At 60.3% G+C, this 115343-nt stretch carries 106 protein-coding genes; 50 read left to right on the top strand and 56 right to left on the bottom strand.

What is annotated here, in order from left to right; all coding sequences use genetic code 11:
* Positions 1 to 481: 481 nt before the first annotated feature.
* The 3 genes from BB347_RS17000 (at position 482) to BB347_RS16990 (ending at position 5340) form a co-directional block, all read left to right on the top strand.
* On the top strand, positions 482 to 1423 hold the full coding sequence (locus BB347_RS17000) for a hypothetical protein (RefSeq protein ID WP_076583371.1): 942 nt from the start codon (positions 482 to 484) through the stop codon (positions 1421 to 1423).
* Positions 1424 to 2010: 587 nt separating this feature from the next.
* Entirely contained in the window at positions 2011 to 3792 is a 1782-nt protein-coding gene (locus BB347_RS16995) for a hypothetical protein (RefSeq protein WP_076583370.1), read from the top strand.
* Between the two features lie 390 nt (positions 3793 to 4182).
* Positions 4183 to 5340, top strand: coding sequence for a glycosyltransferase family 4 protein (locus BB347_RS16990; RefSeq protein WP_076583368.1), 1158 nt, complete (start codon positions 4183 to 4185; stop codon positions 5338 to 5340).
* A 290-nt stretch (positions 5341 to 5630) separates the two neighbouring features.
* On the opposite strand, the gene BB347_RS16985 is transcribed toward BB347_RS16990, so the two are convergent.
* Positions 5631 to 6227, bottom strand: a complete 597-nt coding sequence (locus tag BB347_RS16985) for a DUF7344 domain-containing protein (protein ID WP_076583367.1) — start codon at positions 6225 to 6227, stop codon at positions 5631 to 5633.
* 759 nt (positions 6228 to 6986) lie between these two features.
* Between BB347_RS16985 and BB347_RS16980 the strand changes: the two genes are divergently transcribed.
* Positions 6987 to 7940, top strand: a complete 954-nt coding sequence (locus tag BB347_RS16980) for a transcription initiation factor IIB (RefSeq protein ID WP_076583365.1) — start codon at positions 6987 to 6989, stop codon at positions 7938 to 7940.
* Here BB347_RS16980 and BB347_RS16975 read toward each other — a convergent pair whose 3' ends face one another.
* The 9 genes from BB347_RS16975 to BB347_RS16930 form a co-directional block, all read right to left on the bottom strand.
* The gene (locus tag BB347_RS16975; RefSeq protein WP_076583364.1) at positions 7941 to 8129 is read right to left on the bottom strand and encodes a hypothetical protein; all 189 of its coding nucleotides are present in this window, start codon (positions 8127 to 8129) and stop codon (positions 7941 to 7943) included.
* A 278-nt stretch (positions 8130 to 8407) separates the two neighbouring features.
* Positions 8408 to 9421 carry a coiled-coil domain-containing protein gene (locus BB347_RS16970; protein ID WP_076583362.1) on the bottom strand — a complete coding sequence of 338 codons (1014 nt, stop codon included), beginning with the start codon at positions 9419 to 9421 and terminating at the stop codon, positions 8408 to 8410.
* A 94-nt stretch (positions 9422 to 9515) separates the two neighbouring features.
* The gene (locus tag BB347_RS16965) at positions 9516 to 9791 is read right to left on the bottom strand and encodes a hypothetical protein (RefSeq protein ID WP_236996011.1); all 276 of its coding nucleotides are present in this window, start codon (positions 9789 to 9791) and stop codon (positions 9516 to 9518) included.
* A complete protein-coding gene (locus BB347_RS16960) occupies positions 9788 to 10228 on the bottom strand; it encodes a hypothetical protein (protein WP_076583361.1) in 441 nt (146 codons plus the stop codon). Before BB347_RS16960 ends, BB347_RS16965 begins: the two co-directional genes overlap by 4 nt.
* Positions 10225 to 10422, bottom strand: a complete 198-nt coding sequence (locus BB347_RS19065) for a hypothetical protein (protein ID WP_139327050.1) — start codon at positions 10420 to 10422, stop codon at positions 10225 to 10227. The genes BB347_RS16960 and BB347_RS19065 overlap by 4 nt, the downstream gene beginning before the upstream one ends.
* Before the next feature lie 466 nt (positions 10423 to 10888).
* Positions 10889 to 12190: a helix-hairpin-helix domain-containing protein gene (locus BB347_RS16955; RefSeq protein ID WP_076583359.1), complete on the bottom strand. Its 1302-nt coding sequence runs from the start codon at positions 12188 to 12190 to the stop codon at positions 10889 to 10891.
* Positions 12183 to 13190 carry a hypothetical protein gene (locus BB347_RS16950; RefSeq protein ID WP_139327049.1) on the bottom strand — a complete coding sequence of 336 codons (1008 nt, stop codon included), beginning with the start codon at positions 13188 to 13190 and terminating at the stop codon, positions 12183 to 12185. Before BB347_RS16950 ends, BB347_RS16955 begins: the two co-directional genes overlap by 8 nt.
* Positions 13183 to 13893: a hypothetical protein gene (locus BB347_RS16945; RefSeq protein WP_139327048.1), complete on the bottom strand. Its 711-nt coding sequence runs from the start codon at positions 13891 to 13893 to the stop codon at positions 13183 to 13185. The genes BB347_RS16950 and BB347_RS16945 overlap by 8 nt, the downstream gene beginning before the upstream one ends.
* A gap of 1464 nt (positions 13894 to 15357) precedes the next feature.
* Positions 15358 to 15558, bottom strand: a complete 201-nt coding sequence (locus tag BB347_RS16930) for a hypothetical protein (protein WP_076583350.1) — start codon at positions 15556 to 15558, stop codon at positions 15358 to 15360.
* Positions 15559 to 16363: 805 nt separating this feature from the next.
* Here BB347_RS16930 and BB347_RS19060 point away from each other — a divergent pair.
* On the top strand, positions 16364 to 17011 hold the full coding sequence (locus tag BB347_RS19060) for a hypothetical protein (protein ID WP_077202645.1): 648 nt from the start codon (positions 16364 to 16366) through the stop codon (positions 17009 to 17011).
* A gap of 96 nt (positions 17012 to 17107) precedes the next feature.
* Here the strand turns inward: BB347_RS19060 and BB347_RS16920 are convergent, their stop codons facing one another.
* On the bottom strand, positions 17108 to 18043 hold the full coding sequence (locus BB347_RS16920; RefSeq protein WP_076583634.1) for an NAD-dependent epimerase/dehydratase family protein: 936 nt from the start codon (positions 18041 to 18043) through the stop codon (positions 17108 to 17110).
* 358 nt (positions 18044 to 18401) lie between these two features.
* Between BB347_RS16920 and BB347_RS16915 the strand changes: the two genes are divergently transcribed.
* Genes BB347_RS16915 through BB347_RS16900 form a run of 4 tightly spaced genes read left to right on the top strand, consistent with a single transcriptional unit; the run spans position 18402 to position 22995 of the window.
* The gene (locus BB347_RS16915; protein WP_076583632.1) at positions 18402 to 19571 is read left to right on the top strand and encodes a glycosyltransferase family 2 protein; all 1170 of its coding nucleotides are present in this window, start codon (positions 18402 to 18404) and stop codon (positions 19569 to 19571) included.
* Positions 19572 to 19578: 7 nt separating this feature from the next.
* Positions 19579 to 20724 carry a glycosyltransferase gene (locus tag BB347_RS16910; protein WP_076583630.1) on the top strand — a complete coding sequence of 382 codons (1146 nt, stop codon included), beginning with the start codon at positions 19579 to 19581 and terminating at the stop codon, positions 20722 to 20724.
* A 51-nt stretch (positions 20725 to 20775) separates the two neighbouring features.
* Complete coding sequence (locus BB347_RS16905; RefSeq protein WP_076583629.1) at positions 20776 to 21678, top strand: glycosyltransferase family 2 protein; 903 nt, start codon at positions 20776 to 20778, stop codon at positions 21676 to 21678.
* A gap of 36 nt (positions 21679 to 21714) precedes the next feature.
* Complete coding sequence (locus BB347_RS16900; protein WP_083687809.1) at positions 21715 to 22995, top strand: O-antigen ligase family protein; 1281 nt, start codon at positions 21715 to 21717, stop codon at positions 22993 to 22995.
* 112 nt (positions 22996 to 23107) lie between these two features.
* On the opposite strand, the gene BB347_RS16895 is transcribed toward BB347_RS16900, so the two are convergent.
* Positions 23108 to 24532 (bottom strand): O-antigen ligase family protein, encoded by a 1425-nt coding sequence (locus BB347_RS16895; RefSeq protein WP_076583627.1) that lies wholly within the window; start codon positions 24530 to 24532, stop codon positions 23108 to 23110.
* A 244-nt stretch (positions 24533 to 24776) separates the two neighbouring features.
* Between BB347_RS16895 and aglF the strand changes: the two genes are divergently transcribed.
* The 3 genes from aglF to BB347_RS16880 all read left to right on the top strand — a co-directional run bounded on the left by aglF (position 24777) and on the right by BB347_RS16880 (position 28314).
* Positions 24777 to 25514, top strand: coding sequence for a UTP--glucose-1-phosphate uridylyltransferase AglF (aglF, locus tag BB347_RS16890; protein WP_076583626.1), 738 nt, complete (start codon positions 24777 to 24779; stop codon positions 25512 to 25514).
* Positions 25515 to 25619: 105 nt separating this feature from the next.
* Positions 25620 to 27422: an ABC transporter ATP-binding protein gene (locus tag BB347_RS16885; protein WP_076583624.1), complete on the top strand. Its 1803-nt coding sequence runs from the start codon at positions 25620 to 25622 to the stop codon at positions 27420 to 27422.
* A gap of 97 nt (positions 27423 to 27519) precedes the next feature.
* Entirely contained in the window at positions 27520 to 28314 is a 795-nt protein-coding gene (locus tag BB347_RS16880) for an AAA family ATPase (protein WP_076583622.1), read from the top strand.
* 132 nt (positions 28315 to 28446) lie between these two features.
* On the opposite strand, the gene BB347_RS16875 is transcribed toward BB347_RS16880, so the two are convergent.
* The 6 genes from BB347_RS16875 to BB347_RS16850 all read right to left on the bottom strand — a co-directional run bounded on the left by BB347_RS16875 (position 28447) and on the right by BB347_RS16850 (position 38508).
* A complete protein-coding gene (locus BB347_RS16875) occupies positions 28447 to 29910 on the bottom strand; it encodes a sugar transferase (RefSeq protein ID WP_076583621.1) in 1464 nt (487 codons plus the stop codon).
* Between the two features lie 847 nt (positions 29911 to 30757).
* Positions 30758 to 31588: a hypothetical protein gene (locus tag BB347_RS16870; RefSeq protein WP_076583654.1), complete on the bottom strand. Its 831-nt coding sequence runs from the start codon at positions 31586 to 31588 to the stop codon at positions 30758 to 30760.
* 277 nt (positions 31589 to 31865) lie between these two features.
* Positions 31866 to 32582, bottom strand: a complete 717-nt coding sequence (locus tag BB347_RS16865) for a phosphatase PAP2 family protein (protein WP_076583619.1) — start codon at positions 32580 to 32582, stop codon at positions 31866 to 31868.
* Positions 32583 to 32677: 95 nt separating this feature from the next.
* The gene (locus BB347_RS16860) at positions 32678 to 33412 is read right to left on the bottom strand and encodes a protein sorting system archaetidylserine decarboxylase (RefSeq protein WP_076583617.1); all 735 of its coding nucleotides are present in this window, start codon (positions 33410 to 33412) and stop codon (positions 32678 to 32680) included.
* A gap of 107 nt (positions 33413 to 33519) precedes the next feature.
* Positions 33520 to 35550: a PAS domain-containing sensor histidine kinase gene (locus BB347_RS16855; protein WP_076583616.1), complete on the bottom strand. Its 2031-nt coding sequence runs from the start codon at positions 35548 to 35550 to the stop codon at positions 33520 to 33522.
* A gap of 117 nt (positions 35551 to 35667) precedes the next feature.
* Positions 35668 to 38508, bottom strand: a complete 2841-nt coding sequence (locus BB347_RS16850; RefSeq protein WP_076583614.1) for a DEAD/DEAH box helicase — start codon at positions 38506 to 38508, stop codon at positions 35668 to 35670.
* Positions 38509 to 38908: 400 nt separating this feature from the next.
* On the opposite strand from BB347_RS16850, the gene BB347_RS16845 reads away from it, so the two are divergent.
* The 8 genes from BB347_RS16845 (at position 38909) to BB347_RS16805 (ending at position 49931) form a co-directional block, all read left to right on the top strand.
* Positions 38909 to 39925, top strand: coding sequence for a PGF-CTERM sorting domain-containing protein (locus tag BB347_RS16845; RefSeq protein ID WP_076583613.1), 1017 nt, complete (start codon positions 38909 to 38911; stop codon positions 39923 to 39925).
* Positions 39926 to 40024: 99 nt separating this feature from the next.
* Positions 40025 to 40243: a hypothetical protein gene (locus tag BB347_RS16840; protein ID WP_076583611.1), complete on the top strand. Its 219-nt coding sequence runs from the start codon at positions 40025 to 40027 to the stop codon at positions 40241 to 40243.
* A 628-nt stretch (positions 40244 to 40871) separates the two neighbouring features.
* Positions 40872 to 42653, top strand: a complete 1782-nt coding sequence (locus tag BB347_RS16830) for an asparagine synthase-related protein (RefSeq protein ID WP_076583608.1) — start codon at positions 40872 to 40874, stop codon at positions 42651 to 42653.
* Positions 42654 to 42916: 263 nt separating this feature from the next.
* A complete protein-coding gene (locus BB347_RS16825; protein WP_076583606.1) occupies positions 42917 to 44575 on the top strand; it encodes an alkaline phosphatase family protein in 1659 nt (552 codons plus the stop codon).
* A complete protein-coding gene (locus BB347_RS16820) occupies positions 44575 to 46122 on the top strand; it encodes a flippase (RefSeq protein ID WP_076583604.1) in 1548 nt (515 codons plus the stop codon). The genes BB347_RS16825 and BB347_RS16820 overlap by 1 nt, the downstream gene beginning before the upstream one ends.
* A gap of 772 nt (positions 46123 to 46894) precedes the next feature.
* The gene (locus BB347_RS16815; protein WP_076583603.1) at positions 46895 to 47344 is read left to right on the top strand and encodes a response regulator; all 450 of its coding nucleotides are present in this window, start codon (positions 46895 to 46897) and stop codon (positions 47342 to 47344) included.
* Between the two features lie 140 nt (positions 47345 to 47484).
* Positions 47485 to 47748 (top strand): hypothetical protein, encoded by a 264-nt coding sequence (locus tag BB347_RS16810; protein ID WP_139327052.1) that lies wholly within the window; start codon positions 47485 to 47487, stop codon positions 47746 to 47748.
* Positions 47749 to 48710: 962 nt separating this feature from the next.
* Positions 48711 to 49931 (top strand): orc1/cdc6 family replication initiation protein, encoded by a 1221-nt coding sequence (locus BB347_RS16805; protein WP_076583599.1) that lies wholly within the window; start codon positions 48711 to 48713, stop codon positions 49929 to 49931.
* Positions 49932 to 49953: 22 nt separating this feature from the next.
* Here BB347_RS16805 and BB347_RS16800 read toward each other — a convergent pair whose 3' ends face one another.
* Positions 49954 to 51195 (bottom strand): aminopeptidase P family protein, encoded by a 1242-nt coding sequence (locus tag BB347_RS16800; RefSeq protein ID WP_076583597.1) that lies wholly within the window; start codon positions 51193 to 51195, stop codon positions 49954 to 49956.
* A 245-nt stretch (positions 51196 to 51440) separates the two neighbouring features.
* On the opposite strand from BB347_RS16800, the gene BB347_RS16795 reads away from it, so the two are divergent.
* The 3 genes from BB347_RS16795 to BB347_RS16785 all read left to right on the top strand — a co-directional run bounded on the left by BB347_RS16795 (position 51441) and on the right by BB347_RS16785 (position 54789).
* On the top strand, positions 51441 to 53348 hold the full coding sequence (locus BB347_RS16795; protein ID WP_076583595.1) for an alpha,alpha-trehalose-phosphate synthase (UDP-forming): 1908 nt from the start codon (positions 51441 to 51443) through the stop codon (positions 53346 to 53348).
* A 3-nt stretch (positions 53349 to 53351) separates the two neighbouring features.
* Positions 53352 to 54233 carry a trehalose-phosphatase gene (gene otsB / locus BB347_RS16790; protein WP_076583593.1) on the top strand — a complete coding sequence of 294 codons (882 nt, stop codon included), beginning with the start codon at positions 53352 to 53354 and terminating at the stop codon, positions 54231 to 54233.
* A gap of 205 nt (positions 54234 to 54438) precedes the next feature.
* Complete coding sequence (locus BB347_RS16785; protein ID WP_076583591.1) at positions 54439 to 54789, top strand: winged helix-turn-helix transcriptional regulator; 351 nt, start codon at positions 54439 to 54441, stop codon at positions 54787 to 54789.
* A 40-nt stretch (positions 54790 to 54829) separates the two neighbouring features.
* Here the strand turns inward: BB347_RS16785 and BB347_RS16780 are convergent, their stop codons facing one another.
* The 10 genes from BB347_RS16780 to BB347_RS16730 all read right to left on the bottom strand — a co-directional run bounded on the left by BB347_RS16780 (position 54830) and on the right by BB347_RS16730 (position 66143).
* Positions 54830 to 55633 carry a matrixin family metalloprotease gene (locus BB347_RS16780; RefSeq protein WP_076583586.1) on the bottom strand — a complete coding sequence of 268 codons (804 nt, stop codon included), beginning with the start codon at positions 55631 to 55633 and terminating at the stop codon, positions 54830 to 54832.
* Between the two features lie 815 nt (positions 55634 to 56448).
* Entirely contained in the window at positions 56449 to 58497 is a 2049-nt protein-coding gene (locus BB347_RS16770; RefSeq protein WP_076583582.1) for a bacterio-opsin activator domain-containing protein, read from the bottom strand.
* 517 nt (positions 58498 to 59014) lie between these two features.
* A complete protein-coding gene (locus BB347_RS16765; RefSeq protein WP_076583580.1) occupies positions 59015 to 59266 on the bottom strand; it encodes an MTH865 family protein in 252 nt (83 codons plus the stop codon).
* Positions 59267 to 59494: 228 nt separating this feature from the next.
* On the bottom strand, positions 59495 to 61216 hold the full coding sequence (locus BB347_RS16760; protein WP_076583578.1) for a cobyric acid synthase: 1722 nt from the start codon (positions 61214 to 61216) through the stop codon (positions 59495 to 59497).
* Between the two features lie 92 nt (positions 61217 to 61308).
* A complete protein-coding gene (locus BB347_RS16755; protein ID WP_076583576.1) occupies positions 61309 to 61533 on the bottom strand; it encodes a hypothetical protein in 225 nt (74 codons plus the stop codon).
* A 105-nt stretch (positions 61534 to 61638) separates the two neighbouring features.
* Positions 61639 to 63129 carry a hypothetical protein gene (locus tag BB347_RS16750; RefSeq protein WP_076583574.1) on the bottom strand — a complete coding sequence of 497 codons (1491 nt, stop codon included), beginning with the start codon at positions 63127 to 63129 and terminating at the stop codon, positions 61639 to 61641.
* The gene (locus BB347_RS16745; RefSeq protein WP_076583573.1) at positions 63126 to 63932 is read right to left on the bottom strand and encodes an ABC transporter ATP-binding protein; all 807 of its coding nucleotides are present in this window, start codon (positions 63930 to 63932) and stop codon (positions 63126 to 63128) included. The genes BB347_RS16750 and BB347_RS16745 overlap by 4 nt, the downstream gene beginning before the upstream one ends.
* 106 nt (positions 63933 to 64038) lie before the next feature.
* Positions 64039 to 64839, bottom strand: a complete 801-nt coding sequence (locus BB347_RS16740; RefSeq protein WP_076583571.1) for a ZIP family metal transporter — start codon at positions 64837 to 64839, stop codon at positions 64039 to 64041.
* Positions 64840 to 64956: 117 nt separating this feature from the next.
* Positions 64957 to 65373 carry a universal stress protein gene (locus BB347_RS16735; RefSeq protein ID WP_076583569.1) on the bottom strand — a complete coding sequence of 139 codons (417 nt, stop codon included), beginning with the start codon at positions 65371 to 65373 and terminating at the stop codon, positions 64957 to 64959.
* An 80-nt stretch (positions 65374 to 65453) separates the two neighbouring features.
* The gene (locus BB347_RS16730) at positions 65454 to 66143 is read right to left on the bottom strand and encodes a cob(I)yrinic acid a,c-diamide adenosyltransferase (RefSeq protein WP_076583568.1); all 690 of its coding nucleotides are present in this window, start codon (positions 66141 to 66143) and stop codon (positions 65454 to 65456) included.
* Positions 66144 to 66280: 137 nt separating this feature from the next.
* Between BB347_RS16730 and BB347_RS16725 the strand changes: the two genes are divergently transcribed.
* A complete protein-coding gene (locus BB347_RS16725; RefSeq protein WP_076583566.1) occupies positions 66281 to 66646 on the top strand; it encodes a winged helix-turn-helix domain-containing protein in 366 nt (121 codons plus the stop codon).
* Between the two features lie 32 nt (positions 66647 to 66678).
* On the opposite strand, the gene BB347_RS16720 is transcribed toward BB347_RS16725, so the two are convergent.
* The gene (locus BB347_RS16720; protein WP_076583565.1) at positions 66679 to 67824 is read right to left on the bottom strand and encodes an SPFH domain-containing protein; all 1146 of its coding nucleotides are present in this window, start codon (positions 67822 to 67824) and stop codon (positions 66679 to 66681) included.
* Positions 67825 to 68161: 337 nt separating this feature from the next.
* Here BB347_RS16720 and BB347_RS16715 point away from each other — a divergent pair, with 337 nt between their 5' ends.
* Positions 68162 to 69070 carry a mechanosensitive ion channel family protein gene (locus tag BB347_RS16715; protein WP_076583563.1) on the top strand — a complete coding sequence of 303 codons (909 nt, stop codon included), beginning with the start codon at positions 68162 to 68164 and terminating at the stop codon, positions 69068 to 69070.
* A gap of 142 nt (positions 69071 to 69212) precedes the next feature.
* Here the strand turns inward: BB347_RS16715 and BB347_RS16710 are convergent, their stop codons facing one another.
* Positions 69213 to 69809: a DsrE/DsrF/DrsH-like family protein gene (locus tag BB347_RS16710; protein WP_076583562.1), complete on the bottom strand. Its 597-nt coding sequence runs from the start codon at positions 69807 to 69809 to the stop codon at positions 69213 to 69215.
* A gap of 1 nt (position 69810) precedes the next feature.
* On the bottom strand, positions 69811 to 70056 hold the full coding sequence (locus tag BB347_RS16705; protein ID WP_076583560.1) for a sulfurtransferase TusA family protein: 246 nt from the start codon (positions 70054 to 70056) through the stop codon (positions 69811 to 69813).
* 241 nt (positions 70057 to 70297) lie between these two features.
* Here BB347_RS16705 and BB347_RS16700 point away from each other — a divergent pair, with 241 nt between their 5' ends.
* From BB347_RS16700 to BB347_RS16675, 6 genes are all read left to right on the top strand, one after another.
* Complete coding sequence (locus BB347_RS16700) at positions 70298 to 71539, top strand: MBL fold metallo-hydrolase (RefSeq protein WP_076583559.1); 1242 nt, start codon at positions 70298 to 70300, stop codon at positions 71537 to 71539.
* 20 nt (positions 71540 to 71559) lie between these two features.
* A complete protein-coding gene (locus BB347_RS16695; protein ID WP_076583557.1) occupies positions 71560 to 72117 on the top strand; it encodes a YeeE/YedE family protein in 558 nt (185 codons plus the stop codon).
* A gap of 1 nt (position 72118) precedes the next feature.
* Positions 72119 to 72580 carry a YeeE/YedE family protein gene (locus tag BB347_RS16690; protein WP_170872023.1) on the top strand — a complete coding sequence of 154 codons (462 nt, stop codon included), beginning with the start codon at positions 72119 to 72121 and terminating at the stop codon, positions 72578 to 72580.
* Positions 72581 to 72745: 165 nt separating this feature from the next.
* Positions 72746 to 73261, top strand: coding sequence for a DUF2267 domain-containing protein (locus BB347_RS16685; RefSeq protein WP_076583652.1), 516 nt, complete (start codon positions 72746 to 72748; stop codon positions 73259 to 73261).
* A gap of 347 nt (positions 73262 to 73608) precedes the next feature.
* Positions 73609 to 74181 carry a class I SAM-dependent methyltransferase gene (locus BB347_RS16680; RefSeq protein ID WP_076583554.1) on the top strand — a complete coding sequence of 191 codons (573 nt, stop codon included), beginning with the start codon at positions 73609 to 73611 and terminating at the stop codon, positions 74179 to 74181.
* A gap of 137 nt (positions 74182 to 74318) precedes the next feature.
* Positions 74319 to 74672: a DsrE family protein gene (locus BB347_RS16675; protein ID WP_170872022.1), complete on the top strand. Its 354-nt coding sequence runs from the start codon at positions 74319 to 74321 to the stop codon at positions 74670 to 74672.
* 55 nt (positions 74673 to 74727) lie between these two features.
* On the opposite strand, the gene BB347_RS16670 is transcribed toward BB347_RS16675, so the two are convergent.
* Complete coding sequence (locus BB347_RS16670; RefSeq protein ID WP_076583553.1) at positions 74728 to 75564, bottom strand: universal stress protein; 837 nt, start codon at positions 75562 to 75564, stop codon at positions 74728 to 74730.
* Between the two features lie 428 nt (positions 75565 to 75992).
* On the opposite strand from BB347_RS16670, the gene BB347_RS19440 reads away from it, so the two are divergent.
* From BB347_RS19440 to BB347_RS16650, 5 genes are all read left to right on the top strand, one after another.
* Complete coding sequence (locus tag BB347_RS19440; RefSeq protein ID WP_168170975.1) at positions 75993 to 76142, top strand: DUF7512 family protein; 150 nt, start codon at positions 75993 to 75995, stop codon at positions 76140 to 76142.
* Entirely contained in the window at positions 76143 to 77174 is a 1032-nt protein-coding gene (locus BB347_RS16665; RefSeq protein ID WP_076583551.1) for a sulfite exporter TauE/SafE family protein, read from the top strand.
* Positions 77175 to 77504: 330 nt separating this feature from the next.
* On the top strand, positions 77505 to 78095 hold the full coding sequence (locus tag BB347_RS16660) for a vitamin K epoxide reductase family protein (protein WP_076583550.1): 591 nt from the start codon (positions 77505 to 77507) through the stop codon (positions 78093 to 78095).
* Positions 78096 to 78261: 166 nt separating this feature from the next.
* Positions 78262 to 78663 (top strand): helix-turn-helix domain-containing protein, encoded by a 402-nt coding sequence (locus BB347_RS16655; protein ID WP_076583548.1) that lies wholly within the window; start codon positions 78262 to 78264, stop codon positions 78661 to 78663.
* 125 nt (positions 78664 to 78788) lie between these two features.
* Complete coding sequence (locus BB347_RS16650) at positions 78789 to 79004, top strand: hypothetical protein (RefSeq protein ID WP_076583546.1); 216 nt, start codon at positions 78789 to 78791, stop codon at positions 79002 to 79004.
* Between the two features lie 39 nt (positions 79005 to 79043).
* Here BB347_RS16650 and BB347_RS16645 read toward each other — a convergent pair whose 3' ends face one another.
* Complete coding sequence (locus tag BB347_RS16645) at positions 79044 to 80669, bottom strand: potassium channel family protein (RefSeq protein WP_076583545.1); 1626 nt, start codon at positions 80667 to 80669, stop codon at positions 79044 to 79046.
* A 230-nt stretch (positions 80670 to 80899) separates the two neighbouring features.
* Between BB347_RS16645 and trxA the strand changes: the two genes are divergently transcribed.
* Complete coding sequence (trxA, locus tag BB347_RS16640) at positions 80900 to 81259, top strand: thioredoxin (protein WP_076583543.1); 360 nt, start codon at positions 80900 to 80902, stop codon at positions 81257 to 81259.
* Positions 81259 to 82296, top strand: coding sequence for an NAD(P)/FAD-dependent oxidoreductase (locus tag BB347_RS16635; protein WP_076583542.1), 1038 nt, complete (start codon positions 81259 to 81261; stop codon positions 82294 to 82296). Before trxA ends, BB347_RS16635 begins: the two co-directional genes overlap by 1 nt.
* A gap of 120 nt (positions 82297 to 82416) precedes the next feature.
* Here BB347_RS16635 and msrA read toward each other — a convergent pair whose 3' ends face one another.
* The gene (gene msrA / locus BB347_RS16630; protein ID WP_076583539.1) at positions 82417 to 82959 is read right to left on the bottom strand and encodes a peptide-methionine (S)-S-oxide reductase MsrA; all 543 of its coding nucleotides are present in this window, start codon (positions 82957 to 82959) and stop codon (positions 82417 to 82419) included.
* Between the two features lie 350 nt (positions 82960 to 83309).
* Here msrA and BB347_RS16625 point away from each other — a divergent pair, with 350 nt between their 5' ends.
* Complete coding sequence (locus BB347_RS16625; RefSeq protein ID WP_076583538.1) at positions 83310 to 84224, top strand: hypothetical protein; 915 nt, start codon at positions 83310 to 83312, stop codon at positions 84222 to 84224.
* Positions 84225 to 84254: 30 nt separating this feature from the next.
* Here BB347_RS16625 and BB347_RS16620 read toward each other — a convergent pair whose 3' ends face one another.
* The 3 genes from BB347_RS16620 to BB347_RS16610 all read right to left on the bottom strand — a co-directional run bounded on the left by BB347_RS16620 (position 84255) and on the right by BB347_RS16610 (position 86677).
* Positions 84255 to 84851, bottom strand: coding sequence for a P-loop NTPase family protein (locus tag BB347_RS16620; RefSeq protein ID WP_076583536.1), 597 nt, complete (start codon positions 84849 to 84851; stop codon positions 84255 to 84257).
* Positions 84852 to 85412: 561 nt separating this feature from the next.
* Positions 85413 to 86084 (bottom strand): 2,5-diamino-6-(ribosylamino)-4(3H)-pyrimidinone 5'-phosphate reductase, encoded by a 672-nt coding sequence (locus tag BB347_RS16615; RefSeq protein ID WP_076583535.1) that lies wholly within the window; start codon positions 86082 to 86084, stop codon positions 85413 to 85415.
* A gap of 101 nt (positions 86085 to 86185) precedes the next feature.
* Positions 86186 to 86677: a cupredoxin domain-containing protein gene (locus BB347_RS16610; protein WP_076583533.1), complete on the bottom strand. Its 492-nt coding sequence runs from the start codon at positions 86675 to 86677 to the stop codon at positions 86186 to 86188.
* Between the two features lie 208 nt (positions 86678 to 86885).
* Between BB347_RS16610 and BB347_RS16605 the strand changes: the two genes are divergently transcribed.
* From BB347_RS16605 to BB347_RS16595, 3 genes are read left to right on the top strand one after another with little or no spacing between them, the layout of a single operon-like run.
* Positions 86886 to 88160: a Single-stranded DNA binding protein gene (locus BB347_RS16605; RefSeq protein ID WP_076583532.1), complete on the top strand. Its 1275-nt coding sequence runs from the start codon at positions 86886 to 86888 to the stop codon at positions 88158 to 88160.
* A complete protein-coding gene (locus tag BB347_RS16600) occupies positions 88157 to 89914 on the top strand; it encodes a hypothetical protein (RefSeq protein ID WP_076583530.1) in 1758 nt (585 codons plus the stop codon). Before BB347_RS16605 ends, BB347_RS16600 begins: the two co-directional genes overlap by 4 nt.
* Before the next feature lie 20 nt (positions 89915 to 89934).
* A complete protein-coding gene (locus tag BB347_RS16595) occupies positions 89935 to 90765 on the top strand; it encodes a metallophosphoesterase (RefSeq protein WP_076583529.1) in 831 nt (276 codons plus the stop codon).
* Positions 90766 to 90782: 17 nt separating this feature from the next.
* Here the strand turns inward: BB347_RS16595 and BB347_RS16590 are convergent, their stop codons facing one another.
* Positions 90783 to 91112 carry a hypothetical protein gene (locus BB347_RS16590; RefSeq protein WP_076583649.1) on the bottom strand — a complete coding sequence of 110 codons (330 nt, stop codon included), beginning with the start codon at positions 91110 to 91112 and terminating at the stop codon, positions 90783 to 90785.
* Positions 91113 to 91329: 217 nt separating this feature from the next.
* On the opposite strand from BB347_RS16590, the gene BB347_RS16585 reads away from it, so the two are divergent.
* Positions 91330 to 91563, top strand: a complete 234-nt coding sequence (locus tag BB347_RS16585; RefSeq protein ID WP_076583527.1) for a MarR family transcriptional regulator — start codon at positions 91330 to 91332, stop codon at positions 91561 to 91563.
* A gap of 49 nt (positions 91564 to 91612) precedes the next feature.
* Here BB347_RS16585 and BB347_RS16580 read toward each other — a convergent pair whose 3' ends face one another.
* The 3 genes from BB347_RS16580 to BB347_RS16570 form a co-directional block, all read right to left on the bottom strand.
* Entirely contained in the window at positions 91613 to 93004 is a 1392-nt protein-coding gene (locus tag BB347_RS16580) for an ATP-binding protein (RefSeq protein WP_076583526.1), read from the bottom strand.
* Positions 93005 to 93241: 237 nt separating this feature from the next.
* Positions 93242 to 94597, bottom strand: coding sequence for a type I glutamate--ammonia ligase (glnA, locus tag BB347_RS16575; RefSeq protein WP_076583524.1), 1356 nt, complete (start codon positions 94595 to 94597; stop codon positions 93242 to 93244).
* 263 nt (positions 94598 to 94860) lie between these two features.
* The gene (locus tag BB347_RS16570; protein ID WP_076583523.1) at positions 94861 to 95193 is read right to left on the bottom strand and encodes a hypothetical protein; all 333 of its coding nucleotides are present in this window, start codon (positions 95191 to 95193) and stop codon (positions 94861 to 94863) included.
* Between the two features lie 290 nt (positions 95194 to 95483).
* Here BB347_RS16570 and BB347_RS16565 point away from each other — a divergent pair, with 290 nt between their 5' ends.
* Positions 95484 to 95834, top strand: a complete 351-nt coding sequence (locus tag BB347_RS16565; protein WP_076583521.1) for a thioredoxin family protein — start codon at positions 95484 to 95486, stop codon at positions 95832 to 95834.
* Between the two features lie 71 nt (positions 95835 to 95905).
* On the opposite strand, the gene BB347_RS16560 is transcribed toward BB347_RS16565, so the two are convergent.
* Positions 95906 to 96286: a hypothetical protein gene (locus BB347_RS16560; RefSeq protein ID WP_076583520.1), complete on the bottom strand. Its 381-nt coding sequence runs from the start codon at positions 96284 to 96286 to the stop codon at positions 95906 to 95908.
* Positions 96287 to 96445: 159 nt separating this feature from the next.
* A complete protein-coding gene (locus tag BB347_RS16555) occupies positions 96446 to 96877 on the bottom strand; it encodes a hypothetical protein (RefSeq protein ID WP_236996014.1) in 432 nt (143 codons plus the stop codon).
* Positions 96878 to 97185: 308 nt separating this feature from the next.
* Here BB347_RS16555 and BB347_RS16550 point away from each other — a divergent pair, with 308 nt between their 5' ends.
* A complete protein-coding gene (locus BB347_RS16550; protein WP_076583518.1) occupies positions 97186 to 97404 on the top strand; it encodes a hypothetical protein in 219 nt (72 codons plus the stop codon).
* Positions 97405 to 97553: 149 nt separating this feature from the next.
* Here the strand turns inward: BB347_RS16550 and BB347_RS16545 are convergent, their stop codons facing one another.
* The 5 genes from BB347_RS16545 to BB347_RS16525 are packed head-to-tail and all read right to left on the bottom strand — an operon-like array spanning position 97554 to position 103002.
* Positions 97554 to 98609, bottom strand: a complete 1056-nt coding sequence (locus BB347_RS16545) for a glycosyltransferase family 2 protein (protein WP_076583647.1) — start codon at positions 98607 to 98609, stop codon at positions 97554 to 97556.
* Positions 98602 to 100182, bottom strand: coding sequence for a nucleotide sugar dehydrogenase (locus BB347_RS16540; protein ID WP_076583517.1), 1581 nt, complete (start codon positions 100180 to 100182; stop codon positions 98602 to 98604). Before BB347_RS16540 ends, BB347_RS16545 begins: the two co-directional genes overlap by 8 nt.
* On the bottom strand, positions 100179 to 101168 hold the full coding sequence (locus BB347_RS16535; RefSeq protein WP_076583515.1) for a Gfo/Idh/MocA family protein: 990 nt from the start codon (positions 101166 to 101168) through the stop codon (positions 100179 to 100181). The genes BB347_RS16540 and BB347_RS16535 overlap by 4 nt, the downstream gene beginning before the upstream one ends.
* Complete coding sequence (locus BB347_RS16530; RefSeq protein WP_076583646.1) at positions 101165 to 102373, bottom strand: DegT/DnrJ/EryC1/StrS family aminotransferase; 1209 nt, start codon at positions 102371 to 102373, stop codon at positions 101165 to 101167. The genes BB347_RS16535 and BB347_RS16530 overlap by 4 nt, the downstream gene beginning before the upstream one ends.
* Before the next feature lie 50 nt (positions 102374 to 102423).
* Entirely contained in the window at positions 102424 to 103002 is a 579-nt protein-coding gene (locus tag BB347_RS16525; protein ID WP_076583513.1) for an acyltransferase, read from the bottom strand.
* A 421-nt stretch (positions 103003 to 103423) separates the two neighbouring features.
* Here BB347_RS16525 and BB347_RS16520 point away from each other — a divergent pair, with 421 nt between their 5' ends.
* On the top strand, positions 103424 to 103951 hold the full coding sequence (locus BB347_RS16520) for a DUF7344 domain-containing protein (protein WP_076583512.1): 528 nt from the start codon (positions 103424 to 103426) through the stop codon (positions 103949 to 103951).
* 414 nt (positions 103952 to 104365) lie between these two features.
* Here BB347_RS16520 and BB347_RS16515 read toward each other — a convergent pair whose 3' ends face one another.
* The 3 genes from BB347_RS16515 to BB347_RS16505 form a co-directional block, all read right to left on the bottom strand.
* Complete coding sequence (locus BB347_RS16515) at positions 104366 to 105373, bottom strand: DUF1616 domain-containing protein (RefSeq protein WP_076583511.1); 1008 nt, start codon at positions 105371 to 105373, stop codon at positions 104366 to 104368.
* A gap of 181 nt (positions 105374 to 105554) precedes the next feature.
* Positions 105555 to 105830: a PadR family transcriptional regulator gene (locus BB347_RS16510; protein ID WP_076583509.1), complete on the bottom strand. Its 276-nt coding sequence runs from the start codon at positions 105828 to 105830 to the stop codon at positions 105555 to 105557.
* Between the two features lie 236 nt (positions 105831 to 106066).
* Positions 106067 to 106399: a winged helix-turn-helix domain-containing protein gene (locus BB347_RS16505; protein ID WP_076583508.1), complete on the bottom strand. Its 333-nt coding sequence runs from the start codon at positions 106397 to 106399 to the stop codon at positions 106067 to 106069.
* Between the two features lie 678 nt (positions 106400 to 107077).
* Here BB347_RS16505 and BB347_RS19435 point away from each other — a divergent pair.
* Both BB347_RS19435 and BB347_RS16495 read left to right on the top strand, forming a co-directional pair.
* The gene (locus BB347_RS19435; protein ID WP_168170974.1) at positions 107078 to 107239 is read left to right on the top strand and encodes a DUF7563 family protein; all 162 of its coding nucleotides are present in this window, start codon (positions 107078 to 107080) and stop codon (positions 107237 to 107239) included.
* A gap of 412 nt (positions 107240 to 107651) precedes the next feature.
* Entirely contained in the window at positions 107652 to 108155 is a 504-nt protein-coding gene (locus BB347_RS16495) for a DUF7344 domain-containing protein (RefSeq protein ID WP_076583505.1), read from the top strand.
* Positions 108156 to 108260: 105 nt separating this feature from the next.
* Here BB347_RS16495 and BB347_RS16490 read toward each other — a convergent pair whose 3' ends face one another.
* The 4 genes from BB347_RS16490 to BB347_RS16475 all read right to left on the bottom strand — a co-directional run bounded on the left by BB347_RS16490 (position 108261) and on the right by BB347_RS16475 (position 113349).
* Complete coding sequence (locus BB347_RS16490) at positions 108261 to 110708, bottom strand: DUF7282 domain-containing protein (protein ID WP_157525004.1); 2448 nt, start codon at positions 110706 to 110708, stop codon at positions 108261 to 108263.
* A gap of 289 nt (positions 110709 to 110997) precedes the next feature.
* Positions 110998 to 111501, bottom strand: coding sequence for a helix-turn-helix transcriptional regulator (locus BB347_RS16485; protein WP_076583495.1), 504 nt, complete (start codon positions 111499 to 111501; stop codon positions 110998 to 111000).
* A gap of 387 nt (positions 111502 to 111888) precedes the next feature.
* A complete protein-coding gene (locus tag BB347_RS16480) occupies positions 111889 to 112242 on the bottom strand; it encodes a hypothetical protein (protein WP_076583494.1) in 354 nt (117 codons plus the stop codon).
* Between the two features lie 138 nt (positions 112243 to 112380).
* Entirely contained in the window at positions 112381 to 113349 is a 969-nt protein-coding gene (locus BB347_RS16475) for an NAD-dependent epimerase/dehydratase family protein (protein WP_076583492.1), read from the bottom strand.
* A gap of 248 nt (positions 113350 to 113597) precedes the next feature.
* Here BB347_RS16475 and allB point away from each other — a divergent pair, with 248 nt between their 5' ends.
* Complete coding sequence (gene allB, locus BB347_RS16470; RefSeq protein ID WP_076583491.1) at positions 113598 to 114965, top strand: allantoinase AllB; 1368 nt, start codon at positions 113598 to 113600, stop codon at positions 114963 to 114965.
* Positions 114966 to 115077: 112 nt separating this feature from the next.
* Positions 115078 to 115305 (top strand): hypothetical protein, encoded by a 228-nt coding sequence (locus tag BB347_RS16465; RefSeq protein ID WP_076583489.1) that lies wholly within the window; start codon positions 115078 to 115080, stop codon positions 115303 to 115305.
* Positions 115306 to 115343: the final 38 nt, after the last annotated feature.

The raw sequence follows: 115343 nt of genomic DNA, 5'->3' as shown, positions 1-115343 counted from the left end.
AGCAGCGGTGACTCGAGTTTCCCGTGGTCACCGTCCCCTCGTCGGCACGTTCCTCGAACTCGTACGTGCGAATGAAACAGAGATACTTCCTCGAGAGGCGTCCCCGCTCGATCGAGTCGCCGAGACGGAGCAATTCTGTCGGTGGCCCCATCGCTTCTTCGTGCCACCGTCACGAGATGACCCGGTACTAATCATCAATTGTCCGTCTCGAATCGTTCGTTGCCCGTGCCTACGCCGAGTGCGAATCGATGAGGGCTCGAGAGAAAAATGTGCCGTAAACGGGCTCTCGAGGGCGTAATACACGATTTACCGGGATAAACGGTCGGACAAACAGTTCAGTTACGCCGACTCTGATTCACAAGTTCTTACTTAAATTACCACAGATTCTGTCATAATCCCCAGTGTTAGAAACACATTCTGTAAATTTAATCCATATCACCAAGGAAAAGTTTATGAGTATAAGGCCAGGTTACGCAAGTGTATGGCGCAGAAACCCCGTACGTCCGAGACGGATACATCACCGACTACTGGCCGTAACAGCGGATTAAACCGCCGCAGCTTCGTTCGCTCGGCGGCTGCAACCGCGACCGCGGCATTCACGTTCGGTGCGGCCGGCACGGCCGCCGCTCAGGACGACTACGAGGTCATCGAAGCCGAAAACCAGGAGATCACCGTCGAGAGCGGTGAGACCTGGGAGAACAAACTCATCGATATGACCACCGGACAGGATATTACGATCACCACCGTCGGTAGCGACTGGACGGTTCGCAACATCGGATTCGAGGGCGAGAACGTCTCCGGAGCCGGTTCCGCGACGTTCGGTATCTCCGACGACGGTGGCGAGAGCACGATCGAAAACGTCTATCTCGGTGACGGCTCCGATGACGGAAATCAGAGTGGGACGGGCCACGGCCAGACGGCATTCTGGGCGAACCCGGAACACGCTGGCCACATCGACATGACGAACGTCAACATTCAGGGCTTCGCGGACAACGCCGTCTATGGCTCCGCCCCTGGAAACGGCGGCGGCGGTACGATCCACATCGACAGCTGTTTCGCCGCTAACTGTTACGTCTCCCACTTCCGTCTCGCGACTGAGGGGAGTCGAATTACGAACTCGAGCGTCCTCGTCGACGACGAGGGCTACGAAGGCCGTGGCATCTGGGCCTGGGCACCCGGGACGATCGAAGTCGAAAACTGCCAGATCGAGATGAACGGCCACAACAGCGCGATCGACGCCGGTGCCAACGGGCAGGGCACCGACGTCGCTCTCATCGACAGCCAGTACGACGAGCAAGCCGGCATCGCCGAGCACGACGGCTCTAACGTCCAACTCGAGGGCGACACGGGAACCGATCCCGAAGCGTTCATCCCCGACGGAACGCCGACCAGCGCCGAAGAAGCGGCACTCGGCGGCAACTAACGACGCATCGACACCCTGCTGACGCGACTACTCACCCGTTGCTCTCCACTTCGTTCGCGGCTTTTTTCGAGTCGACTCGTCTTCCACGAGTGCCAGCGCTCGCGGACGCACCTCGAGTTCGAAGTGCGATTTGTGATGTCCGCGCGCGAGGATCGATCACGAACGAGTCCTTCTCGAGTGTCGACCTGAATTCGTCGGAATTGACAGCTCAGCGGCCCGTACAGACGCGTTGAGTGGAACTATTTCCTCGCCGTGTACTCACGGCGGCTGTAGTTATGCGTGGCATTCACATACTTGTTTTCGAACCGAAAGACGGTGTGCGACGCGAACCGAACTGAACGGACGCCGATGAACCGTTCATCGGATTCCGTAAGGGAGGATTACAACGCGTTCTGATGCGCGCTCGCGGCACTATCTCCAGTAATGATAGATTGTTTGATAATATTTCCACGTTCAAAATATATAACATTCCATGAGAGAATGTCCATTATTTCCTGAATAAACTAACACAGACCAGTTACAGTCTGTAAGTTTTAAGTTAATGAGAGGAGAAAGTTTATGGTCGTAGTTTCATATTACCCGATTGCATGGCACGCGAACCTTCGGTATCAGACGGTGATAGAGATGTCGGTAGCGAAACAAGACCGGCAGAACAGACAACGCAGACGACTGGCCTGCTCGGTCGGCGGTCGTATATGAAACTGGCCGGCGCGACGACCGCAGCGGCCGCGATGTTTGCAACCGGCTCGAGCGCCGATGAGGATGACTACGAGGTCATCGAAGCGAGCGGGCAGACGATCAACGTCGACAACGAAACATTCGAGAACAAGCTGATCGACGTCTCCAACGGAAACGCGATCACCGTTAGCGTCGGGGACGACGCGACGATTCGGAACGTCGGTGTCTCCGGCCTCTATCAGGGAGACGGCTTCATCTTCTCGATCGGTGGCGGCGGCGAGGTCGAGTTCGACAACGTCTACCTCGGCGACGGTGCGAACAAAACTGGTGGTGACCACGCACACGGACCCGGTGCCGTCTTCTACCATCGAAACGCGAGCGCCGACGTGACGTTCCGCCGGATGAACGTTCAAGGCTATCCGAACAACGGCTTCTACTGCTCCAACAGCGCCAACGGTGGCGCAATTACGTGGATCGACTGCTACGGGAAGAACAACGGCGTCTCCACGTTCCGCGCCGCGAGCGGTGAAGACAGCCTACACAACTGCGTCGCGTACAACGACGATACCGACTACTCCACCGACTACGGAAGCTGGGGCGGCTACACTGAGGACTCCGGCCGACCACTGTGGGTGCACAGCCCCGGCGGCGTCGTCGCCGAGGACTGTCACTTCGCAGCAGGGAGCTACCCGAGCGCCGTGTTGACCCACGACGGAGCCAACGCCACGCTCGACGGCGGGGCCATCTCCGGTGGGACGAGCGGTGCAGTCGACACCTCCAGCGCCGGCTCGGATCCTGATCTCTCGGTCCCCGACGGCGTTCCAACGTCCCCAGAGGAGGCTGTTTCGGGAAATGAACACGGCGGGAGTGGCAGTGGCGACGACGAAGCTGTCGGTAACGGCGACGACGAAGAACTCCCTAACGCACTCGTGTTCGACGGAAACGAGACGACGAACGCAACCAGATACGAATTCGAAGTAGCCGGTGATGTCGAACCCTCAAGCGGCGAGGACGCCGACATCGACGGCTCGCTCGTACACGGCGTCGTCGCAGACTGGAGCGAACCGTTCCGATTCGACGGCGACCTCGAGCAACTCACCCTCGACGGACCGGCAACGGTCTCGCTCGACGGCGACGAGATCGATCCGGACGACTACGGCGAGGAGTACCCACACACCCTCGAGGTCGAGGGAGAAGGTGAACCGACGAGTTTCGAGGTGACGGTCGACGGCTCGATCGATCTCGAGTCGTCAGCGGCCGAAGACGACGAGACGACGACGGTTTCCGGGTCGACGGTGCAAAGTTCCGTCACCGACGACACGGTCACGGTCGAGTTCTCCGGGGCGCTGACGGACGTGACGATAATCGACGGCGACGCCACGGTCCGCCTCGACGACGACGTAATCGACTCGGACGACTACGGCGACCACAAACTGCTCCCACACGCGCTGGTGATCGACGGAACGGAAGACGACGATCCCAGCGAGTACACCTTCACGGCGAGCGGTGCGGTCGTCGAGTCCACCTACCAGGATGCGACGATCGACGACGACGACGTGATCGAAGCGCAATCCGTGACCGGTGACGTCGACGGCCACCTCGACGCGTACTGGTTCGACGGTGACATCGAGGACTTCACGCTCGTGGGCAACGCAACGGTCGACATCCAGTATAACGTCCGCGAACAGTAAGCATCGCTGTCAGTACACACCCGTTATCCGACGCGATGGGTGAGGGAGGTGCCACGGAAACGGCTCACCGACTGACTGCGAGACGTGACGGTTCGGACACCGTGGACACCTCTCTCGTACTCTCCTTTCTGCCGACGGTCGCGTCGAATGCAAAGTCGTCGGGAACCGATAGGTACCGGTTATATTTGGTGTATGCCACCGCTTCAGCCGTGTGAAATCACCGATGCCGATGACAGCGTCCAACACGTACCGGAACTAACAGTCGTAGTATTCACAGACGTTCTGATAGAAATTAGTGAACGACGCCTACACGTGGGCCAATATGTTCAGATGAGCACTACAGACCGTACGAAATGAATAACAAACTGTATGATACGCCCCACGTACGATATGGAAATTGGGTTCTACCACGACGCGGCCGGAACCCGCCACGCTGGCGGTATTGCCGTATACATCCAGCAAATGGCGGTGGCACTCAGCCGTTCGAACGACGTGTATCTCTACACCCAACGCGGTGAGTTCTCGTCGCTCATTACTCGTTCAGACGTCACCGTCGTCGAAACACCCTCGTTCGAAGATCACTGGTCACAATCACTCGAGCCCTTCCTTCCACTCGGAACGCAAGAACACAGCAAGTTGCTGATGACCTACTGGGCCGCGAGAAACGACGTTATCGACCAGATGAACGGCCACCTCGACGTGCTCTTTACCTCCCAGTATCTCGACGATCTGTTGCTCTCGAATCTCGTCGATGTCCCGACCGTCTACACCTTCCACCGACTCTCGAGAATCGGAATCGGCGGGACGCTACGAGAACGCTTCTCCCAAACGGAACACGTGCTGGTGAACTCCGAGGATACGAAAACACAGGTCGAAACGAAACTCGAGTACGACGTCGGGGAAATCATCTATCCGGGTGTCGACGTCGACGAGTTCCAACCCGGCGTCGAGCCAGCCATTTCGAGTGACGACCCACTCATCCTCTTCGTGGGGCGACTCATCGAAACCAAAGGCATCTACGACCTCCTCGAGGCCGTTGCTCGACTCGAGGGCACCCAAGAACTGCACTTCGTCGGCAGTGGCGACGAAGAAGGGGTCCGAGCGCGGGCGGACGAACTGGGTCTGGCAGATTCAGTCGTCGTTCACGGCGAGATTCCCCACCCCGAACTGCCGGCGTACCACGCCGGCGCAGACGTGTTCTGTCTACCGAGTCACTACGAAAGCTTCGGAATGGCGAACATCGAGGCGATGGCCTGTGAGCTCCCGGTCGTCACGACCGATCACGAGGGCATCAAAACGTACCTCACTAACGGGGAGAACGGACTCCTCGCTCGCGTCAGCGATCCACAGGATCTCGCCGACAAACTGAGGATGGTACTCGAGTCCCCACGGCTTCGCGAGTCACTCGCCAGCCAGGCCTACGTCGACAGTCAGGCGTTCGCCTGGCGTTCGCAGGCCGAGCGCCTCGAACAGTTCTGTGCCGAGGTTCTCGAGGTTTCCGAGCCACCAGAACCGGCGTCGAGGGAACCGCTCCAGCCAGAGACCTAGTGGGCGACGGGAAGCGACAGCGCATCCCGAATGGACGGAGGCGACTACCGCTATTGGACTCGGCTTCGTCTGAAAAGTGGCTCCCGCGTCGACACGGGAACAGATGCTGGCACGCGAACTGCTCCGGTATTCGATTACATCATCGGGAGCCATTGACTACTACGAACGGCGCGAACAAAAGTCCTTCTCGCTTCAGCGTGCTGACTGTTTCGAGATGGTAACTGACGAATAGCGTCCGACCTTCGGCCGTATTTCGGAAAGCACAGTCGGTCCCGTCTCACCAGGGCCGATTACTCGATTCGCGAGAGTTTGCCGTCGACGTTTTGCTCCAGTTGTCGATTGGTCACGAGGTGAGCGGCCGAAAGCAAGAGGAACGAAACGACGACGACAGCCGCCAGCCCAATCGTCGGAACCGTCGACAACGGTGGAACACCGAGGAACGCACCGGTGAGGAGGGCTGCGCCGATGACGCTGAGCGTTGCGTACCAGCGATCCCAGCGATCCTGGCGGTGCGTATCCGTATCGAGATACATCATTAGCAAGTCGGCGTTGTCGGCGAGCGAGATCAGGCCGCGGTCCTGATCGTACTCGACGATTCCCGCATCGTCCATCTTCGGCAGGTGGGTCTGATAGAGCGCGACGTAGACCCGCTTTCGTTGGTCCGAACTGAGCGCAGTGACCTCGGTGTCGTTCTCCCAGGCCGCGATCTGTTCGGCGAGTTCACCGAGCGTTACCGTCTCCTCCGCCTCGAGGAGATACGAGAGGACCTCTCGTCGACGTCGATTTTTCAGGAGTTCGAAGATGACGTCTTTCGAGAGCTGTTGGGCTTCCTCCGAGTCAGCCACCGACGTGATTTCGTCGGGGAGTGACGTGTCGATCGACGACATCACGAACGACCTCCGAACGTCGTGTCGTCTGTGTCGATGACAGGTTGGAGTTGGAAGTAGCTACCATACGCCCGGAACGACGGGGTCCGCTGTCCGTTTGATCGGCAAATCGCAGTCACGATTGACACACCAAGTTGTACACCAATACTGACACTCTTAAGGACAACCACGTTTCGCACCCGCTGCAAAGCAGGTACGGAGTGGCTTCGCTCCCTGTCTGATGACGGGAGCGATCGGTGTCAACCGAGCCGAACGCAGCGGCCACAGGGGCCGCGCAGTATCGGCCGATTGCGTTGTAGTATCTCTCGCGTACGTACAACGTCTTCCGGGGGAACGACACGTGAACCGACGGCGGCGGGGAACGGTGCGACACGACACTGGTTCGGAACGTTTGGTGGCAACGACATAAAGACAAACGACAGTTCGCCCGCGAAAGGCGAGTTTACGTCGTGAAGTCCTGATTTACGACAGATTCACGGAACAACGATCCACCCATTTCATGTGGCGTGTTTACGAACCACATAACCGGGCACTGCCGTTTTCGCGGCACTCGCCCGAAGACGAGTAGTGGGTTGGACAGGCGTAATCAAACCAGTCAGGTGCGTTGATCGGGCACGACACCGTCGTCTCGAGAGCGTTCGTCGCTCTCTTTGCATTCTCTCTTTGAATCGGAAACCACCACGCAATTGGCGTAAGTCACTGTTTCCCGCGAAACCATGGTAGCCCCTTACAGTGGCGGCTCCGCTTCGTCCACTACTGATGACGCGGTCCATCATCGATCACACGACGAGCGAGTCAGAAAAGACAGCACCTGGGCTGTGTCCCGACTGTGAGACGGATACGATCGTCCACGACCCGGACCGCGGGGAGCGTGTCTGCGAAGAGTGTGGGCTCGTCCTCACCGAAGATCCGATCGACTACGGACCGGAGTGGCGAGCATTCAACGCCCAGGAACACGACGAACTCTCTCGAGTCGGTGCACCGCTCACCCAGTCGATGCACGATCGCGGACTCACGACGACGATCGACTGGCGGAACAAAGACGCGAACGGCCACTCGATGTCCGCCGATAAGCACGGCCAACTCCACCGACTCCGCGTCTGGCAAGAGCGAATCCGGACGAAGAACGCGGGCGAACGAAACCTCAAGTACGCGCTCTCGGAGATCGATCGAATGGTCAGCGCGCTGGGCGTTCCAAAGCCCGTCAAAGAGACGGCAAGCGTCATCTACCGTCAGGCGCTCGAGCAGGATCTCATTCGCGGACGCTCGATCGAAGGCGTCGCGACCAGCGCCCTCTACACGGCCTGCCGTAAGGAGGATATTCCGCGGAGCCTCGAGGAAGTAACCGCCGTTTCACGGGTGGACCAACGAGAGATTGGGCGGACCTATCGTTACATTGCCGACGAACTCGATATCAACCTCGAGCCGACGAACCCCAGGCAGTTCGTTCCGCGCTTTTGCTCCGAACTAGACGTCGACAAGGGGGTCGAAACGAAGGCCGTCGAGATCATCGACCAGACGACCGACCAGGGCCTTCACTCGGGCAAGTCGCCGACGGGCTTCGCCGCCGCCGCGATTTACGCCGCCGGCTTGCTCTGTGACGAGACGATTCCACAGCGAGCGGTCGCCGACACGGCACAGACGACCGTCGTCACCGTTCGCAACCGCTATCGCGAACAACTCGACGCGATCGATCAACAGCCCGCGACCTGATTACATGATCGAGCGCTCTTCGTCCCCCCGCGAACTCGTGTAGAGATCCTGGTCAGCCACCGCGTGAAGGTTTGCATAAGGAACGAACGCGATGAACTCGTCGTTCTCGTCGTAGAGTTCGATACCGTTTTCTGTGTGATCGTATCGCTCGCAGTCGATCTGTCCCTCGGGGAGGATCGCGCGGAACATACCCGAGTGGACGGTGGCCAATCAGAAATAGCTGGGCGGTGACGACGACGGGCCGAGGTCGGTCGTTTCGAGTGCCTCGAGGAGCTACCGTGTTCGTGTGGTTCCCGTGGACAGGTGTCGTCCACGGTGGATGGTCGGTCGGTGTCGCTACGCTTCCCGCCGACTCCCGCTCGAGGCGGTGGACCCACGGCTATCGACGGCGGGAGAACGGCCGCTCGGAGCCGGGTGGTGGCTCGGCGGGGGCGCGTTTCGGGGTGGGTGGGTGGCCGTGGACGGGGTTAGCCGTGGACGTCAGCTGTCTCCGGGTCGCTCGAGTCCGTCAGTTCGGTCCGTCGGGACGAGTCCGTCGCTCCGTCCCGTTTGCTCGAGCGCGTCGCGTCGCGGTCCTCGCTCGAGTCGTCCCGTCTCGCATTCGCCGACTCAGCCGCACGACCCCGTTCGCCGGGGATCGAGGCGTCCGCCGGAACGATTACCCGACGTTCGGTGTACTCGAGGCCGTTCTTGCGTTCGGTCCGCCTGCGTACCGCGAGTCGATTCTTCGAGAGGTCGAGCAAGGCGTCGATCGTCCGGGAAACCAGCTTCTTCGCGTAGCTCTCGGTGATCCCCGGCTCCTGTCGGCGGATCCAGTGTTTGAGGTCGCTCGCAGTGACGAACTCTCGAACGTTCTTGCAGCCGCGTTCCCACGGATCGTCGCCGACGCTCGGGTCGGTTCGCGACCGCCAGAGTTTCGCGGCCAGTCGCGTCGGGAGGGCGTTCGCCGCGGCGCGGCGTCGCTGGTCGTCCATCCGGGCGAGTTGCTGGATCGGGAGCAAGTCGCCGAACGCCAGGGAGACGTCGCCGCCGCGCTCGAGCGGGTCGGCGCTCTCGGGTACCCGGAAGTAGGCCGCGCCGTCTCCCTTCTCGATTCGCTCGAGTCGGCCCTCCGGGACGGTGACGACGTGCTCGTCGACGGTGGCCGTCCGGAGGTGGGCCCCCTTCTCGAGTTCGCGAGACTGGAGCTCCGCAACGCGTTCTTTGTTCGCGCCGGCTTTCTTCAGCGCCGCGTCGGTGGCGCTCTCGAGGCGGCCGGTTTCGCCCTCGAGGTCCGCGACTCGATCGGCCAGTTCGTCGACGGTTTCCTCGAGTCGGTCTCGATCGCGCTCGAGGGACGCGATGCGTTCGTCTTTGGACTCGAGGCGAGTCTCCAGGGCCTCGAGTCGGTCGGAGAGGTGAGCGAACTCGTCGGATCGGTCCGAGTGGGTTGGCTGGTCGGGCGTCGGTTCGTCCGGGTCGGTCGTCGATCGTGGTGACATTGGTGTCGGGTTGTAGGTGTGGTTCGGAGGCGATGCAGTGGCGGTCGCCCGCATTCGACCGGCTGTGAGGGGCCGTTCGGACGGGCGAGCGTCGTCACTCGCGGGGCGGATCGTCGGCTGCGCGAGGAGTGCAGTCGTCGGCGTCGACGCGCGAGCGGAGTCTGAGCGACAGCGGATTGAGTTGGGCGCGAACCTCGCGCAGCCGACGCCGAGTTTGAGCGCGCGTCTCGTCGTCGAATGCGGCAGCGTCGGGGATCGACTCGAGCAGCCGTTCCGTCTCGGCGTCGAGGGCCTCGAGTCGGGCGACGTAGCGTTCGGTGGCCGCCACCTCGCGGTCGCAGGGCTCGTCGCGGTCGAGTTCGTCGGTCACGGCTCGGATCCCTCGAGTGCGTCGGACCCGGAGCCGTCGGGGGCGTCGCGATCGGTCTCGAGTCGCGGATCGTCGGCCGCGTCGACGAGCAACAGTCCGGGTCGGTCGTCGATCGCCGCGAGGTCGTAGACGCGGACCGAATCGGTGGGCTCGAGTCCGAGTTCGGTGATGGCGACGGGACCGACGCCGATGCGAAGGGCGTCGCGTCGGCTGCACAACGCGTATTCCGTAATCGAGTCCGCGTGGGCGTGGGCGGTGGTGGTCGCGGGAACGAGTGCAATGCCGTCCTCGCGTGCGAGGGCGTGCACTCGAGACGCGTCACACCACTCGCGGTCGGCGAGGACGGCGCTCGAGAGCGTGACCGAGCCGCCGGTGCTGACGGTGTGCGTGCCGAGGTAGCCCCGGCCCGTGGGGACGACGTACCTCGAGTCCGTCACGGGCGGTCACCTCGGGATGGGGTGGCGTGGGGTGGGTCCTCAGACGTGTTCGGACGGTCGAAAAACGGGAGGACGACGCGCTCGTCGTCGGGGAGGATGGCCGGACGGGGCGGGTCGTCGCGGCCATCCGGTTGGCTATCGGTACCGTCGTCTATGGGGTAATCTCTTTGACCCCTCGAGTATTGGTTTCGCATGGTCGGATTCCTCTTTCGGAGGTAGCCCCGACCCCCGGCGTGGTGCTACACGTCGGACCTTTCGATCCGGTGGGGGTGGGCCGAGTGTGTGTTTGTGTTCTAGTTACAAATAATTTCTTGCTTTGGTTAAATTAGTGTAGGCGAGTTTTTGTTGAAAGGCAGGATCTCCGCGGCTCTGGGACCGTTCGTCGGGTGCTTCTGACGCCGGTGGTTTTCGAGGCCAGTGGACTCGAGTTCGTGAGACTCAGTGTTTCATCCGCTACTCTATGCCTTCAGATCGGGTTCGTGAACACATGAGGCATATTTTGCAGCGCTGAGTGAGGCTCGAGTGGAGTTTTGTAAAGGATACGTCGTGCTCACGGTCGTATCGGCGGCTCTCCCACCGACCCATCACTGTGCACACGGCGTTACCGGTTTCGTGTGCATATTCGGGTAACGGAGTTTGCCGACGTGTGACCGCAGGGGCTCAAACTTCAGTAGCAAGTATTCGTTCTGCTGTGGATTCTCCAATGCCATCTATTTCGATTAGATTGTCAACTTCCGCATCCATTAGTTCATATACTGATTCGTATTCACTTTCGAGGTTCTCAGCGATAGTCGGGCCAATTCCCGGGAGATCAGTGAAGTCAAAGGAGTCACCACGTTCTTTGACAAGATCAGGCATGTCCTTGAATTCCCCATATAGGTCTACAACCGCATCTCGGAACTCCCTCCGCGTCTGGTCTCGGAAATTGGGGCTAAAGGGTTCTCGTTTGCGGTCCCCATCAACTAATTCGTACTCCTTATTGATAGACAAATCAAACGCGTTTCTTCCTTTTTGCTTGAACTTGACTGATATTTCGACTCCACGGGCTCTTTCGACGTTTTCGCAATAGATCTTTGCAGAGTCAAAGAAGAAGTCGTTCTCAATGCACTTGTCGACAATCGGATTATCTCTGAGGCTCTTGCCTGTTAGTGCTAACTCAGTGATGTTGGAGAGGTGTTTGTCAATTTGCTCCTCCAACTCATCCCCAGCAGACTCAATGCTGTCGAATGAATCGTCTTGGTCACCATTCTGGCGAACGCCTAAATGACGAACGTTGCGTGTATCCCAGTTATTTGGATTGTAGGTTAGAAATTCGTCAAAGAAGTCTACTCGATCCTCCAGTGGTGAGATTGCTTCTATGCGGATGTCAGCACGTTCTACTTCAGACTTACCTTCAAACTGTCTTTTCCTGTCCCAGTAGCCGAACAATTCTTTTACTGAATCAAATTCATCTGCATTGAAAAAGTTTTGAGTTACCTTGTAGATGTTATCCTCCTCCGTTTCGTGGATTTTGAAGTATGTTGTCCGACTTGTAGCATCCATTAGGTTCCGCTGAGACGATCTACGATGAGTATAGCTAACTTGGATATCGATACTATGTTCATCTCGTTGAGTGTCTGTTATACGGAGGCTTGAGTCTTCGTTAATGATCTCCCCGTCTTCTTTGAGTGCCCTCAGGTCCCCCTCTAACCCATCGATTGAATCTTTAGACTCTACTACGAATGCAGTGGATTTTTCGCTGTTACTTCTTCCTTCTAACTCCTTTTTCAATAGTAGAACGCTATCTAAGTCATAGAGCAGATGCTTCCCCACATTAGCAACCTTCCCTGCGTCCCCTGAATGGATGAATAGCTTCTTATCATCACGAAGGAACTCTTGGGAGTCTATTCGCCCAATTTCGTCTTTATAGATCACTTCAATGTCTTTGACGGTTGGATATTGTTCAACAATTTCTCTACGCATTATCATCACCTCTCAGACCTTCCGTATAGTTGTCGTACGTAACCGATGGCAATGTATCGAAGTCGAATTTTGGGATTTCCTTATCTTCTACAATCTCTCCATTATCTGGTATAATTGTATTCGCAAACTGGGCTTTAGCTGACTCTATATCTTGAATTCCTCTATCAAGATGTTCGTTATCATAATATATCAGAACCTCCTCAACATCAAGTAAATTATACTCAACTAACGCTTTGAAAACCACCTCCAGCGAATCCAATGTAAAGTCTCCAAAGTAAAATATGACATTGACCCGCTCAAACCCTGTGGGTGTGTTTTCTCTATCATACCCGCTTGCTCTTTTTATTTGAACAAATATTAAATCTGACAATAGGGCCTCCAGTGCGAGTGAGTCTTGCTTATCTGGGAACGGCTTGTCCGCCATCGAGGGATAGTAGAAATACACCTCATCCGAATCATTATTGTAGTCGTTCTTTAGCCGGTTATACTCTTTAGCTAACCGAGCTAACTTGTTTAACTCTCGATTCCCTAAAACCGCAATTTCGTACGTCCCTCGTTCTTTACGATGAATACCCACGTCCGAGACGTATCCTTGGAAGTCAGCCTCATGAAAATTATCAGAGGACCAAATACCGACTACTCCTGCATTGTAGTTTCTTTGCTCATAACCGTTCAAATGTTCCTCAAATTTATCAGACTCAGGAACACACTCGACTGTTTGGAGAGTTTGAGTCATAGAATCGCGTAGATCATCTCTGTTGATATTTTCCCATTTGCGGATTTTCGATTCAACAAAGACACCACGCTCTAGGTTATGGAACGGACTATCGTAGGTAAAGTAAGAGTCTACACCATGACCCTTAGTGCGGTTTGCATGTACGCCTGATGTGCAGGGAACATCCACATTCGATTTCCCTCGTTTAGTCCATCCCAGCTCGGTGAGGAGAGCATCGAGACGCTCATTGGCTACTCGACCGCGTTCACCCTCGTCTTCAGGCATAATTCACCTCCTCTCCTCCACCAACAACACCCTCCTTGATTACGTCAAGTACAGTTGCCATGTTGTCAATATTGTTATATACGATGATTGAACCGCTATTATATATGCCAATAGTCACACTCTCACCATCAGTTTTCACGGATGCTCCAAGGTAGGAGATATCTCCAGAATGTTTATTTAACAAATCACGCCCCAAGTTCTGGTCGTCAATATCGATCTGAAAGCTACCGACTGCTGAGTCTGTTATTGGGTAGTCAGATATCTTTATAGAATTCAACTCAACTCGGTATCGGCTCTCAATGGTGCTCAGAACCTGTTGGGGGCTGAAAGATGTATTCTCAATGGTCGTTTCCCAACTCGTCACCTGACCAATTTTATTTGTGACGTTTGAAACACTGTCCTTGTTAGCGAAGACTTCCAGGATACCGTATTTAGTATCCACTCTGAACGGGATCATCTCAACTGTTTGAATCTCTTCCTTGGTCACCTCTTGCGTATCCTCGTCGTATACCTGTTGGATTTCCGGCCTTGTGAGAAGAAGATATGCTGTAATCAAACTAGGTTCCACTTGCTCAATAGAGAATCCATAGGCCTCCCCCTTTTCGTATGGGTTTTCCTCTAATAAATTAATGAACTGAGATGTTTCTAAGTCTCCTAATGAGATACGTGAGAAGTTATCTGCGTATGGCGGTGATCCAATCATGCTCAGTCAGTATTTCACACATTCTTTGTTACACCACTGATATAAATAATCTTTGGGCGGACATATGGCCATCATTATCCAGGATGATGGAAAGATATGGAAAAATTCACACCTGGTTATTCTTTTCGTAGACTATTATGGAATATCACATTCATTTGTAGTATCAATAGATCCCTTATAATGCCACATATATGATGAATAGGTGTTGCAAAACATGGTATGCATGCCTACCAATTCAACCAATAGTAACTTGAGCGAAAAATAAGCATATTATGTGAACTTGTATTTCAACATCAGAGTAACGCACTAATTTAATATAACTACAAAATTCATATTTGTCAACATTACTTTGTTACATTATCAACCTCTGTTTTACGTGCTTTAACTGGCGATCCGCGTGCAGAGGTGGAAAGGTGCGCCGATGTTTTTGGCGCTGTCCATTTGAGTGACGCTATCTATTCGAGTTGGCGAATTGCATCACTAACTGTGAGTCCGTGTTGTTCCGCGATCCCGTCTGCCAAGCTTAGGGCCCACTCCTCTTTTTGAGCTACCTTATACTCCTGAGCAAGCAAAGTAAGAGCATAGACAATTAGTAAATCATCTTGTGGGTGGTGCATGATACCCGCGATTGGCCTCGGCTTCATTAAAAAACTCTCTGACGAACAATTATTCCCAAAACGGTGGTTAGCGATGATCTAGACTCGTGTTCACCTCCTCTTCTAATGCACTCACCTCTTCCTCGAGCGCAGCAATCCTGCACTCCTGGGCGAGCATGATAGAAATGAGGTGCGTGTTCATTGGGTCCATGCTATTCTGAATGCCGCCAGCATCCGCGAAGTTCCGTGCCTGATCAAAGAGTCGCTCGAAGTGAGGTTTGTACTGCTGACGGAGTGCTCTATGGTACGGAGACCAATCGTTTTCGAATTGTCTGATTGTGTCTCGGTATGTGGGGTTTGTCTTGCCCATACGTGAGACACCGAGAGGAAGTAGACACTCGAAGACAGGACAGAGAGTTTACGACCATTAGCCTTGCCCACAACTCCTCGAGCCGAAAGTCAACGCAAACCCTAACGCCATATTTGTGACAGACAGACGCAGGACACAACGACGAGAGACGACGATGAACAGGAGTTGGTGGGGACAAAGCTGTCGGGAGTGAACCGACAGCAACGCCCCAGTCGCTGGTGGGTGAATCGGAGAGAGTGATCGAGAGCCGGTGTCGATGATGTTGGACCGGCGCTCGATCACTGGCGGGATCGTCGGATGCCCCAGGTCGGACAGACTGTCAAGACAGTTTTCCACCCCGCCATGAATTACTTCGTGCTCAACATAATAAGACTGATACCTAACTAGTAATGTGCACGACGGAATGACCGTCCCAGCGGTGCTGTGCGGGACGGTACTTCTGTTGCTTTTTTGTCACTAAACACACTGCAGAGGCTGAACGGGTATTGGACCCTGGCCTTAGCCGCAGTCTTCCTCCCAACCGTGCGCCTCGAGTGGCACCTCGAGTTGTCTCGGGACCTCGACCGGCATGAGTCCGTGTTGATTCGCGATGGCGTACGCGAGATCGCTTGCACGCGCTTCGGTCGGTGTGCCCCTGTGCTCACGAGCGAGTTCGACAAGGGCGTGCACGATCAGGAGATCGTCCTGCGGATGGCGCATCGCTCTATCTGGTCCCACTATCCCATTTAAATTCTCGCGTCTCCGCGACGCGGACTCGAGCGGCACTCGAGAATCCCAGAATAGCCCCGATATCATAAGACATTTTGTATAACTAGTGCTACATTGTGCGTCTCGAGTAGGTCTGATAGAAATCACATTGCCCACCGACAATCATTTTTGGCAAGACCAGAGACAGCCGGAGACAAAGCCCAGTTCGGTTCAAAGATAAGATGTGTTTGCTGGGTGGAATGCACTCGCCAGCCATCGCGAAGAAAACCACGGTTACACATTGATCAAGTAGTCCTCTGGGCCGGTATATTTTGACCTACAGTTGGCGAAACCGTACCGAATAGTACGAAGCCAGGTCTTAATGCCTCTTGACCTATTGGTATTGATTGTGATTGCCGTCTGGTGATGAAATTATAGTATAACTCGAGTGAGTCGGACGATCATAAGAATAGTTACTAGACAAGTCCTTACATCTCAGACTCTCTGCGTGCACAGGTTAGCGGAGTAGAATGAAATCAGATTTTCTATTGGGAATCGTACATTACTGTACGGGTGAACAAATCATCGTCTGGTTTGGAAACGGTGACTCGCGTTTAATACTACCAGCAATCAGTGCAGGAGTGGGCAGCGTACAGGCGGAGATGGCATAATACGTCCCAGCAGTAGGGCGTTGCACCGGGATCCTAAACCAGTGGCAACGCCATTTCCGAGTACGCGCCCGGAGAATAAAAATATGAAACGTACTCAAAAACCAGCCGACGAGGATTCGACTACTGGCCGTCGCGGTCTGCTACGAATGGGAGGCGTTGCAGGACTGAGTCTCGTCGGGTTCAGTGGCGTCGCTTCCGCAGGGAAAAACGGTCGAAACGGTAAAAACGGCAAAAACGGCAAGAACAACGGACGGAACGGGAAGCACAACGGCCGGAACGGTAAGAACGGTAACGGACGGAACGGCAAGCGCAACGGACGGAACGGCAAGCGCAACGGCCGGAACGGTAAGAACGGTAACGGACGGAACGGCAAGCGCAACGGACGGAACGGCAAGCGCAACGGCCGGAACGGTAAGAACGGTAACGGACGGAACGGCAAGCGCAACGGCCGGAACGGCAAGCGCAACGGCCGGAACGGCAAGAACAACGGCCGGAACGGCAAAGGACGGAACGGTAAGAACGGTAACGGCCGGAACGGCAAAAACGGCAAACACAACGGCCGGAACGGCAACGGCAAGAACGGCAACGGCAAAAACGGCAAACACAACGGCCGGAACGGCAACGGCAAGAACGGCAAACACAACGGCCGGAACGGCAACGGCAAGAACGGCAACGGCAAAAACGGCAAGAACGGCAACGGCAAGAACGGCAACGGCCGTCCCCCAGGCAACCGTCCTCCAGACAACCGCCCCCCAGACAACCGTCCCCCAGATAACCGTCCACCGAATCGGTAAACGCAATCACTGTCAGTATTTTTTGCTCTATTGAAAAGACAGTACGGCAGTAGAATCGTCGTTTCTCAGCGGCCGTTCCTTTTTGAAGACGACGGGTTATTCTCGTTTGCGAAGCCACGCAACGGTCCGCTCGAGACCGTCGCGAAGCGAAACCGTGGGTTCGTATCCGAGCGCCGTTCTGGCCGTCGTAATGTCGGCTTCGCTGTGGCGGATGTCACCAGTACGCCCTTCGGTATGGGCAATCTCGGAACCGGAGTCGGTGACGTCGGCGATCGTTTCGGCGAGGTCGCGAACCGTCACGCTCGTTCCGGTGCCGACGTTGTACGCGGTGCCAACCCGGTCGGTCGTCGCCGCCTCGAGGTTCGCCTGCACGATGTCGTCGACGAAGACGAAATCGCGGGTCTGTTCGCCGTCGCCGTGAACCGTAATCGGCTCGTCGCGCAGCGCCTGCTCGCAGAAGATGCTGATAACGCCGCTGTAGTCGCCGGCGGTCTGGCCCGGTCCGTAGGCGTTGAAATAGCGCAAAGCGACCGTCTCGAGCCCGTAGAGGTCGTGGTACTGTCTGGCGTAGTGGTCGATCGAGAGTTTGTCGAGTCCGTAGGGCGAACTCGGCGTCTTGGCGTCGCCCTCCCGGATCGGCACGCGCTCGGGGTGGCCGTAGATCGCCGCGCTCGAGGCGAGGACGACCCGTGCGTCCTCCTCGCGGGCGGCCTCGAGTACCTCGAGGGTCGCGTCGACGTTGATCTCGTGACTCGTTTGTGGCGCTTCGACCGACCCCTGGACGCTGACGAGGGCGGCCTTGTGAAATATCAAGTCGACGCCGTCGGTCGCTCGCTCGAGCGTCGCGTCGTCGCGAAGGTCGCCCTCGATGAGCGTCGCGTCGTCGGGGACGTTCGCTCGCTCGCCCGACGTCAGGTTGTCGAGCACTCGGACGTCGTTATCGGCGACGAGTGCATCCGCGAGATGGCTGCCGATGAACCCTGCCCCACCCGTAATGAGAATCGTCCGTCCCGTCGGCTGGCCGGTAGTCATACGCGAAGGTCCCGACGGAAATTACATGAGTCTGCTGATCCCTCCGACCAGCGGGAACCGGCCCGTTCACGTCGGTCGTGTTCGTGCAACGGACGTTCCAACGGTAATTGTCACACCCGTATAATATATCAGAATTAGAGACTGTGTATATTTTTGAGTTTGGCCCACAATGGAGAGGGCGCGATAATCTACCGATAGACGCCCCACAGCGCCAGATTTAGTCAGGGAAAGGGAGATCAGGTATTGAAGTCACTCTATGTCGGAAGTTTGAATTTGGTGCTGTTAGAAGATAGCGAAAGAGCGGACCTACTCGAATCGTGACTCGAACCGCTACCGAATCCTTCCAGAAGTGATCTCCATGCTCGAACTCACGCTCCTCGCTGCATTCGTCCTCTCCGTCGGGTTGCTGTTGCATACGTACGCCCTCTACGTCCCGATTCTGTACGTACTGAACAGTATCTTCCCGAATTCGTCGACGGACCGTCCGAACGACACCCCGTCAGTTGCGCTCGTCATCGCGGCCTACAACGAAGAAGACGTGATCGCGGAGAAGATCGAAAACAGTCTGGCCCTGGGGTACCCGGACGAGGAACTGTCTATCGTCGTCTTCTCCGATGCATCCTCGGACGACACCGACGAGATCGTTCGCTCGTACGCCGACGACGGCGTCGAACTCGTTCGGATCGAGGGTCGGGTCGGAAAGACCGAATGTCAGAACAGAGTCGTCGCGCGGAGAGACGAGGACGTCATCGTCTTCTCGGACGCGAACAGCATGTACGATCCCGACGCGATACGCAACCTCGTCTCGTCGTTCGCCCCGGGTGTGGGGTGTGTCATCGGCGAACTCACGTATCGGGACTCGAGCGACGTGGACGGCGAATCCGTCTACTGGCGCTACGAGTCGCTCATCAAACGACTCGAGTCGAAACTCAACTCGTCGGCGGCCGGAAACGGCTCGATCTACGCAGTTCGAAACTCGTCGTACGTCCCCCTCGAAAGCGGTGCGATCAGCGACTTCGCCGAGCCGCTGGCGATCGTCGGAAGCGGCGAACGGGTAACGTACGCACCCGACGCGGTCGCCTGGGAGAACACGGGGGAGGGGGTCGACGAAGAACTCGAGCGCCGGAGCCGGATCGTCACTCGCGCGTGGCACACCCTCGCGAACAATCTACAGCTGCTCAACCCGCTACGACACCCGGTATTCGCGTTCCAACTCACCTCGCACAAGCTCCTCCGGTGGCTATCGCCGGTATTTCTCGGCGTTGCACTCGCGGCGAACCTGGGGCTCGTCCTCGTCGGCTCGAGCCCGCTCTATCTCGGGCTTCTCGCGGCGCAACTCGCGTGCTACGGTCTCGCCGGGGTCGGCGCGCTCCTCGAGCGGACCTCGATCTCGACGCCGACGGTCGTCCACATCCCCCACTACTTCGTCGTCGCGAATTACGGCATGCTCGTCGGACTGTGGAACTTCCTCCGGGGAGAGAACATCGTCACCTGGGACACTGCCTCGCGACAATCAGACCAAAGCTAAGACACACATGACACACGTCGTTCATCTCTCGTCCGTTCACTACCCGTTCGATCCCAGAATCTTCCACAAACAGCTCCGAACGCTGGCGACGGAAGGGTACCGGGCGACCCTGCTCGTTCACCACGGCGAGTCGACGGTCCGAAACGGCGTCCACGTTCGCTCGCTCGGCGACGTCGAGACGCGCCTCGAGCGCTGGCGGAATCTCCCGCACCTGTTTCGCGTCGCGCGCCGCCAGGACGCAGACGTCTACCACCTCCACGATCCGGAGTTGCTCCCGGTCGGCGTGGCGCTGGCGGCGACGACCGACGCCGAGGTCGTCTACGATATTCACGAGGACTACACGGACGCGATTCGCGTCCGCGAGTGGATTCCGGAGCCCCTCAAGCCGATCCTGCAGACGGCGTTTCCGGCCGTGCAGTCGGCGCTGACGCGACCGCTGGATCTCGTCGTCACGGCGGACGAATCGACTCGCGAGAAGGTCGCCGATCGAACGAGCACCCCCGTCGAAACGGTCCGGAACCTGCCGAAGGTCGGTGAGATCGACACCGAGGGCGCCGACCTCGAGCGGTCGCACGAGTACGTCCTCGCGTACGTCGGGGGGCTGGATCGCGAGCGCGGACTGCTGAACATGCTCACCGTGACGTCTCGGCTCCGGGACCGGGGACTCGACGTCGGACTCTGGCTCCTCGGCCCGTTCCAGGACGACGAGATCGAGCGCCGGGCTCGAGAGTTCATGACGTCCGAGGAGATTTCGGACCACGTTCGGCTGTTCGGCTACGTCGACTACGACGAGATCTTCTCGCACCTCTCGCAGGCCGACGTCGGCCTGTTGCTCGTCGACGAAGACCGGTTCGAGCGAAACGTGCCGACAAAGTTCTTCGAGTACCTGTACTGTGGCCTCCCCGTCGTGCTGACGGACGTCGCGTCGCTCGAGCCCTACGCGGACGACGACTACTGCGTCACCGTCTCCGAAGACAATCTCGACCGGATCGTGGCCGAAACCGCGCGATTGCTCGAGGAGACCGAAATCAGAGCCGAGATGAGCGACGCCGCACACGAGACGGTCGTTTCCGAGTACAGCTGGGAGGTCGAGCGGGAACGGTTGGTTCGCGCGTACGAACGACTGCTCGCGACGGGGACGGACGGCAACTGAGACAGACGAATGGGATCGACACAAAATCGAACGGACACACGACACTCACGAATGACAACCGTTTCAGTCATCACACCGACGTACAACCGGGCGGACACGCTGCCACGAGCGATAGAGAGCGTCCTCGAGCAGCGCTACGACCACTTCGAACACGTGATCGTTGACGACGGGTCGACCGACGACACCGCGTCCGTCGTCGACGACTACGACGACGACCGGATCGAGTACATTCGACTCGAGGGAAACAACGGCGCGAACGCCGCCCGGAACGAGGGTATCCGGGCGGCCTCCGGGGAGTACGTCGCTTTTCTCGACTCCGACGACGAGTACTATCCCGGCAAACTCGAGGCCTGCGTCGATACGCTCGACTCGCTACCCGAGTCCTACGGCGGCGTCTTCCACGGCTACGACGTCTACCGGGGCGAGACGTACCTCGGGCCGGAGTCGACCGACGAGGGCCGGGTGACGCTTTCGGATCTCGGCGAGCGGAACGTTCCCGGGAGCTTCATCACGTCGACGTTCCGCCGGTCCGTCTTCGAGGAGGTCGGCTTCCTCGACGAGGCGATGGCCTCCTCGCAGGACTACGAGTTCTACCTTCGGGTGGCTCGAGCGTACGACCTCTACGGACTCGGGGAGATCTTCGCGAAACACTACCGACAGGAAGATTCGATCTCGCTCGACCTCGAGGCGAGGCGACGGGGGAAAGAACAGCTGATCGAGCGACACGACGACGTGCTGACCGATCGCAGACACTCCCACCACCACTACCTGCTCGGAATCTCCCACGGGAAACGCGGCGAGATGGCGATGGCGCGGCGAGAACTCGCCAGGACGATCCGGCTGCACCCGACGAACCCGTTTCCCTACGTCCACCTGGCGACGTGTGCGACGCCGGGGACGTTCGCGGCCGGGCTGTCGATCAAACGAACGGTGAAACGGCTGCTCACGAAATGAGACGACGCGAGACCGACAACGGAGGAGTACGTTCGAATGCGTAGGGGCGGGACAATCCTAGACGCGGCCGTTGCACTCTGCTACGTCGCGTTCGTCTTCGCCGGCGTCTACAAGAGCGCCAAGTACCTCGAGTGGGTCCCGATCGATCTGACCCTCCTGCTCGGCGTCGCGACCGTCGGGTTCTCGGCCCTTCTGGTCGTTCTCGGCCGGCTCGAACTCTCACTGCGGGCGGTCGTCATCTGTATCCTGTTCGGGATTTTCGCCGGGTACGCGGTTCTCTCCGGGCTCTGGTCCCCGAGTTCCGAGTACTACGTCTCCAAGTCGTTCCGACTGGTCGCAGTGACCGGATTGGCACTCGGGCTGGGCGCGACCGTGATCGCGACGTCGTCCCGGCGGCTTCGGTACGCCGGATTCGCCACCGTCGGCGTCGCGCTCGTCACGGCGCTCGAAATTCTGTACCACTACCAGCAAGCGGGCGGCGACGGCGTCCTCGAGCCGTTCGGGACGAACTACCTGATCACGGGTCGCGCCGTCGGGATGGGGGTGGTTCTCGCTGTCGGCTACCTCGTTCTTTCTCGAGACGACAGGGCCCTCACGGCCGGGGCGCTCGCCGTGATCCCCGTGATGGGCTACGCCCTGCTCGTGAGCGGGGCGCGCGGACCGACGGTCGCCGTCGCGGGGGCGGTCGGGGTGCTCCTCCTCGCCGGCGTCTGGACCGGCCGGCTTCCCAACGGCCGAATCGCGCTGGTCGGATACGGCGCTGGCGGGCTCGTCTCGCTGATCGGCCTCGTGACCGTCGCCGGACAGTTACGGGGGATCCGTCGAATCCTCGCGTTGACCGACGGGCCGGGACGTTCCGTCGGGCTCCGACTGGGGTACTGGAAGGGGACGATCGACGCGTTGCACCTGCGGATGCTGCCGTTCGGCGAGGGTCTCGGCGCCTGGCCGGTGCTGATCGACCCCGGAGCCGACACCCGCTACTACCCGCACAACATCGTCTTCGAGGTACTGTTCGAACTCGGACTCGTCGGCCTCGTCCTGCTCGGCGCGCTGCTCGGCTCCGCCGTACTGGCGCTCGCTCTCGACTGGCGCGAGCACGGCGGAGCGACGCATCTCGCTCTCGGCGCGCTGTTTGCATACATGCTGGCGAACGTGATGGTGACCGGCGACCTGAACGACAACCGGTTTTTCTTCGCGATCATCGGAGTGATGGCGTACGCCGTCGGCGATCGGACGCTGAAACCCGATTTGATCGGTGCTCGAGGCGGGTGGCTCTCGGTTCTGCCGTCGCTCTCGTCGGAAACGCGTCGGGAGTGACGGGACGACTCGAGGTGTCGGAGAAGACGGTAACGAAGAGAGTCAGCGGGGAGAGTGAGCAGAGAGAGGTCAGCGGGGAGAGTGAGCAGAGAAAGAGGGTCAGCAGAGAGAGTTAGTCGTCAACGAGGAGGTAGCCGAGGGTCAACGCCGCGAGTACCGCGCCGAGTGACCAGTCGAACATGGTGTAGGACTCGAAGAACTGGTGGACGGCCCACCCGGTCGCGAACGCGAGGATCGCGACGTTCACGTTCTCGTAGTCGATCGCACCGGCGACGATGCTGCCGGCGACGAGGCCGACGTAGGCGAGGCCGCCGACGAGTCCGGTCTGGATGATCACCGAGAGGTAGGAGTTGTGCGGCGTGGGCGCGCCGTCGCCCGCGAGGTAGGGTTCGATGACGGCGCTCTCCGAACCGCTTCCGTAGCCGAACAGTAGCGGGCCGTCCCGGATCGCGCTGACGCTCGCGGACCAGAGTTCGAAGCGGTTCGTCGCGGAAATGCCGATGAAATCGACGTACATCCCTGCGATCAGTCCGAACAGGCCGAGCAGAGTCGAGGCGACTACCACGGGAACGACGCGTCGGCCGCCGACGGCGTAGCTCACGTATATCACGAGGGCAACCGCCGCGGCGAGCATCGCCGCTCGAGCGTTCGAGAGAAACAGCCCGAGCCCGCAGATTCCGGCGAGGACGGCGGTGATCGTTGCGCTAATCGGTCGCTCGGCGACGACGGAGCGGTGGAAGTCGATGGCCGCGGCGACGAAGCCGGCGAACGAGAGGAACCCCAGCCCGTTCGGGTTGGGGAAGATCGACTGGAGCGTCATCACGTCGGGATCGAAGCCGGGGACCGACGGGGAAGAGCCGGGGTACTGGCGGACCTCGAAGAGCCACAGCGTGTAGTCGCCGACGGAGTACGTGGCCAATCCGAGCACGACGACGACCGCTGCCAGACGAGGGAGTATCCAGAGGAAGACCCGCTCGGGAACGAGCCGAGGAAGGACGAAGAGGCTGCTTCCCATCACGACCGCGGCCCACAGCGGCCACCGGGATTGAGAACTCGAGGGGTAGTACTCGAGGGAGTGGGCGAGGTAGACCCCGGCGAGGACGCCGAAGCAGGCGATCGCCGCCCAATCGCGGGCCCCGTACTGCTCGGCATCGGTGACGACGAGGAAGAAGGCAATGGTGAGCAGAAAAACGACCACGATCCCGAGCGACCGGTTCGATCCGGGACCGAGTCCGGGTGAACTGCTCTGGTAGACCATCCAGAGTGTGAGAAGTGACACGCCGAGAACCGAGAGGACGCTCGCCCACAGGTATCTGGCGTCCTGAAAGGCGTCTACGGCCCATCGACACCCGAGAATCGCGCCGAGAACGACCGTCGAGGCGGCGAGGTGCCACGCTAATACCGAGTCGGTCGTGTGCGCGAGTAAAACGAGAACGAGGTAGACACCGAACAGTCCGTAGATCACGCCGTTCGCGACCCGCGCTATACTCCAGTCGTGGGTGAAAACAGTCACCGGATCTCGTTCGGCGGTACTCACTATCGTAGTGATTCGTCAGTTCTCCCAAATATCAGTTCTGATACTCGGCCGGACTGTGAAGCGGTCGGCTAGCCTCGAGTGTGTGTGAATCACGCAAGCATCGACTAATCGGTCAGCGGTCGCCGCCTCTCCGGCACCAAAACGGGAGTAACTGGACGCTCGAGGCGGCGTCCGTCTCGATACAAAATTTGGAATACCGAAAACCAGAACGTTATTGTGAGGAGAGAGGTATTGATTAGTCTCGATGCAAGCTGTCGTACTCGCCGCAGGAGAGGGAACCCGACTCCGGCCATTAACCGAGGACAAACCGAAGGGGATGGTCGAGGTCGACGACGAACCGATCCTCACGCACTGTTTCGATCGGCTCATCGAACTCGGTGCCGAGGAGTTCGTCGTCGTCGTGGGCTACCTCAAGGAAAAGATCATCGATCACTACGGCGACGAGTACTGCGGCGTCCCGATCACGTACTCCCACCAGCGCGAACAGCACGGACTCGCTCACGCGTTGTTGACCGTCGAAGAGCACATCGACGACGACTTCATGCTGATCCTCGGCGACAACATCTTCCAGGCGAACCTCGAGGACGTCGTTCGTCGCCAGCAAGAAGACCGAGCAGACGCCGCGTTCCTCGTCGAGGAGGTGCCCTGGGAGGAGGCCTCACGCTACGGCGTCTGTGACACGAACAAGTACGGCGAAATTACTGACGTCGTCGAGAAACCCGACGACCCGCCGTCGAATCTCGTCATGACCGGCTTCTACACGTTTACGCCGGCGATTTTCAACGCCTGTCACCTCGTCCAGCCCTCCGACCGCGGCGAGTACGAGATCAGCGAGGCGATCGACCTGTTGATCCAGAGTGGACGGACGATCGACGCGATCGGTCTCGAGGGCTGGCGAATCGACGTCGGCTACCCGGAGGATCGGGACAAGGCCGAACGGCGGTTACAAGACGCCATCAGCGCCGAACCAGTCTCGGACTGACGACGGTTCCCAAAGCGACACCGAACGCGTTTCCTTAAGGCGATTCGTCTCGGTATCGACGGGGATATACGATGCCAGCGTGCACTAATAGCTGATTACTCTCGAATGTCCTCCGACACCGCCGAGGATATCTCTCGACGTGACAAAATCGATGCACTGTTAGATGTCGCTCGGTTCAGTCCGAAGTTCACGGCGCTCATCGTCGGCCTCGGATTGCTCGCCGCGGTTCTCGAGGGGATCGGTCTAAGTTTTATCCTACCGATCATCGAAATCGTGCAGACGGACGATCCGGCCGCGGAAGCCGACGGACTGATGGAAGCGTTCGTCGTGGTCTACGAGACGCTCGGCGTGCCATTCGAACTCGGATTCGTGGTCGTCGGCGTTACGGTCGTGATGACCGTCCGGTATACGGCGAGTTTCCTCGTCGGCTGGCTGCGCGAAGCCCTCCGAACCTACTACATCCGCGATCTGCAGGTGCGAGCGTTCGACAACGCCCTCGACGCTGAAGTGAAGTACTTCGACGAGGAGGGCTCCGACGACATCCTCAACGCGATCGTTACCCAGACCTACTACGCCGGCCGGGTGATCAGGCGAGTCATCAAGGTCATCGAGCAACTGTTCCTCTCGCTTGCGTACCTCGTCATCGCACTGGTGATGGCACCGATGTTGACGCTGATCTCCGTCGTTATCCTCGGCGGACTGACGGTCCTGTTGCGCGGCGTGATGGAAGGGGGATACGATCTCGGAGACGAGGTCGCCGACGCGAACGAGCGACGACAGGAAGCCGCCCAGGCGGGAACCCAGGGGATCCGCGACGTGCGGATCTTCGGGCTCGCCGCCGAACTCCGCGAGAACTTCCTCGACGCCGTCGACCAGTACACGACCGCCCGCATCAAACTCCGGCGCAACGAGGCGGCGATCAACAACTTCTACAACCTCGGCGTCGCGGTCTCGGTCTTCATCCTCATCTACATCGCCCTGACCTTCGCCGACCTGTCGATCGGTGCGCTCGGCGTGTTCCTGTTCGCGATGATGCAACTCGGACCCAAAGTGAGCGCGCTCAACGAGTACTACTACAAGGTCGAAAACGACCTCCCACACCTCGTCCGGACCCAACAGTTCATCCGCGACCTCGAGAACCGTGAGGCGATCAACGATCCCACGCGCGACGTTCCCGACGCGGTCGACCGTCTCGAGTTCGACGACGTCGAGTTCTCGTACGACGGCAACGAACGCGTCCTCGACGGAATCAGCTTCGAGGTCGAGAAAGGCGAGTTCGTCGCCTTCGTCGGACAGTCCGGCGCTGGCAAGTCGACTATCGTCTCGCTGCTCGCCCGCCTGTACGAGATCGATCGCGGCGAGATCCGCGCGAACGACGTTCCGATCGGCGAGATGGACGCCGACGAGTGGCGCGATCGGGTCTCGATCGTCCGCCAGGATCCGTTCATCTTCAACGATACGCTCGAGTACAACCTCACGATCGGCAACCGGGACGTGACCCAGGGCGAGATCGAGCGAGCCTGCGCGATCGCGAAAGTCGACGAGTTCGTCGACGACCTCCCGGACGGGTACGATACCGTCCTCGGAGACGACGGAACCCGACTCTCGGGCGGACAAAAACAACGCGTCTCGCTCGCGCGGGCGTTACTCGAGGACACCGAATTGCTGATCCTAGACGAGGCGACGAGCGATCTGGACTCGAGCCTCGAGCAGGAGGTCCAGGCGGCGATCGAGCGGATGGACCGCGACTACGCGATGATCGCGATTGCCCACCGGCTCTCGACCGTCGAGAACGCCGACCGGATCTACACCCTCTCCGAAGGCGAGGTCATCGAGTCGGGACAACACGGCGAACTGATCGAGCGGGACGGCCAGTACGCGGACCTGTACGCGATCCAGTCGCAGTGAGCCCGGTTGCAGTGAACCCGGCCGCAGTGAACGACGGCGAAGGACACCTTGAACGCCGTCCGGCCGTTTCCAAACACCATCCGATCCGACACACCGTATGACCGATCCATCCCATCGCCGGACCGATTCGTCCCCGCACGAGACCGACCCGCCACACGTCGAGTTCATCGGTCCGCCGGGTGCGGGCAAGTCCGCGATCCATAGACGGCTGATCGAGGATTCCCGGTACTACGGCGAACTCTACGAGGACGCCGTCGAACGGCTGTTAGTCGCAGAATCCGGACGCCGATACCGACTCGCGTACCGACTGTTGCCATCGCTGGTCACGTCGCCCCTCGAGACGCTGTTCGTACAAACTCCGGTACAGCGACGGATGTTCGCCGCGTTCGTCGCCGAGCGGCCGGCGTTTTCGGACGCGCTGTATCGCGCTCGGCAGGCGGCAACGCACGATCCGGACCAGGTCGTCTCCCTGCTGCAGTACGCCGCGGAACGGTACCAACTGGGCGTCGCCACTGTCCGTCCGGACGAAACGCTCTGTCTCGACGAGGGGTTCATGATGGGCGCCGTCTCAGTATTGTGGCGAAGCGGACGGAACCGGAACCAGAACCGGTTCTCGGTGGACGAGTACCTCGCGGACGTTCCGACGCCGAAGACGCTCGTTCACGTCACCGCGCCCACGGAGGTCTGTCTCCGTCGACAGCGCGAACGAGACGAACTCGTCTCGGAAACGCACGACATGGGTGCGGTCGAAGCAGCCCAGCGACGACACGAGGACGCGTGCTCGAGGGTGCTCGACGCCGCGGCCGAGCGAGAGTCGATTACGACGGTGACCGTCGCGAACACAGCGGCCCTCGAGGACGTCGTCGACGAGGTCGAGGGGTTACTGGAGTAGCGCCGAGACGGTCGCTAGAACTGGAACGACACCGCCGCGGAGAAGGGGGGAGGGGGAAGAGGTGAGGGAGAGAGGGAGAGGGAGGGGGAAGGAGAAGAGGGAAGGGGGTGTGGCCGACGAATGGACGGCCGCTCAGTCGGCACTCGACCGGTCGTCGCCCCCCACCCGGTCCGTCGCCAGGTCGACGATGTCTGCGAGGACCGACGACACCTGCAGGACGACGAGTTTTCCGTCCAGCCAGATCGACTGTCGGCGGGCGTACTCGATATCGTAAGCGAGCTTTTGCGTGGGACTGAAGCCGGTGACGTCGTTGATCTGTGCGATTCCGGTCAGTCCCGGCTTCACGAACCAGCGCTTGGACCAATCGACGCCATCGGCTGCAATCTCGCGGTCGAGTTCGGGTCGCTCCGGTCGCGGGCCGACGACGCTCATCTCGCCCGTGAGGATCGAGAACAGTTGCGGGATCTCGTCCATGTGCGTCTTGCGGAGGACGCGCCCGACTCGAGTGACTCGCGGATCGACGCCGCCGGCGTCGCCCTCGCTCAACTGAGCGCCGTCGGACTCCGCGTCGGTCACCATACTTCTGAACTTCGCGATGGTGAACGTGCCGCCCAGTTCGGACGTTCGCGTCTGGTTGTACAACACCGGGCCGGGAGAATCGCGTTTGATCGCGAGCGCGATGACCAGGATCAGCGGCGCCAACACGACGACGCCGACCGCCGCGAAGACGATGTCGAACGCGCGCTTCGTGGCGCGGCCGTACCACGGCCACGGCTCGAGGTCGACGCGTACCACGTCGTCACCGACCCGTTCGTTCACGAGGAGGAGATCGGCGAGGGATTCGTGAGCCAGTGCGCCGACCCCCTGATCGTGACACGTTCGCAACACGCCGAAACACTCCTCGCGACACCCCTGTTCGAACGCGAGCGCGACGGTGTCGACGTCACGTTCTCGAAGCACTGACTCGAGGCGCGAGAGGCCCTCGAGGCGGTCGACGCCAGCGATCGAATCGACGCGGTCGTCGACCGCGAGTCCGCCGTCAGTCATGATGACGGGCTCCGCCTGCTCCGCACCCTCGGTGGACGTCCCTTTCCCCGAGGATTCCCCGTCGGCCGGTCGCTCGGAAAGCGCCGGCGAGAGAAACCCGATCGGCGCGACCGGCAGCGATCGGATCGTCTCCTCGAGCAGTGCGGGATCGTCGCCGACGACGAGTATCCGCTGTGACTCGCTCCGGCGTCGACAGGACCCATACCAGATTGGGAGCACGGGAGCGAGGAGTGCGCCGGTCACGAGCGCCGTCGCGAGATCCGGTGCGGCCGCGACGCCGGCCACGTCGAGGGTTCCGAGTGCGAGACAGGCGATCGCAACCTGACGACCCGTGTGCCCGACCAGCGTCGTCACCGTCCGTGGCCGCGGTGTATATAGTGAGACGAGTGCAACGCCGACGACCGCCCCAGTGAGCGCCACTGTAGAGACAGGAACCCCCACGAGTGCGGCCGACTCGCCGGTCAAGAGACTCGCGACGACCGCCGCCGCGAAAGCGAGCACCACTGTCCCTGCGGCTGCCTCACTGCGGTAATCACGGCTTACCAACATTCAACACGTCCGCTTTGTGAGATATCGTATTAAAGGTTATGAGACCCTCTAACACCCGATATAGAGACATTCAGGGCAAGCAATATATTACTACTTACGACTATCACGATATTTTTTATTAGGGAGGTTAGGTACCGGAGAGCGACTCAATCGACATGAGGGACGACGACAGCGTCAGAAACCGACCATCGCGCTCAGACAGTGTGGACACGGATAACGGACGAATTGCGAGTTTCGATTGTACCACCGCGTTGCTCCTGACCTCGTTTCGAACGCAGTATGCCACCATTACCATCACATAGTAGTCATGAATTGAGTCGTGGCGAGTCAGGGACATCGACAGTGTACGTCTACCATCCATCCTTCTTCGTGGAGGGAATCTCACCGTTTGTGGCGTCGACGAGAGCGAAGTCACTCTTCGGTTTCGTGGAGGAATCACTCGGCACGGATCTCGTTCTCCGTAAAGTACGGAAAACGCTTCAATCACCATTGGAACCGCCGAAATAACCTGGAGCCTGGATCGGTCGCTCCGATTCGTGAACTCGTTTCGGCCTCGGCTTGTGTTCCACCGAGTCAACCGCCAGCCGGCACGTCGTCTCGTGGTCCACCCACGGTTGCTCATCGCACCGTCCCGCCTCGAGGCACTCACTCGTTGAGAACGACCATCACCATAAAATACCTAACAGACCGTTCTAAACAAGAGACATACCAATGGAAGTACTGCTTTCGGTCGCGGTGTGGGGCGTCCTTCTCTCAGTCTATCTGCTGTTTTTCTTCGGTGCCAGCCGCGTCGACGCTCGGTACCGATAGACAGTACGCGGGTTCGAGTAGTGTTTCCGAGTTCGAGCTACGTCCAGGAGTCGGGGGCGTGCGCATCCACGTCCGGGTGGTGGAGGTGGTCGCGTGCCGTCGGGCTCAGCTGCTGGATCGATTCCGCGTCGGTGATCTCGTCTCGAATCGATTGCCACTCGGCGTGTCGCACGCGAACCGTCACTGGAACGCGCTCGACGCCGAGGAGCTTCGCGATGGACAGCCGGTGAAACCCCGCCCCCTTCTTCGCCATCGTCCCGTCCCGGTAGACGTTCACTCCGATCTCCTGTAACACCGGGTGTGGGGCGTCCGTGTTCTGACGCCGAACCGAGTCGGGATTCTTCGAGAGCAGCGCCCGCTGGCTCTCGTACCCGTTTTCGGAGATCGTCTCGTACAGGTCGTCGATCGACTCGAGGTACGCCTCGAGTTCCTCGATCGTTCGACACCGCCAGTACGGGTCGCCGGCGTCGATTCGGTCGGCGTAGCGATCGTACAGTTCCGTCTCCGACCAGTCTCGACCCTCGTCGTATCGCTGTCGAAGCGATCGGTGCACGACGTGGTCGTCGAACCGGCACTCGGGGTCGTCCCAGTCGCCGCCGACGACGCGGCCGAAACCGCTCGGTCCGGTGCCGTGATAGTACGCGATCCGATCGGGATCGACCCAGACCGGTCGTGCCGGGTTCGCGTCGCTCATCCGCGAACTACAGACCGATTTGACGTCGAAGTAGTACTCGACGGCGAGTGCCGGCAGGTACGGAAAGATGACGTCGACCAGCGTTCCGGCCAGAACCGTCCACGTTTTCCGGACGGCGGAACGCAGACCCTCGTTTCGCACCGTCTCGTACCCCTTCCGGACCAGCCCCGTCATTACATCCGGCTGGTTACGCCGAGCGAATAGACCTTGTGATCCTGCTGACGGCGGTCGGTCCGATGGCACGACTCGAGGAACTGTGGTCCGGACCCCGCCGCCACGTCGCCCGGTTGCTTCGCTGGTCCGGTCGCACTCGCGAGCGAACCCCCGACGCGGCGAGTTCGCAGTCGCGTCGATGTCGATGCCCGCTTCAGCGGCCGAAGTGTCGAACACGCCCTCGAGTGAGAAGTACTCGACACACCAGAAATCGACGAATCGAGCGACTGGCAACGGGTCAGTTCACTCGCTGAACCAGCGTTACCAAGCGCCGACGGACAACTGGTCGTTCGACGACGTACCAGCCCACCGCCCCGCCGACGGTTCCGAGGAGTGCCAGCACGGCCCGACTACTTCCGTTGCTCGCAACCACCGCGAGCACCGCGATGACGATCGCTATCCCGAACGCTCGCTCGGGACGTCCACGGGCGAGCCACGCGATTCCCGCGAGGTACACGACGCCGAAGGCCATCGACGCGAGGACGTCGACGAGATAGTGGACGCCCAACGCGAGCCTCGAGAGCGCGACGAGCGACACGAGTAGCCCTGCACCAGCGAGGCGACTCGCTCGGTCACCGAGATGGAACCGCGCCGCGAGCGCTCCCCAGAAAACCGTGGCGGCCATCGTATGGCCGCTAGGAAAGCCGTGTTCGCTCGGTTCGATCGCGTGCCACTCAGCGGGTGGTCGTGGAAACGCAAACACCGCTTTCAAGAGGACGATCAGTGCGAGGCCACCGAAGACAACTGCGATGAGAACTGCCGTTCGATCAGAACACAGCGGTTGATCTCGCTCTCCACGGGCGAGGCTTCGGCCGACTGTCACCAGATAGAGCACGCCGAGAACCGGCACGATCACCAGCAGATCTCCGAATACCGAGAGGACGGCGAAGCCCTCGAGCGTCCATTCGGGGACCCACTCTCGGACTGCCTCCGTCACTCCAACGCCGCGGCTCATCGTCCCTCGAGAGTGAGCAGGCCATCCAGCGTCCAAATTCCTTCCATCTGATTGCCTCGCGAGTTCTGCATCCTCGAGCGCCGAACGAACCGTCGCTATCGAAGTTCGATCTCCCCGCCGACCGGAGCCTCGAGCACCACCGTCTCCCCGGCCGTCATCGAATCGCCCACCTCAACGGCGACGTCCTCGAGGTCCACCGCAGACGGGAACAGCACGTCCACTCGACTGCCGAAGGCGATGTGACCGATTCGGTCGCCTCGCTCGAGTTCCTCGTCGCGTTCGGCATAGGGGTGAATGCGACGGGCGAACGCCCCCGCGATCATCGTCACCGTCGCGTCACTCCCCGGTTCGTCGGGTTTTGCGTGTGGGTCGTCGTTGTCGACAGACCGTGTCGATGTCGACGCGCTCGAACTCGAACTCGAACTCGAGTTACTGGCCGTCTCGAGGTCGGCGTCCGTTTCCAGTCGAATGTGGACGCGTTCGTTCCGATCCGACTCCTTCGAGAACGCCGGACGGTTCGCGCCGGAGACGTGTTCGACGTCGGTCACGGTCCCATCGAAGGGGGCTCGGACGACGTGGACGTGCCAGACGTTCATGAAGATGCCGAGGCGGACGCGCTCACCTTCCTCGCGGAGGACGGAGACGTTGCCATCGGCCGGCGAGACGACGCCCGTCGGCGGTGGCGTCCGGTCAGGGTCGCGAAAGAACGCGAGCGTCCCGACACCGACGGCGAGCGCGACGAGACTCGCACTCACGCTGATGAGAAACGCGAACGGCGCAGCGAGGAGGGGCACCAGCGCGTACTTCCAGGCACCCGGCGCGAAGTTCATACCGAAACCCACGCGGTCGATTCGTATGTCCGTTACGGAGACACGTCCCGACTCAACGTGGAAAACAGGAACCAGTCGGCGACCGAGTAGGCGTCCGCCCCCGCTGCTTACGTCTCCGTCGACGCTGGCGGGAGCGTGAACGAAAACGTCGCCCCGTCGCCGAGTTCGGACTCTGCCCAAATTTCCCCACCGTGGCGTTCGACGATCCGCCGGCAGAGTGCGAGTCCGATTCCCGTGCCGTCGAACTCGTCACGGCTGTGGAGTCGCTGAAACACCCGAAAGATGCGGTCGGTGTCCTCCGGATCCATGCCGATACCCTCGTCGTGAACCGATAGTTTCCACCGATTGCCATGACACTCGACGTCGATGTGGATACGCGGCGGTGACTCGCCACGGTACTCGATCGCATTCGAGAGCAGGTTCTGAAACAGTTGCCGAAGCTGTCTCGGATCGCCTCGGACCGCCGGCAGTGGCGTTGCCGTAATCTCGGCGTCGTGTTGGTCGATTTGCACCTGTAGATCTGTCAGAACATCCGCGAGAACGTCCTCGAGATCGACGGGTTCGAAGGGCTCTCCTTGCGAATCGATGCGAGAGTACGCGAGCAGACCGTCGATCATCTCGCGCATTCGGTCCGCGCCGTCGACGGCGTACTCGATGAACTCCGTTGCGTCCTCCTCGAGCGCGTCCGCGTAGCGTCGCTCGAGTAACTGCAGATAACTCGAGACCATCCGCAGCGGTTCCTGTAAGTCGTGACTCGCCGCGTACGCGAACTGCTCGAGGCGTTCGTTCGATTCTTCGAGGTCCGCGACCGTTTCGCTGAGTCGTTGTTCGTACCGTTGGCGCTCGATTGCGCTCGCGATGACCGTCGCGACACTCTCGAGGAAGTCGACATCGTGATTCGCAAACTCCTGTGGCGAGGACCCGTAGACGGTGAGCGCACCCCACGGGTCGTCAAACCGACCGATAGTGACACCGACCCCGCTTTCGATATCGGCCGCTGCCAGCCCCGTCGAGTCGGCGAATCTGTCGTCCATCTCGAGGTGTTCGACGACGACTGGCTCGCGGGCTGCAATCGCTGCCGCCGTCAACGAGTCGACGTCCGTGGATTGCTGACTTCGTTCTGCGTCTATCAGCCGCTCAGAACAACCGGTGTACGAGCGGACGGTAAACGGTTCGTCTGCGTTCCCCTGCTCGTGCTCGAAGATCGCACAACAATCGACCGCCAATGCCGTCGCGATCAGGTCGCTCGCCTTCTCGAGGAGCGTGTCGATATCCGCGTTCTCGAGGGCGTATCGGCCGAGATACGAGACGGTCTCGAGTTGTGAGACCTTCGTCGTCAGCGTCTGTTCGGCCTCCTTTCGTGGCGAGATGTCGCGAAAGAGGCCGACGAAGTAGCGATCACCGTCGTACGTGAAGTCGTTGAGCGACACGCCGAGTGGAATCTCGTGGCCCGCCGCGTGTTGTCCCGGCAGTTCGACGTACGTCCAGTTCAAGTGGCGTTCGCCGGTCTCGAGATAGCGTTTCAAGGCCTCGAGGTGGTCCGCTCGAAGCCGCGGCGGGATGATCGTAACCTTGCTCGAGCCGACCAACTCGTCGGGTGAAAAACCCAGGATCCGCTCGACGGCCGGGTTCGCGTACTGAATCGTGCTCTCCTCGTCGAGAACGATGATTCCGTCGGGGAGGGACCCAGCCAGCGCTTCGAACGTGCGGCCGTACGTCAGCGAAGACGCCGAACCGGACTCAGAGGGAGTCGTGGGCCGATCGAGGATACCGACAATCTCCCCGGAGGAGTCATCAGTCACCGACGCGGCGTAGAGCGTCGCCGAGAGCGACGTTCCGGAGTGAGTTCGAAGGGTGATCGTCGTCGAAACCGGGAGGTCACCATCGTCGATGATGGATTCGAACGTGGGCGTCTCGTCCTCGAGAAGGGCTGAAAACGGTTTCTCGAGGAGTGCTGTGCGACTGTATTCACTCACCGACGTGAAGATATTGTTGACGTCGATAATCGTCCCGTCGGCGTCGAGTCGGAAACTGGCCATATCGGCGGCCGTGAGAAGTGACGCCAACCCGGAGTCGCGAGAGAGATTTCGATGGTCCGTCCGTCCGTCAGCTGGCGAAGAAGGCGGACCGGATTCCATTGTCAGGAACTAACGATTCATCGTAATAAGGACTGTGTTACTGGTCGAAATAACTGTCAGAGAGTACTAGTTACTATCGTGCCACCCTTCGAACGAAAAACGAAATCGTCGCACGTTCTAATCCCAAAACGCCTGCGTACGGGCGTATTCGCGCTCTTTCGAGAGAATATCGCGATAGAACTCCGCTTCATTTTCTCGCAATTTGTTGATGATTCTCGCCGCGTTGTGAGGGCCGACACCTCGAGCGGCCATCGCGATGACGGCCTGTCTGCCGTGACTCTGGACGAGGCCGGCGCTTCGAAACGCCCGTTCGGTCATCGATTCCTGCTCCTCGTCTTTTTCGTTCGCACGCACGGCCTGGACGACCTCGTCGGCCCACGGGTTGAGCGACGCGATCCGCGTCGAGCCACACTCCGGGCACGTCGGCTGATCAGACACTCGCCTCACTTTCGTCGTGACCTTCCAGTCGGTACAGTGGGTACACAGGAGGATAACCCGGTCGTCCTGAATTCGTTCTTTGACAGTGTTGATAACGCTCGCATCCGCGTTCTCGGGTGCCAACAGCTCCTTCCCGCCGGACGACCGGCCACCCTGTCCGATCGGCGTTCGACCGCGGTAGGTGTCGACCTCGATCTCACCGGTCTGAATCCCCTCGAGAACGGCACTCGCCCCCGCCGCATCCAGATCCTCGTGGAACACCTCTCGAAGCGACTCCTCGTACATCGGCGTCTCCTCGAGTGCGGCCAGCAGTCGGTCGTTCGAGAGACGGCCCGAACCGTTCCCTTGCCAGCGTTTGAGCGCGCCGAACTTCGCCGACACCTGCGCGAGCCGAAACGCGAGCGCGTCCGAGTTCTTCAGTCCAAGTTCGACGATGGTCTCGACGTGATCGGGGTCCGTCTCCTCGAAAAGCGCGAGTACGTCGCTCGTCGCGACCGAACTCGGAACCTCGAGTTCGATGCGATAGGGGTCCGTCTCGAGGCCGACCGACGACCCCGCCTGCTGGCCGAGCAGCGACGAGAGCACGCGGCCGAGCGTCTCGTTGACCGTGTGGCCGAAGGGTGCGTTCACCACGACGGTCCGACCCTGGCGCTCGAGGACCAGCCGATCCGCCGTCGGCATCGGTGCTTCTGTCTCGATCTGGCGCTCGAGTTGCGCACAGGCCTCCGTGAGCGTGTACGCGTCGGCGGGATATCGGCCCTCGAGTTCCCGTCCGACCGCGCTCGCGTCTGCACCACCCGATAACGGGGGTTCCGCGACGCCGCGAATCTCGCCGACTTCGCGCGCGACCGGCGCTGGGACGGGGATTTCCTGTCCGATCCAAGAGGGGACTTCGCCGGCGGGGTCTTCGATCGGACTGACCTTGACGCGGGCCTCCTCGTCGTCGATTTCGGCGATTCGCCACATCTCCCCGCGCTGGATGAACACCTCGCCCGGCTGGGCGAAGTTGACGACGAAGCGTTCGTCGAGCGTTCCGATCTGGCTCCCCGAGGCGATGTCGTGGACCTCGTACGTCGCCTCGTCGGGGATCATCGAGAGGTTCGAGTAGACGTACTGCCAGGTGCCGCCGGTCGTCTCGAGTCGATCCGCCGACTCGTCGAACCAGACGAGACGGTTTCGATGCAGTTCCGAGACGACCTCCCGGAGCGTCTCGACTGGAAGATCGCGGAATGGGTACGCCCGCGAGATCGTCTCGTAGGCGTCCTCGACGTGGATCGCGTCGCGACTCTGGACGATGCCGGGAAGCTGGTTCGCGACCACGTCCAAGCTCCCGTCGTGGATCGCCGCCGGTTCGACCTCACCGTCTCGCGCCCGTCGAGCGATCGCCAGCGCTTCGAACGTGTCGTCGGGACGGGTCGTCACGATGGTCCCGCTCGAGACCTCGTCCTGTCGGTGGCCAGCGCGACCGATGCGCTGAAGCAAGCGCGCCACCTGCCGCGGGCTCTTGTACTGGACGACGTGATCGACGCGGCCGACGTCGATGCCCAGTTCCATCGACGACGTACAGAGCAGGCCGTCCAGTTCGCCGGCCTTGAATCGATCTTCGACGTCGATTCGGGCCTCCTTCGAGAGCGACCCGTGGTGGACGCCGATCGGGAGCTCGAGTTCGGTGAACCTCGAGCCGAGTGCTTCGGCCGTCTGTCGCGTGTTGACAAATATGAGCGTCGACTCGTTTTCCGCGACGATATCGCGGATGAGACGAACGTGACTGGCCGTGTCCGCCTCGGTCATCAGTTCGCCCGCGAGTCGTTCGTCCTCGTCGGTGATTTCGGGCTGGCGAACGGTCACGTCGACGTTGCTTCCCACGTCGATTTCGCGGATTTCACAGGGGCGACCGCCGGTGAGAAAGTTTCCGACCTCGCCGGGGTCGCCGACCGTCGCCGAGAGGCCAATCCGCTGGACGCCCGACGCGAGGTCTTCGAGGCGCTCGAGGCCGACGGCGAGCTGTGCGCCGCGTTTCGACGCGGCGAGTTCGTGGACCTCGTCGATGACGACGTGAGACACGTCCGCGAGAGCCTCCCGAAGTCGCTTCCCCGTCAACATCGCTTGCAGCGTCTCCGGCGTCGTCACGAGCACGTCCGGCGGGTTTTCGGCCTGTTTCCCCCGTTGGTACTGGGTCGTGTCGCCGTGGCGAACGTCCACCTCGAGACCGAGGTACTCGCCCCACCACTCGAGGCGTTCGCGCATGTCACGGTTGAGCGCTCGCAACGGCGTGACGTACAACACTCCGAAGCCCTCGGGTGGCCCATCCTCCGCGAGGAGATGATCGAAGACGGGCAACATGGCAGTCTCGGTCTTGCCACTCCCCGTCGGCGCGATCACGAGCGTGTGCTCGCCGGCCGACAACGGCGGAATAGCCACTCGCTGTGGTGCCGTCGGCGTCGAAAAGCCGCGTTCGGAAAGCGCCCCCCGAACCGTCTCCCCGAGGTGCGTAAACGCCGCGACGTCGCCCTCACTCATCTTTTCCGGGTTAGGGGCGAGAGCCGCATAAGCGACACGTTCTCCGCTCACGTTCGCTCGACACACTCGACTCGTGAATCCCAGTTTTCACTCGCAGGTCCCGATTGTGAGGGAGGAAACACTCCTCGAGAGCTTCGGTTGTGACGCGTGAAACACTCTCGGGAAGGGTGGTAGGAACCCATTATATTCTGGTATTCGTGTCATATAAAAATCAGTGACTATCGCTTGTTGAGGAGATGACACAGGAGAGCCACCGACGGACACATCGGTGCGGACAGGCACTGAGACGGCACGGACAGGCACTAAGACGGCGCGAACAGGAACTGAGATGGGTAGCGTCGACGCCTCACTCGAGCAGTCAGCGGCGACAGCCAGATCAGACCACCGGAGGACGGTAGCGATGCATCGAGGCATTGCAGTCCTCGCCTTCACGCTGACCGGACTCGTCTTCATCGGCGTCGTCGGCCTCGCGGCCCCCGCCGGAATCGGGGCCGATAGCGCTACGATCACCGCGTCTGCGAGTACCATCGAATCCGACGTGAGCGAGGCGAACGGCTCCGTCTCCGAGGAAGCCTACGTCGAACCGGCACCCGAAGAGGGCGAATTGTACTACGAGGCGGGCGACGACGACTGGGTCAGTTACATCAACCCGCGTGACGAGTACCGCTCGCCGTATCTCGGCGACGGCTCCGGAAAGATCGGCGTGACGTTGCTCAACGAAGCCGGTGAACCGATCGTCGGCGAAAGCGTTCCAGACACGACGGTCACCATCGAGACCGGTGAGAAACTGTCCTGGCACTCGGAGGCGAACCCCGTAACCGTTCAGTACCCGCTCACAGACCACTACGACCGACCGCTCGATAGCGACCAGTTCGGAACGACCGACGACCTCGTGCAGGGCGACGGCTACATGGACACCCACAGCATCGAGATGCACGGCTTAGAGGAGAACGCGACGATCGAGTACGGCGAGGTCCAGATCGAAGGCGAACACGCCGACAAGATAGACGTCGTCGGCTACATCGAACAGCCAAACGAGGCGTGGGACACCGACGTCGATGCGATCGAAGACGCAGAATCCTACGAGGAAGTCGGCGGCGAGTGGACGTACACCCCAGACGGCTCACACGGACAGGTCGTCGTCGTCTTGCAACTCGATAGCGACGAAACCGGCGTCGACGGCGAGGAAAACGATCACAGTGGCACACCAGTCGTCAGCGAAACGGGTAGTGCTGAGGGCAGTAGCGACGACGGTGACGAAAGCGACGATAGCGCCGATGGAGAGAGTGACGATGGCGAGAGCGATGACGGTGACAACACCGACGATGCCGACGTGATCCCCGGCTTCGGCGTTCCGGCGGTGATCGTCGCACTCGCGCTCGTCGCACTCGCGCTCACTCGACGTCAGTCGGGATGATCGCCCGCGGGCGACGGTCGGCACGAAATCCTCACGCAACCGCTGCGTGAACATTCACAACCAGTGAAGCTTTGTCACTTCGCTCGAGAGAAATACCCGATGACAGCCGCCAACGAGGACGAACCCCGCGTTCCGATCGTCTGCGCTGAGTGTGAGACGACCTCCCGTATCCCCCTCTCAGACGTTGCGGAGACGGTCGAGCGGCACAACGAACAGTTACACGGAGGGAGCGACGTTGCAACCGTCGATCCCGATATCGTCGACAGCATTGCCGACCTCGTTGCAACCGATCTCGGATTACTCGAGGACGCCGAGTAACCGACCGTTCGCGTGTTATATCGACGACTCGGACCGCTGGCTGCAGTGCTATCGCCACCGACACGGTTTCACAGTCAGTTCCGTATTGTGTGATCTATTGCCAGTATACCACTGACGGTGCTGAGTCCGTTTGTCAGCGAGGGCGTGGAACAATTCGTCGAGGAATGCTTGGTCGTGTTCCGGATTAGCGTCCGTCACGAGCCCAAACCCGTCGGATGCTACGACACCCACTTCCGCGCGGAACTCCTCGAGGACACCGAGGACGAATGCCCCCGGGGTTTTGAAGAGTCGTTTCCCTGAGACGCTGCGTAGATGCGAAACTCGATCGGTGAATTACCGAATTTTGCGTGCATCAGTCATAGTTCTGTCAGTATGGGGTCTAAACCACCTGATACTCAGACGAGTATCTGTAAACGAGAAGCAACGGCTTCTCAGCTAGACAGTATCGACCGATTGATAGTAGTTTCAGGTTACCGGTAATAAGAGTGTATATTACGAATATGTGATATGCAGAGAGACAAATATGGTTGGTATTTCAGGCCAAACGACGGCGACAGACGCCGACGCCGAGTCGTTCCGGAAATCCCTAGATCCGTTGACCCATATGGATCGGTATGAGGCCACAGTAATGCTCAATTCGAGCGAATACTCCCTCGGGGTGACCGCATACCCGGAGTATCCAACCGCCATATACGAGAACGAAACGCACTGGGTCTATCTCGAGGGACGGATTTACGACGATGGTGGGGCCGAACGTGATCACGATGGCGAAAACGAAATTACCCGCGAGAAGGGACACGATGGTGCTGATTCTGGGGACAAATATGGCTTACTGTCGCTCGCTGAAACCGTATTCGAGCACGGTGACAACGAACGAGTCGAAGACTGGGTGACCGAGACTGATGGTGAGTTTCTCCTCGTCGCATACGAGAAGGACTCCGGACGACTCGCGTTGCTCAATGACGCTCTTGGGCGACTTCCCGTCTATTATGCCCAAGACGGTGAGACGTTCGTGTTCTCTCGGGAGTTACGATACCTCGTCAGTGAATTCGGGGACTCGTTCGATCAGATGGGGATCGCACAGTGCCTACTGCTTGGCCACTCACTGGGTGAGCGAACACTCCTCGAGGGAGTCAACCGGATGAGACCGGCGAGCCTGCTCGTTTTTGATCCCGACCACGGCCTGACGACGGAGACGACGGTACAGACGTTCGCGTTTGACGAGAACGAACACGCGGACCGATCTGCAGAACGAAACGCCTCCGAACTAGTGTCGTTGTTCGAACGTGCGTGTCGACAGCGATCGAGCTCGAAGGGAACCGATGTTATCTCGCTTAGTGGCGGTCTCGACTCCCGATCCGTGCTTGCCGGCTATCAGATAGAGGAGCAGTCTCCGGTCGCTGCGACGATGGAATCGTCGGAATACGTTCCACAATCCGACGTCGAGATCGCTCGAGTGATTGCTGCGGAGTTCGACGTCGAGTGGCAAACCTATCAGGTGTCCCATCCAGTGGGGAGAGACCTCGAGACCCTCATCAAAACAAAGAATGGCCAGGTCGGCCTTCTGACATCGTTTATCCTCGGATTCTTCCGACAAATCCGCGAGGAGTACGGGTCCTCGCTTTCGTACATTACCGGTGACGGCGGTGACATGGTCCTCCCAGATTTGACCCCTGCTCGTTCGCTGACGATGGACGAACTCGTAGATCAGGTGATCCAACAGTACGGCATCTTCCCGGTCGAAGACGTCGCGGAGATCACCGGCCTTTCCGAGTCAGCGATCCGCGAGAGCATTCGCAGTCGTTTCGAGGAGTACCCAGAAACGGACCCCAACGCCCTGTATGTTCACTTTCGTATCTACGAACGCGCAGTCAACTTCCTCTTCGAGGGTGAGGACCGAAACCGGTTCTTCTTCTGGAGTACAACTCCCTTCTACTCGCTGCCATTTTTCACATATGCGATGCACTGCCCATCCGAACAAAAAGTGCAGTACAACCTGTATCGAACGTTCCTCACGGACCTGTCACCCGAAGCAGCCCGGATTCGCCATCCGAACTACCGCGCCCCAGTCGCGTCCTCGAGACACGCAATGGTGGCCATGATCGATGACCTCCTCTCGCGATATCCTCGAGTCATGGAGTCCATAAAACCGGTCATCAAATCGGTCAACGACCTCGATACAGAGGCGTCACTCCAGCCGGATACCATCGAATGTATCCGTTCTCAGGTCAACCAGTGTGGAGCAGTTAGTGACGTCTTCTCATCTGAAGATGTGCATCAATTCCTCGATTCCCACGCGGATTACGGACGAGTTTCGATTTACCGAATCTTCGCACTGACATCGTTCATCGACGATATCAGCTCGAATCAGCCCGTCCTTAACACATATCGAAATAACACGTTCGTCTGAATTACACTTCGTCATCCGATTTCGTTTTAGCGGCCGAGTAGTGGTGAAGAGCGTCAATTGAACAGATGGTCCCGTGAGTATTCAGTCACTATTATCAGTATGTTACTAGTTGAGGATAGTGTCGAAATCAGTAGATAACAAAGATCGAATGTATAGTCTGGACAGTTGATGGTCGGACAAGACGGACAGAATCAGTTGTTTCAGCCAACAACATGGGCTAGCGTTCGATTCTGGATTGCATCACCGTTGGTGGAGGTGAGGCGATGAAAACAGTTATTCTTGGCTTTGATGGCCTTGATATGCGGTACCTCGACCGCTTTGCCTCCTCACTTCCAAACTTTTCTGCCCTCCGTGATCGTGGCGTGGAAGCGCCCCTTACGTCGACTCATCCACCATGGACTGGGAGCGCCTGGCCCTCGATGTATACCGGGACTGACCCGAGCCACCACGGCGTGTACGGCTTCTTCGACTACGACGGCTATCCAGATGAGGGAACACTTGTTTCACGGCATAACGTTCACCAACCGGCGCTCTGGGATTACCTGTCAAACGAAGGAGAGACGTCAGTAGTGGTCAATGTCCCGATTACCCATCCTGCAGATCCGATCAATGGTGTCCTCCTGCCCGGATATCTCGCCGTCGAGGATGAACCCGGCCATCCAGCCGAGATCCGAACAGAGTTGGGTAACAGCCTCGGCGAGGAGTATACGATCTACTCCCGCAATGAAATCAGTGAGCACTCTGAAGAGAAATTCGCGGGCTATCTCGACCAAATCGATCTGCGCCGACGAGCAAGCCGACAGTTGCTCGAAAAGTATGACTGGAAACTGGCTGTGTTGCAAGTCCAGAAGACCGACGCAGTCTTCCACAATTTCACGTCGGATGATAAATTCCGGCAGGTATACGAAGCAGCCGACCAGATGCTCGGGGATGTCCTCGAGACGATCGACGACGACGTAACCGTAATCGTCTGTTCGGATCACGGCATCGGACCTGTCAACGGGTATAAAATCCACGTAAACGAACTTCTCCGAAAGCACGGGTACGTCGAGACCGCCGAAGTGAACGATCGACCGACACTTTCGACCGAAAAAGCATCGCTGACCGAGGCAGGAGCGACAAACGGAGAAGACGGTACCGAAACGCGGGACGCTCCGACGGCGCTCAACCGAGCACTGCTCGCCACTCAGCGAACACTCGAGCAAATCGGCATCGAGCCAAAAGACGTCTACGCGGTCGCCGAACGAATGGGGATTGAACAGAACCTTATCCGACATATACCGGACTCAGTACGGGAGGCAGTGGGCAAGGGTGTCGACTGGAGCCAGTCACGCGCGTACTGTCCCGACGGAACACGAATGGGCATCCGGGTCAACCTCGAGGGGCGCGAACCGAACGGAGTCGTCCCACAGTCGGAGTACGAAGCGGTCCGCACCGACCTAATTGAGATCCTTCAGGGGCTCGAGACACCTGACGGAGAGCCAGCCTTCGATTTCGTCTGTCGACGCGAAGCGGTATACGACGGCCCGTTCACCGAGGACGCTCCAGATATACTCTTCCTACCGACGGAAATGAAGCACCAGGTCTCGGCAACGCTGTACGGCCGTACATTCATCCCTATCGACAGTTTTGACCACAAACGTGACGGGACATTCATCGGTGCTGGACCGGCCATTTCCGGCCCATCTCCGTCGCGGCTCTCACTGACTGATGTCGCCCCAATTACGATGGCCACCCTGGGCTGGTCGGTTCCGGAGACGATGACCGGGAGCGTCCCCGATGGGCTCGTCTCCGATCTTCTAGAGCCAGTTCGAGTAGACTACAGCGAACCAAGCTACGCCAGCGGGACCACCAGCGTTACTGATCCGACAGCCAGCGACAACGAAGTTACTGACCGACTCGAGGATCTCGGGTACCTCTAATGGCTGACCGGGAGCGCGAACTGTCGACACTGCTTTCGAGTGCGATCCTCGTTATGGCCGGTGGGATCATCGGGTCGGCAGCGAAACTGGGCGAGCGAGTCGTTATCGGTCGACTGCTCACTCCCGACGCCTATGGAGAGGTGAGTATCGGGTTAGCGTTTTTCACATTTACGATAACACTCGCTTTGGTCGGGTGCACACAGGGTGTCTCCCGGTTTATTCCGCGCTACGACAGTCTCGAGGACCGCCGTGGTCTGTTGGTGAGTGGAATGGCTATCACGACGGTGCTGTCGCTTGTGTTTGCCATTGGGATGTTCATCGGTGCTGGATGGCTTTCAGCGGTGTTTTTCGAGACTGAGGCAGCGGTCGTATTCATTCAGGTGCTTGCAGTGACACTCCCATTCGCTGTCGGCTTCCGAATGCTCATTGCGGCTATTCGAGGCTGCGAGAACACGCTATACCGAACAATTGTGAACGATCTCGTTGACCCGGGGCTTCGCATTGGCCTGATCGGCGGCTTGCTTCTCGCGGGGATGGGCATCGTTGCAGCCGGTATTGCCTACCTCATTGCTGCAATTGTGGCGTTTCTCGTCGCACTCGTCTTCCTTCACCGGCTCATGCCGCTGGTCGGAGCCTACCGAACGCATACCAAAGAACTCTTCATATTCTCCGCTCCGCTGGCTGTTTCGACGGTGATCGGCACGCTGCTTACCCAGACTGACACGCTCATGCTCGGCCATTTTCGCAGCTCCTACGAAGTCGGGATGTACAATGCCGCCTACCCGCTTGCTGGGGGATTGCTCGTCGTACTGTCGGCCTTCGGATTTCTCTACTTGCCGATCATCTCGCGGCTCGATTCTGAGGGCGAACGCGGCGCCGTAAACGACATCTACGCGACGACGACGAAGTGGGTATATATCATCACGTTCCCAGCCTTTCTCCTGTTCGTGGTCTTCCCAGAGGGAGTGATTCATACCTTCTTCGGACAGAATTACACCGATGCTGCAACAGCGTTACCAATCCTTGCACTCGGCTTCTTCGCCAGCGCTACCGTCGGTCGCGACAGAGAGACACTCTCTGCACTTGGGTCGACTTCCTGGATTGCGATCGGGAACATCGTCGGACTCGTGGTGAACGTCGGTATCAATCTCGTCTTGATCCCTCGCTACGGCTTCATCGGTGCCAGTATCGCCTCAGTCATCTCGTTGCTTGGGGTTCACGCCGTGATCTGTGGCGTGCTTGCAATTCAGTACGACATCACCCCGCTCTCGCCGGAATCGACGCGAACGTTTCTCTCCCTTCCCCTCGTATTACTCCCCGCGGGCGCATTAGTCTCACCGTGGATTTCGATTTCAATGGTAACGGTGTTACCCTTCCTTGTCGTGACCGGTCTGTGCTCGATCGCAGTTGTCGGCCTCGTAGACGCTTTCGAAGCTGACGACATCGTCATCATAGACCTCATCGAAGACGCAGCCGGCTTCTCGATTCCGCTCGTTCGACGATGGATCCCCGACTCGAATACGGAAACAGGCTTGTCAGCCGATTAAATTGGTTAGACGTCATCGATTGGATCTGCAATCGGTACGATCTCGAAAGTCAATCACGGGACTGCGTCGTTGTAGGTTGATGGTAGCTGACGAGGCGTTTTGCGTCTCGTTCACACACCAGAAATCGAAGATTTACCGAGGACGTCCACAGAAATGCCGAGCATCTGTACTGGTTACACAAGAGCGACGCGCTTGTGAACGCTGTGTCCCCTCCCTGCTCGATTCGCTCGCTGAGGACAGCGCGGGACCGAAGGTTCCCGTTGACTCTGCGAACGGCGGTGTCGTGAGCAGAAGGGGGCCTTGACGCCTCAATTCAGATAATTCGATCGGACGACACTGAAACACGTCGAAACGTACAGCCTGCTAACGATATGGTTAGTATAACTAACCGGATTTCCCGACTACGGATACGGCATGTCTCAATCAAACTACTCGAGTATGCGTATCGGCTGTCCGGAATGTGAGGCAAGCGTCAGTGCGTCCGTGCCCCCGGGACCGGGGATTCACCAGGAGCAATCCTCGAACCGACTCCAGGGAACTGAAACGGTGTGTCGAAACTGCGGGCACGAACTCGAACTGTATTACTACTAACTCGACGGTACCGATGTACTTCGCCGACGATGTCAGTTTGCTTCGCTGACGGTGTCGGTTTACCCCGAGGATGGCGTTAAAATATCCACGAAAGTCGTTGTGTTCGTCCTATCAATGAAATGAACGAGATGGGCGAAAGGCGAGCCACGGTGTTATAACCCTCCACTCGCAATAGCTTGTAATGGCTCCAGACAGCAAGAGCGAGGATAAGCGGGTCGATATTCTCTTAGTCGAACCCAACCCAGGCGATACACGGCTCTTCACGGAATCCTTCAAAGACGCAAAACTGAAAAACGAACTCTACACCGTATCCGACGGTGATGATGCACTCGATATGATTACTCAGCGTGGGGCGTATGCAGAAACCCCACAGCCAGATCTTATCCTACTCGAGCCGAAGTTGCCCGGAAAAAACGGGATGGACGTGTTGTCCGAGTTGAACAACGAGTCAGCACTCGAGGGGATTCCTGTCGTCGTGCTCACGAGTTCGGACATGGGCGAAGATATCGTCAAATCTCACGAACTGGATGCAGATCATTACCTGCAAAAACCGGTCGAGCCAGAAGACTTCATTCGATTTGTACAAGAAATTGAGGATCTGTGGTTTGAGATCGTCCAAGACACCGGCTAAAAACTAACCGTTCGCTGAGGGGTATATTCTCTCGAAAGCTGGCGGTAAGCGTGAATTCTCTCGGAGGGTAGCGTTCCTCGAAGAGCGTTCGTCTCCAGAACCGATCTGAGTGATTTCTCGTGCAGAATTCGCACCCGAACGTGTTCGATGATGCTATCGGAAAGGAGGGCAAAGATAGTGGGGAGGGAGGGACCGGATACCCACACCGGGTTTCCGGTGAAATAGCGGTTGTGAACAGAGGTGGAAAAACAGAGAGTCTCGAGGCTACTACTGAAGTGAATGGGCACCGAGAGGAAATTGGCTGGCAGGATTCCCTCGAGATGCTGAAAGTAGTCGTTCCTTACCACACCACGTTTCCGGTGAAAACGAGAGGCGAGCGGATATTGATGGGGTTCAGTGTGTGAAGTTTAGTGCGCGCACACACCGGGTTTCCGGTGAAATGGGTGAGTTGGTGAGGGAGAGGTGTGGGTTTTGGGTGGGCAGCGGGTTTTTAGGTGGGCTGTGTTAGGTGGGCTGTGTTAGGTGGACTGTGAGTTGCATAGAGGCTGTGAGTTGCACAGAGAATGTGAGTTGCACAGAGAATGTGAGTTTTGTGTGAGATTCTGCGTAAATCAAGCGAGAAGCGAGAGTATCTACCGTTTTGGAAATCACGACGAGATCACGACGAGTCGAATCGATGAGTGACCGAACACGGGCACACCACGTTTCCGGTGAATGAGAGCGGAGACTCCACACAGATACGACCACTTGCATTCACACATCTGCAAATCCTAACTTGATTCCCGATTTGATCCTTACTTGACCCCTCACTTGACGGATCCATCTGCCTCCTTTATCTATACCGCCCTATATGTATAAGTAGCTGGAGTCTAAATAGTCCACTGATTAGAAAATGGGGAACAGCATAACAAGCTGTTTCCGCTTTCGCTTTCATCGGAAACATCGTGTTCATCGGAAATATTGTAACTGTCTGCAAATATCGCTCCTCTATCGCCAGTCACTGGATTTGATTCGGTCATTCCCTCACTCGAGTCACGTAATTATCGCCGACTCGAATTACGCAATTTTGGAGTGCTATTGGGCACTTGCCGGCGATCTCGGTCGCAGTGCTAGCTCGTGGCCTCCTCTTCCCCACACCACGTTTCCGGTAAACCCACACCCCCGCTTCAACTGCACCCCACCCCCCTCTCACCCCATTTCACCGGAAACCCGGTGTGCGCGCCCTCACTATTCAATAATCTTACACACCCTCACCCGTCAATCACTCGAGTGGCGTGTATTCCGGTAAAACAGCCGTTTCTCGCGATCGGATGGTAATGAGTCCAAACAGTAAAGACATTTCACCGGAAACGTGGTGTCTATACCTATGTCGAGTTCCGGCGACGATCTCTTCACCCGTGACGACCCGATTTTCGAGAACAAAGAGTTGCTCGAGATCAACCATTTGCCCGAGGAAGGACGTATCGTCGGGCGGGACGACGAGATCGCCGAGCTCGCGAACGCTGTCAACCCGGCTATCTTCGGTCAGAGTCCGAGCAATCTCCTCATTTACGGTAAGACGGGGACCGGAAAGTCCCTCTGTGCGAAACACATCTCCGAACGACTCGTCCGTGTCGCGAAAGAAGAAGGGGTCACTGCGGAGTTCGCCTACGTCGACTGCGCTCAGGACAGCACAGAGACCCAGGCCGTCCAGACGATTGCTCACTCGTTGAACGACTCTTCGATTACCGACATCAAAATCCCGGATAAGGGGTTGAGCACGTCGACGTACTACAAACGACTCTGGCAGGTGCTCGACACCCAATACGAGGTCGTGCTCATCATTCTCGACGAGGTCGACAAACTCGACGACGACGACATTCTTATGCAACTTTCGCGCGCGGGCGAGGCTGGAAAACTCGAGTCCTGCAAAATCGGTGTGATTGGCATCAGTAACAAGATCAAGTACAAAGACCGGATGGACGAACGCGTCAAATCCAGTCTCTGTGAACGCGAGTTCGTCTTTCCGCCGTACGACGCGAATCAGCTTCGAGACATCATGCAGGCTCGCAGCGACTCGTTCAAAGACGGCATTCTCGACGCCTCCGTGATCCCGCGGGCAGCGGCCCTCGCGGCTCGAGAACACGGAGATGCCCGAAAAGCGATCGACATTCTCCGGTACGCCGGTGAGATCGCACAGTCCAACGGCAGTGAGACGGTTCGCGAGGAGTTCGTCGTCCAGGCTCGTGAACGGGCCGAAACGGACCGATTTCGCGAACTCATCCGCGGTTCGACCCCTCACTCACGGTACGTCCTGCAGGCACTCGCGGTGCTCTCGATCAATTCGCCGGACGAGGGTGGCTTTCGGACGACCCGAATTTTCGACGTGTACGAGGAGGTGTGTCGTCAGGAGGGATCCGACACGCTCTCGTTGCGACGCGTTCGCGACCTGCTGAAAGAACACGCGTTCCTCGATATCATCGAACAAACCCGCCAGAGCGGCGGAAGTGCAGAAGGAAGCTACACCGAACACCAGTTACTCGAGGACCCTGACGTCGTCCAGAAGGTCCTCGTCGAGACCGACGAAGCGTACAACAACGGGCAGTGAGTTCGTCACTGATTTTCAACCTTCACTCGGAGGGCCCGTCGCCAGTTTCCCACCCTCGAGGGGAGTCGTTCAGGCGTTCGGAACCGGTTTCGGTGACGACGACGAGATCCTCGATTCGGACGCCGAACTTCCCGTCGAGATAGATGCCGGGTTCGATGCTGTGAACCATCCCTGGCTCGAGTTCGCGATCGTTCCCGCCGACGATGTACGGCGGTTCGTGGACCTCGAGGCCGACGCCGTGGCCGGTTCGGTGGGTGAAGGCGTCTCCGTAGCCGGCGTGCTCGATCACCGACCGCGCTGCCTCGTCGACAGCCGAAGCGGTGACTCCCGGCTCGACGGCTTCGACGGCGGCTTGCTGTGCCTTCTGGACTATCTCGTGGACTCGTTTGTACTCCTCGGTCGGTTCGCCGGGCACGATCGTCCGGGTCTGGTCGCCGGGGTACCGCCCCGTTCCACCGTCGAGTTTAGCGTCGACGAACGCGCCAAAGTCCAGCACGATCGGCTCGCCGCGTTCGATCTCGTGGTCGCTGCTATGGTGGTGTGGTCGCGCCCCGTTCGCCCCGGCCGCGACGATGGTCGAAAACGCCGGCTTGCCAGCCCCCTCCGCTTCGAGTCGCTCCTCGATGTCACTCGCGAGGGCCGATTCGGTCGTTCCGATCAATTCCTCGCCGCGCGACCGAATCTCGAGCGAGACACGATCTGCGATCGCCCCGGCACGGCGGAGTGCCTCGAGTTCGACGTCGTCCTTTCGGATGCGTTGAGACTCGAGAACGTCGCTCGCGAGACCGAACGTCGCGTCGGGGGCACACGCGCGAAGATCCTGACTGATGGTGGCCCACATTCGATCGTCGACGAGAATCGAGCCGTCACCGGGTGTACGATCGTCGTCGATTGCTTCACCGTCGCTGTTAGTGTCTCCGACGCCGTTGGGTATCGCGAACTCGAGACCGTGTCGTGTTTCGTATCCCTCGAGTACGGCGCGAATCTCCTCCAGTGGATTCTCGTCGTCGTCCCAGGTTCGGACCTCGAGCGGTGGTTCGTCGATCGGAATGGTCGCGAGTTGCTGTTCGTACATCTTCGGTGCGACGAGGGTGGGCGTACCGATCCGTGGCACGAACAACAACAGGTGACGTTCGGAGGGTGATTCCTCGAAGCCGGTGAGGTAGGTGAGATTGGGACTCGGAACACAGACGAGGAGGTCGCCACCACTTCGCTCGAGCCTGTGTCGGCAGTTCGTGAGTCGCCGTTCGAACGTCGAGGCCATGGTTCAGAATGAGGATGAGACCGGAAAGAACGTTTGGACTGCGTGAGGGATGAGGCCGGAAAGAACGTTTGGACTGCGTGAGTGCTGTGGCGTTCACACTGTATTCGACTCGAATGTGTTCGCACAGTCGGTTCAGACACGTGACTGTACAGTCTGGCGAATTCGCCTCGTAGGCGATAGCATTAGACCCCCATGCGGATGCAGGCCACGAATCAACCTGCAACGGGGCGCTGTATTTTCAGCGAATGCGATTTACCGACGAGCGATCCCCGTCGACGAAACCGACGAGCGGACAGCATCGATCCGACGGAGAGCGTCGGTCGACCGACGAGACACGAGCGACCAATGCCACGCGAGACGAGGACGTGCCGTCATCGACGGACGACGAATCGGTCTGTCCCGATTCGTTGATCGTCGTCTCGAATCGACAACCGTACCGACACGAGTTCGAGACGGACGCCAACGAAGCGAATGCGGATACATCCGAGACGGACACCGACGAAGCGAATGCGGATACGAGCGCAGTAGATGCGGACACGACCGAAACGAACACCGAATCTGGACCAGCTCACAGCCAGATCGAAGTCGACGAACCGACCGGTGGGCTAACGGCTGGACTCGACCCCGTCTTGCAAAACGCCGAAGGAACGTGGATCGCCTGGGGCGACGGCGGTGCCGACTTCGAAGTCGCGGACGACGACCACTGCGTCTCCGTCCCACCGGGAGACGAATCGTACACGCTCCGCCGAATCGATCTCTCGTCGGAGGCGGTCGAATCGTATTACTACGGCTTCAGTAACCGCGTGCTCTGGCCGCTTTGTCACGGTTTCACCGACCTCATCGATGCTCGCTCGAGCGATTTCGAGTGGTATCGATCGGTCAACGAACGATTCGCCGAAGCGGTCGGAGAACACGCGAGCGGCGAGTCGGTCGTGTGGCTCCAGGACTATCACTTCGCACTCGCGCCGCGCATGATTCGGGAGTCGACCCCGAGTTCGACGACGGTCGCGCAGTTCTGGCACATCCCGTGGCCGTCGGCGTCGACGTTTCGGGCGTGTCCGAACGGTCGACAGCTTCTCGAGGGCCTGCTCGGAAATGACCTGCTCGGATTTCACGTCGATCGATACGCCGAGCAGTTCCTGGCGTGCGTCGACCGATACGTGCCCGACGCCGAGGTCGACCGCTCTCGCGGAACGGTTCACTACGCCGAGCACACGACTCGCGTCGTCGCGACGCCGATGGGGGTCGACGCGGAGTCGTACGACGAAGCGGCTCGGTCGGTCTCGGCAAGCGATCTGACGACGGTTCTCGATCGATACGACATTCCGAACGAGAACTACATCGCCCTCGGGGTCGACCGACTCGACTACTCGAAGGGCATTCCTGAACGACTCACGGCGATCGAACGGTTCCTCGAGGAAAACCCCTCCTGGCACGGCGAGTTTACGTTCGTCCAGTCGGCCTCGCTCTCGAGGACGGACATTCCGGCGTACGAACGCCACAACGAGCGAGTTCGCGGGGAAATCTCTCGCATCAACGAGCGATTCGGGACGGACGAGTGGCAACCGATCGTCTACACCGAAGACTACCTCTCGACGACCGAACTCTGTGCCCTCTATCGGCGGGCGGATCTGTTGGTCGTGAGTTCGGTCGTCGACGGGATGAACCTCGTCGCACAGGAGTACGTCGCAGCGAGCGTCGATTGCGACGGTTCGTTGCTGTTGAGCGATCAAACCGGTGCACACGAGACGCTCGGTTCGCAGGCGGTCACGATCGACCCGACTGACACGGACGACGTTGTCGAGGCCCTCGAGCGCGCCGTCTCGATGGTCCCACAGGAACGCCGGCGTCGAATGAGCGCACTACGCGATCAGGTGTTCGAGACGGACCTCGAGTGGTGGATGGACGCTCAGTTCGAATGGATGTCACGAATCCACTCTGCCGACGATTCGCCTCAGCCCGACTCGAAGGACGATTCGTCTCGGCCCGACTCGAAGGACGATTCGTCTCGGCCCGACTCGAAGGACGATTCGTCTCGGCCCGACTCGAAGGACGATTCGCCACCGTCTGACTCGGATGGTGACGCCGATTCGGAATCGACGTCTACGTCCGACTCGAGCACCGATCCCTCTGAATACACCTACACAGCGTGATCGATGACAGCTGAGTTACCACCACAGCCACTCGAGGAGCGACGTGAGCAGATTCGCTCGAAACTCGCCGGCGCCGCTCACGTATTGTGTTGTCTCGATTTCGACGGGACGCTCGCGCCCATCGTCGAGGATCCCGACGCTGCGACACCGATCCCGGCCGCCACGAGCGCACTCGAGGACCTCGTCGCTGCACCGGCCGTGTCGACGGCGATCGTGAGCGGTCGCGCCCTGTCCGACGTTCGAACGCGGATCGATGGCCCGGCCGCGTACGCCGGAAACCACGGCCTCGAACTCGCTCGAGACGGGTCCGTTGCGATTCACCCGGTTGCTCGCAAACGCGCAGCCCAGATCGACCGCGTCTGTCACACCCTCGAGACGGTTCTCGATTCGGTACCGAACGCCCGCGTCGAGAACAAACGACTGACCGGTACCGTACACCTCAGGTCGGTTCCGTCCGCTGGGCACCCGGTGGTCGAACGACAGACGAGAGCCGTCGTCGATGCACTCGGAGCCGACTCACTCGAGATTTCGCCCGGCAGAAAAATCCTCGAAATCGGCCCCTCGATTCCGTGGGGGAAAGGCAACGCGGTCTCCTTGCTCGACGCCCAAATGCCGCCGGAAACGGTTCCGCTGTACATCGGTGACGACGTAACCGACGAGTCGGCGTTTCGTGCCGTCGAACCGGAGGGGATCGGCATTCGCGTCGGAGAGGCGACGCCGTCGGCCGCGTCGGCTTCCGTCGACTCACCCGACGAGGTGGCGTCGTTTCTCGAGTGGCTCGGTTCGAGCGCACTCGAGGAACTCGATCGACCCGATCGAGGACCGAACGTGCCCTCACAGTCGACGCGATCAGCGCCGGCCACCGTCGCCTCTCGCCTCGAGTGATCGTTCGCCGGCACCCGGAACGATCCGATTGCGCCAGTCGAAAACGACACCGCTCGGATTGAGTCCGCGCTCACTCAATTTTCCGAACTGTCGCATTTGGGAACCTCTTCTCCTTTCGAGATAACTGGTTGTAGAACCCACTGCTCACGAAGTCGAAAGTATTAGTTACAACTGGAAATATGGTGGCGCACGAGAGTGAACGATAGTGAAATTGCGCCAGCCAACTGACTTTCTGATCCTCGGATCACTCGAGGAGACGGGCCGAAACGTCGCGACGAATCTCGCGTCGCATACGGGGAAGAGCCGGAAAAACATCAATACCAGATTGCCGGTGTTAGCCGATTACGGCCTCGTTCGAAAGATTGGCCCGGCCGAGCGCTCCGGTCTCTACGAAATTACGCCGGCAGGCGAGTCGGCGCTCGCCTACCGCGACCAATACGACGAAACCGACGACTTCGAATCGCTCATCTCGGGTCCGTCTGCGACGGCCACCCGACGTGGTGAGACACGAACGACCATCGCACGGAGCGAAACCGATAGCGACACCGACGAGTAGCCAGTTCTTGCGGTCACCGGGTGGAAGGCCGTTGTTCACGCTAGCGAGTAGCGCCGAGAGAGCCGGGACCGCCGGGACCGCCGAGACCGCCGCTGTACGTCTCGAGTTCGGACCGCGCACACGAAGAAAACGAGAGTTGCAGTTTTCGACTCGAGCCAGTGGGATCTGGATGGGTCGTTCCACACTGTGAGTACTCACCGATGTAGTCCGGTGACCAGGCGTAACTGCTGAGCATCGGCGTAGCGACGACCGCGTCGCGTTCGTCGACTCGATACGAGAGGCCGTGTTCGTGTCCCAACCCGAGTGCGTGCCCGACTTCGTGAATTAGAATCTGCATCGTTCGCGTCGCGTCTTCGTCGGGGACGACCCACTGCTCGGTGGCTTCGGTCGCCGATCCACCGAGTTCCTCGACCGACTCGAGCGCTGCGATGTGTCTGGCGCCGCCGACCGACGCCACGTTCGAGAATCCGTAGCCGGTCGGGGCTTCCTGCATTTGCCCGTCGGTGACGAGCAAATTGACGTCCGCTCGAGACGAGGATCCGTTCGGACTGACACTCCCGGCGACGAGTCGTGCCGGCCACTCACCGCGTCTGGTCACTTGGCCGCCGTCTTCGGTCGAGATGTCGACGGTTCCACCGTGTGAAATTTCGAGCGTCCAGTACTCGAACGCCAGAACGACTTCGAGAAATTCACGGACCCGCCTCGAGACGCCACGATACTCGGCCGCTTGCGCAGAGAGCCAGAACCGTACCTCGAGGGCGTCCGTCGGTTGCCGAGTCGTGTAGGCGAGGGTACCAGTCGAGAGGATCGCGCCCGCCGATCCGAGAAACAGACGCCGATTCACGATCGCTGAGAGACAGGGCCACTCCCAGTTCGTGATGGTTCACATGTGTCGCTATTACGGTCGTCTGCGGTGGGTGGAAGTTGAGAACGGGGGTGGGCCGAAAACGGGGGTGGGCGGAAATTGAGAACGCTCACTCTGGAAGCGGAACTCGCGTATCGACGATCCGTGCCCCGCCTTTCGAAATTCGAATCTCGATCCACGGCGGGGGATGTGAGACGACTCCTACCAGCAGTAGGTTTCCCTCACGCGTTTCGACTAGTCGCCGCGCTGGATTTCGTTGTCTGAGACACGGCGTCCAGCACCCCGAACGGAGGTTTCGCTCGAGTTGGCGCTCGGTGTAGTAGTTTCCGTTCGACCCAGCGTACACTCTTCCGAAGGACGTTTCGTTCATCGCAGACTCACGCACCGTTGCCAGCTTCCATCCGATCCCGAATCTCTCGAACCAGTGAGTGTCATTCTTCCGTGATGGTCGACTCGAGACACCCGTGTCTACGCTGGGGTGTACATAGCCGTCATTTATGGAGTCGCCTCCGCTGCGTCCGCATTCGTCGGCCGGATCGGAGCCACAGGTTCGGGTCGAGTTACGGGGCGGATCGACGTTGCCGTTCGGGCTTCCCGCATGCTCGAGGGTCGATAATCGAGGATGGACACACCGTATTTCCGGTGAAGACGGCAGGTTCTGCGTCGTGCTGGAGCAATTGCAGCGGTGTGGTAACTTTTGTGGGTGTGGTATAGTGTGGTATGGTAACTTTTGTGGGTGTGGTATGGTGGGGTGTGGTAACTGCTGTGGGTGTGGTAACGGCTGTGGGAATGTCTCAGTCGACGCCACCTGCGGTTTCGAAGAATTCGGCGAGCACCGTCTGGAGCCCTTTTCTGAGGTGTTGGTGCATCGTCGGGGGAGAGACGTCCATCGCTTCGGCGATTTCCTCGCCGGTGCTTTCGCGAGGCCAATCGAAAAAGCCGCTGTAGTAGGCCAAGCGCAACGTCGTGAGTTGCCGGTCTGTGAGTTGATCGAGGATGCGATTCCGACGCTCGGCGGCCGTTTGGACCGAGCGATCGACTTCCCGTCTGGCGACCAGTTCGGTATTTTCGTAGATTACGGTGAGCGCATCTGCGATCTCTCGAACGTCCGCGTTCTGTGAGATTTCGATGACGCAGGTTCCAACGCCGTCTTCGACGGTTACGTCTCGTATCGTCGCGCCGTGATTCGCAAGTGCTCGGACACCCGACTCGGTGAGTCGAATCTCGAGCGTGCAGTTGTCTCCGCCGTCGTGAATGAGTCTGGAGCGTTCGATCGAGTGGTGGTCGTCCGCGGCTTCGAGTACGGTCTCGCCGCTGATGCCGTCTATCGTTACGTACTGGACAGTGCGCCCGCTCGAGGTCGTGCCGGCCCACTCGAGTGAGCACGTACAGTCGTACGCTTCCGAGAGGTCGAAGGAGAACGTGTTGCCACCATCGATCTGAAACTCGAGTTCGACGACGGTATCGGCGAACAGCAACTGTCGGTTTTTGACGGCCATGATCGTGAATCCGATCGTTTCGCCGAGTAACACGAACGCGGCGAGTTCGTCGTTGGTGAACGCCTCGTCGCGTCTCGATAACACCGTCAGGACGCCGTAGCTCGACTCGTTGTGAGTGACGGGAACGGTTATTGCCGAGTTGACGTCGTCTTCACGAGCACCCTGGCGTAGTGGCTCGGGGACCGAGTCGTTCGATTGCATATCGGTGACAGTGTGAATGCTCTCCGTCCGAATTGCTTGCTGGCCGATCCACTCGGGGCCGGTCGTGAGTTCGCTTCGTGTCTCGAGGACCGATTCTGCACTACCGGAGCCGGTTCGATACGAGAGTGATCCATCACCCGCCCGTTCGGCGATCCACGACCCACAGTACAGTTCGGAATCGACGAGGTGGGCACAGACGTCGCGTTCGATCGTGTCTCGCGAGGGCGCTTCGACTAACGTGTCGATTACCTGCCCCACGACGGTGCTGATTCGACTGATCGTCTCGAGTTGGTCCTGTCGGGATCGCAGTTCCCGTTCCCGACGCACCCGTTCGGTGACGTCTCTGGCGAGCCAAATGACGGCCCGTTGCTCTTCGATCCGTTCGTCGATCGGAACCACTCGTGCTTCGTAGCGACGCTCTCCCTGGTGCGTTCGTGCCGGATACTCGATGGTTCGAATGTCACCGCTCTCAAGTGTGTCTTGCAGACACTGACCGAGTCGCTCGGCTGTCTCCGCTGGAAAGACGTCATCGAGGCTGGACCCGACTAACTCTTCGGGAGGGACGGAGTACAACGCTGCAGCGTCCTCGTGGATCTTCGCTTCGAGATACGTCTGGTCTTCACTGATGACGAACGCCTCGTCGGGGAGTTCGTTCGCGAGGATTCGGTGGTAGTGGTCTTCGAGTGAACGGTCTCCGTATGCCGTTTCGACGGCGTCGAGAAGCAACTCGAGTGGATCTTCGTCTGCGTCGACCGGAATGTACTCGGTTGCGTTCGCTCGCAAAGCGGTAACTGCGTGTGCTTCGTTTTGGCAGTCCGGAACGACGATCGTCGGAATGGTTGGTGCAACTCGCTGGCAACGCTCGAGGATCGATGCGGTCTCCGAGGGAGTCACGTGTTCGAGGACAAACGCGAGGACGGCGTCGTTTGCGTCGCCCCCATCCTCGTCTCCGTCCCCGTTCTCGTCCCTGTCCCTGTCCGGCGAACTGAATTCGGTCTCTGGAGTGAGGGTCGACTCGAGTGCCGACGACGGGGTCGTCACTCGAACGCTGTAGGGGGTCTTCTCCCGGAGTCGAGACTGCAACGGACTCGACTGGGTCGTCGTCACGTGGATGATCGATCCGACTCGATTCTCGTCGGGCATGTACTATCAGCTATGTTCGCGATTACTCGGCCGGTGCCGCCTTTCTGAGCAAATGGTGCATCAGAATAAAAGGCTACTGGTCCACACCCTCTCCAATACTGACACTGCTGGCGAATTTTCGCCCGGCGATAGCTAACAGTATATATTGCTAATATATGATAGCTACTCTTGTCTGAAGTAGGGTATGTATCTCAGGTGATACGACCTCGTCATCTCTGCCGTGGCGTGTCACGCGACGCACCGTCTCCACATTCCACAACGCTCCACTTTCTACACATTCTACACAGTGTACACTGTGTAACGATCGGCCGCCTGAGTGCCAGGGGCGACACTCGCGAATCCCTGCAGTGAAACCCCTTCTCCACGGTCAAACTATCGTTTCTCGGATCCGAATCGGTGCGAGCACGTCGCTGGTCGTACTCACGGCCAGTACCTCAAACTCGAGGTGTTGTTCCAAGCGGCCACCGTCCCCGCTAAAACCGGTGTCGGATCGTGGTGTGGCGGCGTCGCCGCCGAACTACAGTTCGCCCTGTTCTTTGAGGTCCTCGATGATGTCGTCGACGAACGACTCGGCGTCGTCGTACGGGAAGTCACCGCCCGAGGTCTTCGTGTTCAGTTCCATCGCGGTCATCGAGAAGTCTCCCGACTCGAATTTCGTCCCTGGGCCATTCGGCAGGGCCGGGACGAGGTCCATTGGGCTCGAGATTGGGTAATCGGCTTCTTCGAATGCATCGACCATTTGCTCGCGGATTTCGGATTCGTCTGCCATTGCGCATGGTAGTACCCTCTGATAAATAATAAATTTGCAGGTAGTTCTTTCCAGCTCACCCGGTGTTGTATTACAGGTGACACATTCGGGAGCCAGAGATCGGAGTAGCGCTTCGAATTCGACGATCGTTACTGTTGAAGGTGGATCGTTACGGTTGAAGGGGTAGAGTCACTGTGAGAGGGGGCAGAGCACTGTTGGTGAGGGAGAGTATGCTCGAGCGCTCTTGGGTTACCGATCGAACGGTTCGCCGAGTGCCTCGAGGTCGATGTGTTCTTCCACGAGTGCCCCGGCCCGGTCGTAGGGTGTCGACCCGTTCGTGCCAGCCGAATCTCCGCCGGATCCGTCGTCGGCAGTTATCCGCATCTGCCGGTCGATACCGGCGTTCTCGGCCACCGTCGAAAGGAATGCCGATCGAACCGACTCGTTGTCGAAGAGACCGTGGAGATACGTGCCGAGAACCGATCCTTGCGCGGCACTCGAGTCGCCGATAGGTTGGCCCACGGGTGCTGTTACGCGCGTCCGTCCGGCGTGGATCTCGTACCCCGATACCGGCCCGTCGACGCCGTCGAGAAGCCTCGATCCGTCGCCGTCGACGGTGATAGCCGTTTGCTCGAGGTGTTTTCCCGCCTCGAATTCAGTCTCGACTGGAAGTAGCCCGAACCCGTCGACGACGTCGACTGTCCCGGTGCCCTCGAGCGATGCGTTCGTGATCCGTTCGCCGAGCATCTGGTAGCCGCCACAGAGACCGACGATCGGCCCGTCGAACCGTTCGAGTGCGGCTCCGAATCCCACGTCGTGGAGTCTGTGAAGGTCGTCGACGGTATTTTTCGACCCTGGCAACACGACGGCGTCGGCGTCTGCGAGTTCGTCCTCGACTGCACGCTCCTCGAGGGGCACGAACGCGACGGAAACGCCCGGTTCGTCGGCCAGCGCTTCGAGGTCCGTCGCGTTGGAAATCCGGGGAAGGCGAGGGACAGCGACTCTGAGCCGTCGCTCGGGCGAAACGCCGTCGTCGTCGCCGAGCACGCCGCGTTCGTCCGTCGCTGGAAGCCCGACGCTGTCTTCTTCTGGCAGCCCCGGATCGTCGTAGGGGACGACGCCCAAAATTGGCACGCCGGTCTTCGCTTCGATTTCCTCGATTCCGGGCTCGAGCAGCGACGGGTCGCCTCTGAATTTGGTGATGACCGCGCCGACGACCCGCTCGCGAAGGGAGTCGGGCAGGAGTTCGATGGTGCCATAGAGGCTGGCGAACGCCCCGCCGCGTTCGATGTCGACTAACAGGAGGATGTCGGCGTCGGCAAAGCGCGCCGTCTCGACGTTCGCGAGGTCGCGGTCGTGGAGATTGATCTCGCCGATGCTCCCGGCACCCTCCGCGATCACGACCTCGTGCTCGCTCGCGAGCCGTCGATAGGAGCGTTCGGCCGCGGCGCGCGCGTCCTCCCAGTAGTCGTCGTAGTAGGTGCCGGCCGGGACGTGCTCGTGGGCCACGCCCTGTACGACGAGTTGACTTTCGCCGTCGCCGCGGGGCTTGAGCAACACTGGGTTGCAGTCCGTCGTGGGCGTCATCCGGGCCGCTCGAGCCTGCACGAACTGCGAGACGCCGATCTCGCCCCACTGGTCACGCTGAGCTTGCGTTCCACTCTGTCCCTGTTGTGGCTGCTGTTCTCGCTGTTCCTGCTGTCCCTGTTGTCCCTGCTGTTCTCGCTGTTCATGCTGTCCCTGTTGTCCCTGCTGTTCTCGCTGTCCCTGCTGTGTCTCGACGGGCCGACTAGCGGTTTCGTCCGACGCGCCTTCGGCTCGAACGACGACGCGGGCGTTGTTGCTCATGTTCTGTCCCTTGAAGGGGGCGACCGAGACGCCTCGATCGGCGAGCATTCGACAGAGGCCGGCGGCGATGGTGGACTTGCCGACGTGGCTCGCCGTCCCGGCGACGAGAAGGGTTCGTGTCATCCGCGTTGACGATACTCGGCCGTCGTGTGGTATCGTCCTACCGGTTTCACTCGAGCCATCGTCGTACTATCCGTCCACTTATCGAGCGACGATTATTCGTCGTCGTAGTCGTCGTCAGCGCCGGGTTCCGGCGGCTGTCCGTCTTCGAACTCGAGTCGCTCGCCGTCGTGTGGTTCGATGTGGCTCAGAATGTCGTGTGGGACGTAGCCGATGTTATATCCGTCTTCGTTGTGGAGAACGACGCCGTGTTCGTACTCCCGAAAGTCGAAGCAGTTGATCTCCTCGTAGGTGTTTCCCGGTTTGTAGACGACCTTCATACGGAATAGGTCACCAGATTGGCTCGTTTCGATACGGCTTGCAGGTGAAGGCAGCTTTCGAACGCGAGCAACCGACGCCGGTCGATTCAACCCGTACGCACGGTCTCACTTGCCGACTCGAGTCCGTTTCTCCCATCGCGGTCCGGCGCGACTCGAGAGCACGATACCGACTGCGCCGAACCCGACGCCCGCGACGCTCAGCGTCACCGCGACGGCTCCGGTCGGCGGAACCACCACGAACCCGGCGACGAGCGTCGGGACGAGCACGACGCCGACGCCGAGAGTGAACAGCGAGAACCGTACGGCGTCGAAGAGGAACTCGTTCGGATCGAAGCCGGCGATGTAGACCGTCAGGCCGTAGTAATACAGCGCGTAGCCCGCGAGCAAGATCGCGCCGACGACGGCGTCGACGAGCGTCGCGTCGAACCAGAGCACGGCTGCGAGATACGGCACGGCGACGGTCGGCGCGCCGACGACGACGAACGCGATTCGCTTCGCCCGGAACACGTCCGAAATCGAGACGGGGTAGGCGAGGTACGCCTCGAGCGAGTCGAACTGGGTCAGCCAGTTGTAGGTCGTAAACGCCGTCAGTCCGAGCACGCCGCCGAAGAAGATGCCGGGCGCGGGCGAGATGCCGGTTATCGAGTCGACGACGCCGACGAGCGCGGCGACGAGCGCGAGGAGGATGGTCGCCGAGACGAACGGCTTCGCGACTCCGCCGGACGATCGGGCCAGGTCGAGCAGCGTCTTCGAGACGAGCGCCCGCGTGTTGTCGGCGCGCAGGGGCAATGCGGCGCTCAGGCGTGCGAACCGGTCACCGGCCGTTCTCGAGGGCCGCCCGTACGTCGGATCGTACAGCGTGAGCGAGCCGACGCTGACGAGGACGACGCCCGCGGCGAGACCGCCGGCACCGAGCAGCGTCCCCTCGAGGGGGACGAACGCGTTCCAGGCGACACTGCTGAAACCGCCGGCCCAGAGGCCGACGACGCCGAGGACCGCTCCGCCGCCGATCGCCCACGTCGGCACGCCTTGGGTTCGAACGGCGATCATCGCGACGGTCAGGGCCATGCCGGCGGCGAACGTGAGCGTGAGCGAGAGCCACATCGCGGCCACGGCGAGTGGTGCGTCGCCAGCAGAGCCGACGAGGACGGCGTTGCTGAGCGCCATCGGCAGCACGAACGCGACCGCGTAGAACAACCCGTCCTTGAGGAGGAAGATGCCGAGCAGCCGTCGTCGCGAGAGCGGGAGCGTCGTCGAGGTCGAGAGGACGAGCGAGAGTCGCCCGAACACGTTCTCGAGCATGTCCGAACCGGCGAAGCCAGCGGTCCCGCTGTAGAGTCCGAAGCCGAGTGCGAGCACGTGGAGGCCGGTTACAATCGTTCCGGCTGCGGTGCCCGTCTCGAGCAGCGCGATCGTCGCACTGACGGCGAGGACGGCGATAACGGCCGGGAAGAGCGCGAAGCGCCAGCCGCCGAACAGCTGGGTGTGGAGTCGCCACTCCTCCCTGAGGAGCGTCGCGAACAGCCGCCACGCGGTCGTTCCGCGTCGGGTGGTGGCCTCGCGTTGGGCAATCGGCTGCTGTGGGGATTCTGTCATCGTTTGGCGGGCGCCTCGAGTCCCTCGAGCGACGGTGCGTCGCGAACGTCTTCGCCCTCGACACGCTCGAGGAACACGTCCAGAAGCGAGTCGTCCCCGAGTGGCTCGCTGTCAGCGCTGCCACCGCTGACGGCGCTCGAATCGCCCTCGAGCGAGCGTTCGGTGACGATGCGGCCGTCGGCGACGATGCCGACGCGCGTACAGATTTCCTCCGCGACGTCGATGTTGTGCGTCGAGACGAAGACGGCGTTGTCGCCGGCCGCGTAGGAGACGAGGAACCGTTTGACCTGCTCCTGGACGAGTGGATCCAGATTCGCGAGGGGTTCGTCGATGAAGACGACGTCGGGTTCGTGGAGGAACGCCTGCGAGATCATTACCTTCTGTTGTTGGCCCCGCGAGAGGTCCGTGTGGAGCGTGTCGAGTTTGCTCTCGAACCCGAGTCGCTCGGCCCAGCGCGTCGTCCGTTCGGTGACTCGGTCGGGCTCGAGTCCGCGCACGTCGCCGACGAACTCGAGGAACTCTCGCGGCGTCAGGAAACTCGGCGGCGAGCCCTGTTCGGGGAGGATGCCGACCCGATGTCGGGTTTCGATCGGTTCCGCAGTGGGGTCGGTTCCGAGCACGCTGACTGTCCCCGAGTTCGGCTGAATCTGGCCCGTGAGCACGCGAATCGTCGTCGTCTTTCCGGCCCCGTTTGGTCCGAGAAAGCCGTAGAGTTCGCCCCGCTCGACGGTGAACGCCATTTCGTCTACTGCATCGACAGTTCCGTAGGACTTCGCCAACCCGTCGACTTGTATCACACCCATCGATTTACCGAACATTCGTTTTGATTGGTAATAATTGTGCTGGCATGAGATTATCCGACGACCGATCCCTCGAAACCCCTCGATACATCGTTGTGGGTCGTCTCACTCACCCCGTGAGCACCATGACCGGTAGCATGATCGCGACGCCGAGGGCGACGCCGACCAGTAACTCTCGGCGACCGCCTCCGGGAAGGTCTTCGCCGTACACGAGACCCTCCGGGAGGATGTCGTGGAGCACGAGGTAGATCATCGCTCCCGCGGCGAATCCGAAGCCCAACGGCAGGAAATCCCGCGCGACGGTGACGAAGACGTACGCGATTCCCGCGGCGACGGGTTGGGGAAGACTCGAGAAGACGGCCCAGCCGAAGAGCTTCCAATTGGGGAGCCCGTAGGTGTGTAAGGGAATCGCGACCGCGAGGCCTTCGGGAATGTTTTGAATCGAGATCGCGACCGTGATGAAGATGGCGAGGCCCGGCACGGCGAGTCCGGCGAGGACGATGTCGCCGTCGACCCCGAGATCGGCGAACGCAACGCCGAGGGCGACACCCTCCGGAAAGCTGTGAACGGTCAACACGCCGACGATGAGCACGAGCTTTTTGAAGTCGGCGTCGGGGATCTCTCGCGGCTTGAACTCGTGGTCCGCGATGACTCGATCGGCGACGATCACGAGTCCGACGCCGACGGTGAGGCCGGCACCGACCTGTCCAAGCGATCCCTCCTCGAGACCTTCGACGACGAATCCGAACAGCGACGCGAACAGCATGATCCCGCCGGCGAGTCCCCAGAGGACGACGGTGACCCTGTCGCTGATCTCGTCGACGACGAAAAACGGGAGCGTTCCGATCCCGCAGACGATCGCCGTAAAGAGACCCGCAGCGACGACGAGTCCGACGCCTTCGACGGCCATGTGTTCTGATACGTTCGCTTCAGTCGCAGGCGATTTTGCGTCTTTTTCACACTGCTCGAGACGCCCTGTACTCACACCGCCCGGGACGACCCCCGTCCGGTGACCCGTCCACCCTCCCTATCTGACGACCGTCACCGGTATCGGCGAGCGACGAACGACTTGCTCGGCGACGCTCCCCAGCAGGACGCGAGAGACGCCGGAACGGCCGTGGCTGCCGATGACGATCTGGTCGACGCCCTCCTCCTCGGCGAACTCGACGATCCGTCTCGCCGGGGTGCCCCGGACAGTCTCGGTCGAAATCGTCGCCTCGTGCTCGCCGGCGACCGACCGAGCCTCCTCGAGGAGGGTCTCGGCGTTCTCTTCTTCCAACTCGAGCACTCGTTCGATGTTGTACGCCGCGTCGCCGCCGTACATCGAGGCCGAGGGGTTGACGACGTGCAGTGCGGTAATCTCGGCGTCCGGAAACATCGTGATCGCGTGCTCGAGTGCGTCCTGTGCCGGTTCGGAGTCGTCCATCGGAACCAAGAGGTGCATAGGCGAGTATTCGATTAGCAACCGTATATATGGTGGGTGGAGTTCCCACGCTGTACAATTTCTACAATCGCAGAGAGGACCTAGAATTCGGTTCCCTGCCGCGCACGCTGGCCGTCGTCGATTGGATGTTTTTCTTTCCGAACGTTCGTAACTAGATCGGCGCGCTCCGTCAGGTAGGTTGGCTCGCTGTGGCTTCCGGAGAGGACGAGCTCGAGGCCGTCCGGTTTCGCGTCGAGCAGGTCGTGGACGTCCGCCTCGCTGAGCAGGTCACGGTCGACGGCGTAGAGAATTTCGTCTAAAATCAGCATGTGAGCACCCGCTTCGGGTGGTGCGTCGAGGTCGAGTGGTTCGGAGAGGTCCGCGTCGGTCGCCCCCTCGAGTAACTCGAGGGTGCGCTCGAAGCCGGCTCGAGCCTCTCGTTCGTGGTCCGCTTCGTCGCTGCCGTCGGCCATTCCGTGCCAGCCGTAGTGGCCGAGGTTCTCGTAGCTGATGCCGGGCAGGGCTTCGATGGCATTGTACTCGCCGCGGACGGCCTCGACGCTCGAAGCGCCGCCTTTCATGAACTGAAGGACGTGGACTCGATAGCCGTGACCGGCGGCGCGGACGCCCATGCCGAGCGTGGCCGTCGTCTTTCCTTTGCCGTCGCCCCACCAGACCTGTACGAGGCCGAACTCGTCGGGTGCGTCGGGTTCGATCGATTCAGCTTCGGGCGTTCGCCCCTGACCCGGCGTCTGGTCGATCACCGAATCAGAAGACTGTTCGTCGCTCATAGTCGGACAGTTGCGTCCAGTGTATTTGTAGGTGGTCACATCGCCATACTAGCAAACGCGTTGACAATTCGGACACGCCTGCTGGCGCTACCGACCAAACGAATCTTAGGGCTTCGCTCCTAACGTGCTCGCAGTATATGTCACTCGAGTACTCCGCGTCCGGCGAGACACCCGACACCGAGCGGGTTATCGGCGTCCTCGACGACGCCGACTGCCGGGCGATCATCGCGATACTCGAGGAGCCAAAGACCGCCTCAGAAATCGCAGACGAAGCCGAGTTGCCGCTCTCGACGGCGTATCGAAAATTGGATCGGTTGACAGATGCCGAGTTGGTGAGCGAAACGACTGGCGTGCGACGCGGTCGCCACCAGACGGCGCGGTACGTGGCGACGTTCGATCGAATCGCGATCACGCTCGACGGAAATCGGGAGTTCCGCGTCGATGTCGAGCACTCGAGGCCCCACTCGCTCGGACTCTGGGCGACGCTCACGCAAGTGTTCTGACGAAATTGGCGGACGGGAGATACCGCCCTTGCTTACTGATTCGACGCCTGGTCGTCGGCCGAGTCGATGTCGGGTTCGGGTTCGATCTCCGTCGCCGATGCTGCTTGCTCTGTGTCGCCCATATCTTCGCCTTCCTTGATCGCCTGGGCTTCCTGTTCCATCGCCTCGACGTCGATTTCGGTCTCTTCGATCTCGCCGACGATTTCGGCGATGTCGTTGAGCCCGATCAGCTCTTGGGTCTCCTCGTCGAAGTCGAGACTCTCGAGTTCGGTGTCGGCCTCCTGGACGTCGCTGCCCGAGAGGTGCTTGCCGTAGCGCCCGAGCATCGAGGACAGCTCCTGTGGCAAGACGAACGTCGTGGACTCGCTGGCTCCGATCTCCTCGAGGGTCTGCATGCCCTGGTCGATGATCGCGCGTTCGCCCATCGATTCGGCGGACCGAGCGCGAAGCACGGTCGAAATCGAGTCACCCTGCGCTTCGAGGATCTGACTCTGCTTTTCACCCTGTGCGCGGATGATCTCGCTTTGCTTGTCACCCTCCGCCTTTTCGACGGCGCTGCGGCGTTCACCCTGGGCCTCGAGGATCATCGCCCGTCGGCGTCGCTCGGCGGAGGTCTGTTCTTCCATCGCGCCTTTGACGCCTTGAGACGGCGTCACTTCGCGGACCTCGACGCTCTCGACGCGGATCCCCCACTCGTCGGTGGGTTCGTCGAGTTCCTGTCGGATTCGCTCGTTGATTCGTTCGCGGCGACTGAGCGTGTCGTCGAGTTCCATATCCCCGATGACCGCACGCAGGGTCGTCTGTGAGAGATTCGAGACGGCTCGCTTGTAGTCGTCGACCTCGAGGAACGCGCGTTTCGCGTCCATCACTCTGATGTAGACGACGGCGTCGGCCGTGACGGGCGAGTTGTCGCGCGTGATCGCCTCTTGACTGGGGACGTCGATCGTCTGCGTTCGCATGTCGAACGTATGCACTCGCGAGACGAACGGCGGAACGATGTTCAACCCCGGCTCGAGCAACTTTCTGTACTCCCCGAAAACCGTCAGTGCACCCCGGTTGTACGCGTCGACGATCTCGACCATCTGCCAGATGGTGATGACGACGAGTGCGAGCACGAGTGAGCCACCGACGAACAGCGGGTCCTCGAGTTGGAGGGGTGTGAGTGCCAGCACGTTCATTGTCGTATCCAGGGCTGGCAGCCCAATAACCATTGGGTTGCGTTATCGTGTGTGGTGTTGTCTAGGTGGGGCTTACCATCGAACCTCTCCACGGTTCTTTTTGCATGGGACCTCGTTATGGGAAACATAGACGACCTTGGCGGAGGAGATATTGGACTCTCACGTCGCCAAGGACGTGTTCGATACTGAATCTAATTTTGGAATGGCTTACTCATTATCTGAGGACATTATTTACATTTTACATATAGGGTGACATGACTGTTCATATTTGTCCAAATAACGATTTCAAAATGACAAATCGGCACTTTGATTGGGGAAGTCGTTATAAAAGGAGTCTATGATAGACCTTCTGATACTCCAGTCTGGCGTTCCAACAAGTGGTAGCGAGTTCGTAGATCAGTACGGACCTGCCCTCATCAGTGCAGCAACAACCGTACTGTTGTTCGTTCTGATGTTTGCTCTAACGTATTATCTCGGCAAAAAGGTACTCGTCAGAGCCACAGAACAATCGCTTCAATCACGTGGACTGAAAACGGGACTTGTCAGCCTTGCAGTCAGTGTTGTCAGTACGTTGGTCTTAGTTGCAGCGATTGCAGTGTCGGCCACCGTCGCCGGCTTCGGTGCCATTTTGACCGCCTTTGCGACACTCGCTGGTGCGTTAGCACTCGGCCTCAGCTTCGCTGCACAGGATTTGATCAGCAACTTTGTTTCTGGTGTCTTCATTATCAAAGACGAACCATTCAAAGTAGGGGACTGGATCGAGTGGGACGGAAACGAGGGAATCGTCAAAAAGATCAACCTCCGTGTGACACAGGTTGAGACGTTCGATAACGAACTCGTGACGGTTCCAAACAACCAACTCGCTACGTCCGTCGTTACGAATTCCGTTGCTAATGAGACGCTTCGTGTCTCCTGTGACTTCGGAATTAGCTACGATGACGATATCACAATCGCACGTGAAGCGATCATCGAGACGGCTTCGAGTATCGAGGGTGTTCTTGCTGATCCCGAACCTGCAGCCCCAGTCACAGAATTGGGTGATTCAGCTGTTGTGCTTACTGGTCGTGTGTGGATCGAGCCTCGCAAACACAGCGCTGCCGCAATCGAAGCTGCGTTTCGTGAAGCAGTGAAGCAGCGCTTCGATGCTGAAGGAATTGATATGCCGTACGCTCATACGACTCTCACTGGCGGTATTGAACTCGAGACGAATCGAGAAGCCAGCGTGGTCAGTTCCTCCACAGAGTAGCCGTCCCCTGGTACTGTCTTGGGGTTCGACTCGCATATTTGGGTCGAACCCTCGAAAATTGGGTTTTACCGTATATCGTAGAGAATGAGTGTCCGTTCGACTTTGAGTACGAACGGTCTCACGGACGAACGCGGACGGGCCATTAGACCAGCAGCTGAATATCGGATTCGGCCATGTGCTGTAACGCGGTGGCCGCACCGACGCCCGTCGTGACGCCGTCGTAGAAGTCCTCTTCGTCGTAGTCCATCAGTTCGATCGTCATCTGGCACGCCTGGAGGTCGACGCCGCTCTCGAGTGAGAGGTCGATGAGTTCCTCGATGGTGGCCGTGCCGTTCTCGTCGATCTTCTTTTCCATCATTCGCGTGGCCATGCGGTCCATGCCCGGAATCGCGGCGAGTGCGTTCGGAACCGGCATGTTCGGGTTGCCGACGGCACTCAGTTTGAGGGTCTTCGATTTCTCCTCGTGGAGAATGTCGAGTCCCCAAAAGGTGTGGAAGACGATGACCTCCCAGCCGAACGCGGCGGCCGTGCTCCCGAGGATCAGCGGCGGATACGCCATATCGAAACTTCCCTGGGTAGCGACGATGACCATCTTCTTCTGTCCGTCACCGCCGTCCAATGTGGCCATCGACGCCTCGAGTTCGTCGACTCGTTCGCGAAGTTCCGCTAACTCGGCGGGGTCGAGCTCTGCGCCGGTCTCGGTCTCGTCGGTCGTCGTCACCGGTTCGTCCGTACTCATGTTACGGTGCCTTCTCGACGTAATGGATGTAGAGGTCTCCGTCCTCGACCTGCTCGAGGAGTTCGACTCCGTCGGTGCCGTCGGCCCAGCCCTGCATGTCGCTCATGCTGCCCGAATCGGTCGATACGACCTCGAGAACAGCGCCGTCCTCGAGATTGTCGATCGCTTGCTTGGTTTTGACGATGGGCATCGGGCACGACTGTCCTTTCACGTCGAGCGTCTCCGTGGTATCGTATTCCGAACTCATGGATTATTTCTCTGCTCTGTATTGGAGCTACTACACAATATCGTAGCCGACCATAAAAGGATATCGCTATTGCACAGTGAGAAATATCTGTGGACGGTTGGTCACCGCCAGTCTATAAATTACGCCACCTATGGCCTTTTCTTGTACGACCTATCGATTACCGGGCCAAGGGTATTGTGCAATAGGTGGAATACCTTGCAAACTCTTAAGTGCTCACGGATGGTACTGTGTCGTGAACGACATGGACGATATGGACTTTCCAGTGCCGGACGCCGACGTCGAATCGGTGACACCAGCCGAGCTTAAAGGGCGTATCGACGCGGGTGAGGACGTAACGCTTCTCGACGCCCGAATGGAGTCGGACTACGAGGAGTGGCGCATCAACGGAGAGACGGTTTCGTCGATTAACGTCCCGTACTTCCAGTTCTTGGACGAAGAGATCGACGGCGACGTTCTTGCACAGATACCCGACGACCGCGAAGTCACGGTGCTCTGTGCGAAAGGCGGCGCCAGCGAATTCGTCGCCGGTTCGCTCAAAGAAGCGGGCTACGACGTCAACCACCTCGAGGAGGGGATGAACGGCTGGGCGCGCATCTACGAGGCCGTCGAAGTCGAGCGCTACGACGGTGCGGGGACGCTCTATCAGTACCAGCGCCCCTCTTCTGGTTGTCTCGGCTACCTCGTCGTCGACGACGGCGAAGCGGCCGTCATCGATCCGCTGCGTGCGTTTACCGATCGCTATCTCGAGGACGCCGCGGAACTGAGTTCCACGAGCCCTGTCTCGCAAGCTCGACAGGACGCCACAGAACTCGACGTCGATTTGAAGTACGCCATCGACACGCACATCCACGCGGACCACATCTCGGGCCTTCGAACCCTCGTCGAAGAGGGCGTCGAGGGCGTCGTTCCCGCGGCCGCAGTCGACCGCGGCGTCACCTACGCCGACGAGATGACCCGCGCGGAGGACGGCGACGAGTTCCAGGTCGGCGACGTCACCATCGAGACTGTCTCCACGCCCGGCCACACGTCCGGGATGACCTCGTACCTGATCGACGACTCGCTGCTCGCCACCGGCGACACGCTGTTCGTCGAAAGTGTCGCCAGACCCGACCTCGAAGACGGCGACGAGGGAGCCCAAGACGCCGCAAAACAGCTCTACGAGTCCCTGCAGGAGCGCGTACTTTCGCTCCCCGACGAGACGCTCGTCGGCGGCGCGCACGTCAGTGACTCCGCCGTCCCCGCCGAAGACGGCACGTACACGGCACCGATCGGCCAACTCGAGGAGGACATGGCCGCCCTGACGATGAACGAAGACGAGTTCGTCGAGTTGATTCTCTCGGACATGCCGCCGCGTCCGGCCAACTACGAGGAGATAATCGCAACGAACCTCGGTCAGCGAGAGACCGGCGACGAGGAGGCGTTCGAACTCGAGCTCGGCCCGAACAACTGCGCCGCCAGCCAGGAGTCGCTGGCCGGTGACTAACATCTCCTTCCACCAGTCGAATGGGAACTGAACTCTTCGTCCCCGCACTCTACGAGTCGCTGTTCCCCGCCGGGATCAGTCGCTACGCCGTCGGGGGGCTGCTCGTCGGCCTCGGCGCCGTCGTCATCTACCTCGGCACGGGCATTACGGCCGGTGCGAGCACGTTCCTCGAGTCGACGCTGTCGTACGTCTCGGATCAATCGCGCTTCCAGCGTTATCGCGCCTCGCGTGACTGGCGGATCGTCTTTACCGTTGGAATCGTCGCCGGCGCGGCCGTCTACGCACTCACGTTCCAGTCAGGGCTGGTCTCGAGTGGGCTCTACGAGTCCGGCGCGACCGGCCAGTTGCACGACGTCGGCGGGGTTACCGTCTGGCTGACCGACGTGCAGCCGTGGCGGCTGTTTCTGGGCGGGATTCTCGTCGGCATCGGCACCCGGATCGGCAAGGGCTGTACGTCGGGCCACGGCGTCTGCGGCGTCGGTTCGGCCTCGAAAACGTCCATCGTCGGCGTGATGACGTTCCTGATCGTGGCGATCGGAACGGCGCAGGTCGCGATGGCACTGGGGGTGTCGCCATAGTATGGGCCGAAATCGACACCCTCTGTTCATGCCGCTGATCTTCGTCGGCGGCTTGCTCTTCGGCTTCGGCCTCGGCTTCAGCCACATGGCTCGCCCCGAGGTCGTCCTGAACTTCCTGCAGTTCGAGGACTTCGGACTGCTGTTCGTCATGGGTGGCGCGGCGGTCGTCACCGGCATCGCCTTCGCGCTGGTGCCGCGGCTGTTCGACCGCGCCCCGTTGACGGGCGACACCTACGGTCGACGGCTGAAATCGTTCGACCGCAACGTCCTGATCGGCGGCGCGATTTTCGGCGTCGGCTGGGGACTCTCGGGAATCTGTCCCGGCGCGGCCTACGCCAGCCTCGGCGTCGGTAACGTCACGATCGTCTGGGCGCTGGCCGGGATGTTCGTCGGCGCGTACCTTCAGGGGTACTGGCGCAGTCAGCGCGCTGCGTCCGAGACAACTCCTGCGGGCGCAGATTGATTCGTTCTCAACCGCCGACCGGGATCGACGCTATCGCCGGACAACCGAACGCTTCGACCCGTCGCGTCGTCGTCTTCCGCTGAACCCGTCGTCGCTCGAGACGGTTTCTGTCGGCGACCGGTGCCCTGTAGCTTGACGGCCGTGCTCGACGAGGAGGCTAGTACGATGAACTTCGACGAGTTCACCGGCGAAATACAGCACCGACTCGAACTGCCGGACACCGGGCGAACCGTCCGCGCGATCCGTGCGACGCTCATGACGCTCGGCGAGCGGATTCCCGATGGCGCGGCCCGGGACCTCGCGGCGTCGTTGCCGATCGAAATCAAGTGGTACATGACCGGTGCGGTCGAAGAACACGGGCAGCGATTCGACTGGCAGGAGTTCCTCTCGAGGGTGAGCGACCGGGAGGGCGATCGAACTGACAGATCGGAAGCCGCCTACCACTCGCGGGTTATCGTCGACCTCGTCGCGGCGCAGGTGCCGCCGTCGGATTTCGAACAACTCCGAAATCAACTCCCCGAGAGCGGCGACGACGAGAACTGGGGGAAACTGTTCGAAGTGGTCGACAGCGGCGGCTGGGGCGACGCACAGGAGGCACAGACCGGCGGCGGACCACAGCCGGTGGCCGGGCCGGGGGCGGACTCCGAATCGGCTGGTGCGGACGACGAAACCGAGGAGTAAGGCTCGATCCACCGCTGTCGGCTGTCGGCTGTATTCCTACCGACTGCCCGTTTCGCCCCACGATACGCGCGACGTTCCCGAGTACACCGTTTTTGCACGCTGTGTTCGAATTCGTCTCACGTGGCTCGTCCACCGATCGATTACACGGCCAGGCGGACGCGATGAAGGGCTACTATCTACGCTATTTGTCGGTTCTCGTTCGACTCCCCCGGTCGCGGTGGTCGGCCGCGAGAGATCGACGGTCCTCGCCAGCCTGTTCCGCCTGCATCTGACGCGCTTCGACGGCTGAGCGACGCGTTCGGCGCACACACGAAACAACTCTTATAGCCGCCGTTCGAACTACGCGTATGGGATTTCACACGTTCCCCGTCGAGCGCGCCGACAAACTCGAGGACCCGTCTCGCTACCGCTTTTGCTCGCGTGAGGAACTGATCGAGATGCTCGGCCTCGAGGCCGGGAGCAACGCCGACGCCGACGCCGTCGTCGCCGACCTGGGATCGGGAACGGGCTTTTACTCGCGGGACGTCGCTCCGTTCGTCGACGCGCTCTACGCCGTCGACATTCAAGCGGAGATGCACGAGCGCCACCGCGAGGAGGGCGTCCCAGAAACCGTCGAATTAGTCACGGCGGGCGTCGACTCGCTGCCCTTCGACGACGGCGAACTGGACGGGGCCTTCTCCACGATGACCCACCACGAGTACGCCACGGACGAGACGATGGCCGAACTCGCTCGCGTGATCCGCGTGGGCGGCCGACTCGTCACCGTCGATTGGTCCGCGACGGGAACGGGTGACGACGGCCCGTCGATGGACGAACGCTTCGGTCCGGACGACGTCTCGAGTCAACTCGAGGGGGCCGGATTCAGCGTCGAACGCGTCCACGACCGTCCGGAGACGTTCGCCATCGTCGCGAAACGATAATCGTTTCGCGGTTAGGTCGGCGATGCCAGTGTCGAGTTCGACGTTCTGGTCGTCGGTTTCGGATCCGTACTGAGACGACGCGAGCGCGGCCGCCCGCCACCGAGAATTTTATATTATTGTGGATATAGTACACTATCATGGAGTCAACGACGCCGGATCCACCGGTCGATAGCATCGGAATCGTTCTCGAGACGGCAGATGCCGAACGAGCCTGGAACGCGCTCCGCCTCGGACTTACGGCGCTCGAGGACGGCCACGAGGTTTCGGTGTTCCTCCTCGGGGAGGGTGTCGAAGCCGAGGAGATCACCGACGAGCGCTTCGACGTTCGCGACCGGATGGAAGCGTTCGTCGATGCGGGTGGCGACCTGCAGGCGTGTGGAACGTGTCTGGAAATTCGCAACAGCGAGGAGAGCGAGTACTGTCCGATGTCGACGATGGCGGACCTCCTCGAGATCGTCACGTCGACCGATCGCGTCCTGACGATCGGGTAGTCGAAGGAACCAACCCGGTACTCCGTCGTAATCGAACACTCGAAAAACCTCGACGTTACGCCGGGGGAACCAGCATCACGTTTCCGTTCGCTCGAGCGACGAGATCCTCCGAAACGCTGCCGAGCAAGAGCCGGCGAAGTCGACTGTGGCCCCGTGAGCCGACGAGGATCGTCGTCGGATCGACGGCGTCTTCGACGGCGAGAATTTCGTCGGCCGGATCGCCCTGTCGAACCTCGTTTCGCGTCTCGATGTCCCACTCCTCGAGTTTCGCCGCGAGCTCGGACAGTCGGGAGTCGGAGCCGTCGTCCGCCGTCGGCTCCGGGTCCTTCGGCGTCTCGACGTGAACGAGCGTCGCTTCCTGTGTCGCGTGACGCAGGTACGAGAACGTCTCGAACGCTTCTCGGGCGTTTTCGGAGAAATCGGTCGCATAAAGGATTCGCTGGAAGAGGTGCTGTCTGAGGACGGACGGCTCGTCGGCCTCGCGCTCGATTCGATTGACGATCAGGGGCGTCTCCGTCGTCCGCGCGAGATTTCGGGCCGTCGACCCGATGACCCGGTTCTCGAGTGGACTCTTTCCTCGCGAGCCGACGACTGTGAGGCTGGCACCGATCGTCTCGGCGATGCCCCGGATCCGTCTGTGTGGCGTTCCACGGACGACGTGTACCTCGACGTTGAAGCCGGCGGTTTCGATGACGCGCTCGTACTTCCGGATCGACTTCCGGCGTCGCTTTTCGAAGTCGATGCCCGGCATTCCGGCGTGGACGTTCGACGGAACGACCGTCACCAGATGGATCTCCTCGATCCCGATTCGGCCGAGACACTCGAGGCAGGTCTCGTTCTCGATGGTCGCCTCGCTGGCAGCCGAGAGGTCAGTGGCGAGTACCGCTTTCATACCGTTCGTAGGGATCCGCGGTATAATATTGTTTGGGGAGCCCAATATCGATCAGTCTCTGATTCCTGCGGAATGATTGGACGTAATAGTACTTGGCCCGCGGCGTTCGTTTGAATACCCGTCCAATGCCTGCGTACAGCCCTATTCGGAGGGTGTTTGTTCTCGACATATGTACGTCCGTATTTTTGCCACCGGTTGCTGACGGATTTATCCCGCGTGCACCACGTCGAACGTGCACGAATCGTCCCGACGTTCGCAGCGCTATATCTCCATAACGTACGCAGATATTCTCGTTGGATAGCAGTGGCATATCCTGCAGTAATATTGTGTGGCAATCCCAAAAGCGTTATACGATCACTCCGGGTAGTAAGAACCGAGTAGCATTCCATGATCCGCACACTATCGAACGCGAACGGAGGGCGAGACACGTGATCGAAGCCGGCGCGCTCCCAGCACCCGTCCAGGCAACGCTCCTCGTGGGAATCATCCTCGTTCAGGCGGTTACCCTCTACGCCGGCTACGGGGCCCTCGAGCGAGTTGCAACGCCGCTGATCGACACGATCACCAACGCACGATAGATGGAGTTCCTGGGACTCAGTGTCGCGCTGATAGTGTTGTTCGTGAGTTTCGGCTTCATGGTCGGGGTTCTCTTCGGCTTCTTCGGGATGGGCGGGTCCTTCCTGATCACGCCGACGCTGTTGCTCCTCGATTACCCCGCCTCGGTCGCGATCGGCAGCGGATTGGCGTTTTACTTCGGCACCTCCGTGATCGCCGTGTTGAAACACTACGACGTCGGCCAAGTCGACTACAAACTCGGGGCGGTCTTGTTCGTCGTCCTCTCGATCGGGATCGAACTCGGGAGTCGACTCGTCTTCGGGTTAGAGGCGATCGGAATTGCTAACCTCGTCACCGGAATCGCGTACGTCGTCCTGCTGGCGGGAATCGGCGCGCTGTTTTTGCGCCGCGCCGCCAGACTCGACGACGATGACGAGGATACCGACGAGAACGACGCAAGCGACGACGAGATCCCGGCAATCGGCCAGCAAATCCAGTCGTACGACGTGCCGCCGATGCTCTCTCTCACCTCCGGGGGTCGGGCCTCCGTGTGGACGATCACGGGCGCCGGCGGCAGCGTCGGCCTCGTCTCCGGGCTCATCGGCGTCGGCGGCGGCTTCATCCGTATGCCGGCGATCTACTACCTGATCGGGACGCCACTGACGGCCGCCGTCGGGACCAGCCTGTTCGCCGGGCTGTTCTCTGGCGCCTTCGGGACGTTCACGTACGGGATGTCGGGCGGTGTCGACCTGACGGTCGTCTCGCTGTTGTTGGTCGGCAGCGCCCTCGGTGCCCGAATCGGCTCGGCAGCAACGACGATGGTCGACGAGGACGACGTGATCGTTTACTTCGGGCTCATGATGGTACTCGCCAGCGTCGGAATCGCCCTCAGCGAACTCGCGAACTGGCTCGGGACGGACGCCCTCGACCTCGTGAGCGTCCTCTTGCTCGTCGGCTCGTCGTTCGTCGTCGCATCGATGATCCTCTACAAGGTCGTTCAGTCGACCGGATCGACCGACCCGAGCGCGCAGGTGAATCCTGACGGCGGTGACTAACGCCGTCGACGAACCGCACGTTTTGAGTCGGGTCCGGGTACTCACCGACGAACGCTCGCGTCGACCCGCCATTGGCGCTCGAGTAACAGCGGATCGCCTCTCGAGGGGGGTTGGGACGCGGCGTTTTGCACAGTTCGATGGCTACGGAACTGGCGGCAGCTCACGACTCTTCTCACCCCGACTAGACGCTTCGAATCCCCTTCTGCGGCCATTTTCGAGTCAGACGCAAGCGGAGGGGAAGAAAGCTCGCCGTCGTCGATACCTATAGTGTACAATATTGTGGAAACTATACAAACTATTAAGCCACTACGGTTCCAACGCCAAACCACGATGACCGAACACGTCTCCAAGACGAGCGCAGCACAGCCGTCCGCTCCGCGTCAGTACGTGAACAAACTCCTGGGAGCGTTCCTCGCTATCGCGGTGGTTGGCTGGGGAGCCAGCATCTTTCTCACGGCGGTGCACTTCTGGGCACTCCCGCTCCCGTCCGAGATCACGCCCGAGGGAAGCATGGCCGTCATCACGAGCACGTGGGCCTACGTCGGCCCCATCCCGCTGGCGTTGCTCGGAGCCGGCTACTACGCGACGATGATCGTCCTCGGCGGCCTCTGGCTCGAGACGAAACACGACCTGCTCGAGCGCGGAATCTTCCTGCTCACGGTCGGTGGACTCGCCGCGTCGGCGTACTTCGTCTACCTCCAACTCGGCGTGATCGGAGCGATCTGTCCGTTCTGTATGATCTCCGCGGCCGCGACGACGAGCCTGTTCGCGATCGAAGTGATCGTGAAGTACGCAGGCGGCGGGAGTATCGCGCCAGCCGTCTCGAGTACGCGTATCTGGCCGCCGCTGATGGGCGCGACGATCGCCGTGACGGTCGCGGCGATGTACGGCATCACGCTCGCACCGATTCCGGGCGTCTAAGCGGCCACTTCGCTTCGGCGTGGATGCGTTTCTCGCGTCTCGAATTCGACCGCTTTCACTCGTTGGTTAGAGTCAAACCACGTCAGAAAGGCGCTGAGGCGGCGGCGCATCGAAATTGCGCAATATTCACATAATCCTTATACCCCTGCGCCTCCTGACTACTCACATGGCGAATTCGATGGCAGCACAACTCCAGCAAGATATGGAGTGCGAAGGATTGCTGGAGTGTATTCACGGCCTCAAACAACTCGACAAAGATTGCTTTCGCGCGATGGTCGAAAGCGAAGAGCCGTTGACGATCGACGAGGTCGCAGAACGCGTCGACCGCGAGCGCTCGACGGCCTATCGCTCGATCCAACGACTGCTCCAGAGCGGGTTCATCCAGAAAGAGCAGATCAACTACGATCAGGGCGGGTACTACCACGTCTACCACCCGACCGACCCGTCACAGATCGCAGACGACATGCAGCGGATGTTGAACGACTGGTACGCGAAGATGGGCCAACTCATCCACGAGTTCGAGGACAAGTACGAACAGACCGATGCCGACGTTCCCGCACAGGGCTAACGTCCACTTTTTCACGCTGTACTTGCGCTCTCACCGATCGCCGATATGGCACACTGGCCGCCGCGACCTGTCCTCGACACTGACCGTCCGAAATCACTATCTGATCCGGACTGTGTTGGTACTGTATGAGTTCGGACGCGGCGTCACGGCGGTCGTTGCTCGGTCTCGCCGGCGTTGCGAGTCTTTGCTGTCTCGCACCAGGTACAGCCGCCGTTTCCGGCGGCGTCGCTGCCAGTGGCCTCGGTGCCGGCCTCGGGCAGGTCGCCGTGACCGTCCTCACGCTCGGCGTCATCGGTTCCGTCCTCAGGTGGCGACGCAACTGCTCGAGGTGTGAGGCGTAGCCGAACGAACCCAGACCTGCTTGTACGACCTGATCGCGGTCACTTTGTGACAAATCGCTTGAAATTTCTAATTGCCTTCTCACTCCCTCCAGCGATGAGGATATCGTTGTCGCTGACAACGAAACCTGCACTCAGATCGGTTTTCAACTCATCATCTCTCTCGACAGCGATCACTGTACACCCGGTTTGTCTGCGAAGATCGACATCGCTGAGACTTTCTCCGACGAGAGACGGTGCTTTCGAGCGAATGAACTCGAAACGCACCTGTGGGGTAACGATTTCGACTTTGTCGATCAGGTACGATGCGAGTATCTCGCCAGTAATCGTCGGAAGTGATAAGACGTAGTCTGCACCAGCGTTGTACAATTTCCAGACAGTGTCTGGATCGTCTGCTCGAGCGATAATTTCGATATCGGGAGCCAACTCCCGGATGACTAGTGTCGAGTAAATTGTCGTCGTGTCATCGTCCAAGGAAAGCACGATGGTCTCTGCGTCCTCGATGTCCACCTTCTCGTACGTTTCGGGGTTAGTAGCATCTCCGACCACATCGACCGCATCCCGATCTTCACGGTCGATTATACTCGCTGAAATACCTGATTCCTCGAGCGTCTCAGCGACGGACCAGCCGACAGTGCCGTACCCGCAGATAATGACGTGAGAGGGGTGGTGATGCGTCGGAATTGATCGGGCAGTTAGACTATCGAAATCGCTGTGTTCGCCGGCGACGAGAAGAATTGTATTCTCTTCGAGAACCGTGTCCGGGTTTGGCGAGATGACGAACTTCCCGCCGAGCCATACCCCGATGATCGTGAGGTCGGTTTGGCCAAAGATATTCGCCTCTCTGATCGTTTGCCCCGCCAGATCGCTCCCCTCTTCGACTAATAGCTCTGTGATCTCGTAGTCATTTTCGACGTGAATGACGTTCCGAAGTTTCTCAGCAAAAGAGGTCGTCGCCCGTCTACCGAAGGCATCCCCAAGTTGTTGTCGAGCCAGCACAACCTCGTCTGCGCCTGAATACTCGTGATACGATGCCGTCTTGTAGTCCCGGACGACGCTGATAATTCGTAACTCTGGATTGACCCGAAGTGCCGAGAGGATAACTGTCGGATTGGCCTCGTCGTTGACGTCCGCGACGAGCGCACGAGCGTCAGTTGCATTGGCGGCACGGAGGGTTTCGATCTGTTCTGGGTCCCCGTGAATCGCCTCGATACCGCTCTCTGCAAGTTCCGTGATCAGGTCCGGATCCTGTTCGATGAAGACACACGGTATCCCGACTTCGTCGAGTTCTTTTCTCAGCACATCATCTCGTGCCGAATGACCACAGATGATGACGTGATCGGTCAACTCGCTTGTCGTCGGTGGCTCTGTTTGGAGTCCTTGTCGGAGAAGTGGGATAGCGAACAAAGGGAGGCCCAAGAAAACGAGCAGGACACCCGTGAGATTCATTCCGATAACCAGGAAGTTCAATACAGTGCTTTCCCACGGTGCGTGGCCGCCGAATCCGGCCGTGGTTAGCGATTCGATGACAACCTGAACCGACTTATATATTGGAACCTCCTGTCCTTCAAACGTCAGCATTGCCCACCGATAAATGACAGAATACGTAAGTACAATGGCGGCGACAGCAGTAAGTGCCAATCCAATACGCCGTCTCCAATCTTCCATACGAACTCACTCTCGAACGCTTCAATAGAACTTCTGAATAAGTATGGCCGACCGACCGCTGTAAATTACTCCACTTAGACACCGTAATGACAGATGCATCTCCATTCGAGGACGTATCTCTCCACCGTATTCGTCCAAACTCCTCGGAAGACACTGCCCCTCTCCGATCGATCTTGTATTGCACAATATGCACAAAACCTTTAAACACTGTCGGCACCTACACCATCGTGATGGCAACTGAGACACAAAACGGCTCATCCGGCGCATCGCTCGAGGAACCACTTCACATCGAGAGCGAAGCCCACCTCGAGGACGTCGTGGACGACCATAACGTCGTCCTCGTGGACTTCTTCGCGACGTGGTGTGGCCCGTGTCAGATGCTCGAGCCCGTCCTCGAGACGCTGGCGGCAGAGACCGACGCCGTGATCGCGAAGGTCGACGTCGACGAACACCAGCAACTCGCGGGTGCCTACGGCGTTCGCGGCGTGCCGACGCTCGCGCTCTTCGCGGACGGCGAGCAGGTCGAACAGCAAACCGGCGCGCTGCCGGAGGACCACCTTCGCGACCTAATCGAACGCCACACCGAATAATGGGAGCAACCCACACCGAGGGCGTCTACCACGTCGTCATCGTCGGCTCCGGTGTCGCCGGCCTCTCGGCAGCCGTTTACGCCGCCCGGGCGGACCTCGAGCCGCTCGTGCTCGAGGGTCCGGAGCCCGGCGGACAGCTCACGCTGACGACGGAGGTCGAGAACTACCTCGGCTTCCCCGACGGCGTCGGCGGAATGGAACTCGTCCAGCGAGGGAAAGAGCAAGCCGAGCGCTTCGGCGCGACGTTTCGCCACGGCGTCGTCGAACGCGCCTCGCTCGAGGAGTCGCCGTTCGCCCTCGAGTTGTCTTCGGGTGACGTCCTCGAGACTCGCGCGCTCGTCGTCGCGTCCGGCGCGAGCGCCCGCTGGGTCGGCGCGACGAACGAAGACGAGATGATGGGCTACGGGCTCTCGACGTGTGCGACCTGTGACGGCGCGTTCCACCGCGGCGACGACGTGCTCGTCATCGGCGGGGGCGACAGCGCGATGGAAGAGGCGCTGTTTCTCGCGAAATTCGCCGACAGCGTCACGGTCGTCCACCGCCGCGACGAGCTCCGGGCCTCGGATATCATGGCTCGTCGCGCACGCGAGAACGAGTCGATCGAGTTCCGCTGGAACGCCGAACTCAGCGAAATCCACGGCTCGCAGGAAACGGGCGTCACCGGTGGGACGCTCGTCACCCACCCGGCGGGTCATCCGAGAGCGCGACTCGAGGACGGGAAGTCCGTCGAAACCGAACGCGTCGATGTCGGCGGCATCTTCTACGGCGTCGGCCACGTCCCGAACACCGAGTTCCTGGCGGAAACGTCGGTCGAGCGAGACGAAACTGGCTATCTGCGGACGGAGCCCGGAATGGCGACGGAAACCGCCGTCCCCGGCGTTTTCGGCGCGGGCGACGTGATGGATCCCGACTATCGACAGGCGATCACGGCCGCCGGAACCGGGAGCATGGCCGCACTCGACGCCGAATCGTGGCTCGAGGAGCGAGCGCTCGAGGAGGAGTCGACTCCCGCCGCGGCGCTCGAAGCGAGCCAGTAACCGACGGTCGGCTCAGTATCCAGAACGCGCCGCCACCGCTCCAAAAACACGCTTGTACAAAAGGTACAATTCTCCGCCTGCCGACCGCTGGTCACCGAATGAATCCTCTCGCGCTCGAGTTCACGGCGAGGGCTGTTCGCCCTCGAGGTTCTCGGTGAACGTCTCGCGAACTTTCTCGACCTTCGGTGCCGCGTGCATCGTACAGTAGGCATCCTGTGGATTCTTCTCGAAGTAGTTTTGGTGTGCTTCTTCGGCTTCGTAGAACGTCTCGAGTGGCTCGATTTCCGTCTCGATACCCTCGTAGAGCCCCTCACTCTCGAGTTCCGCGGCGAAGGCCTCGGCGGTCTCGAGTTGCTCGTCGCTGTGGGCGTAGATCGCCGAGCGATACTGGGTGCCCACGTCTGGCCCTTGTCGGTTCAACTGGGTCGGGTCGTGGACCGTGAAGAACACCTCGAGGAGTTTCTCGTAGCTGATCTCGTCGGGATCGTACTCGAGTTGGACGACCTCCGCGTGGCCGGTTTGGCCGGCACAGACCTCGCGATAGGTCGGATCGTCGGTGTGGCCACCGGCGTACCCGGAGGTGACCGACTCGACGCCCGCGAGTTCTTCGAACGCCGCTTCGATACACCAGAAACAGCCGCCGCCGAACGTCGCTCGTTCCATAGTCTCCCTAGACCGTCCCCGAGGAAAGGTGTGACGGGTTAGCCGGCCGTCGCGTTTCGATTCGGCCGACGCGAGAAACTCCGAGGCTGAACGCGTCCGCGTGTCCGTCTGAACCAGCGCATGCAGGGGACGCGTACATATCGCTCACCGGTGGGAGACATTGCGTACTCGAGCGGTGTGGCCCAGCGAGAGGGACGAGACGCACCGACGGTCTCTTCGACAAACGAGGCTCGTCGCAGCTCTAGTTTCAGCTCCCGTACCTACCGCGCCAACCGGAGCCCGTCGACCGACGCGAAGAGAATCTCACCCGGTGTTCGTCCGCTCGAGCCACTCGGACACAGCAACTCACTATGAGCACCATACCACGTCGTAAACTCCTCTACGGACTCTCGGCTTTGACAGGAATCGGGTCGCTCTCTTTCGCGGCGAGAGTGGGCATCCCGTCGATATCGGATTCGGAGTCGAGTTCGGATTCGAGTTCCGGGGCTCGAGGAGGCGAATTCGATCCGGCTGTCGACGGCTTCGGCTTCGACAACTTTTCGACGCCGTCCGAGCCACCGGAGCCGAGTGCGCTGCTCTCTGCTCGCGACGTTCGAGAGTATCTGATCGCATCCGAGAGTTCCGTCGTCCAACCGGTTGAAGCGAACGCCGGGTTCGATCGATCGATCGGAGCGATCGCTGACGAACTCCACGCGAATGCCAACCGGTTATTCGGGATACGAGGGTTTTGCTTCGGGATCGCGATGGCGTCGCAGTGGTACTTCGAAGCGCCATCGGCAGTCCCCCTCGAGCACGACTCGGTCAGCGAGATCACCGACGTCGACGAACCACTCGAGGAGTCCAGTTCGCCCGTCCGGGAGGACATCGAACGCTTTCACCGGAGCCAGTTCCTGTACCCCGAAACGTGGGCCGAACGGTGGGTGCTGCTTCGACCGGAGTTCATCGACTACCAGCAACAGGCGAGCGAGATTCGTTCGGCGATCGACACGATCGGATCAGCGGGGGTAACGATCAGCGGAAGTGACGTCCTCGACGGTCATTACCTGCTCCTCTACGACTACGACGCGGACGACGACAGCATTACGTTCACCGCGTACGATCCGAACGACGACGCCGACGAGCACGCCGAGTTAGACGAGCCACACACGATCGGTATCGATACGACCCGTGGAGAACCGCTCATGGGCACGTACGAGGGGGAGTACGACCGATTTCTCTTCACTGACACAGATCGCTCCGTTCGCCAGAACGTCGAGTCGACGTAGACGCAGTCTCACCGAGCGATTTCTCGACGGTCAGAGCGTCTTGTTGGACACGTGGCTCGAAATCCACTCGTCAACTTGCGCTGTGGTTTCCTCAACCGTCGCGTCGGTCGTCTCGATGACCGTGAAGTCCTCGTCGTCTGCGGTATTTTTGAACCATTGATTGAACTCTACTTGGGCGTCGATGTCGGATTGGTCCATCGCAAACTCACCGGGATGGCGTCCCGAGGGACGAGCCCTTAGTCGCCGTTCTTGCTCGTCCTCGTCACAGACGAGAACGAGATAGTGAATCTCCGAGAAGCACTCGTGTTGTGGGTGTGCTTCGATACTCGCGGGAACGCCGAGCCCCGCTCCGAACAGAACCGGCGGGCGTTTCGATTGGGCAATATCCCGACAGAGGCGAAGCCACGTCTGAACGTACCAATCGATTTCGTCCCAGAACTCATCGCGCCACACGACATCCGAATCGAGGAGCACGGCATCGTCACGCGTTCCGCGAAGCTCGTGGAGTACCGCTGATTTCCCGGTCCCACCTGCTCCACTAACGATGAGCAGCGGCTCTTGGCGGATCGATTGTTCGTGTCCACACTCCGGACAGACGACTACGGACTCCCCTGAATCGACCGCCATATCGAGGTGAACCACTCCACAACCGGGGCATTCATCGAACATACCGACAGATTTCTACTCTGGCACCATGACCTTTATCTACCGACTGAGAACTCACCATCCGTACATTTCTAGATTCGCTGATCGAGTCGATTAGATCCCGCAATGAGATAGACTGGCCGAGGCGTTTCCTCGAATCCGAGACTGTACCACTCCCTCCTGTCCACTACGGCGTCAGAAGATGTCGGAAGTGGGGACCGACATCTGATTCCCCTGACGGGGGTGATCGGTGGATGTGCCAAGACCGTGGTGCGATGTCTCGACAGGCGGGCGGGTTCGTGATGTCTCAGAATCACTACCGGCAACGACAGTGAGGTCTGCCCGCCGGCTACCTCCTTCGACCATCGAAGATTAAGCTTACTGGCCGCCCAGACACGAGAGACTTGATAAAACGGTGTCTCGGAAGATTCGAAGTCGTCAGGTCAGGGCTCGGTGAACTCGGAGTGAGTGGCGTGTATCGAACCGACCAGCGGTTCGGTGCCTGAACGTCCTTCACTCGAGCACGAGCGTACGTTGCTCGAGTCAGTCGTCGATTTCGTCGACCGTCCAGCACAGCAACGCCCCGTCGTCGATCCGCTCGACGCGCTCGAGCGCGAGCGACGGAAAGTCTTCGACGAACCCCGCGCCGTCGGCCAGCGTCGGCGCGTCACGGCCGCCGATGACGGTTCCACCGACGTACATTCGGAGTTCGTCGACCAGTCCGCACTCGAACAGCGAGAAGATGAGTTCGCCACCGCCCTCGACCATGATTCGCTCGAGGCCCTCCTCCTGTAGCCCGGCGAACGCCCGGAGGAGGTCGACTCGGTCGTCGCCGGCGCTCACGAGGTTCGCATGGTCCGTGAGATTCGCGCGTCGGTCCACGGGGGCGTCGTCGCTCACGCAGACGTACGTCGGAGCCGCGTCGTCGAGAATCGCGGCGTCTACTGGCGTCCGTCCGCTCGAGTCGACCACGATCCGGGCGGGCTGTTCGGGTCGGCCGTTTTTTGCCCGTCGCTCGCACAGGGCTTCGTCCTTGACTGTCAGGTGTGGATCGTCGGCGAGAACAGTTCCGACGCCGACCACAATAGCGTCGCTTTCGGCTCTGAGTCGGTCCATGCGGGCGAAATCGCTCTCGCCGCTGATCGCGACCTGCTCGCGCTTCCGCGAAGAGAGTTTGCCGTCCGCGCTCGTGGCGGCGTTGACGACGACGTGCATACGTCGTGCTGTGGTAGCGGGCCGTAAAGAAGCTATTGCGGTCGCGAGAACGCGGCGGCCAGTCGTCTGCTGTCGACAACGACCTATGAGAATCGGCTCGATTAGGCCACTTCGACGTCACCGACCATCGTCCCCTCGTGGGGCTCACAGACGTACTGTGTCATCTCGTCGGTCACTTCGTCGATCTCGAGGGTCTGCGTTTCTCCTTCGTCGCCCATCAGGTCGGTCTCGTAGCCGTCGACGACTTCGTCGTCATCGTCTCGAATCTCGATGTTGTGGTCGACGCCGTCGATGTTCTCCCACGTAATCTCGTAGGACTCTCCTTCTTCGAGGGTGAGCGTCGGGTTCTCTTCGTCGGCGATTTCGTCCGGTGCGACGCCGGTCCAGGCTTCCGTTTCGCCGTCGAGTTCGATCTCGCCCGGCTCGATCGGTTCGCCGTTTCCGTTCTCGTCGTTACCGTTCTCGTCGTTACCGTTCGCCGGTTCGTCTTCGCCGTTCCCGTTGTCGTTACATCCAGCCAGCGCCGCCGGAAGGACGGCGACTGCGCTCAGTTTGAGCATTCGCCGTCGGGTTGGTGACTCGTCTGGTGACATGCTGTATACACGTTATCCGCGCCATTTCCATAACCTGCTGCCTGGCACTCTCAGGGCTGCAAATTCCGGCATTTCGCTGTTTCAGATGGTGTCTCGTGTTGTGTAATACCACGATCTCGAGGAAGCGACCGCGTTCGGGCACTCGATTCGCTCACCCGCTCGCTCCGTTGCGCGAACGCTTTTTAATCCCCCACCCGAAAAGCCACTGATGGAACTCGACAAGCATGCTGAGGATCTCGCCTCCGACCTCGGTGTTGACAAAGAGGAGGTCACCGCAGACTTGCAGAATTTGGTGGAGTACAGCGTTCCCATCGACGAAGCCAAACAGAGCCTTCGACGCAAGTACGGCGACGGCTCGAGCGGTGGTGGCGGCGCTCCCTCGAGCAAGGACCTCGGCGACGTCACGCCCGAGGACGGGAACGTCACCGTCACGGGCGTCGTGTTGACGGCCGGAAAACGCTCGATTCGTTACCAGGGCGACGATCACGTGATCGTCGAGGGGCGCCTCGCCGACGAGACCGGCGCGATCGATTACACCGCCTGGGAGGACTTCGGTCTCTCGCCGGGCGATACGATCACGGCGGGGAATGCGGGCGTCCGCGAGTGGGACGGCGAACCCGAACTCAACCTCGGCGAGAGCACGTCCTTGTCCTTCGAGGAGGAATCGCTCGATATCCCGTACGAATCCGGCGGCGAATCCCAACTCGCCGACCTCCACACCGGCGACCGTGCCGTCACCGTCGACGTCACCGTCACGGACTGTGAACGCCGGACGATCGACGGCCGCGACGGCGAGACCGAAATTTTGAGCGGCGTCGTCGGCGACGAGAGCGGCCGACTACCGTTTACGAACTGGGATCCGGTGCCCGAAATCGAAGACGGCGGGACGGTCCGCATCGAGAACGCCTACGTCCAGGAGTTCCGCGGCGTCCCCGAAGTCAACGTCTCGGAGTTCTCGAGCGTCACGCCACTCGAGGCCGAGATCGACGTCGGTGCCGACGCGACGACGATGAACGTCGGCGACGCCGTCCGAACGGGTGGCATCTACGACGTCGAACTCAGCGGCAACGTGATCGCCGTTCGCGACGGCTCCGGGCTCATCCAGCGCTGTCCCGAGTGCTATCGCGTGGTCCAGAAGGGCCAGTGTCGAACCCACGGCGACGTCGACGGGATCGACGACATGCGCGTCAAGGCGATCCTCGACGACGGCACCGGCGCCGTCACCGTCGTCCTCGACGACGATCTGACCGAACAGGTCTACGACGGCACGCTCGAGGACGCCCTCGAACAGGCCCGTGAAGCGATGGACCAGGAGGTCGTCGCCGACACGATTCGCGATCGAATCGTCGGCCTCGAGTACCGCGTGCGCGGCCACCTCTCGGTCGACGAGTACGGCTCGAATCTCGACGCCGAGTCCTTCGAGGAGCGAAGTGACGACCCGACGGCCCGTGCACGGGCCTTCCTCGAGGAGGTGGACGCATGAGCGCCAACGGTGACGACGGCGAGGACATTCCCGGGCGAGAGATCGCCTACCGGCTGTTCGCGAAAGAGTACGACGACGCGTCGTTCTCCTACGCCGAGAGCGACGAGGAACGCGCGCCGAACTACGTCATCTCCCCGACGGGAGCGCGACTCAACCGCATCTTCGCGGTCGGCACGCTGACGGAAGTCACGTCGGTCAACGACGAGATGGTTCGCGCCCGCATCGTCGATCCGACCGGCGCCTTCGTCGTCTACGCCGGCCAGTACCAACCCGACGAACTCGCCACCCTCGAGCAACTCGAGGCCCCCGAATTCGTCGCGGTGACGGGCAAGGCTCGCACCTTCCAGCCCGACGATTCGGATCAGGTCTACACCTCGGTTCGCCCGGAGAGCATCGCGACGGTCGACGCCGACACCCGCGACCGGTGGGTCGTCAGCGCGGCCGAACAGACGCTCGAACGTATCGGCACGTACGCCGCCGCAGCCGACGTGGCTGCCCACGGCGACGATCTGAGCGACGCGCTCGCGGCCGTCGATACCGACGCTGGCCTCGCCGCAGGTATCCCGCTCGCACAGGACCACTACGGAACGACGCCCGCCTACCTCGCAGATCTTCGCGAGTGCGCCCTCGAGGCCGTCGAAGTCGTCGCGGACGAGCGCGATCAGGTCGGCACGCACGATTTACAGCCCAGCGATTCGAGCCCCGAGACCGACGCGACGTTCTCCTCGCTCGCCTCCTTCTCGAGCGTCGACCTCGAGCACCTCGAATCGCTCGCGGGCACCGACGCTGCCGATGGAACGCAACACGAAACGGCGGAGAGTGAACTCGAGGCCGATTCCGAGCCCGACGCCGAGGTGGCCGTCGCCGGCGAGAGCGAGTCGATCGATTCCGGATCGGCCGCCGGCACGGCAACCGCGACGGATCGGGAGGCTGCATCCGAAGCCGAATCCGACGCAGCCGATCCGGTCGAGGAGACGCCGATCGAAACGGACGCCGAGACGACCGACGATTCGACCGAGGGCGACGACACCGTCACGGCCGACTCGAGCGACCTGTCCTCGGAATCCGAACCCACCGATGCCGAGCCAGCGAGCGGAGGTGCTGACGCTGCGGCGGATGCGGACGACGACCTCGGCGATTTCGACGCCGGTGACTCCGGAATGTACGAGATGGACGACGACGAGCGCGAACAACTCGAGGAGGAATTCGGTACCGAGTTCACGACCGGCGGCGAGGTCGACGATCCCGGCGAGGCGGATATCGACGTTCCAGAACCCGAGGACGACGGGGCTGACGACGCGTCCAGTGAATCTGCTGCAGAGAGCGTCGACGCGTCGACTGACGACGATGACGACATCGGCGAGCCACCGGAATCTGGGCTCGAGGCGGAGGCGGAACCCGAACCCGACCCAGCGGACGAACCTGACCTAGCGGACGAACTCGAGGAGGGAACCGACGCTGCTGAGACCGAAGAAGAGACAGCGACGGACGCTGCCGACGCTGACGACTCTGCGAGTGAGGACGAACCCGCTGGCGAGGACGACGACGCCGCCGACGACGTCGACTTGCAGACGGCCGTCGTCGAGACGATGGAAGAACTCGACGACGGCGACGGTGCCGACCGATCGGAACTCGTCGAAACCATCGCCGACGAAACGGGCGTCGCCGAGGGCGACGTCGAAGACGCGATTCAGGACGCGCTCATGGGCGGGCAGTGTTACGAACCGGACGACGAGACGCTCAAGGCGATCTAACCCCGTCCTCGAGCTTACTCATGTCCGACGAGTCTCGTCGATCCACTGTGGCCCGCGTCGAACCGGTTCCCGACGAACCGGTGGCGATTGCGACCGTCGGTGACGAACGCGCACTGCTCGTCGCCGACTATCACGCCGGCTACGAAGCCGGATTGCGCTCCGAACGCGGCGTTACGGTTCCGAGTCGGGCCACAGAGCGCCGCGAACGCCTTCTCACGCTCCTCGAGCGAACCGATCCCGACAGACTCGTCGCACTCGGCGATCTCATGCACTCGATCGGCGACCCTGGCGGGGCCGAACGCGGCGAACTCGAGGTCTTACTCGAGTCCGTTCCGCGGACGATTCCCGTCACGGTGGTGAAAGGGAACCACGACGGGGCGATCGAGACGTGGCTCACCGAGGACGAAGCCGAAATCGAGACGAGCGTGACGGTCGTCCCCGGTGCCGGTATCGACCTGGGCGCGGGCACCGTCGGTGTCTGTCACGGCCACACCTGGCCCACACCGGCCACACTCGAGTGCGACGTGCTCTGTCTCGGCCACGAACACCCCTGTGTCCGCCTCGAGGACGACGTGGGCGGCAGCCGCGTCGAACGCACGTGGCTTCGCGGCGAACTCGACCCCAAGCCGTTCCGACCGCGACCCGAGTACGAGGGACTCTCGTGGCTGAGCGACGGCGCGATTGATCCGCCTCGAGTCGTGGTTCTCCCGGCGTTCAACGACCTCGTCGGTGGAACGTGGATCAACGTCCCCGGCCAGTCGTTTCTCTCACCGTTCTTGCCGGCCGGCATCGCCAGTGGCGAAGCCTACTTGCTCGACGGAACGCGACTCGGGCCGTACCAGTCGGTGTAGGGTGAACGCGACGCCCGTCAGCGCTGTACCGTCTTCGACTCGATTCGATCACCCTCACGCCACTGGTAGTAGTGATAGGTCGTCCCGGCGATTTCTTTGACCGAGACGTTCGCTTGCTCTGGAACGTCCGCGGGATACTCGTCTGGATCGGGTTCGCCTTCACTCTGCTCGCCATAGTCCGCTCCTGACCCCGCTTCGGCCGACGCCACCTTCCACGCCGCGAGCTCCTCGAGATAGTCGCTGGCCGCTCGAAGCGTCTCGACGTCGCGGGACTCGAGCGCCGCCAGCCGTTCCCGGACGTCCTGCTCGAGGGCGGACGGCGGGCGTGGTCGATCGTTCGTCGTCATCTTGTCGTCAACGTTGTGTACCAGGGCCCAAACCGTCGGCGATCCGTGGGTGTGCTCGTTCGACGGAGTGACTGAAGTCGACGCCACGCTCGTACTCACAACTCGGTGACGATCACGAGTCGACGATTGTCCTGAAAATACCCTACTCAACCCGTTAATCGAATATATACACTGCCGACGTGTGGATTTATATATCCAAATCGGATCAATGGTGACAATGAGTTCACAAGAACACCGACCCGCTCCGCTCATCGATCCAATTCCAAGCGATCTCGATTCGACCCAGGCCAAACTGGTGTACCTCTATCTCGAGGCGACCGACGGCGCGACTATCGACGACCTCGGCGCGACGCTCTCGATGTCCAAACTGTCCATTCTGAGCATCCTGAACACGCTCTCGAGTGCTGGCCACGTCGACCGAGCCAACGGCGAGTACGTTATTAGCGCGTGAGTTGACTCGAAATTCGTTCTCGCAGTACTCCTCGTGGCAAACTCGAGTGCTAGGCTCGCACTGCGTCGACGACATCCTCGATCGTGAATAGCCGCAGGTCGTCTCGTTCCGTCGCCGCTTCTTCGACGGAGGGTTTGAACCCAGTTCGAGAGAAGAGTGCGTACTGTTCGACTCGCTCCTGTCCATCCGGTGGCGTCCAGCGAAGTTCCTCGGCGTGGCGTTTCAGGTTCGAAAACGCGTCGTATCCGAGGGGCGATCGTTGGAATTTGCATTCGCCGACGACGAGTGCGTCTTCCGTCGTCAGCCCGACGACGTCTATTTCGTGGTCTTTGTACCACCACTGTCCCGTCTCCGTGATCGTGTACTCCGGATAGAGCGTTCGGAGCGCGCCACAACACAGCGTTTCGAACGATCGACTGACGAAATCGGGAAGTTTCGGTTCGATCAGCGTCTCGTACGCATCGGAACCGAGTTCGTCGTACCGGTCTCCGCTCCCGTAGACGAAGTGAAACCAGAAGCGAAAGAACGGTTCACGAATTCGGTAGCGGCTTCGTTTACTTCGCGCTTTCTGCTCGGTGATCGGCACGTGGCGATCGATCAGCCGCAATCGAGCCAGTCGATCGAGGTACTTCGATAGCTGATTGTACTCGATTCCCGTCGCCCCCGCAATCTCGTTACGACTCGTGTTTCCGCCAGCAATCGCCTCGAGGATCGAAAAGTATCGAGTCGGTTCCCTCAGTTCCATCCGGAGGACGTAATCTGGTTCGTCGTGGAGTGTTCCGTGCCGGGTAAGAATCGTCCGGTAAACGTTCTCCGCGAGGGTGTTTGCCGCTGAAATCTCTTCTAGGTAGTAGGGAACCCCTCCGAAAATTCCCCACGTGAGGACCTGTTCGGCCGGGGAATACTCGTCGCCGACGAATTCCATCGCAGCGTCGAACGGTAGTTGCCGGATATCCAGTTTTAGCGAGGAGCGCCCGTACAGTGGGCTGTTTCCGAGGAGCGCCGCTTCTTCCATCATACTGATCGATGACCCGACGAGGACGATTGTCGACGACGAGTCATCGAGGTCGTGATCGAACATCGCCTGCAGGACGGACGGCAAACTCCGGTCCTGTTCGACGAGGTACGGAAATTCGTCGAGGACGACGATTGCGTCTTGCTCCGCAAGATAACCGAGGATATCCTCCCATTCCTGGCGAATCCGAGCCACGCCGGGATACGACTGCGCCGCGATGTCGACGAACTGCTCGAGTTGCAACGCGCTCGTCTTCTGTCTCGCCTGATAGACGACGGCGTCGTCGTACCCCTCGAGTGACTGTTTGAGCAGTTCGGTCTTTCCGAGTCGTCGCCGACCGAACACGATGCCAAGCTCTGCATCGTCGGACTCGTAGAGTTCGTGCAGTCGCTCGAGTTCCTCCGTTCGGTTCACGAACGCGTCCATAGACGCTCTTTGTTGTCGACCAGTATAATCCTCCCGATAACTGTACTCCAGAGTTTGATACTCTAAAGTATGATACTCCAAAGTATCTTTCGCTGGGTGAGGTAGCGAGATAGCCCTCGAGAATCAGCGACCGATCTGTTACAACGAGTGAGATACCCGAACCCCGTGAGCTACCAGTGAGCGACGACCGAGCGAAAAGCGAGCAAAATCGAAACCCTGCGGTGAGCCGGGACGCCGTTAGAACGTCTCGAGGTAGCGGTCGAGTTCCCACTCGGAGACGTCGATGAGGTAGTCTTCGAACTCCTGGGATTTGGCCTCGACGAATTTCGGACCGATGTGTTCGCCGAGTGCGTCGTAGATAACCTCGTCTTCCTCGAGGGCGTCGACTGCCTTCCCGAGGTTCGAGGGGAGCGTCTCGATGCCGTACTCTTCGCGCTTTGCCTCGTCGAACTCGTAGATGTTCTCTCGAACCGGATCCGGCGCCTCGAGTCCCTGCTCGATGCCCTCGAGTCCGGCCTGAATCATGACGGCGAGCGCGAGGTAGGGGTTACAGGACGGATCGGGCGAGCGGAGTTCGACGCGGGAGGCTGCTGGGACGCGGGCGGCCGGTTTGCGGATTAGCGCCGAGCGGTTGCGATCGGACCAGGCGACGTAGACGGGTGCCTCGTAACCGGGGACGAGTCGCTTGTAGCTGTTGACCGTCGGGTTCGCGACCGCCGTAATCGCCGGCGCGTGCTCGAGAATGCCGGCGAGGAACGAGTGAGCGGTGTCCGAGAGATCGAACTCGTCGTCCGCGTCGTGGAACGCGTTCTCGCCGTCTTCGGTCATCAGAGAGAGGTGCGTGTGCATGCCCGAACCGTTGATCTTCGGAATCGGCTTTGGCATGAACGTCGCGTGCAGGTCGTGTTGGGCGGCGATGGCCCGGACGACGGTGCGGAACGTGCCGACGTTGTCGGCCGTCGCGAGCGCGTCGTCGTACTCGAAGTTGATCTCGTACTGCCCGCGTGCGACCTCGTGGTGGCTCGCTTCGATTTCGAAGCCCATGTCCTCGAGGCCGTAGATGATGTCGCGGCGCACGTCGGCGGCGAGGTCTTTCGGTGCGAGGTCGAAGTAGCCGCCGTGGTCTGCTGTTTCGGTCGTCGCGTGGCCGTCCTCGTCCTCCTCGAACATGAAGAACTCCGGTTCGGGGGCTGCGTTGACCGTGTAGCCCATCTCGTCGGCGCGCTCGAGTGCGTTCTTGAGCACGCGTCGTGGATCTCCCTCGAACGGTTCGCCGGTCGACGTGTTGTAGACGTCACAGATCATTCTGGCGGACGATCCCCCCTCGCTCTGCCTCCACGGGAGGACGGCGAACGTGTCCGGATCCGGAACCAAACGCATGTCCGACTCCTGAATGCGAACGAAGCCTTCGATCGACGAGCCGTCGAAATAGATCCCCTCGGAGAACGCCTTCTCGGCCTGTCGAGCCGGCACCGAGACGTTCTTCACCGTCCCCAGAATGTCGGTGAACTGCAATCGAAGGAAATCGATGTCCTTCTCCTCAATTTCGTCCAGTACGGTTTCTTCCGCCGTGGTCAGACTTCCACTTGTCATCTTCTACTCGAATAGGACATCGGAATCTACTATTAAATCTCTACTGTTGTGGGCGAATATACCTAAATCAGAATAAAGATGGACATATGTCGATCAACACTCTTTGATCGGGTCAGGCGAGCTGACATCGCCCGTAAAATCTCGAGAGAAAGTGGATGTTCGTCTGGGTGATGGCGTATCGGTGTGACTGCCTCGAGAGCAAATCGTTCGTCTCGTCGACGGATCAGTACCGTTCCTCGAGTCAGTTTGCCGTCGCCGTCGTGTCACCGACGGCCACTCCGGTTGGATGCCGTTGCTCGGAGAGTCGTGAGTCCGATACCGACGGTCACTCGCCAGATGTGAAGCGTCGCCCTGAGCGCGTGGTGCCAAGTGAGCGGCGACTGGGTCGAGGACGGATCGATCGGATCGCGATCTCGTCGCGGTCGTTTCATGATCGTCGTCTCGCAGACGGGACAGACGTACTCGAGGTGGTGGGGTCGCGTCCACTGATCCCAGTCGCCGTCGATCGGACTCACGTGATCGCACCCCCAACAGAACAGGGTCGATTTTCGCGTCGCTGGTCCGCGCTCGTCGGGCGTCGGTGCGGGCCGGGTCATCGCTCGGCCGTACCGGATTGGGGTACAAATTCACCGGCGACACTTCAGTACCTTCCACAGGGGTATCCACCGAATTACACGTGAAACGAGCCGAAACGAGGCGGCGAACGACCGCTTGGCTACCCGCAGCCGTTGTCCACGAGACGCGACCGAACCGATCATCGCTTCCGAGACTCGAGCGCGCTTTCGACGGATTCACGCGAACAACTCGCGTGAACGGTCAGCGACGAGACCGGAATTCGTCGAATCCCGGTCGCTACCGATTTCATGTTCCGCGTGCGAACGCGTGTATGAACGAGACGCCAACCCCGATACACCTCGAGGACGGTGACGCGCTCGATCGATTTCTCGAGACGCACGACGTCGCCCTAATCGAGTTGTACACCAGCGGGTGCGGAAAGTGTCAGGCGATGGAACCCGTGCTGGGAAACGTCGCGCGTGAAACCGGCGTTCCGATCGGACTGGTCAATCCCGGGGACGACCTCGCCCTGCTCGAGCGATTCGCCCTCGAGTCGGTTCCGACGCTGTGTTGTTTCGAAGACGGAACGGAAGTCGGACGGATCGCCGACGGCTTCCTCTCTACTGCGGCGGTCGTCGCCTTTCTCGAGAGCAACCTTCCAGACGCCGTCGACTCTTCGTGAACGAAGCTGGCGGCTCAAATCGTGGTGTTCGTCGTGTGGGGATGCTCGGGTCCAGTTCTGCCGGAGAGTCGTTACTCGGTTGGGTCTGCGCCGTCGTCTTCGCTGTCTTCGCTATTGTCACCGTTCTCGTCCGCGTCTTCGCCCTCGTCCTCGAGTGCGAGTTCGCTCGGGTGGACCTCGCCTGCGAGGAACTGCTCGCCGAGGTCCGTGATCTCGTACATGCCGATCGCCTGGCGCTCTAACAGCCCTCGCTTCGTAAGCTCTCGACATCGATACGCCGCGTCCGGGCCGCGACAGAGCCCTTCCTGTTCGATGTGTTTGGGTGCGTAGATGTAGTTTTCTTGCATCAACTCGAGGATGTCGTCGTCGACGGGGGTGAGCCATCCCTCGTCGTCGTCCCAGTCGTCGGTGTCGTCCGGTCGGTCGCCGTCGGGTGGATTCGTGTCGTCCATACTCTCCGAGTTGCGTCGTGTCCTCACCGAACCCGAAGCAATCGTGCTACAAGATCCTGTTGGATCCGGCCACCGGGTTCTCGGACGGTCTGTCGTGATTCTGTCTCGGTGATCGCTACCCAGGTCGAGCGCACCGGTAAAACGGCACACCGATCCGTGTCACGGCCGCGATTCCGGCGGGGCGGCGTAGTCGAGGTGCACGTTCGGCGCAGTTGCGGGTGAGACGCCCGTAATCTGCTGGTCGACGAACGTGACGTCGGTGAGTTCCCCCGTGAATTCGAAGCGAATCGTCCCCTGTTCGATCGTTCCTTCGACGGTCGAACCGGAGATGATCGTGACGTTCGTGTCACCGCGTTCGTTCCGAAGGTGAATTTCACCGTCGACGGTCAACTCGAAACTCGAGGGCGTACCGTGACCGATGATCGTGAGCGTGTTCGTCGCTCGATCGGTCGCTTCTCGATCCGATCCCGTTGCGGCGATGGTTACCGTCGGTTTACCCGGCAACGGGGCGACGATATCGGTACCCGCCGTCGCGGGTTCCTCGCTCGCGTTCGATTCTCCGTCCGCAGGGGGATCCTGATTGGGTTCCATATACTGGGTTCACCCGAGCATATCTTCATAAGCCTTCTCACTGAACTAATGGTTACGGGCGTTGAAATACACGACATCGTGGTTGTCAGTGGTTCCCACGGATTGAGATGGTTCGTCGTAACTCGAGGACTCGTTCGGGTCGCTCGCTCCGACCTCGAGTCAGCGAATTCACTACAGCAGCCGGCTTCACCGTTTTATTCGACGAAAAAATACTATATATGTATGAATTTTCTCACAAACGACATTCGGGATAAACGAACACGAAACACTTATGGATGAATCAGCAAAATAATCGGTATCACTAGTCGATGAGTCTCTCTCGCTTACTATCTGATCTCTTTACCGGATCAGAGACGAGTACCGACTCGCCCGCGTCGACGCAGGATTCCAACGCGGGCGAGTCGACGCCGGGGGGCGAGACGACTATTATCTACGAGTGTCGAAACTGCGGAACGAACGTCTCGGACGAAACGACGTGTTGTCCGGCGTGTGAGAGCGACGATATCGTCCGCTACACGATCGAGTAATATTCGTCGACATCGCATTCGGCTGGCGCGTGGTTCGAGAGGCGAGAAAAACGCTCCGCCCTCGAGTTATACGGACTGCTGTGACGAGTTACCGGCACAACCCCAGGACGGGTCGCGGTTGCGTCGGAACCGACTCACAGCAGTTCGTATCAGGGTGCTTCTCGATACTGTTCCGCGTTCGCTGGTGACTCGGTGTACTCGTACTCCGTGACCTCGAGGTCGGCGCTCTCTTCGGCGTCGAACCAGATGCCGAGTCCGAGTGCGATTATCCCGAGCACCAACGCGACGAAGGAACCGATCGCTCCGGCGAAGCCGTCGTTGCCGCGCAGCGTTCGCACGATCGATCCAGCTAGTCCGGCGCTTCCACCGGCCACTCCGACCGATCCCGCGCCGTACATGACGACGGCCGGGTGGAACTCGGAGACGACGTACTTGGTTTTCAGTCGCCAGAGGAAGTTTCGAAGCAACAACAGGGAGACGAACCGGATGAACGGGACGTACCGAATGCTGCTCTCTTCGTCCCCGTAGATCGCCGTCATCGGGACGTCGGCGACGCGGCGTTCGTGGACGTTCAAGTGCGCGAGGAGGTGATTGAGGAAGCCGTACTCGTCCGTGATCCCGTCGAGGTCCAGTGATTCAACCGTCTCGCTCGAGATTGCCGTGTAGCCGTTCTGGGGGTCGCCGATGGCCCAGTAGCCGGAGGCGAACTTCGAGAGCCCGGTGAGCAGGGCGTTGCCGAAGAACCTGAACGCCGACATATCCTCGCGGTCGTCGGGATGGAGGAGCCGGTTGCCTTTCGCGTAGTCGGCGTCGCCGTCGACGACGGGGTCGATGATCCGATGGAGGATGTCGGGGTCCATCTGGCCGTCGCCGTTCATCACGGCGATGACGTCCATGCCGTCGTCCACGGCGTTTCTGTAGCCCGTCTTGACGGCGGCACCGTAGCCGCGATTTTCCTCGTGTTGGATCGGAACGACTCGCTGTCCGTCACCGCCGTCGGTAACGGCCGGCTCGAGGTCCCTGGCGGCGGTGTCGTTGAGTCTCGAGGCGACCTGCTGGATGACGCTCCAGCTATCGTCCGGCGAATCGTCGTCGATCACGTAAATTCGGTCGACGAAGTCGGGAACGGTCTCGATGACGGTCCCGACGAACGGCGCTTCGTTGTACGCCGTGACGACGACGCCGACCCGACTGCCCTTATACATCGTTCCCTCCGTGTCGGCCGTCGGTCGTCGGCTCGTCGGCCGAGGAAACGCTGGTCGTCGGTCGATCGTCAGCCCGTTCGCCCACGCCACCGTCTGCCGTGAGCGACCGTTCGTCACCTCCTTTCAGCCCGTCGCCCGCGAGTCCGGCCGCCGGCGACTGCCCGTCGACTTTCCCCGCGAGCGTGTACACACGGTGGTCGGTCTCCGCCAGATCGAGGGCGTCTCGGCCGTCGACGACCACCATCGGCTCGAGGTCGTTCCAGGAAATCGCGTCGAACTCCTCGTGGGGGGTGACGAGGACGGCGGCGTCGAACGATTCGTCCGAAAGATCCTCGATCTCGAGCGCTCGAGCGCCGTACGCTTCTGGATCGACGAGCGGATCGATTCCGGCGACGTCGGCCCCGCGTTCCGCGAGCGCGTCGATCACGCCGAGCGCCGGCGAGGCTCGCGTTTCCTCGATGCCTGGCCGGTAGGTCACGCCCAGCACGAGGACGGATGCTCCCTCGAGATCGGCGTCCTCGGCTGCGAGCACTCGCTCGAGGCGGTCGACGACGACCGTCGGCATCTCGTCGTTGAGTTCCCGGGCGGTCTGGGTCACGGCCATCGGCTCGTCGTTCTGAGCAAGCAGGAAGTGGGGGTAGTAGGGGATGCAGTGGCCGCCGACTCCAGGGCCGGGGTCGTGGAGCTGACACATCGGCAAGTCGTTCGCCGTTTGAATCGCTTCGCGAACCGAAATGCCGAGTTCGTCCGCGAGTCGGCCCAACTCGTTCGCCAGCCCGATGTTGACGTCGCGGTAGATCCCCTCGAACACTTTGACGGCTTCGGCCGTCGTCGCGTCCGAGACGGGGTGAACCTCGTTGCTCGAGAGTTCGTCGTAGACGAGGGCGGCGGCGCGGGTGCTCTCGTCGTCGATCCCGCCGACGACCTTCGGATACTCTCCGCGGATGTCCCGGAGCGCCGTCGTGGATGACGTTCGCTCGGGACAGAACGCGAGCCCGAACTCCTCACCCGACAGGCCACTCTCTTGCTCGAGGTGGGGCTGGATAACGTCCCGGCAACTCGTCGGCGGCAGCGTCGATTCGGCGACGACGAGATCATCCGGCTCGAGGCCGGCGGCGATGTCGTCGACGACCGACTCGACCGTCGTCAGATCCGGTTGCTGGTCGTCGTCCAGCAGCGTCGGGACGATGATGACGTGAATTCGGGCCGTCGAGGCTGCCCGCTGGCCGTCCGTCGTCGCCTCGAGTCGACCGGCGTCGACCTGGTCGGCGATCAGCGCCTCGAGACCCGGTTCGCCGACGATGTGGCTCTCGCCGTCCGCGATCTGCTCGACGACGGCCGGGTCGATGTCGACCCCGGTGACGTTCCCGAACCGTTCGGCGTAGACGCCAGCGAGCGGGAGCCCCATCTTTCCGAGGCCGTAGACGGCGATCGGAATCTCGCCACCCGTGAGCAATTCGCGCTGTCGGTCGCTCGGACACGAGGCTCGATAGAGACCGACTGCCGAGTCGTTACCTTCCGCGGTACGTCCAGCCGTTCCGTCTGTTTCGCGGTCAGCGTTTTTGGGGCTCATCGCGCTTGCACCTCCCGTTTGGGGGTTTCTTCGTCGACGAGCGCGGAGATCGTCTGGACCGTCTCGAGGGCGGCGATCCCGTCTTCGGCCGTCACGACGGGCTCCGAATCGGTTCTGACGGCTTCGAGAAAGGCCTCGAGTTCGTGACGAAGCGGTTCGCCGTTGTCGACTCGCGGGCGTTCGATGACGCTCTCGTGACGGTACCGTCGTTTCCCGTCGTCGACGACGTACTCGGGGTAGGAGTTTCGGTGAATCAAGACGGACTGTTGGAGATAATCGACCTCGAGAAGGCACTCGCGGGCGGTCACGGTGAGTCTGCGGACTTTTTTCTGCGTAACGCGACTGGCGGTCAGCGAGGCCACCACGTCGTCGTACTGCAACGTCGCGGTCGTGTACTGGCCGTCGTCGGTGCCCATTGCGGTCATCGCGTCCGGCTGCCCGCCCAGGATGGCCCTGACGATGTCGATATCGTGGACCATCAGGTCCGAGACGACGTTCCCGAGCGACGTTCGCTCGAGGGGCGGACCGAGCCGTTCGGCCTCGAGGCTGATGACCTCGAGGTCGTCGATGAGTTCCGTCACCGTCTGGACGGCCGGATTGAATCGTTCGATGTGGCCGACTTGCAAGACGAGTCCAGCGTCGGCCGCTTGTTCGGCCAGCGCTCTTCCTTCCTCGACGGTCTCGGCGATCGGTTTTTCGACTAACACGTGGACGCCCGCGTCGAGACACTTCGAGACGACGTCGTAGTGGACGCTCGTGGGCACGGCGACCGTGACGACGTCGCAGCGCTCGAGGACGGTATCGAACGCGACGGCGTCGGTGTCGTACTCGCGGGCGACCCGCTGGGCGACCTCGTCGTCGTCGTCGCTGACGCACGCGAGGTCGACCGATCGCAGTTCACCGTAGACGCGCGCGTGGTTTTCGCCCATCGACCCGACGCCGATGACGCCGGCGCTGATCGGTCGTGCGGAGGGTGTTCGGTTCATGAGTGGAAGTGGTCGTGAATCACGTCGACGACGGTTCGTCGATCGGCCGCCGTAAGATCGGGGTGGACGGGTAGCGAGAGGACGGTTTCGCTCGCTCGCTCCGTCCGCGGAAGCGCCGCTGCGGCCGTACTCACCGTCTCGTAGGCGGGCTGTCGGTGAATCGGTGTTCCGTAGTAGACGCCGGTGTCGACGCCGTGATCCGCGAGCGTCGCAGCGAGGGCGTCTCGCTCGTCCGTCGAAATCGTGTACTGGTGGTAGACGTGACGGTAGCCCGCCGGCTCCGTCGGCGTCTCGAGTGGTAACGATGCCAACTCGTCGTCGTAATAGGCGGCGTGTTCTCTGCGGGTGCGGTTGAACTCGGGGAGTCGCTCGAGTTGGGCGCGACCGATCGCGCCGGCCACGCTCGTCAGTCGGTAGTTGTGGCCGAGACGGACGTGGTCGTAGTTGCCGTCGGAGCCGACGTCTCGCCCGTGGTTGACGAAACTCGCGGCGCGCTCGGCGACATCGGCTCGATCGGTAGTGATCACGCCGCCTTCGCCGGTCGTCATGTTCTTCGTCGGATAGAACGAGAAACACGCCGCGTCGCCGAACCCGCCGACGTGCTCGCCGTCGATCGCCGCCCCGTGGGCCTGACAGGCGTCTTCGACGACGAACAGATCGTGTTCGTCCGCGATCGCACAGAGGTCGTCCATCGGGGCGGCCAGCCCGTAGAGGTGGACCGGCATGATCCCGACGACGTCGTCTCGTTCCTCGAGCACTCGCTCGACGGTATCTGGGTCGAGAGTGTACGTCTTGGGGTCGATATCGGCGAAGATCGGCGTTCCACCGGCGAGTCTGATCGCGTTCGCACTCGCCACGAACGAGAACGACGACGTGATGACGCCGTCACCCTCTTCGAGCCCGAGCGCCTCGAGCGCCGCGTGGAGTGCCGTCGTCCCGTTCGAGGTGGCGACGGCCCGATCCGTGCCACAGTAGTCGGCGAACTCGTCTTCGAAAGCTCTGACTTCGGGGCCGTCGGCGAGCATCCCGCTCTCGAGGACGGACTCGACTCGCTCGAGGGCATCTGGACCCAGGGCGGGAGCCGCGATCGAAACGGATTCCGTCGACTCGTCGGCCGACGAATCTGCGTTGCTCGTTGAACTCTCGGCACCGTCGGACTCCGCGACGCCGCCGTCCGCTCGAGCGTTCGATCGCGTCCCGCCCATCTGCGCCGTTCGCTCGGGGTAATCTCCCCCTGAGCCGGGGTTCGTCCCGGTCATACGAGCTGGTTCGCCCCCTCGAGTGGCTTCGGTAGTTGACGTTCTTTCGCGGGCGTTCCGACGGCGAGCGTGTTCGGTGGAACGTCTTCCGTAACGACGGAGCCGGCGGCGACGAACGCGTTTTCACCGATCGTGACACCGGGCAACAGCGTCGCGTTCGCGCCGATCGAGGCACCGTCTTCGATCGTCGGCCCCTCGAGGCCGTTGTCCGTTCTGATCGGGTACTCGTCGTTGGTCAAGGCGGCGCTCGGGCCGATGAAGACGTTGTCGCCGATCGTCGTCTCGGTCGGAATGTAGACGTTCGTTTGCAAACTGACGTGGGAGCCGATCGTCGTTTGGCCGTCGATAACCGTCTTGGTCCCCACGAGCACGTCGTCGCCGATCGTCGTCGCTTCTCTGACCAAAATGTCGTGTCCCGTCGTAAACTCGTCGCCGATGGTGACGTCGCCATAGAGGATCGAGCCGGCTCTGATGGTCGCGTCGTCGCCGACTCGCGTCGGTTCCTCGAACCCACCGTGACCGAGCGTCGTCTCGTCGTCGACCGTACAGTTCTCGCCACAGACGAACCGACTCACTGGCGTTCACCTCCGCCGTTGTTCGTCGAACCCGTCGCATCCTGTCGACTTGCTACGCATCGTAGATATCTCATTGATTCACCGATACCCGCGTGGGCAATCGTCCAGATACAGCCGGGAATACGGCTTTGTTATCCCCGGCCTGCGACGGCTGTAACCACCTACTATACCGTTCTCACGCCGCAGTGTCTGTAACCCCCCTCGAGACAGCCCAAAATCGCCGCGTTCGGCCACTCGAGTTGGATACTCGAAAAGAAATATTGGATTATTCGTCAATCACGAGTCCCGACTGGTACATCTCCCTTTCGTCCGGGTAGACGAGAGATAGTAAAGTGCCATAGTCTGGCATTCGGTGTCGTGAGGTATCCAAACAGCCCCGGGGTACGGGAATGGGTGTCATTTGGGAACCGCGAGGACGCTCATGTCTGAACACGAATTGTCACAAGCGCAGTTGTTCGACGTCTTTAGCAACGCCCGGCGACGCCGAACCGTCCAGTATCTCAAGCAACAGGGTCGACGATGCGATCTCGCACCGCTCGTCGAGCAGGTCGCCGCCTGGGAGAACGATGTCGACCCGAGCGAGGTCACGCGCACCCAGCGCCGACGTGTGTACATCTCGCTCTATCAAACCCACCTTCCGATGCTCGAGGAACACGGGATCGTCGACTGGAATCCCGACGAGCACATCATCAGGCTCCTCCCGGGCGACGAGGTCTTCGATCCGTATCTCGATCACCGCCTCGAGAGTCAGCGCCCGTGGCATCGCTTCTACGCGGTCGTCACGTCACTCGGCGTGATCGCGTTCGCGCTCACCGTCTTCTCGGTCGGGCCACTCACGGTGACGGCCGCGCCGCTCGTCGCATTAGTCCTCTGCGTGCTCGTCCTCGCCGTCTCGGTCGTCCAGCACCTTTCCCGGCGACCCAAACTCGACCCACCACTGGCGCTGTAACTCCGAGCGGACCGACGACCCGTCCGACTGCCCTCGAAATACCGCGCTCCATTCTCCGTTCACAGCCGTCGTTGCGACGACTTTCCGTCCGAGTTACTCCGCCAGATTCGACTTCGGTTCGGCTTTGGTTCGACGTTGGTTCGACTTCGATTCCAGTCCGGCAGATCCGACTCCGGCGGTTCTTCGCGCCCCCGCGTCAACCGCCACCAGTTTCGTCGAGAGTCACGTGAACGCAGCGACCAGCCTTCGATTCCGAGTGGCCCGAGCGTCCGACAGTCGCCGCCGCTAGCAAGTTGCCGCCGCTAACGAGTCGCCGTCGCTAGCGTGGCGTCGAAATTGCACGGACGGACGAACGCGAAGCGAGAAGACGAAGGCCGCGTCGGTATCCGCGAGTCGCGAGCGCCCCTCGAGCGATCACTCGAGCGTGACCCAGAAGTACGTGTCCTCGTCGGCGTTCTCGTTCGTCGGCTCGTCGGGCACCTCGTCGCTGTACAACAGGACGCTCATACGGACCGTCTCACCTTCGTCCGCGGTCGGCGTCACGGTGAGTTCGTCCGTCCCGGTCGTTCCGTCGTCGAGGGTCGTCTCGAGTTCCTCGAGGTCGGTTCGCTCTTCGACGCTGTCGTCTTCGAGGACTTGCTCTTGGATCACGACCGAGTAGTCGGTCTCTTCGCCTTCCTGGTTGTCGATCGAGACGGTCGCCGTCACCGAGTCGCCCGCCTCGATCTCGTCGTCGATCTCGCCTGCGACGAGGTCGCCGTCGTCGTCCTCGCCGTAGAGGGCTAACTCGGTGAACCCGCCCGTCGATAACGGGGCGAGGAAGGCAACGAGGAGGGCTCCCACCGCCAGCCCGACTGCGAGGACGAGCACGATCGACGACGCCGTCGCGACGGCGCTCTCGTCTCGTCGAAGCTGTGAAAGCGACTCGAGTGGCGAGCCGATAAATCGCTCCGGCTTCGGCGTTCGCAGTCGGCGGACGACGCCCAGTTGCGCCAGCACGACCGTGATGATCACGAGACTCGCGGCGATCGGTTCGGTCGTGAGTCCCCACTGCGTAAACGGTAATGCGATGCCGACGAGCGGAACGATCGCGAGCGAGATCGCGAACGACAGCCCGAGTCGCTCGAGCCAATCGATCCCGCGGACGTAGCCCGACGGTCGGTGGGGGGCGGCTGGGTCGCCGCCCGCCGTCCTCGGCTGTCTCGACGTTCGTTCGGCAGCCGGAAAGAGCACGGAGACCAGCGCGTATCCCGGTAGGAACAAGGCGAGTGGGAAGGTCGCGAGTAGCCTGAGAACGCTCCCTTCGGCGTAGGAGGTGACGACTACGTACGCTATTACGGCGACGATCGAGACCGCCGCCAGGTCGATCGGGTACTGTCGGACTGCGCTGAACCGCGTCGGCGTCGTGGTTTCGTGACTCATCGCTTGACTCGGTAGTGATACTGGTCAGTTCGCAGCTTCGTCGGTGACAGGACGCCTCTCATTCTCGAATCGTTGGCTCAATGCACGCTCTCGGGTTTTGTTATGCCCGTATTACCGCGGATCCGTCTCTCGGTCGCCACGTTCCGCGGCAGCGAGGCTGTTCCGGCATCCCTCGAGTGACTTAGAAGTCGAGATACTGTTCTTCCCATTCACGACGCTCGTCGATTCGTTCACGACCACTGTCAGTGATCGCATAATAGTTCGTTCGTCGATCGAGTTGGCCCTTTTCGACCAGCTCTTTGTTGACGAGCGTATCCAGATTCGGGTACAACCTTCCGTGATTTATTTCCGAGCTATAGTACTTTTCGACCTCGTCTTTGACTGTCTGCCCTGACGGTTGATCAGCACCTGCGATTACGTAGAGGAGGTCTCGTTGGAAGCCGGTCAGATCGTGCATTGCTCAATCACAAAGACCATTCCCCTGAGTAGATATTTGTTATCCGTATCATACAGCAGCGTTAGAACTCCTTTCAAAAGATGTTTCACGAATTAAAGTGGGTGTTCGAGCGACTGTGTCTCGATCCAGTGGGTCCACACGGGCCTGACAGTCGACTCACCCATTACGTTCGTGTACTCCGCGTTCGCTACAGATAGAGACAGGCTACAACCGTGATACGCACTCGAGTCTCGAAATCAGTCGTCGATTTCCGACACCGAGACGTCGATCCCATCCCCACCAATCTGTACCTGAAGCGTGTCGATCGTCGCCTCGTAAGCCGTCGTGTGTGAGCCATCGTCGTCGAACCGAACGCACTCGGCCAAGAGATTGCTCTCGAGAAGGTTGTTGATTCGTCTGTACACCGTTGCTGAGGAACTGTCCGTGCGTTTGGTCAGCTCCTTCGCTGTTTTCGGCCCGTCTCGTGTCGCGACGAGGATCGTTCGCGCACACTCGTCCCCGAGGACGTCGAGCTGGGCGGACGGTTCTGGCGTCGATTCGGAAGGCGTGTTACTCGCTTGCATTGACATCGTCGAAATCACTCGGTTGCCGCAGACTGTCGCCGTCCACTCCTGTGAGCGGTGGCCTCGGCTCGGACCGACTGGAAGACTGACTGATTCTCTCGGACGTTCCAGTACGTTCCAACACGAAGATGAGTAAGCGATAGTGGTATTTTATAACGATGTACCTTATATCCCGAAACAAGATCATTCTCGACCGAAATTCTCCATTTCTAGCTGGAAATGGGTGCTTTCGGACCGTCCCAATAGAGCTAATCGACTGTTTGATCGTGAACTGCACGAAAAGACACGTGAAGTCACCCAGAGGTTCACACTGTTCGCTCCCCCAACATGTTCACTCTCTCGCGTCAGTGAACAGTAGCAAGCCTCGTCCGCAGGCGCGTCGTCGTCGACAAATCGGCGACACTCGAGGGTCGGGTGAATCACTGGTTATCTCGGGATACAGACTGGAAAACCGCTATTTCGCGACACTCACCGAGACGTTTGGAGTGAACGGTCGTCGTCCTTTATTCGCGTTTACACTCGCTGTTGGAGTGACGCCCGGGCGAAGTCGGTGACGGGACGCGACTCGTCTGGCCGTGACTCGACGGAACGACCGTCGCAGGTTACGTTCAGACGAAACTCGTCGCCGTCACTCGTCCGAGTTCACTCCCAACCATGAAAACCCCCCAACACGACTGGAAACCGATGGAATCGTCGACTGCAGGTGCACGCTGTCGAAACTGCGGAACCCACGTCACCCAACAATTTGCCCGCGTCTTCGGTGACAACGGCGATGTGGTCCACGGTTGTCCGGGTTGTACGACCTATCGAGAAATGCAATCGGGCGGCCACCTCCCGCGTGAGTAGTTTGCAGACAATCTCTCGAGTCGTTCCTGTGCTGTCCCATTCGTACTGGTTTCTCTCGTAACCCACGACGGTAGGGCTGTCTCTCACTCGTCGACGAGCTACCGCTCCCAGACAGCTACTCACCGTCCGAAGCGAGCCACCAGACGAACCGTCGATCTCCTTCGGTGTACGGGTCCAATAGCGTACACCGCACGTCGGTTACAGTCCGCTCGAATTCCAGTCCGGATGATCCCACATCGAACGAACAGCAGCGTATCCTCAGCTTACTTCGACCATCGCAGCGGTGGCTGTGACGGCTGGTGAATTCCCGAGACCTAGTCTGCAAAAGTTAAAGTTAGTGGTCTACGAACGAGCGAGGTGTATGGTAGCTGGTGGTGGACGCTTCGTCAAAAATACGCGCTCTTCTTGATCGATGTCTGTTCAGACTAACCGCAGCGAGTCACTCGCAGAAAGCGAGGTGTTCCACATCCTCGGAAACGATAGACGTCGGGCTATCGTCCAACTGCTCGCCGAAGACGGTGGACAGGTCGACGTTTCCGACGTCGCCTCCGAAATCGCTGCAACCGAGACCGACACGACGCCAGTCCCGAACAATCTCTACAAAAGCGTCTACGTCTCCTTACAACAGACTCACCTCCCCCAACTCCAAGAAGACGACGTCATCGAGTACGATTCCGAGGCGAAAACGATTCAACCGGGCACACACTTCGAGGACGTGCTACAGTACATCAACGGCCACGGTGCAAGCGGCCCGACCGTCCTCCAGTTGCACTTCGCAATCTGCGTTCTCGGACTCGCCGTCATCGCGTTCGCCGGAATCGGCGCACCGGTCGTCTCGAGTATCGATCCCGTGTTCGCGAGCGTGATCGTCCTGTTAGTCGTCGCTGCCAGCAGCCTCTACCGATTACTGGCGTAAGGACGGTAGATCGTTGTCCATCGCTCGAGTGTACTCACGACGCCTGGAGCGTCTCGTCCGGCGGCGAAAAAAGGCTGAATCGTCCGCCTCGTCGACGGTTGCTACTTAGCTCGTTGCAACGACTGCTGGCTGTGGCTCGGCATAGTCGTCGTCCGCAGGCCCGTCATCGACGGGCTCGTCTGCAGCGTCGACATCGTCTTCGACGCCGTCGTCAGCGGGGCCGTCAGCGGGCTCATCGTCGACAGCATCGTCTTCAGGGGCATCATCGACCGGGTCGTCGTCAGGCGCATCATCGACTGGATCGTCGTCAGGTGCGTCCTCGAGCATCTCGTCGGCGTCGGAGATGAAGACGAAGAGCGTCGCCTGCTCGATCACGATGTCGTAGTCGTCGTCATCGACTTCTGGTGTTGGCTCGTCGTCGGCAGCATCGTCTTCGACGCCATCATCGGCTGGTCCGTCATCGTCGTCCATCGGTGGGTCGTCCGGACCGTTATCGACTGGTGGGCCGTTCGGTCCGTCCTCACCTGGTGGACCGTCATCGTCGTCCATCGCTGGACCGTTTGGTCCATCGTTGGCTGGTTCGTCGTCATCCATCGCTGGACCGTTCGGTCCGTCGTCAGCCGGCGCGTCGTCATCGGCTGGTCCGTCGTCGCCGTCAGCTGGCGTGTCCGCTGGTGAGTCCATACCGTTCGCCACGTCGTCCTCGCCGGTCACCGGTACGATCGTCACTTCGTCGATCGTCACGGTGAGTTCGACGTCAGTGAGCGTGTAGCCGGCGTCCTCGAGTTCGTCGGTCACGGCATCTTCGGGAACGTCGTCAGCGGCGGGGTCGTCGCTGTCGATTTCGACGTCGTTAGCGTCGTCATCGACGCCATTGTAATCGTTGTCAACGTCGTTGTCGTTCACGCCGTTGTAGTCGTCAACGTCGTTGTCATCGACGCCGTTGTAGTCGTCGTCAGCCTCGTAATCGTTGTCGTCGACGTCGTTGTCGTCGATTCCGTTCACGTCGACGTCGTTGTCGTCGACATCGTTCATGTCCACGTCGTCACCGTTGGCTGGCATCTCGTGGGGCGTCTCGTCGACGTGGACGAAGACGATCAGTTCTTCGACGAGCACGTCGATCGTGTCGTCTGGTGCGTCATCGGGGTCTTCTTCGACAGCGTCGTCATCCGGGTCGTCGACCGGAGCGTCGTCGTCAGGGTCGTCTGCGTCAGGTCCGTCCGCTGCAGGAGGTTCTTCAGCAGGTCCGTCGTCGTCAGGAGCGTCATCTACCGGTTTGTCGTCGTCATCGTCTACTTTGTCGTCATCTGCCTTATCGTCGTCAGGTTTCTCCTCGGCAGGTTCGTCGTCAGGCGCATCGTCTACTTTGTCGTCATCATCTGCCTTGTCGTCATCGGGCTTCTCTTCGGCAGGCTCGTCATCCTCAGGCGCATCGTCTACTTTGTCATCGTCATCTGCCTTGTCGTCATCGGGCTTCTCTTCGGCAGGTTCGTCATCATCTGGGGCGTCATCTACCGGTTTGTCGTCATCGTCTACTTTGTCGTCATCGTCTGCCTTGTCGTCGTCAGGCTTCTCCTCAGCAGGCTTGTCGTCCTCAGGGGCGTCATCTACCGGTTTGTCGTCGTCATCTACCTTGTCATCATCTGCCCTGTCGTCGTCAGCGTCATGGTCTGGCCGGTCTTCAGCTGCGTCGTCTGGGGCCTCGTCATCAGGGACCTCGTCGTCATCTACTTCGTCATCATCGACGTCCGCTGGTCGGTCGTCATCGTCGACCGGATCGTCAACTGGTGCATCATCAGGGGCATCGTCCACAGGCGCGTCGTCATCGACCGGTGCATCGTCGTCGTTCGGATCGACGTCGTCACCGACCGAAACGACTGCCTGATCAGCGATCGGCTCGCCGTCCTCAGTGACGTACGGGCCGTCTTCCTCGCCGTCACTCTCGACGTAGTCGAACTCCTGGTTGTCGTTCGTATCGTGGTGGGCCATCGCGACGAGCGTCTCGTCTTCCTCGAGTGACTCGTCGAGGGTTACGTCGACGTCATCGTGCGTCCCCTCCTCGAGGTACTCCGAGGAGCCGATAACGCTATCGAGGACGTTTCCTGCGAGTACGCTACTGTCGTGAATCGCGACGAAGCCACCGTCTTCGAGGGCAACCTCGTCGACCACGACGGTATCGTCCTCGAGTTCTTGGTCGCTAAACGTCACGCTTGCGTCGGCATCGTCGTCGACGCCATCGTCGTCGAGAGCGTCGTCGTCAGGTGCCTCGTCGTCATCGACGTCGTCGAAGTCGTCATCGTCGGGCGCATCGGGATCGTCAACGTCGTCGGGCGGCCCGACCTCGTCGTCATCCACATCCGCGTCGTCATCCGCGTCCGGTGGTGCGTCGTCAGGTTCGTCGTCCGGTGCTGTGTCCTCGCCCGCTTCTGAGTCGTCGTACCCATCGTCTTGCTCGTCGACGGTCGCAGGTGCGGCACCTGCTACCATCGCCCCGCTCGAGCAAATCATCATCAAGACGGTGAGTACCACGAGTAGCTGATTACGTGTAGTCATGTCTGTGCCGGAAGGCATCGGCTAATGGCTGGAGGCTCGCTTAAACCGGCACAACCATTACGAGCCGAAATTGGATACTACGGGCCAGCAGACGTGGTTCCAGTTCTCGTTCGACGCTCGAAATCAACGATTGCTGATACGGTTTGCGACGACGGGCTATCGGTGCAATCGCAGGACGGCGAGCCAAATCGAAAATGAGTTACAGCCGACCGGGCGAGTTTGACAGTCGGCGACGAATCCGCTCGAGTGGGTGTCCGTTACCAGCCGACGGCCGTCCGCGGTCGAATCGTCACTCGTTCGTCGGTCGCTCGGGTGATTGTGAGGCCGTCGGCTCGTGTCCGGGCAAGCAGACGAGGTTCTCTCTGCCGAGTCGGAGCTTCGTAATCCGCCCTTCCTCCTCGAGTTCGGCGAGTAATCTGCTGACTTTGGCCTTCGACCAGTCGACGGAGTCGACGATCCGAGATTGCTTCATCCGGCCGCCGTTGTCCTGAATGAGCTGTTGAACCTGTTCTCGATCGGTGAGGAACTCTTCGGTGTGCGTACTCGAGTCGGCTGAGAACGAGTCGCGACTACCCAGTCGGTTGCGGACGACGAGAACACCACCGAGGAGTGCGAGACCGAGGATGCCAAGGAGCGCAGCGATGTGTGGGCTCCACTCGAGTTGCACTGGGTGGCCGACGCCGGCGGCCACGAACGGCGCGGACCAGATGGAAATGTCGGTGGTTACTGATTCGATGCCTGCTGTCTCAGGAGAGACGAGCGTCGTGGCGGATCCGTGGAACTGACTGGTCATGTGAGATAGACTGATCTGGCTTCACTCACGCTTCTCTATACCGTCGATACCGCTTCTCAAATCATTTTTCATCGTGTTCTTATTCGTATTATTTCATATTTCATGATGGTTGATAGCTCCTCGATAGTGCGATCGAACGCGGGAATGGCGCGTGGCACGTGAGGAGGCGAGGCGATGATCGGCTTCCGATCACGCTCGTGGCGTGGGTCAGGAACGCGAGTGTGCGACGTGTGGCCTCGAGTCGACAGCCTGTGCTGTCCCGGCGAACACACGCCAGTGCGTTGACGACGCGAGTACCATGCGAGCAGTGTCGCGGCGGAGTGGGGTAGGTTCACGCCTTGAATACCCACGGTCGGTCGCTCGAGGTGCTCGTGAATCAGCGAAAAATCACACGCCGGGGACGCCGACGGCGTCGAATCCGGTGACGCCGATAAGCGCCAGCACGTAGAGGACGATTAGGACCGACAGCCACGCGACGATCGTGATCGCGGCGGCATCGACCCACCCGCCTGGATACCGTGCGTTGACGACTGCGAGGTACGCGAGCAGTACCAGGAGCGGACCGAGTAGTGGGATCCAACCGAAGAAGAACCCAACGACGGCCCAGATAACGGCACCTAACAGGGCCGTGATGAGCGCGTACGTGTAGTCTTCGGCGTCGACCACCACCTTTGCGCCGGCGAAAATGCCAACAGCACCGATGAGCAGGCTCACGACGAAGACGATGAGGCTTTCGATCATACGTTCTCTCGAGGCCACGGATACCGTTAGTTATCTTTCACCTACACTCACGAAAAGAGCAGTGTATCGCGGCGAAACGTCGGTTTTCGCTATAATTTTTACCAGAAATCTCGTTGTCGTTTCGCCGGCCACTCGCGGTTAGGCAGACCGTTCGATAAATTCCGGGTCGCTCCCAGTCGGTGCGAGTCGCGTCTCCTCGACGAGCGAGTGAATTCCTCGCTCGAGGTCGATTCGCGATTCGAAGCCGAGCGTCTGGGCTGCCTTCGAGACGTCGGCACGGCTGTGTCTGATGTCGCCGGGACGGGGGTCGCGGTGAACGATCGACGAGGACGACCCCGTCGCGGTTCGAATGATCTCGGCGAGGTCCGTGATCGACGTTTTGGCACCCGTGCCGATGTTGTACGCCTCCCCGACGTCGTCGGTCGTCGCGGCGTACAGATTCGCGCGAACGATGTCGCTCACGTGGACGAAATCTCGCGTTTGCTCCCCGTCGCCTTCGATCGTGATCGGCTCGTCGGCTCGAGCCTGCTCGATAAACGTCGAAATAACGCCGCTGTAGGGCCCCTGCTGGCGGGGACCGTACGCGTTGAAGTATCGCAACGACACCGTCGGCAGGTCGTACAACTCGGCGTAACGTCGCGTGTACTGATCGAGCGCGAGTTTCTGGATGCCGTAGGGCGACATCGGCTCGGTCGACGACGATTCCGCCACCGGCAACTCGTCGGGATGGCCGTACACCGCAGCGCTCGAGGCGACGACGACCCGCGCGTCTTCCTGTCGCGCCTGCTCGAGGACTAAGAGACTCGCCTCGAGATTCGTCTCGTTGCTTCGGCGCGGGTCGTCGACACTCTGGGAGACGCTCACGATCGCTGCGTGATGGAAGATGATATCGACGCCGCGGGCGGCCTGCTGGAGCGCGATCGGATCACCGACGTCTCCGTCGATGACTGTCACCTCCTCGGGCACGTTCGCCGCGTCCCCCGTCGAAAAGTTATCGAGGATTCGGACGTCGTTGTGTGGCGTCAACGCTTCCACGAGGTGACTGCCGAGAAAGCCTGCCCCACCGGTCACGAGTACCGTCTGATCGCGAATCGCTGGCGAGTCCATCTACTCGCTGAAGCACCTCCCCGCCGTTTAGTATGCGACTCGTACGGACGGCGTATCCGCGTCCTACGAATCGGGAAATACGTCGTGTCTCGCCGATCCTGATGCAGATCTCGAGCAGTACGATGCTGTTTCTCGGCCGGCGTGAGGGGCACTCGAGCGTCCGTCGAGATCGAAACCGAATGCACGGAAGTGACGCCACCAAATCGGGCAACAGAAGCTATATGCGGTCCCCGTGACAACCCCCGTCAATGACCGTCGACCTCGTCGTGAGCAACTGTACCGTCGTCACGCCGGCCGGGCGAACGCCCGACGCGGGTGTCGCCGTCGAGGACGGTGAGATCGTCTCAGTCTGTCGCAGCGACCACCTCCCCGACGCCGACCGCGAACTCGACGGCGACGGGAACGTACTCGTTCCGGGTCCCATCGACTGTCACATTCACAACCGGGAACCCGGCCTCGAGTACAAGGAAGACTGGGAGTCAGCGACGCGAGCGGCCGCCGCTGGCGGCGTGACGACCGTCGTCGGCATGCCCAATACGGACCCCGTCATCGACCGACCCGAGCACCTCGAGCTCAAGTTCGACCGCGGCGAGGCCTCGGCGCACGTCGACTTTCAGAGTTACGTCGTTGTCACCTCGGGGAACCTCGACTTGATTCCCGACCTCGACGACGCCGGCGCACTCGGGTTCAAGATTTTCCTCGGATCGACCGTCGGCGACGTGCCGCCGCCGAACGACGGCGAGATTCTCGAGGCGATGAAGTCGATCCGAGAGACGGGCAAGCGACTCGGTTTCCACGAGGAAAACGGCGAGATCATCGACCACTACACGGCGCAATTCAAAGCGGCGGGAAAGAACGACCCGATTCACCACTCCCACTCCCGGCCGGTCGTCGCCGAGCGCGAGGCCGTCGAACGAATGATCACGTTCGCCGAGGAGACGGGCGTGAAGATCCACATGTACCACGTCTCCTCCGGTTCGGCGGCCGAAGCCGTCGCACGCGGCAAGGATCGCGGCGTCGACGTCACCGCCGAGACGACGCCCCACTACCTCTGGTTCACGGAGGACGTCATGCGAGAGAAGGGGAACCCGGCTCGCATTCAGCCGCCGATCCGCGACGCCGAAGAACGCGAGAAACTGTGGGACATCGGCATCGACGACGGCGTGATCGACTGCATCGCTACCGACCACGCCCCCCACACCCCCGAGGAGAAGAAAGTCGACGACCCCTTTGGCAACACGTGGGACGCGATTTCCGGTTTCGTCGGCCTCGAGACCGAGATTCCGGCCATGCTCACCTTCGTCGATCAGGGCCGACTCACGCTCGAGGAGTGGGTTCGTCGCCATGCCGCCCGACCCGCCCAGGTCTGGGGGATGTACCCACAGAAGGGCTCCTTGCAGGTCGGGACCGACGCGGACTTTACGATCGTCGACCCCGACGAGGAGTGGACGCTCGAGGACGCGTCGGCGCTTCACTCGAAAAACTGCGTGACGCCGTTCGAAGGCGAATCCTTCACCGGAAACGTGGTGTCGACCGTCGTCCGCGGCGAAGTCGTCTACGAGGACGGCTCCGTCGTCGGCGACTCCGGGCACGGAACGCGAGTCACACTCGAGTAGCGACCGTTCTCGACGCAAACTGTCGTTTACCGCGAGGATTATCAGAACCTGAAATCAGCAATCGGTTTATAAGAAATATCCACCCCTCCGCCACGGATGAGGACCTCCCGCAATGTCAGATTCCGACTCCGATGCGGACGACGCCGACGCCCAGCAGGCGAAACGACTCCGATCAGTCTACCTCTCGGTAACGGACGGCGATACGGACCCAGTCGTCGAACCCCAGCACGAAGACTCGAAAAACCGAGAAATCAGCGAAGATCGCGCGAACGAAGCCGTCGGTCCCGCGGAGTTACACGGACTCGACGATGCGATCGACGACCCGGAACCAGCGGACTAACGGTCACTTGCCACTCCGTTTTCACTGCGTCTCTCGAG

Source organism: Natronorubrum daqingense, assembly GCF_001971705.1.
Taxonomy (GTDB): Archaea; Halobacteriota; Halobacteria; order Halobacteriales; family Natrialbaceae; genus Natronorubrum; species Natronorubrum daqingense.
The sequence above is the reverse complement of the archived record's forward strand: the minus strand, read 5'-3'. Positions and strand labels throughout refer to the sequence as shown.

Bases quoted from the DNA above. Each gene is read 5' to 3' on its own strand.
- BB347_RS17000 (WP_076583371.1), top strand. From the start codon at position 482: ATGGCGCAGAAACCCCGTACGTCCGAGACGGATACATCACCGACTACT.
- BB347_RS16995 (WP_076583370.1), top strand. From the start codon at position 2,011: ATGGCACGCGAACCTTCGGTATCAGACGGTGATAGAGATGTCGGTAGC.
- BB347_RS16990 (WP_076583368.1), top strand. From the start codon at position 4,183: ATGGAAATTGGGTTCTACCACGACGCGGCCGGAACCCGCCACGCTGGC.
- BB347_RS16985 (WP_076583367.1), bottom strand. From the start codon at position 6,227: ATGTCGTCGATCGACACGTCACTCCCCGACGAAATCACGTCGGTGGCT.
- BB347_RS16980 (WP_076583365.1), top strand. From the start codon at position 6,987: ATGACGCGGTCCATCATCGATCACACGACGAGCGAGTCAGAAAAGACA.
- BB347_RS16975 (WP_076583364.1), bottom strand. From the start codon at position 8,129: ATGTTCCGCGCGATCCTCCCCGAGGGACAGATCGACTGCGAGCGATAC.
- BB347_RS16970 (WP_076583362.1), bottom strand. From the start codon at position 9,421: ATGTCACCACGATCGACGACCGACCCGGACGAACCGACGCCCGACCAG.
- BB347_RS19065 (WP_139327050.1), bottom strand. From the start codon at position 10,422: ATGCGAAACCAATACTCGAGGGGTCAAAGAGATTACCCCATAGACGAC.
- BB347_RS16955 (WP_076583359.1), bottom strand. From the start codon at position 12,190: ATGCGTAGAGAAATTGTTGAACAATATCCAACCGTCAAAGACATTGAA.
- BB347_RS16950 (WP_139327049.1), bottom strand. From the start codon at position 13,190: ATGCCTGAAGACGAGGGTGAACGCGGTCGAGTAGCCAATGAGCGTCTC.
- BB347_RS16945 (WP_139327048.1), bottom strand. From the start codon at position 13,893: ATGATTGGATCACCGCCATACGCAGATAACTTCTCACGTATCTCATTA.
- BB347_RS16930 (WP_076583350.1), bottom strand. From the start codon at position 15,558: ATGCGCCATCCGCAGGACGATCTCCTGATCGTGCACGCCCTTGTCGAA.
- BB347_RS19060 (WP_077202645.1), top strand. From the start codon at position 16,364: ATGGGAGGCGTTGCAGGACTGAGTCTCGTCGGGTTCAGTGGCGTCGCT.
- BB347_RS16920 (WP_076583634.1), bottom strand. From the start codon at position 18,043: ATGACTACCGGCCAGCCGACGGGACGGACGATTCTCATTACGGGTGGG.
- BB347_RS16915 (WP_076583632.1), top strand. From the start codon at position 18,402: ATGCTCGAACTCACGCTCCTCGCTGCATTCGTCCTCTCCGTCGGGTTG.
- BB347_RS16910 (WP_076583630.1), top strand. From the start codon at position 19,579: ATGACACACGTCGTTCATCTCTCGTCCGTTCACTACCCGTTCGATCCC.
- BB347_RS16905 (WP_076583629.1), top strand. From the start codon at position 20,776: ATGACAACCGTTTCAGTCATCACACCGACGTACAACCGGGCGGACACG.
- BB347_RS16900 (WP_083687809.1), top strand. From the start codon at position 21,715: ATGCGTAGGGGCGGGACAATCCTAGACGCGGCCGTTGCACTCTGCTAC.
- aglF (WP_076583626.1), top strand. From the start codon at position 24,777: ATGCAAGCTGTCGTACTCGCCGCAGGAGAGGGAACCCGACTCCGGCCA.
- BB347_RS16885 (WP_076583624.1), top strand. From the start codon at position 25,620: ATGTCCTCCGACACCGCCGAGGATATCTCTCGACGTGACAAAATCGAT.
- BB347_RS16880 (WP_076583622.1), top strand. From the start codon at position 27,520: ATGACCGATCCATCCCATCGCCGGACCGATTCGTCCCCGCACGAGACC.
- BB347_RS16875 (WP_076583621.1), bottom strand. From the start codon at position 29,910: ATGTTGGTAAGCCGTGATTACCGCAGTGAGGCAGCCGCAGGGACAGTG.
- BB347_RS16870 (WP_076583654.1), bottom strand. From the start codon at position 31,588: ATGACGGGGCTGGTCCGGAAGGGGTACGAGACGGTGCGAAACGAGGGT.
- BB347_RS16865 (WP_076583619.1), bottom strand. From the start codon at position 32,582: ATGAGCCGCGGCGTTGGAGTGACGGAGGCAGTCCGAGAGTGGGTCCCC.
- BB347_RS16860 (WP_076583617.1), bottom strand. From the start codon at position 33,412: ATGAACTTCGCGCCGGGTGCCTGGAAGTACGCGCTGGTGCCCCTCCTC.
- BB347_RS16855 (WP_076583616.1), bottom strand. From the start codon at position 35,550: ATGGAATCCGGTCCGCCTTCTTCGCCAGCTGACGGACGGACGGACCAT.
- BB347_RS16850 (WP_076583614.1), bottom strand. From the start codon at position 38,508: ATGAGTGAGGGCGACGTCGCGGCGTTTACGCACCTCGGGGAGACGGTT.
- BB347_RS16845 (WP_076583613.1), top strand. From the start codon at position 38,909: ATGCATCGAGGCATTGCAGTCCTCGCCTTCACGCTGACCGGACTCGTC.
- BB347_RS16840 (WP_076583611.1), top strand. From the start codon at position 40,025: ATGACAGCCGCCAACGAGGACGAACCCCGCGTTCCGATCGTCTGCGCT.
- BB347_RS16830 (WP_076583608.1), top strand. From the start codon at position 40,872: ATGCTCAATTCGAGCGAATACTCCCTCGGGGTGACCGCATACCCGGAG.
- BB347_RS16825 (WP_076583606.1), top strand. From the start codon at position 42,917: ATGAAAACAGTTATTCTTGGCTTTGATGGCCTTGATATGCGGTACCTC.
- BB347_RS16820 (WP_076583604.1), top strand. From the start codon at position 44,575: ATGGCTGACCGGGAGCGCGAACTGTCGACACTGCTTTCGAGTGCGATC.
- BB347_RS16815 (WP_076583603.1), top strand. From the start codon at position 46,895: ATGGCTCCAGACAGCAAGAGCGAGGATAAGCGGGTCGATATTCTCTTA.
- BB347_RS16805 (WP_076583599.1), top strand. From the start codon at position 48,711: ATGTCGAGTTCCGGCGACGATCTCTTCACCCGTGACGACCCGATTTTC.
- BB347_RS16800 (WP_076583597.1), bottom strand. From the start codon at position 51,195: ATGGCCTCGACGTTCGAACGGCGACTCACGAACTGCCGACACAGGCTC.
- BB347_RS16795 (WP_076583595.1), top strand. From the start codon at position 51,441: ATGCGATTTACCGACGAGCGATCCCCGTCGACGAAACCGACGAGCGGA.
- otsB (WP_076583593.1), top strand. From the start codon at position 53,352: ATGACAGCTGAGTTACCACCACAGCCACTCGAGGAGCGACGTGAGCAG.
- BB347_RS16770 (WP_076583582.1), bottom strand. From the start codon at position 58,497: ATGCCCGACGAGAATCGAGTCGGATCGATCATCCACGTGACGACGACC.
- BB347_RS16765 (WP_076583580.1), bottom strand. From the start codon at position 59,266: ATGGCAGACGAATCCGAAATCCGCGAGCAAATGGTCGATGCATTCGAA.
- BB347_RS16760 (WP_076583578.1), bottom strand. From the start codon at position 61,216: ATGACACGAACCCTTCTCGTCGCCGGGACGGCGAGCCACGTCGGCAAG.
- BB347_RS16755 (WP_076583576.1), bottom strand. From the start codon at position 61,533: ATGAAGGTCGTCTACAAACCGGGAAACACCTACGAGGAGATCAACTGC.
- BB347_RS16750 (WP_076583574.1), bottom strand. From the start codon at position 63,129: ATGACAGAATCCCCACAGCAGCCGATTGCCCAACGCGAGGCCACCACC.
- BB347_RS16745 (WP_076583573.1), bottom strand. From the start codon at position 63,932: ATGGGTGTGATACAAGTCGACGGGTTGGCGAAGTCCTACGGAACTGTC.
- BB347_RS16740 (WP_076583571.1), bottom strand. From the start codon at position 64,839: ATGGCCGTCGAAGGCGTCGGACTCGTCGTCGCTGCGGGTCTCTTTACG.
- BB347_RS16735 (WP_076583569.1), bottom strand. From the start codon at position 65,373: ATGCACCTCTTGGTTCCGATGGACGACTCCGAACCGGCACAGGACGCA.
- BB347_RS16730 (WP_076583568.1), bottom strand. From the start codon at position 66,143: ATGAGCGACGAACAGTCTTCTGATTCGGTGATCGACCAGACGCCGGGT.
- BB347_RS16725 (WP_076583566.1), top strand. From the start codon at position 66,281: ATGTCACTCGAGTACTCCGCGTCCGGCGAGACACCCGACACCGAGCGG.
- BB347_RS16720 (WP_076583565.1), bottom strand. From the start codon at position 67,824: ATGAACGTGCTGGCACTCACACCCCTCCAACTCGAGGACCCGCTGTTC.
- BB347_RS16715 (WP_076583563.1), top strand. From the start codon at position 68,162: ATGATAGACCTTCTGATACTCCAGTCTGGCGTTCCAACAAGTGGTAGC.
- BB347_RS16710 (WP_076583562.1), bottom strand. From the start codon at position 69,809: ATGAGTACGGACGAACCGGTGACGACGACCGACGAGACCGAGACCGGC.
- BB347_RS16705 (WP_076583560.1), bottom strand. From the start codon at position 70,056: ATGAGTTCGGAATACGATACCACGGAGACGCTCGACGTGAAAGGACAG.
- BB347_RS16700 (WP_076583559.1), top strand. From the start codon at position 70,298: ATGGACGATATGGACTTTCCAGTGCCGGACGCCGACGTCGAATCGGTG.
- BB347_RS16695 (WP_076583557.1), top strand. From the start codon at position 71,560: ATGGGAACTGAACTCTTCGTCCCCGCACTCTACGAGTCGCTGTTCCCC.
- BB347_RS16690 (WP_170872023.1), top strand. From the start codon at position 72,119: ATGGGCCGAAATCGACACCCTCTGTTCATGCCGCTGATCTTCGTCGGC.
- BB347_RS16685 (WP_076583652.1), top strand. From the start codon at position 72,746: ATGAACTTCGACGAGTTCACCGGCGAAATACAGCACCGACTCGAACTG.
- BB347_RS16680 (WP_076583554.1), top strand. From the start codon at position 73,609: ATGGGATTTCACACGTTCCCCGTCGAGCGCGCCGACAAACTCGAGGAC.
- BB347_RS16675 (WP_170872022.1), top strand. From the start codon at position 74,319: ATGGAGTCAACGACGCCGGATCCACCGGTCGATAGCATCGGAATCGTT.
- BB347_RS16670 (WP_076583553.1), bottom strand. From the start codon at position 75,564: ATGAAAGCGGTACTCGCCACTGACCTCTCGGCTGCCAGCGAGGCGACC.
- BB347_RS16665 (WP_076583551.1), top strand. From the start codon at position 76,143: ATGGAGTTCCTGGGACTCAGTGTCGCGCTGATAGTGTTGTTCGTGAGT.
- BB347_RS16660 (WP_076583550.1), top strand. From the start codon at position 77,505: ATGACCGAACACGTCTCCAAGACGAGCGCAGCACAGCCGTCCGCTCCG.
- BB347_RS16655 (WP_076583548.1), top strand. From the start codon at position 78,262: ATGGCGAATTCGATGGCAGCACAACTCCAGCAAGATATGGAGTGCGAA.
- BB347_RS16650 (WP_076583546.1), top strand. From the start codon at position 78,789: ATGAGTTCGGACGCGGCGTCACGGCGGTCGTTGCTCGGTCTCGCCGGC.
- BB347_RS16645 (WP_076583545.1), bottom strand. From the start codon at position 80,669: ATGGAAGATTGGAGACGGCGTATTGGATTGGCACTTACTGCTGTCGCC.
- trxA (WP_076583543.1), top strand. From the start codon at position 80,900: ATGGCAACTGAGACACAAAACGGCTCATCCGGCGCATCGCTCGAGGAA.
- BB347_RS16635 (WP_076583542.1), top strand. From the start codon at position 81,259: ATGGGAGCAACCCACACCGAGGGCGTCTACCACGTCGTCATCGTCGGC.
- msrA (WP_076583539.1), bottom strand. From the start codon at position 82,959: ATGGAACGAGCGACGTTCGGCGGCGGCTGTTTCTGGTGTATCGAAGCG.
- BB347_RS16625 (WP_076583538.1), top strand. From the start codon at position 83,310: ATGAGCACCATACCACGTCGTAAACTCCTCTACGGACTCTCGGCTTTG.
- BB347_RS16620 (WP_076583536.1), bottom strand. From the start codon at position 84,851: ATGGCGGTCGATTCAGGGGAGTCCGTAGTCGTCTGTCCGGAGTGTGGA.
- BB347_RS16615 (WP_076583535.1), bottom strand. From the start codon at position 86,084: ATGCACGTCGTCGTCAACGCCGCCACGAGCGCGGACGGCAAACTCTCT.
- BB347_RS16610 (WP_076583533.1), bottom strand. From the start codon at position 86,677: ATGTCACCAGACGAGTCACCAACCCGACGGCGAATGCTCAAACTGAGC.
- BB347_RS16605 (WP_076583532.1), top strand. From the start codon at position 86,886: ATGGAACTCGACAAGCATGCTGAGGATCTCGCCTCCGACCTCGGTGTT.
- BB347_RS16600 (WP_076583530.1), top strand. From the start codon at position 88,157: ATGAGCGCCAACGGTGACGACGGCGAGGACATTCCCGGGCGAGAGATC.
- BB347_RS16595 (WP_076583529.1), top strand. From the start codon at position 89,935: ATGTCCGACGAGTCTCGTCGATCCACTGTGGCCCGCGTCGAACCGGTT.
- BB347_RS16590 (WP_076583649.1), bottom strand. From the start codon at position 91,112: ATGACGACGAACGATCGACCACGCCCGCCGTCCGCCCTCGAGCAGGAC.
- BB347_RS16585 (WP_076583527.1), top strand. From the start codon at position 91,330: ATGAGTTCACAAGAACACCGACCCGCTCCGCTCATCGATCCAATTCCA.
- BB347_RS16580 (WP_076583526.1), bottom strand. From the start codon at position 93,004: ATGGACGCGTTCGTGAACCGAACGGAGGAACTCGAGCGACTGCACGAA.
- glnA (WP_076583524.1), bottom strand. From the start codon at position 94,597: ATGACAAGTGGAAGTCTGACCACGGCGGAAGAAACCGTACTGGACGAA.
- BB347_RS16570 (WP_076583523.1), bottom strand. From the start codon at position 95,193: ATGACCCGGCCCGCACCGACGCCCGACGAGCGCGGACCAGCGACGCGA.
- BB347_RS16565 (WP_076583521.1), top strand. From the start codon at position 95,484: ATGAACGAGACGCCAACCCCGATACACCTCGAGGACGGTGACGCGCTC.
- BB347_RS16560 (WP_076583520.1), bottom strand. From the start codon at position 96,286: ATGGACGACACGAATCCACCCGACGGCGACCGACCGGACGACACCGAC.
- BB347_RS16555 (WP_236996014.1), bottom strand. From the start codon at position 96,877: ATGGAACCCAATCAGGATCCCCCTGCGGACGGAGAATCGAACGCGAGC.
- BB347_RS16550 (WP_076583518.1), top strand. From the start codon at position 97,186: ATGAGTCTCTCTCGCTTACTATCTGATCTCTTTACCGGATCAGAGACG.
- BB347_RS16545 (WP_076583647.1), bottom strand. From the start codon at position 98,609: ATGTATAAGGGCAGTCGGGTCGGCGTCGTCGTCACGGCGTACAACGAA.
- BB347_RS16540 (WP_076583517.1), bottom strand. From the start codon at position 100,182: ATGAGCCCCAAAAACGCTGACCGCGAAACAGACGGAACGGCTGGACGT.
- BB347_RS16535 (WP_076583515.1), bottom strand. From the start codon at position 101,168: ATGAACCGAACACCCTCCGCACGACCGATCAGCGCCGGCGTCATCGGC.
- BB347_RS16530 (WP_076583646.1), bottom strand. From the start codon at position 102,373: ATGGGCGGGACGCGATCGAACGCTCGAGCGGACGGCGGCGTCGCGGAG.
- BB347_RS16520 (WP_076583512.1), top strand. From the start codon at position 103,424: ATGTCTGAACACGAATTGTCACAAGCGCAGTTGTTCGACGTCTTTAGC.
- BB347_RS16515 (WP_076583511.1), bottom strand. From the start codon at position 105,373: ATGAGTCACGAAACCACGACGCCGACGCGGTTCAGCGCAGTCCGACAG.
- BB347_RS16510 (WP_076583509.1), bottom strand. From the start codon at position 105,830: ATGCACGATCTGACCGGCTTCCAACGAGACCTCCTCTACGTAATCGCA.
- BB347_RS16505 (WP_076583508.1), bottom strand. From the start codon at position 106,399: ATGTCAATGCAAGCGAGTAACACGCCTTCCGAATCGACGCCAGAACCG.
- BB347_RS19435 (WP_168170974.1), top strand. From the start codon at position 107,078: ATGGAATCGTCGACTGCAGGTGCACGCTGTCGAAACTGCGGAACCCAC.
- BB347_RS16495 (WP_076583505.1), top strand. From the start codon at position 107,652: ATGTCTGTTCAGACTAACCGCAGCGAGTCACTCGCAGAAAGCGAGGTG.
- BB347_RS16490 (WP_157525004.1), bottom strand. From the start codon at position 110,708: ATGACTACACGTAATCAGCTACTCGTGGTACTCACCGTCTTGATGATG.
- BB347_RS16485 (WP_076583495.1), bottom strand. From the start codon at position 111,501: ATGACCAGTCAGTTCCACGGATCCGCCACGACGCTCGTCTCTCCTGAG.
- BB347_RS16480 (WP_076583494.1), bottom strand. From the start codon at position 112,242: ATGATCGAAAGCCTCATCGTCTTCGTCGTGAGCCTGCTCATCGGTGCT.
- BB347_RS16475 (WP_076583492.1), bottom strand. From the start codon at position 113,349: ATGGACTCGCCAGCGATTCGCGATCAGACGGTACTCGTGACCGGTGGG.
- allB (WP_076583491.1), top strand. From the start codon at position 113,598: ATGACCGTCGACCTCGTCGTGAGCAACTGTACCGTCGTCACGCCGGCC.
- BB347_RS16465 (WP_076583489.1), top strand. From the start codon at position 115,078: ATGTCAGATTCCGACTCCGATGCGGACGACGCCGACGCCCAGCAGGCG.